The organism is Paenibacillus sonchi, from assembly GCF_016772475.1.
GTDB classification, from domain to species: Bacteria; Bacillota; Bacilli; order Paenibacillales; family Paenibacillaceae; genus Paenibacillus_AQ; species Paenibacillus_AQ sonchi.
The window spans coordinates 6,798,087-6,913,429 of record NZ_CP068595.1 but is presented as its reverse complement, the minus strand read 5'-3'; the positions used below and the strand labels follow the sequence as shown (position 1 = coordinate 6,913,429).

102 protein-coding genes, 6 pseudogenes and 1 riboswitch (2 of these 109 cut by a window edge) are annotated in these 115,343 nt (G+C 50.9%); of the genes and pseudogenes, 92 read left to right on the top strand and 16 right to left on the bottom strand.

Translation table 11 applies throughout. The features are described from left to right. The 8 genes from dxs to JI735_RS31080 all read left to right on the top strand — a co-directional run. Nucleotides 1-809, top strand: partial view of a 1-deoxy-D-xylulose-5-phosphate synthase gene (gene dxs, locus JI735_RS31115; RefSeq protein ID WP_039835058.1) — the 3' portion only. Its footprint begins 1,096 nt before the window's first position; the window shows 809 of its 1,905 coding nt (coding positions 1,097-1,905); its start codon lies beyond the left edge, outside the window; the stop codon is at nt 807-809. 46 nt (nt 810-855) lie between these two features. Beyond that, entirely contained in the window at nt 856-1,746 is an 891-nt protein-coding gene (locus tag JI735_RS31110; RefSeq protein ID WP_039835057.1) for a TlyA family RNA methyltransferase, read from the top strand. A gap of 529 nt (nt 1,747-2,275) precedes the next feature. Continuing rightward, on the top strand, nt 2,276-2,746 hold the full coding sequence (locus JI735_RS31105; RefSeq protein WP_141639095.1) for a hypothetical protein: 471 nt from the start codon (nt 2,276-2,278) through the stop codon (nt 2,744-2,746). 30 nt (nt 2,747-2,776) lie between these two features. Continuing rightward, entirely contained in the window at nt 2,777-3,226 is a 450-nt protein-coding gene (gene ahrC, locus JI735_RS31100) for a transcriptional regulator AhrC/ArgR (protein ID WP_020428435.1), read from the top strand. A 44-nt stretch (nt 3,227-3,270) separates the two neighbouring features. Next, nucleotides 3,271-4,998, top strand: a complete 1,728-nt coding sequence (gene recN, locus JI735_RS31095; RefSeq protein WP_202676765.1) for a DNA repair protein RecN — start codon at nt 3,271-3,273, stop codon at nt 4,996-4,998. A gap of 138 nt (nt 4,999-5,136) precedes the next feature. After that, nucleotides 5,137-6,246, top strand: coding sequence for a SpoIVB peptidase (gene spoIVB, locus JI735_RS31090; RefSeq protein WP_233476135.1), 1,110 nt, complete (start codon nt 5,137-5,139; stop codon nt 6,244-6,246). Between the two features lie 198 nt (nt 6,247-6,444). Next, complete coding sequence (spo0A, locus tag JI735_RS31085) at nt 6,445-7,260, top strand: sporulation transcription factor Spo0A (protein ID WP_020428438.1); 816 nt, start codon at nt 6,445-6,447, stop codon at nt 7,258-7,260. Between the two features lie 186 nt (nt 7,261-7,446). After that, on the top strand, nt 7,447-8,052 hold the full coding sequence (locus tag JI735_RS31080; RefSeq protein ID WP_051051728.1) for a tyrosine-type recombinase/integrase: 606 nt from the start codon (nt 7,447-7,449) through the stop codon (nt 8,050-8,052). 214 nt (nt 8,053-8,266) lie between these two features. Here JI735_RS31080 and JI735_RS36535 read toward each other — a convergent pair whose 3' ends face one another. Continuing rightward, nucleotides 8,267-8,482: a hypothetical protein gene (locus JI735_RS36535; protein ID WP_209439940.1), complete on the bottom strand. Its 216-nt coding sequence runs from the start codon at nt 8,480-8,482 to the stop codon at nt 8,267-8,269. A gap of 245 nt (nt 8,483-8,727) precedes the next feature. Here JI735_RS36535 and JI735_RS31075 point away from each other — a divergent pair, with 245 nt between their 5' ends. Then, nucleotides 8,728-9,645 carry a metallophosphoesterase family protein gene (locus JI735_RS31075; RefSeq protein WP_039835053.1) on the top strand — a complete coding sequence of 306 codons (918 nt, stop codon included), beginning with the start codon at nt 8,728-8,730 and terminating at the stop codon, nt 9,643-9,645. Nucleotides 9,646-10,042: 397 nt separating this feature from the next. On the opposite strand, the gene JI735_RS38025 is transcribed toward JI735_RS31075, so the two are convergent. Then, a complete protein-coding gene (locus JI735_RS38025; RefSeq protein ID WP_411830016.1) occupies nt 10,043-10,132 on the bottom strand; it encodes a putative holin-like toxin in 90 nt (29 codons plus the stop codon). A 337-nt stretch (nt 10,133-10,469) separates the two neighbouring features. Here JI735_RS38025 and JI735_RS31070 point away from each other — a divergent pair, with 337 nt between their 5' ends. The 4 genes from JI735_RS31070 (at nt 10,470) to JI735_RS31055 (ending at nt 19,397) form a co-directional block, all read left to right on the top strand. Next, a complete protein-coding gene (locus JI735_RS31070) occupies nt 10,470-16,919 on the top strand; it encodes a phosphodiester glycosidase family protein (RefSeq protein ID WP_202676764.1) in 6,450 nt (2,149 codons plus the stop codon). 667 nt (nt 16,920-17,586) lie between these two features. Then, complete coding sequence (locus JI735_RS31065) at nt 17,587-18,030, top strand: ATP-binding protein (protein WP_039835048.1); 444 nt, start codon at nt 17,587-17,589, stop codon at nt 18,028-18,030. 595 nt (nt 18,031-18,625) lie between these two features. Next, entirely contained in the window at nt 18,626-18,934 is a 309-nt protein-coding gene (locus JI735_RS31060; protein WP_039835047.1) for a hypothetical protein, read from the top strand. Nucleotides 18,935-18,974: 40 nt separating this feature from the next. Continuing rightward, the gene (locus tag JI735_RS31055) at nt 18,975-19,397 is read left to right on the top strand and encodes a hypothetical protein (protein WP_039835046.1); all 423 of its coding nucleotides are present in this window, start codon (nt 18,975-18,977) and stop codon (nt 19,395-19,397) included. 145 nt (nt 19,398-19,542) lie between these two features. Here JI735_RS31055 and sda read toward each other — a convergent pair whose 3' ends face one another. The 4 genes from sda to JI735_RS31030 all read right to left on the bottom strand — a co-directional run bounded on the left by sda (nt 19,543) and on the right by JI735_RS31030 (nt 21,587). After that, nucleotides 19,543-19,722 carry a sporulation histidine kinase inhibitor Sda gene (sda, locus tag JI735_RS31050; protein WP_039835045.1) on the bottom strand — a complete coding sequence of 60 codons (180 nt, stop codon included), beginning with the start codon at nt 19,720-19,722 and terminating at the stop codon, nt 19,543-19,545. A 220-nt stretch (nt 19,723-19,942) separates the two neighbouring features. Next, complete coding sequence (locus JI735_RS31045) at nt 19,943-20,278, bottom strand: LytTR family DNA-binding domain-containing protein (RefSeq protein ID WP_039835044.1); 336 nt, start codon at nt 20,276-20,278, stop codon at nt 19,943-19,945. 134 nt (nt 20,279-20,412) lie between these two features. Continuing rightward, a complete protein-coding gene (locus JI735_RS31035) occupies nt 20,413-20,937 on the bottom strand; it encodes an accessory gene regulator ArgB-like protein (protein ID WP_157771351.1) in 525 nt (174 codons plus the stop codon). A gap of 473 nt (nt 20,938-21,410) precedes the next feature. Further along, the gene (locus JI735_RS31030) at nt 21,411-21,587 is read right to left on the bottom strand and encodes a hypothetical protein (protein WP_157771350.1); all 177 of its coding nucleotides are present in this window, start codon (nt 21,585-21,587) and stop codon (nt 21,411-21,413) included. Between the two features lie 133 nt (nt 21,588-21,720). Between JI735_RS31030 and JI735_RS37580 the strand changes: the two are divergent. From JI735_RS37580 to JI735_RS31020, 3 genes and pseudogenes are all read left to right on the top strand, one after another. Then, a pseudogene (locus JI735_RS37580) lies at nt 21,721-21,945 on the top strand (DinB family protein); the annotation flags it as partial. A 107-nt stretch (nt 21,946-22,052) separates the two neighbouring features. Further along, the gene (locus JI735_RS37575; protein ID WP_325175556.1) at nt 22,053-22,238 is read left to right on the top strand and encodes a DinB family protein; all 186 of its coding nucleotides are present in this window, start codon (nt 22,053-22,055) and stop codon (nt 22,236-22,238) included. A gap of 55 nt (nt 22,239-22,293) precedes the next feature. Further along, nucleotides 22,294-22,548, top strand: a complete 255-nt coding sequence (locus JI735_RS31020; RefSeq protein WP_039835041.1) for a hypothetical protein — start codon at nt 22,294-22,296, stop codon at nt 22,546-22,548. A 125-nt stretch (nt 22,549-22,673) separates the two neighbouring features. Here the strand turns inward: JI735_RS31020 and JI735_RS31015 are convergent, their stop codons facing one another. Beyond that, a complete protein-coding gene (locus tag JI735_RS31015) occupies nt 22,674-23,243 on the bottom strand; it encodes a thymidine kinase (protein ID WP_020426438.1) in 570 nt (189 codons plus the stop codon). Between the two features lie 183 nt (nt 23,244-23,426). On the opposite strand from JI735_RS31015, the gene JI735_RS31010 reads away from it, so the two are divergent. The 3 genes and pseudogenes from JI735_RS31010 (at nt 23,427) to JI735_RS31000 (ending at nt 27,221) form a co-directional block, all read left to right on the top strand. Further along, nucleotides 23,427-23,630 (top strand): hypothetical protein, encoded by a 204-nt coding sequence (locus tag JI735_RS31010; protein WP_020426439.1) that lies wholly within the window; start codon nt 23,427-23,429, stop codon nt 23,628-23,630. Between the two features lie 18 nt (nt 23,631-23,648). Beyond that, nucleotides 23,649-25,393 (top strand): annotated as a pseudogene (locus JI735_RS31005) (ABC transporter ATP-binding protein). Next, nucleotides 25,374-27,221, top strand: coding sequence for an ABC transporter ATP-binding protein (locus JI735_RS31000; RefSeq protein ID WP_202676763.1), 1,848 nt, complete (start codon nt 25,374-25,376; stop codon nt 27,219-27,221). Before JI735_RS31005 ends, JI735_RS31000 begins: the two are co-directional and overlap by 20 nt. A gap of 394 nt (nt 27,222-27,615) precedes the next feature. On the opposite strand, the gene JI735_RS30995 is transcribed toward JI735_RS31000, so the two are convergent. Further along, nucleotides 27,616-27,921, bottom strand: a complete 306-nt coding sequence (locus tag JI735_RS30995; RefSeq protein WP_039835038.1) for a DUF2627 domain-containing protein — start codon at nt 27,919-27,921, stop codon at nt 27,616-27,618. Between the two features lie 165 nt (nt 27,922-28,086). Here JI735_RS30995 and lpdA point away from each other — a divergent pair, with 165 nt between their 5' ends. The 6 genes from lpdA to lipB all read left to right on the top strand — a co-directional run bounded on the left by lpdA (nt 28,087) and on the right by lipB (nt 35,101). Beyond that, nucleotides 28,087-29,508 (top strand): dihydrolipoyl dehydrogenase, encoded by a 1,422-nt coding sequence (gene lpdA, locus JI735_RS30990; RefSeq protein ID WP_202676762.1) that lies wholly within the window; start codon nt 28,087-28,089, stop codon nt 29,506-29,508. Nucleotides 29,509-29,514: 6 nt separating this feature from the next. Next, nucleotides 29,515-29,643 carry a hypothetical protein gene (locus JI735_RS37105; protein ID WP_267919053.1) on the top strand — a complete coding sequence of 43 codons (129 nt, stop codon included), beginning with the start codon at nt 29,515-29,517 and terminating at the stop codon, nt 29,641-29,643. A 179-nt stretch (nt 29,644-29,822) separates the two neighbouring features. After that, nucleotides 29,823-30,854: a thiamine pyrophosphate-dependent dehydrogenase E1 component subunit alpha gene (locus JI735_RS30985; protein WP_039835035.1), complete on the top strand. Its 1,032-nt coding sequence runs from the start codon at nt 29,823-29,825 to the stop codon at nt 30,852-30,854. 3 nt (nt 30,855-30,857) lie between these two features. After that, nucleotides 30,858-31,844, top strand: a complete 987-nt coding sequence (locus JI735_RS30980; RefSeq protein ID WP_025706662.1) for an alpha-ketoacid dehydrogenase subunit beta — start codon at nt 30,858-30,860, stop codon at nt 31,842-31,844. Between the two features lie 915 nt (nt 31,845-32,759). After that, nucleotides 32,760-34,325, top strand: a complete 1,566-nt coding sequence (locus JI735_RS30975) for a dihydrolipoamide acetyltransferase family protein (RefSeq protein ID WP_202676761.1) — start codon at nt 32,760-32,762, stop codon at nt 34,323-34,325. A 53-nt stretch (nt 34,326-34,378) separates the two neighbouring features. Beyond that, a complete protein-coding gene (gene lipB, locus JI735_RS30970; RefSeq protein WP_039836051.1) occupies nt 34,379-35,101 on the top strand; it encodes a lipoyl(octanoyl) transferase LipB in 723 nt (240 codons plus the stop codon). A 79-nt stretch (nt 35,102-35,180) separates the two neighbouring features. Here the strand turns inward: lipB and prli42 are convergent, their stop codons facing one another. Further along, entirely contained in the window at nt 35,181-35,282 is a 102-nt protein-coding gene (gene prli42 / locus JI735_RS30965) for a stressosome-associated protein Prli42 (RefSeq protein ID WP_020429640.1), read from the bottom strand. 96 nt (nt 35,283-35,378) lie between these two features. On the opposite strand from prli42, the gene JI735_RS30960 reads away from it, so the two are divergent. After that, nucleotides 35,379-36,506 carry a M20/M25/M40 family metallo-hydrolase gene (locus tag JI735_RS30960; RefSeq protein ID WP_039836052.1) on the top strand — a complete coding sequence of 376 codons (1,128 nt, stop codon included), beginning with the start codon at nt 35,379-35,381 and terminating at the stop codon, nt 36,504-36,506. Nucleotides 36,507-36,634: 128 nt separating this feature from the next. Here the strand turns inward: JI735_RS30960 and JI735_RS30955 are convergent, their stop codons facing one another. Next, nucleotides 36,635-36,808, bottom strand: coding sequence for a hypothetical protein (locus tag JI735_RS30955; protein ID WP_157771406.1), 174 nt, complete (start codon nt 36,806-36,808; stop codon nt 36,635-36,637). A gap of 77 nt (nt 36,809-36,885) precedes the next feature. Here JI735_RS30955 and JI735_RS30950 point away from each other — a divergent pair, with 77 nt between their 5' ends. The 10 genes and pseudogenes from JI735_RS30950 (at nt 36,886) to JI735_RS30905 (ending at nt 46,006) form a co-directional block, all read left to right on the top strand. Then, the gene (locus JI735_RS30950; protein WP_051051890.1) at nt 36,886-37,458 is read left to right on the top strand and encodes an NUDIX hydrolase; all 573 of its coding nucleotides are present in this window, start codon (nt 36,886-36,888) and stop codon (nt 37,456-37,458) included. Continuing rightward, entirely contained in the window at nt 37,449-38,651 is a 1,203-nt protein-coding gene (locus tag JI735_RS30945) for an endonuclease Q family protein (protein WP_039836053.1), read from the top strand. The genes JI735_RS30950 and JI735_RS30945 overlap by 10 nt, the downstream gene beginning before the upstream one ends. 54 nt (nt 38,652-38,705) lie before the next feature. After that, nucleotides 38,706-39,338: a stage II sporulation protein M gene (gene spoIIM, locus JI735_RS30940; RefSeq protein ID WP_039836054.1), complete on the top strand. Its 633-nt coding sequence runs from the start codon at nt 38,706-38,708 to the stop codon at nt 39,336-39,338. Between the two features lie 219 nt (nt 39,339-39,557). Beyond that, nucleotides 39,558-40,025 (top strand): ferric iron uptake transcriptional regulator, encoded by a 468-nt coding sequence (gene fur, locus JI735_RS30935; RefSeq protein WP_020429647.1) that lies wholly within the window; start codon nt 39,558-39,560, stop codon nt 40,023-40,025. 166 nt (nt 40,026-40,191) lie between these two features. Continuing rightward, the gene (locus JI735_RS30930) at nt 40,192-40,425 is read left to right on the top strand and encodes a DUF4227 family protein (RefSeq protein ID WP_039836055.1); all 234 of its coding nucleotides are present in this window, start codon (nt 40,192-40,194) and stop codon (nt 40,423-40,425) included. A 152-nt stretch (nt 40,426-40,577) separates the two neighbouring features. Further along, nucleotides 40,578-41,471: a site-specific tyrosine recombinase XerD gene (xerD, locus tag JI735_RS30925; protein ID WP_039836056.1), complete on the top strand. Its 894-nt coding sequence runs from the start codon at nt 40,578-40,580 to the stop codon at nt 41,469-41,471. 188 nt (nt 41,472-41,659) lie between these two features. Continuing rightward, a complete protein-coding gene (gene deoB, locus JI735_RS30920; protein ID WP_202676760.1) occupies nt 41,660-42,838 on the top strand; it encodes a phosphopentomutase in 1,179 nt (392 codons plus the stop codon). An 82-nt stretch (nt 42,839-42,920) separates the two neighbouring features. Continuing rightward, nucleotides 42,921-43,745 carry a purine-nucleoside phosphorylase gene (locus JI735_RS30915; protein WP_039836060.1) on the top strand — a complete coding sequence of 275 codons (825 nt, stop codon included), beginning with the start codon at nt 42,921-42,923 and terminating at the stop codon, nt 43,743-43,745. Between the two features lie 64 nt (nt 43,746-43,809). After that, nucleotides 43,810-44,676 carry a purine-nucleoside phosphorylase gene (locus tag JI735_RS30910; protein WP_083886766.1) on the top strand — a complete coding sequence of 289 codons (867 nt, stop codon included), beginning with the start codon at nt 43,810-43,812 and terminating at the stop codon, nt 44,674-44,676. Further along, a pseudogene (locus JI735_RS30905) lies at nt 44,676-46,006 on the top strand (pyrimidine-nucleoside phosphorylase). Before JI735_RS30910 ends, JI735_RS30905 begins: the two are co-directional and overlap by 1 nt. Nucleotides 46,007-46,069: 63 nt before the next feature. Here the strand turns inward: JI735_RS30905 and JI735_RS30900 are convergent. Together JI735_RS30900 and JI735_RS30895 are read right to left on the bottom strand one after the other, a co-directional pair. Continuing rightward, nucleotides 46,070-46,525, bottom strand: coding sequence for an AraC family transcriptional regulator (locus JI735_RS30900; protein ID WP_039836062.1), 456 nt, complete (start codon nt 46,523-46,525; stop codon nt 46,070-46,072). A 120-nt stretch (nt 46,526-46,645) separates the two neighbouring features. Beyond that, a complete protein-coding gene (locus tag JI735_RS30895; RefSeq protein ID WP_039836063.1) occupies nt 46,646-47,683 on the bottom strand; it encodes a serine hydrolase domain-containing protein in 1,038 nt (345 codons plus the stop codon). 641 nt (nt 47,684-48,324) lie between these two features. Here JI735_RS30895 and JI735_RS30890 point away from each other — a divergent pair. The 28 genes and pseudogenes from JI735_RS30890 (at nt 48,325) to JI735_RS30755 (ending at nt 83,530) form a co-directional block, all read left to right on the top strand. After that, nucleotides 48,325-49,275, top strand: a complete 951-nt coding sequence (locus tag JI735_RS30890; RefSeq protein WP_039836064.1) for a DUF1177 domain-containing protein — start codon at nt 48,325-48,327, stop codon at nt 49,273-49,275. A gap of 65 nt (nt 49,276-49,340) precedes the next feature. Then, the gene (locus tag JI735_RS30885; RefSeq protein WP_020429658.1) at nt 49,341-50,009 is read left to right on the top strand and encodes an AroM family protein; all 669 of its coding nucleotides are present in this window, start codon (nt 49,341-49,343) and stop codon (nt 50,007-50,009) included. A gap of 16 nt (nt 50,010-50,025) precedes the next feature. Further along, a pseudogene (locus tag JI735_RS30880) lies at nt 50,026-50,971 on the top strand (aminopeptidase). 50 nt (nt 50,972-51,021) lie between these two features. Then, nucleotides 51,022-51,678, top strand: a complete 657-nt coding sequence (locus JI735_RS30875; protein WP_202676759.1) for an aspartate/glutamate racemase family protein — start codon at nt 51,022-51,024, stop codon at nt 51,676-51,678. A 681-nt stretch (nt 51,679-52,359) separates the two neighbouring features. Beyond that, on the top strand, nt 52,360-53,886 hold the full coding sequence (locus JI735_RS30870) for a PucR family transcriptional regulator (protein ID WP_202676758.1): 1,527 nt from the start codon (nt 52,360-52,362) through the stop codon (nt 53,884-53,886). A 254-nt stretch (nt 53,887-54,140) separates the two neighbouring features. Beyond that, the gene (locus JI735_RS30865) at nt 54,141-55,151 is read left to right on the top strand and encodes an ABC transporter permease (protein ID WP_020429669.1); all 1,011 of its coding nucleotides are present in this window, start codon (nt 54,141-54,143) and stop codon (nt 55,149-55,151) included. Between the two features lie 31 nt (nt 55,152-55,182). Then, nucleotides 55,183-56,082 (top strand): ABC transporter permease, encoded by a 900-nt coding sequence (locus JI735_RS30860; protein ID WP_020429670.1) that lies wholly within the window; start codon nt 55,183-55,185, stop codon nt 56,080-56,082. Nucleotides 56,083-56,191: 109 nt separating this feature from the next. Further along, nucleotides 56,192-57,793 (top strand): ABC transporter substrate-binding protein, encoded by a 1,602-nt coding sequence (locus JI735_RS30855; RefSeq protein WP_039836075.1) that lies wholly within the window; start codon nt 56,192-56,194, stop codon nt 57,791-57,793. A 107-nt stretch (nt 57,794-57,900) separates the two neighbouring features. Further along, on the top strand, nt 57,901-59,184 hold the full coding sequence (locus JI735_RS30850) for a M20 family metallopeptidase (protein ID WP_060818868.1): 1,284 nt from the start codon (nt 57,901-57,903) through the stop codon (nt 59,182-59,184). Between the two features lie 283 nt (nt 59,185-59,467). Then, complete coding sequence (locus tag JI735_RS30845; protein WP_020429673.1) at nt 59,468-60,445, top strand: ABC transporter ATP-binding protein; 978 nt, start codon at nt 59,468-59,470, stop codon at nt 60,443-60,445. Next, complete coding sequence (locus tag JI735_RS30840) at nt 60,442-61,404, top strand: ABC transporter ATP-binding protein (RefSeq protein ID WP_039836080.1); 963 nt, start codon at nt 60,442-60,444, stop codon at nt 61,402-61,404. Before JI735_RS30845 ends, JI735_RS30840 begins: the two co-directional genes overlap by 4 nt. A 377-nt stretch (nt 61,405-61,781) precedes the next feature. Further along, nucleotides 61,782-62,972 (top strand): IS256 family transposase, encoded by a 1,191-nt coding sequence (locus JI735_RS30835; RefSeq protein ID WP_202676580.1) that lies wholly within the window; start codon nt 61,782-61,784, stop codon nt 62,970-62,972. Nucleotides 62,973-63,594: 622 nt separating this feature from the next. Continuing rightward, nucleotides 63,595-64,635: an acyltransferase family protein gene (locus JI735_RS30830; RefSeq protein WP_039834802.1), complete on the top strand. Its 1,041-nt coding sequence runs from the start codon at nt 63,595-63,597 to the stop codon at nt 64,633-64,635. A gap of 216 nt (nt 64,636-64,851) precedes the next feature. Next, a complete protein-coding gene (locus JI735_RS30825) occupies nt 64,852-66,045 on the top strand; it encodes a D-alanyl-D-alanine carboxypeptidase family protein (protein ID WP_039834805.1) in 1,194 nt (397 codons plus the stop codon). Between the two features lie 174 nt (nt 66,046-66,219). Continuing rightward, complete coding sequence (spoIIAA, locus tag JI735_RS30820) at nt 66,220-66,573, top strand: anti-sigma F factor antagonist (protein WP_020430354.1); 354 nt, start codon at nt 66,220-66,222, stop codon at nt 66,571-66,573. Further along, nucleotides 66,570-67,025: an anti-sigma F factor gene (spoIIAB, locus tag JI735_RS30815; RefSeq protein WP_039834803.1), complete on the top strand. Its 456-nt coding sequence runs from the start codon at nt 66,570-66,572 to the stop codon at nt 67,023-67,025. Before spoIIAA ends, spoIIAB begins: the two co-directional genes overlap by 4 nt. Before the next feature lie 11 nt (nt 67,026-67,036). Beyond that, entirely contained in the window at nt 67,037-67,792 is a 756-nt protein-coding gene (gene sigF, locus JI735_RS30810; RefSeq protein ID WP_020430356.1) for an RNA polymerase sporulation sigma factor SigF, read from the top strand. Nucleotides 67,793-68,636: 844 nt separating this feature from the next. Then, nucleotides 68,637-68,729, top strand: a riboswitch (cyclic di-GMP riboswitch). A gap of 47 nt (nt 68,730-68,776) precedes the next feature. After that, nucleotides 68,777-70,870 carry an S-layer homology domain-containing protein gene (locus tag JI735_RS30805; RefSeq protein WP_202676757.1) on the top strand — a complete coding sequence of 698 codons (2,094 nt, stop codon included), beginning with the start codon at nt 68,777-68,779 and terminating at the stop codon, nt 70,868-70,870. A 25-nt stretch (nt 70,871-70,895) separates the two neighbouring features. After that, nucleotides 70,896-77,825 (top strand): glycoside hydrolase family protein, encoded by a 6,930-nt coding sequence (locus JI735_RS30800; protein ID WP_202676756.1) that lies wholly within the window; start codon nt 70,896-70,898, stop codon nt 77,823-77,825. Between the two features lie 21 nt (nt 77,826-77,846). Next, the gene (locus JI735_RS30795) at nt 77,847-78,407 is read left to right on the top strand and encodes a hypothetical protein (RefSeq protein WP_157771339.1); all 561 of its coding nucleotides are present in this window, start codon (nt 77,847-77,849) and stop codon (nt 78,405-78,407) included. Nucleotides 78,408-78,666: 259 nt separating this feature from the next. Next, nucleotides 78,667-78,873 (top strand): hypothetical protein, encoded by a 207-nt coding sequence (locus tag JI735_RS30790; RefSeq protein ID WP_202676755.1) that lies wholly within the window; start codon nt 78,667-78,669, stop codon nt 78,871-78,873. 95 nt (nt 78,874-78,968) lie between these two features. Further along, complete coding sequence (locus JI735_RS30785) at nt 78,969-79,307, top strand: DUF7587 domain-containing protein (protein ID WP_039834810.1); 339 nt, start codon at nt 78,969-78,971, stop codon at nt 79,305-79,307. A gap of 26 nt (nt 79,308-79,333) precedes the next feature. After that, nucleotides 79,334-79,750, top strand: a complete 417-nt coding sequence (locus tag JI735_RS30780; protein WP_039834811.1) for a hypothetical protein — start codon at nt 79,334-79,336, stop codon at nt 79,748-79,750. Between the two features lie 749 nt (nt 79,751-80,499). Further along, on the top strand, nt 80,500-81,426 hold the full coding sequence (locus JI735_RS30775; RefSeq protein WP_202676754.1) for an outer membrane protein assembly factor BamB family protein: 927 nt from the start codon (nt 80,500-80,502) through the stop codon (nt 81,424-81,426). Further along, nucleotides 81,423-81,668 (top strand): hypothetical protein, encoded by a 246-nt coding sequence (locus JI735_RS30770; protein WP_411830014.1) that lies wholly within the window; start codon nt 81,423-81,425, stop codon nt 81,666-81,668. Before JI735_RS30775 ends, JI735_RS30770 begins: the two co-directional genes overlap by 4 nt. A gap of 65 nt (nt 81,669-81,733) precedes the next feature. After that, nucleotides 81,734-81,988 (top strand): hypothetical protein, encoded by a 255-nt coding sequence (locus JI735_RS30765; RefSeq protein WP_039836195.1) that lies wholly within the window; start codon nt 81,734-81,736, stop codon nt 81,986-81,988. A 254-nt stretch (nt 81,989-82,242) separates the two neighbouring features. Continuing rightward, the gene (locus tag JI735_RS30760) at nt 82,243-82,632 is read left to right on the top strand and encodes a hypothetical protein (RefSeq protein ID WP_202676753.1); all 390 of its coding nucleotides are present in this window, start codon (nt 82,243-82,245) and stop codon (nt 82,630-82,632) included. A 385-nt stretch (nt 82,633-83,017) separates the two neighbouring features. Beyond that, nucleotides 83,018-83,530 (top strand): hypothetical protein, encoded by a 513-nt coding sequence (locus tag JI735_RS30755; protein ID WP_039836192.1) that lies wholly within the window; start codon nt 83,018-83,020, stop codon nt 83,528-83,530. A gap of 506 nt (nt 83,531-84,036) precedes the next feature. Here JI735_RS30755 and JI735_RS36530 read toward each other — a convergent pair. Then, complete coding sequence (locus JI735_RS36530) at nt 84,037-84,429, bottom strand: transposase (RefSeq protein WP_233476133.1); 393 nt, start codon at nt 84,427-84,429, stop codon at nt 84,037-84,039. Nucleotides 84,430-84,471: 42 nt separating this feature from the next. After that, the gene (locus tag JI735_RS36525; protein WP_233476132.1) at nt 84,472-84,666 is read right to left on the bottom strand and encodes a helix-turn-helix domain-containing protein; all 195 of its coding nucleotides are present in this window, start codon (nt 84,664-84,666) and stop codon (nt 84,472-84,474) included. A gap of 649 nt (nt 84,667-85,315) precedes the next feature. On the opposite strand from JI735_RS36525, the gene JI735_RS30745 reads away from it, so the two are divergent. From JI735_RS30745 to JI735_RS30725, 4 genes are all read left to right on the top strand, one after another. Next, nucleotides 85,316-85,618, top strand: coding sequence for a hypothetical protein (locus tag JI735_RS30745; protein WP_039836190.1), 303 nt, complete (start codon nt 85,316-85,318; stop codon nt 85,616-85,618). A gap of 225 nt (nt 85,619-85,843) precedes the next feature. After that, nucleotides 85,844-86,374 (top strand): hypothetical protein, encoded by a 531-nt coding sequence (locus JI735_RS30740; protein ID WP_202676752.1) that lies wholly within the window; start codon nt 85,844-85,846, stop codon nt 86,372-86,374. 592 nt (nt 86,375-86,966) lie between these two features. Further along, a complete protein-coding gene (locus JI735_RS30730) occupies nt 86,967-87,275 on the top strand; it encodes a DUF6809 family protein (RefSeq protein ID WP_039836187.1) in 309 nt (102 codons plus the stop codon). Nucleotides 87,276-87,673: 398 nt separating this feature from the next. Then, nucleotides 87,674-88,606: a hypothetical protein gene (locus JI735_RS30725; protein ID WP_039836186.1), complete on the top strand. Its 933-nt coding sequence runs from the start codon at nt 87,674-87,676 to the stop codon at nt 88,604-88,606. Nucleotides 88,607-88,728: 122 nt separating this feature from the next. On the opposite strand, the gene JI735_RS30720 is transcribed toward JI735_RS30725, so the two are convergent. Together JI735_RS30720 and JI735_RS30715 are read right to left on the bottom strand one after the other, a co-directional pair. Further along, a complete protein-coding gene (locus JI735_RS30720; protein WP_202676751.1) occupies nt 88,729-89,613 on the bottom strand; it encodes an RCC1 domain-containing protein in 885 nt (294 codons plus the stop codon). Between the two features lie 18 nt (nt 89,614-89,631). Further along, nucleotides 89,632-90,003: a hypothetical protein gene (locus tag JI735_RS30715; protein WP_039836178.1), complete on the bottom strand. Its 372-nt coding sequence runs from the start codon at nt 90,001-90,003 to the stop codon at nt 89,632-89,634. 143 nt (nt 90,004-90,146) lie between these two features. Between JI735_RS30715 and JI735_RS30710 the strand changes: the two genes are divergently transcribed. The 24 genes and pseudogenes from JI735_RS30710 to JI735_RS30595 form a co-directional block, all read left to right on the top strand. After that, nucleotides 90,147-90,884, top strand: a complete 738-nt coding sequence (locus JI735_RS30710) for a MerR family DNA-binding transcriptional regulator (RefSeq protein ID WP_051051912.1) — start codon at nt 90,147-90,149, stop codon at nt 90,882-90,884. 217 nt (nt 90,885-91,101) lie between these two features. Then, a pseudogene (locus JI735_RS30705) lies at nt 91,102-91,932 on the top strand (aminoglycoside phosphotransferase family protein); the annotation flags it as partial. 139 nt (nt 91,933-92,071) lie between these two features. Next, a complete protein-coding gene (locus JI735_RS30700) occupies nt 92,072-92,620 on the top strand; it encodes a CPCC family cysteine-rich protein (RefSeq protein WP_051051911.1) in 549 nt (182 codons plus the stop codon). Between the two features lie 80 nt (nt 92,621-92,700). Further along, the gene (locus tag JI735_RS30695; RefSeq protein WP_039836177.1) at nt 92,701-94,287 is read left to right on the top strand and encodes a sigma-70 family RNA polymerase sigma factor; all 1,587 of its coding nucleotides are present in this window, start codon (nt 92,701-92,703) and stop codon (nt 94,285-94,287) included. Between the two features lie 431 nt (nt 94,288-94,718). Then, the gene (locus JI735_RS30690) at nt 94,719-94,928 is read left to right on the top strand and encodes a zinc ribbon domain-containing protein (RefSeq protein ID WP_039836176.1); all 210 of its coding nucleotides are present in this window, start codon (nt 94,719-94,721) and stop codon (nt 94,926-94,928) included. Between the two features lie 317 nt (nt 94,929-95,245). Next, nucleotides 95,246-95,824 (top strand): TetR/AcrR family transcriptional regulator C-terminal domain-containing protein, encoded by a 579-nt coding sequence (locus JI735_RS30685; protein ID WP_039836175.1) that lies wholly within the window; start codon nt 95,246-95,248, stop codon nt 95,822-95,824. Between the two features lie 346 nt (nt 95,825-96,170). Beyond that, complete coding sequence (locus JI735_RS30680) at nt 96,171-97,082, top strand: PfkB family carbohydrate kinase (protein ID WP_202676750.1); 912 nt, start codon at nt 96,171-96,173, stop codon at nt 97,080-97,082. A gap of 19 nt (nt 97,083-97,101) precedes the next feature. Further along, the gene (locus tag JI735_RS30675) at nt 97,102-99,171 is read left to right on the top strand and encodes a hydantoinase/oxoprolinase family protein (protein ID WP_039836168.1); all 2,070 of its coding nucleotides are present in this window, start codon (nt 97,102-97,104) and stop codon (nt 99,169-99,171) included. Then, nucleotides 99,164-100,885: a hydantoinase B/oxoprolinase family protein gene (locus tag JI735_RS30670; protein WP_039836166.1), complete on the top strand. Its 1,722-nt coding sequence runs from the start codon at nt 99,164-99,166 to the stop codon at nt 100,883-100,885. Before JI735_RS30675 ends, JI735_RS30670 begins: the two co-directional genes overlap by 8 nt. A 36-nt stretch (nt 100,886-100,921) precedes the next feature. Beyond that, on the top strand, nt 100,922-101,893 hold the full coding sequence (locus JI735_RS30665; RefSeq protein ID WP_039836165.1) for an SIS domain-containing protein: 972 nt from the start codon (nt 100,922-100,924) through the stop codon (nt 101,891-101,893). 23 nt (nt 101,894-101,916) lie between these two features. After that, nucleotides 101,917-102,870 carry an ABC transporter permease gene (locus JI735_RS30660; RefSeq protein ID WP_039836164.1) on the top strand — a complete coding sequence of 318 codons (954 nt, stop codon included), beginning with the start codon at nt 101,917-101,919 and terminating at the stop codon, nt 102,868-102,870. A 12-nt stretch (nt 102,871-102,882) separates the two neighbouring features. Beyond that, nucleotides 102,883-103,116 (top strand): hypothetical protein, encoded by a 234-nt coding sequence (locus JI735_RS30655; RefSeq protein ID WP_202676749.1) that lies wholly within the window; start codon nt 102,883-102,885, stop codon nt 103,114-103,116. 62 nt (nt 103,117-103,178) lie between these two features. Next, nucleotides 103,179-103,751 (top strand): ABC transporter permease, encoded by a 573-nt coding sequence (locus JI735_RS30650; RefSeq protein WP_233476533.1) that lies wholly within the window; start codon nt 103,179-103,181, stop codon nt 103,749-103,751. Nucleotides 103,752-103,768: 17 nt separating this feature from the next. Then, nucleotides 103,769-105,433: an ABC transporter substrate-binding protein gene (locus JI735_RS30645; RefSeq protein WP_051051906.1), complete on the top strand. Its 1,665-nt coding sequence runs from the start codon at nt 103,769-103,771 to the stop codon at nt 105,431-105,433. 44 nt (nt 105,434-105,477) lie between these two features. After that, nucleotides 105,478-106,899: a M20/M25/M40 family metallo-hydrolase gene (locus JI735_RS30640; RefSeq protein ID WP_039836162.1), complete on the top strand. Its 1,422-nt coding sequence runs from the start codon at nt 105,478-105,480 to the stop codon at nt 106,897-106,899. Between the two features lie 25 nt (nt 106,900-106,924). Beyond that, nucleotides 106,925-107,905: an ABC transporter ATP-binding protein gene (locus tag JI735_RS30635; RefSeq protein ID WP_039836161.1), complete on the top strand. Its 981-nt coding sequence runs from the start codon at nt 106,925-106,927 to the stop codon at nt 107,903-107,905. 5 nt (nt 107,906-107,910) lie between these two features. Continuing rightward, nucleotides 107,911-108,897 (top strand): ABC transporter ATP-binding protein, encoded by a 987-nt coding sequence (locus JI735_RS30630; protein ID WP_039836160.1) that lies wholly within the window; start codon nt 107,911-107,913, stop codon nt 108,895-108,897. A gap of 64 nt (nt 108,898-108,961) precedes the next feature. Next, entirely contained in the window at nt 108,962-109,441 is a 480-nt protein-coding gene (locus tag JI735_RS30625) for a GntR family transcriptional regulator (RefSeq protein ID WP_202676747.1), read from the top strand. Beyond that, the gene (locus tag JI735_RS30620) at nt 109,366-109,671 is read left to right on the top strand and encodes a UTRA domain-containing protein (protein ID WP_233476131.1); all 306 of its coding nucleotides are present in this window, start codon (nt 109,366-109,368) and stop codon (nt 109,669-109,671) included. The genes JI735_RS30625 and JI735_RS30620 overlap by 76 nt, the downstream gene beginning before the upstream one ends. A gap of 192 nt (nt 109,672-109,863) precedes the next feature. Then, nucleotides 109,864-110,790 carry a 23S rRNA (adenine(2058)-N(6))-methyltransferase Erm(C) gene (locus JI735_RS30615; protein ID WP_233476130.1) on the top strand — a complete coding sequence of 309 codons (927 nt, stop codon included), beginning with the start codon at nt 109,864-109,866 and terminating at the stop codon, nt 110,788-110,790. A gap of 184 nt (nt 110,791-110,974) precedes the next feature. Beyond that, nucleotides 110,975-112,033, top strand: a complete 1,059-nt coding sequence (locus JI735_RS30610) for a FecCD family ABC transporter permease (RefSeq protein ID WP_039836169.1) — start codon at nt 110,975-110,977, stop codon at nt 112,031-112,033. 2 nt (nt 112,034-112,035) lie between these two features. Further along, the gene (locus JI735_RS30605) at nt 112,036-113,070 is read left to right on the top strand and encodes a FecCD family ABC transporter permease (protein ID WP_202676746.1); all 1,035 of its coding nucleotides are present in this window, start codon (nt 112,036-112,038) and stop codon (nt 113,068-113,070) included. Between the two features lie 106 nt (nt 113,071-113,176). Further along, a pseudogene (locus JI735_RS30600) lies at nt 113,177-114,216 on the top strand (NAD(P)/FAD-dependent oxidoreductase). A gap of 132 nt (nt 114,217-114,348) precedes the next feature. Further along, nucleotides 114,349-115,343, top strand: the 5' portion of a protein-coding gene (locus JI735_RS30595) for a spore germination protein (RefSeq protein WP_039836146.1). It continues 565 nt past the right edge of the window; the window shows 995 of its 1,560 coding nt (coding positions 1-995); the start codon lies at nt 114,349-114,351; its stop codon lies off the right edge, out of view.

Below are 115,343 nucleotides of genomic sequence, written 5' to 3'. Positions count from 1 at the left end.
AGCATGCGGCAACGCTCTGCGCAGCGCTGGCCATGGAGGGGATGAAGCCGGTTTATGCCGTCTACTCCACCTTTATGCAGAGGGCATACGATCAGATTGTGCATGACATTTGCCGCCACAACGCCAATGTCATGTTCGCCATCGACCGTGCAGGCTTTGTGGGGGCTGACGGTGAAACACATCAAGGGGTATACGATATCGCCTTTATGCGCCACATCCCGAATATGGTGATGATGATGCCCAAGGATGAGAATGAGCTGCGCCACATGATGAAGACGGCGCTTGAATATAATGACGGTCCGATTGCCTACCGGTATCCGCGTATTGACGGTACTGGCGTGGCGCTGGACGCCGAGCTGAAGCCGCTGCCGATAGGCACCTGGGAGCGGCTGCGTCCAGGCGATGACTACGCGGTGCTGGCCTGCGGGCCGATGGTACAGGTGGCGGAGGAAGCGGCGGAGCTGCTGAGACGTGAAGGCATTCAGCTGGGGGTTGTCAACGCCCGGTTCCTGAAGCCGCTGGACAGCTCCATGCTGCTGGACCTGGCCCATGCGGGAACAGGGATGATTGTGATGGAGGAAGCCTGCGAGGCGGGAAGTTTGGGCAGCGCCGTGCTTGAATTTTATGCGGAGCATGAAATTTATGATGCCCGGGTCCATTTGATGGGCGTGCCGGATATCTTTGTGGAGCATGGCTCGATCAAAGAGCAGCGCCAGCAAACCGGGCTGACCGTTGAAGCGGTAATCAGCCGTGTCAAAGCGATGAAGGCATCGAGCGCTTTTGCCTACAAGACGACTTCAACCTCCTGAACAGGATAGTCGAAGCAGGAACCCTAAGAATAACCGGGAGATGACCATGGAACACCCTAAGGAACGGATTGATGTGCTGTTAGTGGAACAAGGTTTTTTTGCGAGCCGCGAGAAGGCCAAGGCCGCCATTATGGCCGGACTGGTGCTTGCGGATGAGGAACGGATTGAGAAGGCAGGCATGAAGGTACCGCGCAGCGCGGTTTTGAGAGTAAAAGGAGCTGTGCACCCTTATGTCAGCCGGGGCGGCCTGAAGCTGGAAAAGGCGCTGCGGCAGTTCGGCATTGATCTGAACGGGCGCGTGATGCTCGATATCGGCTCTTCTACAGGAGGCTTCACCGATTGCGCCCTCCAGAACGGGGCGAGCCATGTCTATGCGATTGATGTCGGCTACAACCAGCTGGACTGGAGACTGCGCAATGATGAGCGGGTAAGCGTAATGGAACAGACGAATTTCCGTTATATGACCCCGCCGGACCTGCAAGGTCCGGTTCCCGATTTTGCCAGCATTGATGTGTCTTTTATTTCATTGAAGATTATTTTGCCGCCGCTTATCGCACTGCTTGAACGTCCCGCCGATATCGCTGCCCTTATCAAGCCGCAGTTCGAAGCCGGGCGGGAAAAGGTAGGAAAGTCCGGAGTGGTCCGTGAGCCTGCTGTCCACAAAGAGGTGCTGATGGGTGTGCTCGGCATGGCTTCCGGGCTGGGCTACCGGCTGGAAGGTTTAACCTTTTCCCCGATTACCGGGGGTGAAGGGAACATAGAGTTTTTGGCGCACTGGAAGCTGCTTCCCGACACTGCGGAGACCGGTGCATCCCGGACAGAGCTATCCCCAGATAAGAATAAGCCCGAAGATTTCGCGGCGCTCGCCGATACCGTGATTCAAGAAGCGGCAGCGACCTTTAAAGTCAGTACCCCTGGAAACTCATCGAAACGATGAGTTTCTTTTTGACTGAATAGGAAATTATACAATACAAAAAAATGTGGATAACCTGGAAATTAAGCATAAAAAAGAAGCTTGGGTTCTTCTGAGGTGTTAACCATTGTAAATTGCACGGGATACAACAATGTGTGTCCTAAGCAGGCCGGATGTTTGAACATCTTGTGAGTTATACAACAATCTGTGTCCTAAACAAGCTAAATGGACAAAGATCTTGCACATTGTACAACAATTGTGGGCCTGACTTCACCAAATGGACGAAAATCCTGCATGTTGTACAACAAATGCGGACTTCGTAACCTCCAAGACCAAGACCTTGTTCACCTGCCAGGGTGGTTTTGTGACTGGAAATAAGGATGAGGGCAGTTCATATATGGTTTGCGTTCTTTTTTGCAAAATCACAAGGAATAAGTTAGTCTATCCTTAACTTCCTCCAGTAGCCGTCCGTAACGGTCAGATTTGGCTGGATTCGGCGGCAGAAGCAGGATTTCAAGGGGCCTCGCGCGAATTATTCACCGAGGTGATGGAATTGGCGAGCTCTGATAAGGCCGTTATGGCGTTAATTGGACTGGCAGTCGCAATATTTGTCATTTACCGGATTTACATATGGCTGCAAAGCTCCCCGCGTTCGTTCATTAAGGACAAGCTGCCGCTCAATAAAGACATTTTGCCTCATCCCTCCATCGATTTGCTGGAAGAGGCAGGTTATGAGGTGATCGGCGGCAAGCTGAAGATTCCGTTGTCTTTTACAGTCAATGGGGCTTCCATGTACAGCAGGCTGTTCATCGATTATGTTGCGAGCAAGGAAGAGGACTCGTTCTATCTGGTGATTCTCTCCCGCCCGCGCAAAACGCTGGAATTCACCGGCAGCAGCCTCCGGGATTCACTTCTGCCCTATTTGCTGATCTATCCGGAATGCAGCGGAGTGCTGTATGTCAACACCGTCACGTCTGCCATTCATGAGATCCGGCTGGGCAAGGACGACGGGGAATCTACTTAAGCAATATACTCATAAATTTGGGAGGCAACAATGAAAGGACACAGGCACATTAAGATACGTGAAATCATTACACAGCAGGAAATCGAGACACAGGATGATTTGGTCGAGGCGCTGCGCGAGGCTGGTTTTCAGGTCACCCAGGCCACCGTGTCGCGGGATATTAAAGAGCTTTTACTTATTAAGGTTCCCATGGACGATGGCAGATATAAATATTCCCTTCCGACAGATCAGCGTTACAATCCGACGCAGAAGCTGAAGCGTGTGCTGGTGGACAATTTTGTGCATATCGACTCCTCCGGCAACCTCGTGGTCATGAAATGTCTCCCGGGGACAGCCAACTCTGTAGCCGCGCTGATCGACAATATTGATTGGCCGCAGATTATGGGCACCATTTCCGGTGACGATACGATCCTGATTATCTGCCGGCAGCCGGAAGACAGCCATGACGTCATTTCGCAAATTATGGGATATATATCCTAGAGCATAGATTTCTAAGCAATCATCTTTTCGGGGGTGCTGTATCCGTGTTAGAAACGTTATCGATCCGCAATCTTGCCGTGGTTGAAGCGGTGGAGGTGCATTTTTATCCCGGTTTTCATGTGCTTACAGGGGAAACTGGTGCAGGCAAATCGATTATTATAGATGCTCTTGGGCTGGTTGTCGGAGGCCGGGGCTCAGCAGATTCCATCCGCTACGGTACGGACAAAGCCGAGATGGAAGCGCTGTTCAGCCTGCCGGCCGCACATCCCGTATGGGAAACGCTGGAGCGTCTGGGCATTACGGCGCAGCCGGAGGAGCATCTGATTATCCGCCGTGAGATCACCTCCCAGGGCAAAAGCACGTCGCGCGTCAACGGGCAAATGGTCAATCTCAGCATGCTGCGGGAAATCGGTGAGCAGCTGGTCAATATACATGGTCAGCATGAGCATCAGAATCTGCTGAAGGCTGAGCGTCATCTGGGCTTGCTGGATACGTACGGCGAAGCTGTGATTGGTCCGCTCAAGGCCGATTATCAAGAGAAATACACCGCCTTTGCCAAGGTGGAAAAAGAGCTCCGCGAGCTGCAGGAAACCAGCCAGAAGGCTTATCAGATGCTGGATTTATACCGTTTTCAGCTGGAGGAAATTTCTTCCGCAGGACTAAAACCGGGCGAAGATGAATTACTTGCCGAAGAAAGGGTCAAACTATCCCACAGCGAGAAAATGATGGATTCGGTATCCGGCGCCTACGAGCTGCTGTATGACAGACAGGGGCTGGAATCCATCGGCAATGTGATTTCCCGGCTGGAGGATGCGGTGCGATATGACGAAAAGGGTCTCAAAAGCGTGCTCGACCAGCTTCAGTCCTCGTATTACCAGCTGGAGGATGCCGCCTTTCAGCTTCGCGATTACCGCGAGGAGATTGAATTCAACCCGGCCAGGCTGGAGGATATTGAGAACCGCCTGGACCTGATCTCCGGGCTCCGGCGCAAATACGGCGACAGTGTAGAGCAGATACTTGCCTATTATGAACAAATCAGCCATGAGACGGACTTGCTGGAGAATAAGGATGAATATATTGAGAAGCTGACGGTGAAACGCGATGGTCTGCTTAGCATTCTCATGGAAGCGGCAGAAGCGCTGAGCCAGGCCCGGCGGCGGTGTGCGGCTGATCTGGCCGCTCAGGTAGAGGGTGAGCTGAAGGACCTGCAGATGGAACGGACCTCGCTTCAGGTTAAGATGGACATCCTGGAGGACCCGCGCGGCGTTGAGTACCAGGACCGCCGATACCGGCTGACCCGGCAGGGAATCGACAGTGCGGAGTTCATGATCTCCCCCAATCCCGGTGAGCCGCTGCGTCCTTTAAGCAAAATTGCCTCCGGCGGCGAGCTGGCGCGGATTATGCTGGCGATGAAGAGCATTTTTGCCAGACATGACGCGATCCCTGTTCTGATCTTTGATGAGGTGGATACGGGTGTCAGCGGACGGGCCGCCCAGTCGATTGCAGACAAGCTGTACAAGCTGTCGTCGACCTGTCAGGTGTTCTCCATTACCCATCTGCCGCAGGTAGCCTGTATGGCTGATCACCAGTACCTTATCCGCAAAAAGGTTGAAGACGGGCGAACGATGACTGAAGTGGAGTCACTGACAGCCGAAGGCCGGGTGATGGAGCTGGCCCGGATGCTGGGCGGTGTGGAAATAACCGAAAAAACCTTGCACCACGCACAGGAAATGCTCGGTCTGGCCGAGGCCAGCAAGGCGGCTGCAGGGTAAGCGGAACAATGATTAACAGTAATAAAAGCCTGGGGGCAAGGTTATCTTATAGGTACGCAATTGGCGACCACCTTTTTCGTCAAGCGAAAGAAGCAAAAGGGAGCGTGACAGCCATTGAAGCCGAACCTCAGGAAGTTAATGCCCGGCCTTTTATTCGCCTTTTTTCTCAGCTTATCAGGCATAACGGGACCTTCCCAGAGCTATGCCTCGCCTCAGGATAACCCGCTTGACCAGGCCGTTCAGGGAGAAAACCGGGACCTTAAGGTAATACCGGGGGGACAGACGATTGGTGTGAAAGTGAAGTCCGCAGGCGTGCTTGTTGTTGGCCATCATCTGATTGAAGTATCACAGCAGTCCAAGCTTTCACCCGGAGAGAACAGCGGACTTCTGCCCGGGGATTTGATGATCTCCATCGATGGAGTGAAGCTGGACGAGGTCTCCAAGGTGGCGAAGCTGGTGGAGCGTGCAGGCCGGGCCCGCGAACCGCTGACCATTATGTTCAAACGCGGCGGCAAAGAGCATATAGCCAAGCTGACGCCGGCCTACGACCGCAATGACAAAGTATGGCGGCTAGGGCTGTATATCCGCGATTCTGCGGCGGGTGTAGGCACTTTAACCTTTTATGCGCCGGAGCAGGGAGTATATGGCGCGCTTGGTCATGTGATCACAGACATGAACACCGGTACACCCATAGTTGTCGGCAGTGGACACATCGTGCAATCCAGCGTAACCTCCATTTCCAAAAGCCAGGATGGCGATCCCGGCGAGAAGCGGGCAACCTTTTATAAAGAGAGCCAGGTTCTGGGGAATGTGGAGAGCAACACGGATTTCGGGATCTTCGGCAAAATGACCCGCAACCCGGATCACAGCCTGTACCAGGAGCCGATTCCGGTTGCCATGAGCGATGAAGTGAAGGAAGGGCCGGCGCAAATACTGACGGTCGTCGATGGACAGCGGGTAGAACGTTTCAACGTAGACATTATTCATGTAGCGCATCAGGAGACTCCGGCGACCAAAGGGATGGTGCTGCGTATTACGGACCCCCGTCTGATCGATAAGACCGGCGGCATTGTCCAAGGCATGAGCGGCAGTCCGATTGTTCAGAACGGCCGTTTGATCGGTGCGGTAACCCATGTATTCGTCAATGATCCGAAGTCCGGGTATGGCTGTTTTATCGAATGGATGCTCAAGGATTCCGGTGTAGTGCAGCTGGAGAATACTCTTCCCTATAATCTTAAGGCGGTTTAGCCTTAAGATTTTTTGTCGAAGCATAACGAGAAACATCGAACCTTGAAATAAAATATTTAATTATAATCCAACACCGAAAAAAAATAAAGAAAAATAATTTTCGACAGAAGGATATTGAACAGGCATGTCGAAACTGTAAGGGAGCGAAGATAAATGATTATTTTCGAATAGCAGATATAAATAAGGAGGAAGCAGCCAGTGCAGAATATTGAAGTGTTGTTGGCCGATGACAACAGGGAGTTTACGAATTTGCTTGCCGAGTACATTACGGAACAAGAAGATATGACAGTAACGGGCATCGCCTACAATGGGGAAGAAGTGCTTCAAATGCTGAGCGAAGCCCGCAAAATTCCCGATGTACTTATTCTTGATATCATAATGCCGCACCTGGACGGTTTAGGTGTCCTGGAGCGACTCCGCGATATGGATCTGAAGCCTGAACCCAAGATCATCATGCTGACCGCCTTTGGTCAGGAGAACATCACTCAGCGTGCTGTACAGCTTGGCGCCTCTTATTATATTTTGAAGCCGTTCGATATGGAGGTTCTTGCCAACCGTGTGCGTCAGCTCGTCGGAACACAGGGCAGTATGAGCACTTCATCGAGCATGTCCAATTATACGGGGTCCAGATCGAACAATGTGGTGCCGCTGTCCAAGGGCAAAAACCTCGATGCCAACATCACGTCCATCATTCATGAAATCGGTGTACCTGCACATATCAAGGGCTATCAGTATCTGCGTGAAGCCATTACCATGGTGTACAACAATATCGAGATTCTGGGCGCCATCACCAAGACCCTGTATCCGGCCATCGCTGAGAAATTCAAGACAACGCCATCTCGTGTAGAGCGGGCTATCCGCCACGCTATCGAGGTCGCCTGGACCCGTGGCAATATCGACAGCATCAGCCACCTGTTCGGCTATACGATTAATATCTCCAAATCCAAGCCAACTAACTCCGAATTTATTGCCATGGTCGCCGACAAGCTGCGGATTGAGCATAAGGTGTCTTGAAAGGGTAAGGATCAGGATACGTGAAGGGTTGTAAGGGGATTGGAAATAGTTTGCAGTAAGAACGAGTATGGCGGTAAACATCCGAAATTAGCCGCTTGAAGCCAACTAACTTCTATATGATAAATGTACTAATACCGTTGTTTATTGGGTTTGCCAAAAACCTAATGAAGGGCGGTATTTTTTATTATGACAGACATTCAATTTCAATTAGACAACTTCATGCTTTATTGTTCTTCCAAGAATTTGTCACGGAAAACACTTGCGAGTTACGAACAGACGCTGAAGCTTTTTATGCTATATCTCAAAAGTGAATTTCAAATTGAAGAAGTCAAAAAAGTTCAAACAGGGCATATGAGGCACTACATTAAATACCTGCGAGAGCGGAGAAAATACACAGGTGTTGCTGCATCGAGTTTAAAACATAGCAACAACCCAGAAGGCAGAAAAGACTACAAATCAGAAATCTCAACAACCACAATCTCTAATTACGTCCGAAATATCAAAGTCTTCTTCAATTACCTTTATCAAGTCGAGAAGGAAATAAACAAAAATCCTATGGAGAATATAGAGAACCCTAAAGTTGAACGCAAGCTAAAGCAAACATTGTTGCCCAATCAACTTAAGGGTATTTTCAATTACTTTGAATCCAGTACATTTCATCGTTACAGGAACCCTGTGATTACTAGACTTCTTCTTGATACTGGCATGCGTATTGGTGAATGTCTGAGTATATTACCTGAGAATATTGATTTCCAACACAAGAGTATCGATGTGATAAATGCGAAAAATTAACAAGAACGTTTCGTTTATTTCTCCTTTAAAACTGCAAACGAATTAAAGTCATGGTTACGCTACAAAGACAGATATTCTGAAAGTCCGTTTATGTTTCCCATCACTAAAGGTAACAGCTTGAAGTTCGTAACTATGAACGAGCTTTACGTCAGGCTGGTGAAAAGGTTGGAGTTCATGTCCATCCACATCTATTGAGAAACAATTTTGCGAAATATTACATCTTGAATGGAGGCGACTGGATATGACGAATCTGACGCGATTTATTGCGGCCATCCCGCTTCACGGATTGTTCGGAGTTGCAGAGGGGACAAGGCTGTTTATACGCCACCGGTGAGGCTTCCAAATGCACTTCCGCTTCATTGATGGAGAGAACACGTTGAAGTTGTAACTCTGGTAATCCGAGCAGTTCGTTGATATACTGGAGTGGCATCTGTCATATCCTTTTCATGTTGTTTGGTAGGACTTTCAACATTACAGGATTTACAGATGTTTTTCCATTTCTAACTACGGGTTTTCTCTCTTTCAATTTTCAACCGCTAATTTTGGTTTTGAGCCGTAATAATTGCAATAAAATTATTATTGACTTGAGTAGTATTTAAGATGTCTTAATCGTTTTAAATAGCGAAGTAAAAATTACTTATGTAATCTGAATATTTAAAGGAGGTAGGTAATCTAATGGGCAGTATAAAGTTTGCACTTTTTACAGATTTACATCATGATGTTATTCCAGATGGGTTAGAAAGATTAAATAGTTTTATAACAAGGGCACGTGAAGCAGAGGTAGATTTTATAATTGAGCTTGGGGATTTCTGTCATCCGTGCCATAAGAATGAAGAATTGCTATCAATATTTAATGATTTTGAAAAGCCACATTACCACGTAATAGGCAATCATGATACTGACCTGTATACTAAAAAAGATGTTATAAATTGGCTTGGTATGGAACACTCATACTATTCATTTGAATGTGGAAATATAAAGTTTATAGTGCTTGATGCAGCTTTTATTCGATACGGTAATGAATTTGAAGTATATCATAAGCGTAATTATGAAGTAACAGATGGTATATATCCATCAATACCTGATTTTGAATTAATTTGGCTACAGCGAGAAATTTCAGAAAGCTTGCTACCTATAGTTATATTTTCGCATCACAGCTTAGAAAACAGCTTTAGAAAACGTGGTGTATCAAACCGAGAAGAAGTACAAAGTATCATTAATCAAGCAACAGCTAATGGTAAGAAAATATTACTTTGTGTTAATGGTCACGACCATACAGATTCAATAGAAAAAATTAACAAAAATTATTATTTTACCCTTAACTCAATATCTTATAAATGGTTTGGTCCAGAATTTGAACATTTTTGCTATTCCAGTGAAATTCACGAAAAATATCCATTTATAAAAGATATTGTCTTACATAGTGAACCTTTATCTGCTATTATATCAATTGATGAACAATACAATATTGAGATACAAGGTATGGAAGGTGGCTATCAAAAAATTACACCAAAGGAGTTAGGGATTACTGGTCCTTGGGATGGAAGAATAATTTCTCCTAATGTATCTTCTATGTGGTTATTGTTTGAATAGTATAAAATTTCTTGATTTTACATGAGAATTTTTGGGTCAGAGTCAACTATTAAATTGTGAAAATAAGTATAGATCCGCCACTTGATTGGTCGAGTAATTTGGCAAATCAGGAGGTGGATTTTTTTGTGATTTCCGAAATATATGAATAAGAAAGGATATGCTAAGGATGCAGCCAGGATGTTAAGTAAAAATGATGTGACTGAAGATGATGACTTGGAGCTATAGAAGTAAAAATAGTAATGAAAGAGGTTTTAAAGCACGTTTAAATGCTGTATACTATAAGTCAAAGGAGTCGTGCTGTGAACACGACTCCCGAGCAATAGCCGCTTTTAAGGGCGACAGGCGTAATGATTAAGAAATTGGCAAATAAGACCGCATCCTTTTGGCAGGGGCGGTCTTATTTGCGTTTATTGCTATTTATGACATGGACGACTAATGTTGCGAACGCAATCATGAGTACCAGTGTTTCATAAACGCTCACGCGCATCACCTCCCTTCCGAGAGGCTCAGCCGACCGCCCTTGCAAGCCTATTCTATTGCTTCAGCAATTATATCATATTTTGTAGATGAATGGCATTTTTTTCCGCTCTTATTTGCGTTGTTTTTATGAAAGGAAATTGTAAATGACAGTATTTACGATTGACTTCCAGAAGCTTTATGACTGCTTCATGAATCGGATTTCCGGTAATTCTGCTGTAAAACCCTTGTTTAACAATAAACCGCACAAGAATTTATCATCCCTTTATGCTTGGCAGATATGATGTACCCTATTGTATTGTCTATATTTATACAAAAAACGACAATCTTAGGGAGGATTCTGCAAAGTGAAAAGGCATTTTCGACAGATTACTGCGGCAATCATTTTTCTGTTATTTCTTTCATTACTTCAGCCTGCGCTGCCTGCAGGAGCGGCGTTTGCTGATCAGACGGCGCCGGAATACGGCAAGGTCATTGATGCGCGCAAGACAGAGCTTGCGCCGGGGGCCGTGTACACATGGATGGATTTACAGAATGAACGGGGGCCGCAAAAGATACATACCGTGGAATTCAATCCGGCGAGTGCCAATTTGAAGCTGCGGGCCGGAACGAAGAGCGGCAAGGTGTACGGTATGAAAGCCGTGACCGAGATGGCGGCTTATGCCGATGCGCCCGGAAGCCGCGTTATTGCCGGCATCAACGGCGATTTCTATGAAATCTCCGGCTTTGCCACCGGTGTGCCGAACGGCATGTTTATGGACAACGGTGTTATTTTGAACAGCGGATCGACCTATTCTTTCGGTGTAAAGGCAGACGGCAGCTCCCTCTACGGCACACCGAAGCTGACCAAAACCGTTACGATCGGCGGGAAAACCAGCAATTTGACCAGCATCAACCGCTACCGGAATAGTGATCAGCTTGTGCTGTATACGGAGAATTACAATACCAGCACGAAATCGGCCAACGATGGCGACGAGGTGGTATTGGATGTCATTTCCGGTGAAGTGAAGAGCGGCCAGACACTGAAGCTCAAGGTGTCCGAAATTCGCAGCAGCCAGGGCGATACGCCGCTGGCTCCAGGCACAGTGGTGCTGTCTGCAAGCGGTGCATCGCGGCCGCTTCTGGCAGGACTTGCGCCCGGAGATGAGATCACGGCTTCCTTTGCCCTGGACGGTGAATGGAGCGAGGCTGCCCTTATTATCGGCGGCACGGGACCGCTGGTGAAGGATGGTGAGGTGCAGACCGGTGTCGGACCTGAGGGGGTCCATCCCCGCACAGCCATTGGAACGAAGGCGGACGGGAGCATCGTGCTGTTCGAAATCGACGGCAGAGCGCCGGGGTTCAGTGAAGGTGTCGAGACGGAAGAATTGGCCGCAATCCTCAAGGATCTTGGCGTAGTCAACGCCATGAATCTGGATGGCGGCGGTTCCTCCACTTTCGTAGCCAGAATGCCCGGAACTAGTGGTGTAAAAATGCTGAATCAGGGCTCCGACGGATATGAACGCAAGACCGGCAACGGCCTGCTGCTGGTCAATGCGGCGCCCGAGCTGAACACGGCGTCCAAACTGGCTGTTCAGCCAAGTGCAGAGCGGATTTTGCAAGGCTCCAGCTTCACCTTTACGGCGGCGGGAATGGATGCTAACGGGCACCCGGCTCCAATTCCGGGAGCGCTGAATTGGCAGGTTGATCCGGGCCTCGGGAGCATCGACGAGAAAGGAGTCTTTACGGCCGGTACGGCTGCAGCCTCCGGCAAGATCAGCGCAGCAGCCGGGGCTGTCCAAGGCAGCGGCGATATTGAAGTAGTAGACGAGCTGACCGGGTTGAAATTCCCTGACCTTATCAAGACCTACACCTCCGGAGCGACAGCGAAGCTGACGGTAAAGGCATTGCGGAACGGGCAGGTCATCCAGGCGGATAACCACAGCTTTAAATGGAGTGTGGAAGGCAATATCGGAACGGTGGATGAGAATGGCGTATTCAAGGCAACCAGCGAGAATGGCCAAAACGGCAAAATTATCGTCCAATACGGCACCGTTGAGGCTTCCTTCGAAGTGAATGTAGGCCTGCCTCCGGTTGTGCTGGAGGATTTTGAAGCGGGAATCGGCAAATATGCTGCCTCCAGCGCAAAAGCCAATAGCGTGGCTATCTCGGAAGTAACGGACCAGGATTATATCCGTGGTGGTGATAAGGCGCTCAAGCTGGAATATGATTTTGTTAACACTACAGGTACTTCCGGAGCATATGCCGGGGCAAGCTCGGTTGCGAACCGCATTCAAGTTCCCGGCTATCCGGAGAAAATAGGCATGTGGATCTACGGGGACGGGCAAAAGCACTGGCTCCGCGGACAGATGCGTGATGCCGACAACAAGGCGTTCGCAGTCGATTTTACCGATCAGGTGCAAGGGGTGGACTGGAAGGGTTGGAAATACGTTGAAGCCTCTGTTCCGAAGGGGAAAATAACACCGCTGACCATGGACCTGCCTGTCCGCTATATGGAGACAAGCAACCTGAATAAAACCGCCGGCGCCATTTATGTGGACGACATCCGTGCGGTATATGGCCCATTAAATGAAGACATGGCTCCTCCTGTAATTAAAAATGAGTACCCTGCGGCTGGGGAGATCGTGAAAACGGCAGCGCCGACCCTTTCCATGAACGGTGAGGACGAAGGCTACGATCCGGTCGCCCATCCCGGCACCACGCTGATTGATCCGGGTAAAACCCGGCTGTACGTGGACGATCAGCTAGTCGAGCATGGATTTTACCCGCCCAAAGGGCAAATTACGTACAAACCGAAGACGGCTCTTGCTGAAGGACGGCACAAGGTAAAGCTGGCTATCCGCGATATGAGCGGCAACCAGACGATTAAGGAATGGTATTTCATGGTGAACCTGGGTTCGCCGTATTATGTGTACCAGGCCCCGGACGTTTTGTTTGCAGGCGGAACCTATACGCTGGACATTAAGGCTGAGAATGCGGATAAGCTGAAGGAGGGCCATATCGGGTTTGCTTTTGACCCTGCGGCTGTAACGAATTTGCAGGTCATCCGGGGCAGCAAGCTGTCAGAGGAACAGATTGAGCCGGTCATTGATGCGGGGCGGGGCACCGTGCGCCTGAATCTGAGCCGCATGAACGAGGCCAGGCTGGACGCTTCCGACCTGATCGGGCAGATCCGCTATACCGTAAGGGGTGACTATGTCGGCCCGTACACCCTGGAGCAGACGGCGAATGAAGTTTCAAAGGCGCTGGTCATTGAAAATACGTCCGGCTCCGTCATCTCGACGGAAGGCAGCGGCCAGCCGATCAGCTTTATCGGGGAACCTGTTGCCGCATCCGTCAAAACCAGTTTAAAGCTGAACTGGAACCATTATAATATCGCCAAAGGGTATGAAGCGGCTTTTACTGTAAATGAAGCTGAGTCCGGTGCCGCCGTGCAGGGAGCCAGTCTGCTGATTAACGGAACCGCCGCAGAGGCTGTTTCGGATGGCAGCGGTACGCTGATTACAGGAGCGGCAACCATGACGGAAGGAACCTTTAGGGTGCAGGCGGTAAAAGACGGTCTTTACAGTCCAGTAATGACCTTTAAGGTGGCTCCATATGACGGAACTGCTGCACCGCGCAACGTGAATGTTACGATGGGCGCGGACACCGCGACCTCCCGCCAGTTCACCTGGCAGACAGATCCGAATACCATGGACAGCGTCGTTGAACTGATCAAGCAGGCGGAATTCACAGGTTTTGAAGAGGGCAAGGGACTGCGGATTGAAGGCAGCAGCTACATTTACAACACCAACAATGACGGGACTATGCGCGTCCATAAGGCAGAGGCCACCGGCCTTGCGCCAGGAACGAAGTATGTTTACCGTGTTGGTGACGGAATAGGCAATGTTAGCAGCCAAGGCGCCTTTACAACGGACGGCGGCGGGCGTGAGTCCACCAGGTTCCTGTTCATCGGTGACTCCCAGGCGGATAGCAAAGCAGGCTTTGGGCTGTGGGGTACCACCCTCCAGAAAGCGTTCGAATATATGCCGGATGCTGAGATGCTCGTCCATGCCGGTGATATGGTGGACAAAGGCTTTGAGCAGGAGCAGTGGAACTGGTGGTTTGAAGCCGCGCAGCCGCAACTGCTGAACACGACGCTGGTGCCCATTATCGGGAACCATGAAGTGATGGGCACCAACGGCGACGGCGACTACCTGGCCCAGTTCAACAATCCGCAGAATGGGGCGGACAGCGTCAAGGGCAGCAATTATTCCTTTGATCTCCAAGATACGCATTTTGTCGTGATGAATACCGAGCACGGAGCAGCCGAAATGACCGAACAGGCGGAGTGGCTGGACCGCGATTTGACGGCCAGTGACAAGAAGTGGACCGTTGTCTTTTTCCACCAGGGGCCGTATGGCAGCATCTATTCCAATGAACGCGTGCAGGCAACCTGGGTGCCAGTCTTTGACAAGCACAATGTCGACCTAGTGATGAACGGGCATGACCATATTTATTTGCGGACCTTCCCGATGAAAGACGGCAAGCAGGTGTCCGAAGGCCAGGGAACCCGTTATGTCATCGGCGGCTCTTCCGGGCCGAAGTTCTATGCGTTGACCGAGCGTTTCTGGCAGGAAAAAATCTACGATGAAGACGAGCAGATTTTTACTGCAGTTGAGATTAAGGACCGTGAGCTGACTGTTGTCGCCAGAACGGTGGCCGGTGCCGAAATCGACCGTCTGGTCATTGCCAAAGCGCCTCCGGAATCGGTGACACTGGATCGTACTGCGGTGGATATGGAGCCTGGGCAAAGTATACAGCTTCAGGCTGCGGTGCACCCCGACGACGCCAGTACCAAGAAGGTGAACTGGTCCGTCGTTTCAGCAGCTCCGCAAAATTCCGTAACGGTTGACACGTACGGGCTGGTCACTGCGGTGCAGGCGGGAACAGCCAAAGTGAGGGCGACAGTGGACGGATATCCGGCGATTTATGCGGAAAGTACAATCACGGTAGATCAGCTGCAGTCCCTCGCTTTGCAGGGCAAGGGCGTGCTTCAGGCGGGCCAAAGCGACCGGACAGTGACAGAAGCTGTGTATGCTTCAGGCAAACGGTCATTCATTACGGAAGGTCTGCGCTATTCCAGTCTGAATCCGGCCGTTGCGTCCATCGACGATCAAGGGACGGTGCAGGCGTTAAGCCAAGGCGCAACGGTTATTTCGGTAACCTACCGCGACTTGACCGCACATTATGATCTGACTGTAACGCAGGGCGGTGAAGCCGTCATGACAGGCATTGCTATCAAGGGGCCGGATACACTCCGGCCGGGAAGCAGCGGAACGGCTGTGGTCCATGCCGTTTACAGTGACGGCAGCACGGCGGAATTGACTGAAGGTGTTGTTTACAGCACTTCGGATCAGACGGTGGCTGTAATTGACGAGAGCGGTGAAATTCACGCTATGAGCGAAGGAACGGCAACGATTCGCGCAGAGTACGGCGCTATGGGCGCGGAGTATGTGCTGAAGGTAACAGCAGACGAGCCGGGTCCTACTACGGAGCCGACGCCGCAGCCGACAACGAGTCCAGCTCCTACACCGGAGCCAACCTCCCCGCCATCGGGAGGGCAGCCTGTAGGAACGGCAGCGCCGACGGCGCAAGCTGCGGCAGCGGCAACACCGGCAGCATCGGCGGCGCCGGGCGTTGTAAGCCTGACGGCGGCCCAGTTAACCGGCAGCCAGAACGCAAGCAGCGGGGTTGCCATTACCGTTGACGGTGAACTGGAAGAGCTCCAGCTTCCAGGGAATGCGGCGGAGCTGCTGGGGCAGGCATCGCTAACAGTAAATGCCGCTAATGTGAGCATCACCATTTCGTCTGCTGTATTGGCGGAGCTACGCGGCAAAGCCGGTGACGGGGCTCTTGCAGGCAGCAAAATTTCACTGAAAGCGGCAGCTGTTCCAGCGGCAGCCGCCAGCAGCCTGCTGGCCCGTGCCGGTAGCCTGGCGGGAGCCGAGCTTCAGGCCGTTGGCGTTGTGCGGGAATGGTCGCTCAGCATCGTAACAGAACAAGGCCGGTCATTCGGGCTTGGGCAATTCTCACAGCCGGTCACGATTGCTTACGAAGTAAATGCAAATGTCGACAGAAGCCTGCTGGGTCTGTATTATCTCAGCGATGACGGCAGGCTGGAATATGCCGGCGGGCAATGGGTGGACGGCAAATGGGCTGCAGCCGTCAGCCATTTCAGCAAATATGCCGTATTGCAATATGACAAGACCTTTGCCGACCTCCCGGCGAGCCATTGGGCGGTAAAAGCCGTGAAGCAGTTGGCCGCCAAACAACTGGTGCAGGGAACTTCGGCCGGGCGGTACGAGCCCAGCCGGGCTATTACCCGCGCCGAGTTCACCGCGATGCTGGTCCGGGCGCTGGGGCTGAGCGGCCAGGCATCCTCCGCATTCGCGGATGTCCGCGCCGACAAGTGGTATGCCGGTCCGGTCGGCCTGGCTGTCCAGGCAGGGATTGCCATCGGCCAGTCGGCGGCGAAGTTCGCGCCGGATGAAGCCATCTCGCGCCAGGAGATGGCGGCGATGCTGGTTCGCGCCTACGGCTACGCGGCGCGCAGCGGGGCGGCGGCAGATGCTCAGGCTGCCGCTTTCACCGACATCAGTCAAGCGCCGGAGTGGGCCCGCCAAGCCATTGGCGAAGCGAGCGCGCTAGGACTTATGCAAGGGCGCGGCCAAGAGCAGTTTGCGCCGCAAGAGCAGGGCACCCGCGCTGAAAGCGCGCAGATGCTGCTGAACCTTTTGGACAAATTGCAGAAATGATTCTCCTGCTCCACGTATAAGCTTGTAACGCAAGCAGACCGCCGGGCTTCACTGTCCGGGGGTCTGTTTTTTGTGATAGTGGAAGTGTAGGGGGAGAATTTGGAATTATCCAATAAGGTCCAAAATCCATTATATGTTAATATGAAATGAGGATATTAATTATAAAATGTATGAGGAGATTAATTATGCTCTATGAGGATTTATTGAAATCGTTATTTGGAACTATGTTAAACGAAGAATATTTTAGGCCCATGGTTGAACCCTCTGGATTCAGAAAACATGTTGCAGTCCTAAAGTCAGTTGAAAAAGGTGAGCGATACTATACATTGACCTCAATGCGATAATACACCAATGCAAGTGTACTAACGCTTAATATAGATTGGGACATCGAACCGGAGGCTCAATCCTATGTTCATGAACATAACCATTTCGAGCTATATATTGACGAACAATATGACTGCCGAATGATTAATGGTGGAAGCAGGTCTGATCATGCATCTTATAAATACGTAATATCCCCACCATTACCTGACGATATATCCGAACTTCAATTTAGGTTTAGACGATATAGCCACCCATTTAAGAAGATTGAAACAGGTGATGAAATCGTTTTTTGAGAGAACTGCGAACATTAATCAATAAGTCTATCTGCAAAAGGATGAGTAAGGTGGAATGTGTAATTTTTATTGGAATACAGGGCTCGGGGAAGACGACATTTTATCAGCAGAGCTTCTTTAAAACGCATATGCGCATTAACCTGGATATGCTGAGGACAAGGCATCGGGAGGATCTGTTCCTGGCGGCTTCGCTGGCAGCGGTACAGCCGTTCGTGGTGGATAATACGAATCCTACCCTGGAGGACAGGCGCAGGTATATCGATCTGGCTAAAAAACATAAATTTAAGGTCATCGGTTATTACTTCGAACCTGATTTTGAACTGTCGCTTGCCAGAAATGAGAAGAGAACCGGTAAAGAAAAGGTGCCGGTGACCGGTATTAAAACCACCATGAATAGGCTGCAGATGCCTTCCTATGCTGAGGGATTTAACGAATTGTTTGTAGTAAGAACGGAAGAAGGGAAGTTTGAGGTGGAAATGCTACAGTTGCTCTGAGAACATAAAAACCGCTACAACGCCGGAAGTATTGCTCCAGCCGTAGCGGTATTTTCGTATGTGGCAATTTGGGCCTGAACATGCAGTAGCCACTCCGCTTACACCCGAATATCAATCGCAGCTGAAGCGGAGCCTGTACCGGCAGCCTGATCCGATGTTGCTCCGGTGGATGCGGCCTCTGGAATGAGACATGGCCTTGTGGCTGGTCATCGTAAGGAAAAATAAGTCATTCGGCCAGCGTACACCAAACTATTTCCGGTATTAATTGTTATATTGAAACACAATTTATTTTGTTGTGTTATGATGTAACAGGACTACATCTACGGAACGGGATTCAACAAGCTGAAGGCGTTCCGGGCGAAGCAAGGCAAAGAAACCTCCTATGTTTCCTTTGGTATGAACGGGTAATCGTTTTTTCAGCAGAGGAATACGGGGCAGGAATGGTAATAGGAAAAATTGAGAAATATAACCTTAGCGATGTACGGAACGATACATTTGAAGGCAGAGAATAATGTTGCCCTTTTTTACAGCCATCTATTCATCTTGATCCATACACGAACAACAAAATGGTATGACAGAAAAGGGGAAATCTACAATGAGAGTGAACATCAAATTTACCGCCAAAGGCAAAGCCGCAATTGAGAATTTCAACAACGAAGAACTTCTGGAAATTTTCGCTAGGTATATTAAAACATTGACCAAGAAATACGACATTGAAGTGGATATCCCGCTTGAAGTGAACCAGAATATCGTGAATGACGGAACCCTTGTTGCGATGGCGCAGAATGTGAATTGTGATGTGGATACTTTTTTTAAGGAACTGAGCCGGGACATCAAGGTTCCCCTCAAAAAAAGACTGGGCGGCAAACTGGAGAATGTGTTCAAAACGGAGTTCATCGAGTAGTCCTTCATTTGTCCTGTTTCCGGTGAAGAAGGAGAAAAGGATGCGTATACTCAAAGTTTTGACGGTGTTATCATTGTTAACTCTGATCCTGTCTTCAGCAGTTTCCGCAGCAGCGACTGATGTAAATCTTCCTTACACAGTTTTGGACACGGATGGCATCAGTATTGTGCCTGCGGGTGAAGGCAGGGTAATACTGAACAACAAGTTTGAGGAAAAATACGACACAGCTTCCGGCTGGAAAAGTGAGCTTTTTGGTTCACAGCTCTATGTTAAGGATGAGTCTGCCCATTTCTGGTCGCTCTATGATTTGACTGGAAAAAGCATTCTGTCTAACCAGCCGGCACCGCCAGCCTCCGGACATGAGGCCCATTTCATCGGGTTGGATACAACGACGCGGGAGGCTTCGTTTGCAATCTTTTCTTCCAGCGGCCACATTTCCGTAATTACTCTTCCCGTGAAATAAGCGGCGGGCAACACGCTAATCAACAATGAACAAAAATAAGAAGCCCAACCTCCCTGTAGGGTGGAGGTGGCTTCTTTATTTTGGTTGCAGAAGAGACATTGCAAAAGAACAGTTTATATGTTGAAATGTGGGAATAATAACGAGATCAATCCTCAGAATGGGTAGGACTGCTTATGTTTCTCTCGGTCAGAACGCTTTGAATAATCTCAATGAAATCGGCTGAAGCTTTAGCCTCCACCGCCAGATCGTAGATGTTCAACAATTGTTCGTCAGACAATAGTTCTAAGGATGAGGGGCGCGGAGAAGGATGAAAGTAATAATCCATTAGATTCCTCCATCGGTTATTTAGTAGGTGTTATTATACTACAAATCTATTTAAATGGTACCATTTGGAAGGTAACCCGTCTCCTGTCATTCGCCGGGTGAAATATTCTTTACAAGAAAGGCAACATATGGGATAATACTTATTTACTATATAATGGATTAAAATAAAAACAACCACCCGTTAGCCGTAAGGCATGGGATGGTTGTTTTTTGGCTAAAAGTTAGGATTCGGAGGTGTCTTCCCTTGAGGCTAAATATCTTCTGAGCCTGGTTTCATTAGGTTCTGATACTGTAGCGAATTGTTCTCCCTCCTGAAACGTAACAATTTTACGTTCGGAATCGTAACTTTCAACTTGGTTGAGACTGACTACATTGCTGCGGTCCAGGCGTTCGAAGTTTTTGCACTTATAAGCAGCAAAGAGATCGGAAAGCGTGGTAGGGAGAACAAACTCGCCTTCTTTGGTATGGACGAATATTGTATTCTTATAACTGGAGAAATACAATATATCTTCTTCCCCAATATCCCGGGAGGAACCGTCGTTTAGCAAGACTCGCATGTTCTCCCCATCCTTTAATTACTTCCGCAATTCTTTTGGTGCTTCTGGGCTATGAAAGGCTGGTTTCATGATTGAAACGAAGAATCTTGCTGATGCTGCAAGTGCAGAGGAAGTATATTTAGCAAGTGACTTTTTCATGTTATTACCTCCTTTTTTTGTTTTATTACTGTTAAGGATTGGACAAAAAAAGCCAACCCAACTACAGAAGAATGAATTAAAAAATTCGAACCTGCTAGAATGATGGATATTAATTTTAATGCAGGGTATATTTTAAGTGGGATTCTGGCATTTTTGTCAGGGTTCGGTGCAAACACGACTATAATCAAAAAGCTGATCCCGCTCAAAAACCAAAAGTATTGTTCAGAAAAAATGCTTAGGAATGGAGAAGCTGTGCTTAAAAAAATCGTAACGATATTGCAGGCTGTAGCTGTTTTTAAATGAAAGCCGCCAGAGGATAAACGAAGTAACGAGAAACTGAAAAGAAAAATGAGAGATTCTGAAAAATGTCCGGTTACTATGCCTATAAGTGCGGTTGCTAGTATGATAAAACAAGTATTTAAGATAATGTTTAATGAATATTGCATGATCTCGATAGAGTAGGTATCCTCCGAATTAGCATTTTTGATCGCAACAGCAATTCTATTTGCTAAAAAGTTCATTATCACTTCGATCCTTTTTAAAAGATAAAAATAAGTAAATATATAATGGAATACCATATGCCAGAGGCATTAGAAAGAAAAACCGTGAATAATGCTTGGTTAGTATTATCATAAATAAAACTATGAAAATAGACGGTATGCTTAATGCGAAGATTTTTATTTCACGCAATCTAATTTGTACTTTTTCATTTTGTTTGTCCGGAACGAAATCAAAACCTAATCTTCTTTTGCCGACAAATGAACCAATTAAAATTGCAGAGGTTGCAGAGATGATCTGTAATATGTAGACACCAACTGAAGTAAAGGGGTATGTCAAAGAATACATTCCTGTTAAGCTCAGTATAAAATAGCAAGTGGATTGAATTAACATGTAGGAAAGGTAGGTTAGTCCGTTCATGATAGCAGAATAGAAAATCTGAATTCTAAACATCAGCCACAAAAAGAAAAAGGTTAACAAATACTGAATTACAACATCAGTTAATATTAATCCAATAATCGTAGCGAAGTACATACGATATAAATCCCATTAGCAGGCTGGCAAATAGAATTTCTTTGAAATAGATGTCAATTTTGAATACCTTGAAAGCCAAATAAAACATGGCATAGGTCTCCAGTACCGAAAACACCATAAACAGTACAAATTCCAGCATGCTTACACTCCCGATGTTCAGGATCACTCAACTTGTATTCTTGCAAATATTATACATAATGTACTAAAATACAACAACAGCATTTTACACTATTCGGCAATTTTTTGAAAAATAGTTTGAGAGGGGCAGTCTTATGAACCAGCGTCCACAACCAGGAGAATACAGTGAATTTCCGGCCCGTTACATTTCTTTGGTCCCCCCTGAAGGGGAGCTTGCGGCTGTGCTTAGGGAACAATCCCGTCTGATGTATGATCTGTTGGACGGGCTGAGCGAGGAACAGGGCTGCTACCGCTATGCAGAAGGCAAATGGAGCATCAAGCAGCTGCTCGGACACCTGACTGACAATGACCGCATTATGTCCTACCGGTTGCTCGCAATTGCCAGAGGGGAGAAAGCTCCGCTGCCCGGGTATGAGGAAAATGACTCGCGGCGGCAGGAGAGTTCGAGCGGTTTACGCTCAGTGAAATGGTGCGGCATTATAAGCTGGTACGCCAATCTACAATTGCGCTGCTGGAGAGTCTGCCCGAGGAGGCATGGACCCGGATGGGGACGGCCAGCGGTAATCCGATTTCTGCCAGAGCCATAGCCTGTGTAATTATTGGACATGAGCTGCATCATCTGGGTGTCCTGAAGGAGCGGTATTTGAAGTAGCTTTTTGCCGTGCTTCGCGATTATGGGGACTTTTGGTAATGAGGGAGGTCTGCGGATGGGCTTATTGAAGGGTATACTGCATTTCTTCATTCCTAGAGAACGCACACTGGTGTACACGACTTTTGATCAGACTCAGTATTTCAAAATAAAGGGCCGCCTAAGTGCCGCAGGGATTCCTCACCGTTCCAAAATCAACGGGGGCATGAAAGCCCTGGGCCAGCGTGCCCAATATGGCGGAAAAGCTACTGTTCAGCATGATCTCTACGTGCGCAAGGAAGATGAGCACCGTGCAGCGCAGGTGATTCATTAGAAAAGCAAAAAGCACACATTAGCGCGCAATTTACAATTCCGCAATGTGTGCTTTTTTGTGGCCGAATCCGTGGTTGACCGTGCAGGAGCAGTGGGATTGCTTCAGCCGGTACTGCGGCCTCTCTTTTAGAGCGGCGGATTCTTATGGCATTTGCGGCATACCGGGTAGTAGGCTTCATTGCCGCCGATCTGGATTTGTTTGCCGCTGTAGACGGGCTTGCCGTTCTCTACGCGGAGCGCCATGGTGGCTTTCCGTTCGCAGAACCAGCAGATCGTTTTCATTTCTTCAATTTTGTCTGCGTAGATCAGCATATATTTGCTGCCTTCGAACAGATTGTTCTGGAAATCGTTTTTGAGCCCGAAGGCCATAACCGGAATGTTCAGCTCGTCGACGATCCGCACCAGCTGGAGGATGCAGTCCTTGCTTAAGAATTGGCATTCATCAATCAGCACACAGTGGGGCTTCGGCAGGTTGCTGCTGACAATGCTGTATATATCCGTATTCTCGTCAATAGGGATGGCCTGCTTGCGCAGCCCGATACGGGAGGAGATGTAGCCCACTTCGTCCCGGTTGTCAATGGATGGAGTAAAAATAAGCACGGACTTGCCCTGCTCCTCGTAATTATGCGCAACCTTGAGTATCTCAATGGATTTGCCGCTGTTCATTGCCCCGTATTTGAAAAACAACTGTGCCACGTCCATCTATCCTTTCGTTAATCAGCCTGATGAGTTCTTATCCGAAAAATGCGACTTTATTAGAGTAGCATAATCTCAGTAAAACTAGCCAGTAAACATTTCGGGTAAGAGATAAAGAATGTTATAATTAACGCGGTAATGTGTATTTATACAGGAGAACGTTTACAGAAAGAAGGCTTACAGTTGACGGACAAGATGGAAGACTACACAGAAAAAATAGCGGCTCTGCAGGAAAAAGGGGAGCTGACTGCGGAAACACTCAGCCTGCTGATGGAAATGCTGGACGAAATGGCGGAGCTGAACCGCAGCAACAAGGCGCTGCGCCGGGTAATTTTGAAGGGACAATCCACGATGTCAACCCGCTTGCGGGATGCGCTCTACGAATAGACAAATGGGGTAACGCCGATGAACATCATTTTTTCCTATCTCAAAACCTATAGGGTTGCAGCAATCGCTGCACTTCTGATGATGGTGATCGAACTGGCGGTGGAGCTGTCCCAGCCCCTGCTGATTTCCAGGATTATTGATGACGGAATCAGGGCACAAGACAATCGGATCGTCTGGCTGTGGGGCGGTGTGCTGGTGGTAAGCGCGGTTCTGGCGTTTATTGCGGGCGTGCTGAGCTCTTTTTTTGCGTCCCATGCGAGCCAGGGGTTTGCTTATGATCTGCGGGATCAGTTGTATGAAAAGGTCCAGTCCTTCACCTATGCCGTGTTCAGCCGCTTTCCGACCTCTTCCTTAATCACCCGCCTTACTGCGGATGTGTCCCAGCTGCAGGATACGATCTTCATGGGGCTCCGTTTTATGACCCGTGTGCCGCTCGTTGTAGCGGGCAGCGTGGTTATGGCGCTGGTTGTACAGGTGAAGCTGGGGCTGCTGCTGGCGCTGACCCTTCCGGTACTTATTGCCTTTCTGCTCTGGGTGATGAAAAAGGCATCGGTGTTATTCCGCAGTGTGCAGAACCGGCTGGATGGAGTCAACAGTGTGATTCAGGAGAATCTCACCGGCATCCGGCTGATCCGGGTGTTTGTACGCATGAACCATGAGATTGCCCGGTTCGCCGCATTCAGCGGGGAGCTGATGAAGTCCACGGTCGCAGCCTTGCGGCTCACAGAAACCTCGGCCCCGCTTATTATGCTGATTGTAAATGCCGGGATTATGCTGGTGCTGTGGTTTGGGCGGATCGAAATATCGACCGGGGAGGCCACTCTAGGGCAGACGGTCGCCGTCATTAACTATTCCCTGCGTACGATTGGCGCTTTGTCGGCGTTGTCCTGGATTATGGCGACCTTTTCCCGGGCCAGGGCTTCCTCGCAGCGGATTCAGGAAGTGATGTCGGCAGATGAACTGGAAGCCAAGGAAATGGCAGCGGTTACTGCAAGGGAGATTGCTCCAATCCGGGGTAAGGTTGAATTTCGGCAGGTCAGCTTCCGTTATCCGCAGAGTGATATTGCCGTGCTGGAGGATATTACCTTTACGGTGCAGCCCGGAGAACGGGTAGCGATTATGGGGGCAACCGGGTCAGGCAAATCCTCGCTGGTGGGACTGATTCCCCGTCTGTATGAGCAGAGCGGCGGAGTTATCCTGATCGACGGAGCATCAAGCGCGGAAGTGGAAATATCCAGGCTGCGCGGAGCTATTGGATATGTGCCTCAAGAGGTTCTGCTGTTTACCGGCTCTGTAAGGGAGAATATTGCCTGGGGCAATCCGCAGGCGACTCAGGACGAGATTGAACAGGCGGCCATGGCCGCGCAAATTCATGAGACGGTCAAAAAGCTGCCGAATGGCTACGATACCATGCTGGGACAGCGGGGAGTCAATCTGTCCGGTGGACAGAAGCAGCGGCTGACGATAGCCAGAGCGCTGGTAAGAAAGCCTGCTGTTCTGATACTGGATGACAGCACCAGCGCACTGGATGCGGTTACCGAAAGCCGGCTGCTGGCGGAGCTGAAGGGGATGTCCTGCACTACTTTCTAATCACGCAAAAAATCAGTTCGACCGTATCCGCCGACCTTATCCTGCTGCTGGACGAGGGCAGACTGATTGCACAGGGCACACATGAAGAGCTGATGGACCGTTCGGAGCTGTACCGGAAAATCAATGAATCTCAGCACAGGGAGGGGGTGCAGCATGTTCAAAGCATTACTTGAGCCTTTTCGCCATCCGAAGCTGAATGTAGGGCTTGGAGACGCGGCAAGCTTCGGGTCGCCGCGAGGGCGCAAGCCGAAGGCTACGGCCAAGGACTGGTCCGCCACGCTCCGCAGAATCTGGAGTTATCTGGCGAAACGCAAGGCGAAGCTGGTTCTGGTGCTGGTCATGGTGCTTCTCAGCTCCGGGCTTGCACTGCTCGGACCTTATCTGATCAGCAGGGCAGTGGACCATTATCTGGAGAGGGACGGGGGCAGAACCTGGGGAATCTTCCTGATTACGCTTGCTGTTGTCTATTTGCTGAATTCGCTGACTTCCTGGCTGCAGAACATCTGGATGATTGAAATTGCCCAGGAGACGGTATACCGGATGCGTACGGACCTGTTTGCGCACCTTCACCGGCTGCCGATTCCGTTCTTCAACCGCAGGCAGCAAGGTGAAATTATGAGCCGTCTGACCAATGATATTGAGAATATCAGTTCTACGCTGAACAGCTCGGCGATCCAGATTTTCTCCAGTGTGCTGACTCTGCTGGGCACCGTGGGGGTGATGCTGTGGCTCAGCCCGCTGCTCACGCTGCTGACCTTCATTGTGGTCCCGCTGATGATCCTCGGCATGCGCTGGATTACGCGGCGGACGGGCCCGCTGTTCAAGGAGCGCCAGCGCAACATGGGGGAACTGAACGGCTTCATTGAGGAAACGTTGTCCGGCCAGCGGATCATCAAGGCTTTTTCACAGAAGGAACGGGTAATCAGCGGCTTCCGGGAGCGCAATGCGCGGATCATGCTGTCGGGCTACTGGGCCCAGGCCATCTCCGGCTTCATCCCGAAGCTGATGAACGGCCTGAACAATCTCAGCTTTGCGATAGTTGCCGGTGTCGGCGGTCTGCTGGCCATCCGGGGATTGGTCACGGTAGGTGTCATTATCGCATTCGTAGAATATACACGCCAGTTCACACGGCCGCTGAATGATCTCGCGAACCAGTGGAACACGCTGCTGTCGGCGATTGCCGGTGCGGAGCGGGTGTTCGAGGTGCTGGATGAGGGAGCAGAGGCGAAGGATGAAGGGGCTGCCGTATCGTTGGATCATGTGGAAGGCACGGTGAAGTTCTCCGGGGTGTCCTTCTCCTATGACGGCGGGGCGGACACGCTGCAGGATATCAGCTTTGAGGCTAAGCCCGGCGAGATGATCGCGCTGGTCGGGCCTACCGGGGCAGGCAAAACCACCCTGATCGGGCTGCTGTCCCGCTTCTATGACCCTGACAAAGGCAGCATTACGCTGGATGGCAGGGAGCTGTCTTCGATCCGCCGGGAAAGCCTGCGCAGCCATATGGCCTTTGTGCTGCAGGATTCGTTCCTGTTCAAGGGAACGATCCGCGACAATATCCGCTACGGCCGGCTGGATGCCAGCGACGGGGAAGTGGAGGCGGCGGCGAAGCTGGCCAACGCCCATTCTTTTATTATGCGGATGAAAGGCGGCTACGAGCGGATGCTGTCGGTTGACGGCAGCGGCATCAGCCAGGGGCAGAAGCAGCTGCTGGCCATCGCGCGGGCGATTCTCGCCAATCCGTCCATGCTGGTGCTGGATGAAGCGACCAGCAGCATCGATACCGTGACAGAGATCAAGATTCAGGAGGGGCTGCAGGCGCTGATGAAAGGCCGGACCAGCTTCGTAATCGCCCACCGGCTGGGCACCATCCGCGCGGCAGACCGCATTCTGGTGCTCCAGGGCGGACGGCTGCTGCAGCAGGGGTCACATGAAGAGCTGCTGCAGGAGGGCGGATTGTACAGTGAACTGGTGCGGGGTTCATCGGATTCAGCGGCAGGATAGAATTAGTAAAGGCAGCCCCGAATGTCCTCGAGGTTGCCTTTTTAGACATAAGCCGGTGAGGGTAGCTAGTGGGAAAAGGGAGCTTATTTCTCCCGAAATCAGCAAATTGTGAGATTGGAGTGGAAAAAGGAAACTTAATCGGGCCGTATTCCTCCGTCGGGAGTGAAATGGGCTGAATTAGTTTCCCTTTTTCCACCTCGCATGAGGTGAATAGTGGGAATGAGGCAAATTAGTTATCCTTTTTCCACTTGAACTGGCCGAAGGATTCGGAAATAGTTCTCGAGGTGACACGACACTGAAATCCAAAACGGCTACGTTGCCCGGTGAAGGACTGCGCAGCCGTTTCTGGTTGAAAGGTGGAGCGATTAAAACCTACCCGCCGGAGTTTATCGGATTAGCTGGTGGCATCCGGCGAGGGGGGGTGCTGCGTCTTTTGCTTCTCCCTGAATCTGGGGCCCACATAATTGCGCTTCCGGTCACGGGTCAGAATCCAGCCGCCAAGAAAACTCATACCGGCCAGGAACAGGAGCAGCCCTCCGCCAAAGTGCAGCCAAGCAAAAACAGGGGTGGCCGTATCGTCTCCATGCATGGAAATATAGTTGAAGATATCATCTTTCATCATCAGGAAGCCTTTCATCGCCAGGAGGCCGGGCACAACCAGAATCAGGATGGCAATAAAGCGTGTGGTCAACAGTTTCATGAGTGTCCCCCTTATCCATCATCCCTTTGAATTCACCCCTATGATAACGCTTCAATGGGGAAAAGTCCATGGATATATGACGTTTGTAAGTTTTGTTATGCACATAAAAGAGAGTACAATGTAATAGGTTAATTCAGACTAGAGTCACGACTGGAGGATACATATATGACGATTTCATGCGACGTAGCCATCCTTGGCGGAGGGACCGGAGGTTATGTGGCGGCGATCCGCGCTGCCCAGCTCGGAAAGTCTGTCGTGGTCATTGAAATGGACAAACTGGGCGGAACCTGTCTGCACCGCGGCTGCATTCCCAGCAAATCGCTGCTGCGCAGTGCCGAGGTATACGCTGAAATACAAGAGAGCGAGAGTTACGGCATTGAAACTGCAGGTGTACAGCTGGTGTTCCCGAAGGTGCAGGCCCGCAAGGAGGCTGTAGTCGAGCAGCTGCATCAGGGCGTGCAATTTCTGATGCGCAAGAATAAAATTCAGGTGCTGAAGGGAAAAGGACGGATTATTGGTCCTTCGATTTTCTCTCCGCGCAGCGGCGCGGTGGCTGTGGAGCTGGAGAACGGCGAGATGGAGACTGTCGTTTCCGGCAATCTCATCGTAGCAACCGGCTCGCGTCCGCGTGTGCTGCCCGGCCTCAAGCCGGATGGCAAGGTGATTCTGAGCAGCGAGGAAGCCCTGACGCTGGAAGAGCTTCCCGCTTCCATTATTATTGTCGGCGGCGGAGTCATTGGTGTGGAATGGGCCTCGATGCTGGCGGATTTCGGCGTAGAGGTCACTGTGGTAGAAGCCGCCGGCCAGCTGCTGCCGCTTGAGGATGAGGAGATTGCCCGCGAGCTGCTGCGGCTGCTGAAGAAACGCGGCGTCAAAGTCCTGACAGGGACCGCTGTTGATGCCGAAACCTGTGTGATTACGGAATCGGAAGTCACCATTGAAGCCCGCAAGGGCGAACAGACGCAGAGCCTGTCTGCCGAAAAACTGCTGGTATCCGTAGGCAGAGTAGCCAACATAGAGAACATCGGGCTGGAGAATACCGATATTCATTTTGGCAAAGGTGTTATTGAAGTCAATGACAATATGCAGACCAACGAGCCGCATATCTACGCAATTGGCGATTGCATCGGCGGGCTGCAGCTGGCCCATGCCGCAAGCCACGAAGGCATCCGGGCGGTGGACCATCTGGCAGGTGAGACGCTTCATCCGTACCACCCGCATCTGGTGCCGCGCTGTGTGTATACCCGGCCGGAGGTGGCGAGTGTGGGATACACCGAAAAAGAGGCCAGAGCGCTTGGAGCGGATGTGGTTACAGGCAAATTTCCTTTTTCAGCCATTGGCAAAGCGATTGTCTACGGGATGAAAGACGGATTCGTCAAGGTCGTTGCCGACCGCAGCAGCGGCGATATTCTCGGTGTGCAGATGATCGGCCCCCATGTTACGGATCTGATCGGGGAAGCGGCGCTGGCACAATTGCTGGATGCCACCCCTTGGGAGATCGGGGAAGCGGTTCATGCCCATCCGACGCTCTCCGAGATCATCGGCGAAGCGATGCTCGCCGTGGATGGAAGAGCAATCGGATTCTAGTTCACGATGAAAGCCTCCACGGGAATGCCGGACGGAGCTGAAGGCGCCGTAGGCGTCAAAACAGCTGCATACCGGATTTTCGTGGCTTTTCTTTTTCATGGGAAAGGGATTATAATAGACTGGAACCAAATTTAGTACCTGGTTATAGGATCAGGGCATAGATTAGGCTTAATGTATGTTTTTCAGTGCAAGTGCGGAGTTTATCCAGGAAGCATCGCTTTTTAAGCCAACACAAGAATATGCTTCCGAAGCAAGTTTTGTATGAAGTGGATCAAGGAAGCGTATGCTGACAAAACTTTTAGGAGGTACCTCATATGGAATCGCAAGGTACTGTAGAAACCATTAACAGACACAAGCCGCTTGGACTTAGTGACGGCCAGGTCATCGATATGTACAGAACCATGCAGCTCGGGCGGAAATACGATGAGCGCAGCCTGCTGCTGCAGCGGGCCGGGAAGATCAATTTCCATGTCTCGGGCATCGGGCAGGAGGCAGCTCAGGTCGCCGCTGCATTTGCGCTTGACCGGGAGAACGATTATTTTTTGCCATACTACCGCGACTATGCGTTTGTGCTGTCCGTGGGCATGACTACGCGTGAGCTGATGCTCTCGGTATTCGCCAAGGCGGAGGACCCCAACAGCGGCGGGCGGCAGATGCCGGGCCATTTCGGCAGCAAACGCCTGCGGATTGTGACCGGGTCCAGTCCGGTGACGACACAGGTGCCGCATGCGGTGGGTTTTGCCCTGGCAGCCAAAATGCAGAAGAAGAAATTTGTTTCCTTTGTCACCTTCGGGGAAGGCTCCAGCAACCAGGGGGATTTCCATGAAGCGTGCAATTTCGCCGGTGTGAATAAGCTGCCGGTCATCATTTTTTGCCAGAACAACCAATACGCGATTTCTGTACCTGCCCACAAACAGCTTGGCGGTAAAGTCAGTGACCGTGCGTTGGGCTATGGCTTCCCGGGGGTCCGGGTGGACGGCAATGATCCGCTGGAGGTATACCGCGTGGTGAAGGAAGCGCGTGAGCGTGCGCTTGCCGGAGAAGGGCCGACCCTGATTGAAGCGATGATGTACCGCCTGTCCCCGCACTCTACGTCGGACAATGATCTGGCGTACCGGACGAAGGAAGAAGTGGATGCCAATTGGGCAAACGACGGCATTGCCGCCTTCCGCAGCTATCTGACTGAACTCGGATTGTGGAGCGATGAGCAGGAGAGCGATCTGGCTGCAGAATACAATCTGGAGCTCAAGGCTGCGATTGAATACGCTGAGAATGCGCCGTTTCCGAAACCGGAAGATACGCTGCTGCATGTGTACAGCGAATCTGACCTTAAGGGAGGAGCCTAACCCATGGCGATTATGGAATATATCGATGCCATCCGGCTGGCAATGAAGGAAGAGATGGAGCGCGATGAATCGGTGTTCGTGCTGGGTGAGGACGTTGGTGTCAAGGGCGGTGTCTTCACCACCACCAAAGGGCTGCAGGAGCAGTTCGGAGAGGAGCGCGTAATGGATACGCCGCTGGCGGAGTCCGCGATTGCCGGAGTGGCTATCGGTGCAGCCATGTACGGCATGAAGCCGATTGCTGAAATGCAGTATTCCGATTTTATGCTTCCGGCGACCAACCAGATCATCAGCGAAGCCGCCAAAATCCGCTACCGCTCCAATAACGACTGGAGCTGTCCGGTAGTGATCCGCGCGCCGATCGGCGGAGGGATTTTCGGCGGGCTGTACCACTCCCAGTGCCCGGAATCCATTTTCTTTGGCACACCGGGACTGAAGATTGTAGCCCCGTATTCGGCCTATGATGCCAAGGGGCTGCTGAAGGCGGCCGTGCGTGACCCTGATCCGGTCCTGTTCTTCGAGAACAAGAAGTGCTATAAGCTGATCAAGGAGGATGTGCCGGAAGGAGATTACACGGTTCCTATCGGTGAAGCGAACCTGCTGCGGGAAGGCAGCGATATTACCGTGATCGGGTATAGTCTGCCGCTGCATTTTGCGATGCAGGCGGCGGAGGAGCTGGAGCGCGAGGAAGGCATTACCGCGCATATCCTTGATCTGCGCACCCTGCAGCCGCTGGACCGCGAGGCCATTATTGCCGCCGCCCGCCAGACCGGCAAGGTGCTGATTGTCCACGAGGACAACAAGACCGGGGGCATCGGCGGCGAAGTGGCGGCGATCATCGCCGAACACTGCCTGTTCGAGCTGGATGCGCCGATCTTCCGCCTCTGTGGCCCCGATGTGCCGGCGATGCCGATCAGCCCGCCGATGGAGAAGTTTTTTATGCTGAGCAAAGATAAAGTGAAAGCCGAAATGCTGCGCCTGGCGCAGTATTGATCGTTCGTTCCAGATAGATTGAATTTGAGAAATTGAAGGGCAGCTCATCGTTATAAGGCCGCTCATTGTTGTATAGTTTGAACTTGAAGCTCTGTAATCTTTATTGTGGTAAGTAGATTTTTGGCATGATTGCACTTCGTGCAATAGACATTCATGCCGCCCATTGGCGGCAGTTCAGACGATGAAATCTCGGAGAAGGCCCTCAATTTAGCTTCGCCAAATTCGAGGCTTCCATAACAATGTCGTATGAATCGGACATTGTTATTTCAGGATAGAATGCTGATTGTTCTGCGTCAAACCGCATTCTGCTGTATTTCGTGCAACAGATTTCTGGATTTGGAGTCAAAAACCGCTTCTTCTGGAATTCTAGTGTACAAAGTGTAATAGATTGAGCTTTTTGGCCGATTTAAGGGTCAGCTGCTGCATAAAGTGCAATAGAACCTTCATGCCGCCGCACTGCACCCTAGAGGGATGCAAATATGAGCGTGAAAATGAATGTGCAGGATAGAATGCGGGTTGACCTGCTTGGAAAGAGGTTTTGGAAAGAGATTCGCGCCGGATGGGTGGGCGTACTTGCTCCCCTTCGTATTTGTTAAGTTCAAGTTTGTTAAGTTCAAGTTATATAGTGGAAAAAGTATCACTAATCGAACGCGTTCGGCTTATGGAGAAGCCTATGTGGGAAAAAGTACCACTAATCCGGCTGAAAGAGGCCATGTGAGATGAAAATGCCTGAATTAGGTGTACAAAATCCAACTAAAACCTTCTGTCGCCAGGATTTCGGCGAAATTAGTTTTACTTTTTCCACTTAGCTTCATGTTCCTGATGAGCTTCATTGCATTTTGCAAGGGGGCAAGTTCTCCAGTTCAACTTATATAGATAGTAAGCATCGCTTACAAAACTTTAAGGAGTGACATTATGTCTGACAACACAAAGCTGACCGATGTGATCATGCCGCAGCTGGCAGAGTCGCTGGTGTCGGCAACGATCGGGAAATGGCTGAAGCAGCCCGGAGATTCCATCGAGCAGTACGAACCGCTCTGTGATCTGATTACGGATAAAGTCAATGCGGAGCTGCCGGCCACGGTGGACGGCACGCTGGTAGAGCTGCTGGCCGAAGAAGGCCAGACCGTCAGCGTGGGCGAAGTGATCGCCCGCATTGCGGTAGCAGCTCCGGCCGCGCCAAGCGCACCGGCAGTACCCGCCGCAGGCGCGCCTGCGGCGGGTACTGCGCCTGCGGCGCAGGACTCGTCCCGCCCGGCTGCGTCCCGCCCGGCTGCGTCCCGCCCGGCTGCGTCCCGCCCGGCTGCGTCCCGCCCGGCTGCGTCCCGCCCGGCTGCGTCCCGCCCGGCTGCGTCCCGCCCGGCTGCGTCCCGCCCGGCTGCGCCAAGCCCGGCTCCGGCAGCGGGCAGACCGGCGGCGCCTGCCGCTGCTTTTGACGCATCGGCACCGATGCGCTCGCGGTATTCCCCGGCGGTGCAGACGCTTGCCGCGGAGCATGGCATCGAGCTTACGGCTGTGCCGGGGACCGGTCTGGGCGGCCGCATCACACGCAAGGACGTGCTGACGTTCCTGGATAACGGCGGCGCAGCAGCAGCGGTGGCTACCGCTGCACCTGTTCCGGCATCTGCCGGACAGCAGGCACCGGAAGCTTTGCAGCAGCCTGCTTTCCAGGTGATTCAGGAAGAAGTGCAGGAAGCGCTGGAGCCGGTTCGCCAATCCGGCCTGCACCTCAGCGAAACTCCGCGTATCCCTACAATAGAAGTAGAGGGCGGACGGGGCAGCAGCTCGGAATATCTGATTGATGTTACGCCGATCCGCAACACCATTGCGACAAGAATGCGCCAGAGTGTCTCGGAGATTCCGCATGCCTGGACGATGATCGAAGTTGATGTGACCAATCTGGTTATCCTGCGCAATAAGCTGAAGGATGAGTTCAAGCGCAAGGAAGGCATTAACCTGACTTATCTGGCTTTTCTGATGAAGGCTGTCGTCAGTGCCATTAAGGATTATCCGATTATGAACTCCGTCTGGGCCGTGGACAAAATCATCGTCAAACGCGACATTAACATCTCGCTGGCCGTCGGCACCGAGGATTCCGTTATGACGCCGGTCATCAAAAAGGCTGACCAGAAGAATGTCGCGGGGCTTGCCCGTGAAATCGATGAACTGGCGATGAAGACCCGCGAAGGCAAGCTGCGCCTGGAGGATATGCAGGGCGGAACCTTTACAGTCAATAACACCGGTTCTTTTGGCTCAATTCTGTCTTACCCGATTATCAACTATCCGCAGGCCGCCATTCTGACCTTTGAATCCATCGTCAAAAAGCCTGTAGTCATCAACGATATGATCGCCGTGCGTTCCATGGCCAATATCTGCCTGTCGCTGGACCACCGGATTCTGGACGGCGTGATTTGCGGACGCTTTTTGCAGCGCATCAAGGATAATGTGGAAGGCTATACGCCGGACACGAAGTTGTATTAAGGAATGGTATAACCCTGTAACAGGAGACTGTAATCCAAAGGGGACCTGAGAGCATGAGCAGCACAGAACTAAGCTTATTGGAAGTTTCATATCTGCCTCTCATTGAATATGGAGCAGCCTGGGAGCTGCAAAAGGCTGCGGTTCAGGCGATTGATGCCGGAACAGGGCCGGAGCGGCTGATTCTTTTGCAGCATCCTCCGACCTATACCATCGGCTCGCAGCATCATCCCGAACATCTGCTTCTCAGCGCCGGGCAGCTTAAGGAAAAAGGCATCGCGCTGTTTGAAATTGACCGGGGAGGAGATATTACATATCATGGGCCCGGTCAATTGGTTGGCTACCCGCTGCTGAAGCTGGGGATGGACGGCAAGGTGGATTTGCATGGCTATCTGCGGCGGCTGGAAGCTGTCATCATTGATTTTTTGGCAAGCTATGGCATTGAGGGGAGCCGGAAGCCGGAGTATACCGGAGTATGGGTCGGGGATCAGAAAATCTGCGCGATCGGGGTCAAATTCAACAAGAGCAAACACCGCAGAGGTTTCATCACCAGCCACGGGTTCGCGTTCAATGTCACCGCAGGGATCGGAGAACAGGGATTCCAGGGGATTATTCCCTGCGGGATTGCCGAGTACGGCGTTACCTCGCTGGAGGAATGTGCCGGGCGTTCCTTTGAGCTGGGGGAAGTAGCCAGGGAGCTGGTGCCTTGTTTTCTTAAGCATTTTCCTTATAAAGCAGCGGCTGCTGTGGAACCGACGGATATGCTGCAGACCGATTAAGACGCGTACAGACAAGTGCGGTCAAGTCAAATAGCGCCCGGAGTATCCGGACGCTATTAATAACGGGCCGAGGCGGCAATTAACCGGCCAGAAAAGGCTCCAGGACGAAGAGCACGGTAGAGGCGATCATGGCGAGCAGCATAACATAGATAACGATGCGGAACCATTTTTGACGTTGCATGAGTGACTCCTTTGGAATTAGTGTAAGTTAAAAGCATATGAAATGTTTAGCGCAATACTATCATTGTAACGTATCCGTGAAAGAGAGGGAAGTCCGATGATCTCACAAGAACGCTTGATTCAGGAATTCATGGAGCTTGTCCGTGTAGACAGTGAAACAGGGAACGAACGGCAGATTGCCGACGTGCTAATTGAAAAATTCAGCGCCCTGGGCCTTACCGCTATTGAAGATGATTCCAAGGAGCGCACAGGACACGGGGCGGGCAATCTGTTCGTGACCTGGCCTGCCGAGGAAGGAACGGCTGCACCCAAGCTGCTGTTCACCTGCCATATGGACACCGTTGTTCCCGGCAAAAATATTCAGCCTTCCCTTGGTGAAGACGGCTGGATTACCAGCGACGGCAGCACGATTCTCGGCTCGGATGACAAGGCCGGCCTTGCAGCCCTGTTCGAAGCCATCCGTGTCATTCAGGAGCAGAAGCTGGCGCACGGACAAATTCAGTTTGTCATTACCGCAGGAGAAGAGTCGGGGCTGCTGGGTGCCCGGAACATGGACCCGTCCCACCTGGATGCTGAGTTTGGCTTTGCGCTGGATTCCAACGGCGAAGTTGGAGCCATTGCTGTAGCAGCGCCCGCCCAGGCGAAGGTGACGATGCAGATTTTTGGCAAATCCGCTCATGCCGGTGTCAATCCCGAAGATGGAATCAGCGCCATTCAAGTCGCCAGCAAGGCGATTTCGGCGATGAAGCTTGGACGCATCGACAATGAAACAACAGCCAATATCGGCAAATTTGCCGGCGGCGGCCCGACGAATGTGGTCTGTGACCATGTGCAGCTGGATGCGGAAGCGCGGAGCATTGTGCAGGAGAAGGTAGAGCTGCAGATCGCTTCCATGCGTGAAGCGCTGGAGACTACGGCCCGTGAATACGGCGCAGAGAGCGAATTCCGCAGTGAGATCATCTATCCGGCATTCAGCTTCAATGAGCACGATCCTGTGGTGCAGCTGGCGGAACGTGCGATTACCTCTATGGGGCTGACCCCACGGCAATTCCCGTCCGGCGGCGGCAGCGATGCCAACGTGTTCAACGGATTGAAGGTGCCAACGGTAAATCTGGCAGTCGGCTATGAAAATATTCATACTACCAAAGAGCGGATCAAAGCCGGGGATATCGCCAAGGTAGCCGAACTCGTTGTAGCTATTGTAAAAGAAAGTGTAAAAGGCTAACCCCCGCTGGCGGCAGCATTGGCTGCTGCTGTGAAATGCATGAAGGAGCTGTCTCCGGTAGATCCCCGGGAACAGCTCCTTGTGTTTACGCGGCCTGATGCATATCAGGGCGGCTGCCAAGCGGGAGACTATCCGGCTTTGGAGGCGCTGTTCCGCGGTTCAGAGTGCAGCATAAGGATGTAGGCCAGAGGCATATCACGCCCATATTGCTTGATCCACCCGGCCATGACGGCCCTTATTTGTTCCGGTTTACCTACCATTGTGACGGCGGATGAGCTTGTACGGACAAGGATATCATTCATGCCTGCATTCCTTCTTTCCTCTTAAGTTTGCTATAATACACCCTATGCATACCGAAGCTAAAGGAGACCATAAACCTATGAAAAAAGATGAAATTAACCGCAACCCCGCACTGGACGAAGAAACCTTGTCCACTAAGCCGATTTTCGAAGGCAAAATCATTTCGCTGCAGGTGGATACGGTCAAGCTGCCTGACGGCAATACGGCAACGCGCGAGGTCGTGAAGCATCCGGGGGCTGTAGCCGTATTGGCGCTGAACCAGGGCAAGATGCTGGTCGTTGAGCAGTACCGCCAGCCGATGCACCGCACGGAAGTGGAGATCCCCGCAGGCAAGCTGGATCCAGGCGAAGACCCGCTGGCTGCGGCCGGGCGCGAGCTTCAGGAAGAGACCGGTTTTCACAGCGGGGAGCTGAAGCTGCTGAAGTCCTTTTATACCTCACCCGGCTTTGCGGATGAAATCATTCACTTATATGTGACGGATAATGCCCAGCCTGGGGATATGGCGCTGGACGAGGATGAGTTTCTGGAGGTTTCCGAGCTTACACTGGAGGAAGCGTATCAATACATTGCGGATGGACGCATAGCCGATGCCAAAACAATGATGGCGGTCTACGCCTGGCACCTATATACGCTTACAGGCCAATGGCACTAGGGGCTAAGCTGCGGAGTTATTATTGCGACCTGCATGTGCATATCGGGCGGACATCGGCAGGACAAGCTGTCAAAATCAGCGGCAGCAGCAGCCTTACCTTCGCCGGAATCGCCAAGGAAGCTGCGCAGCGCAAGGGGATGGAGCTGATCGGCATCATCGACAGCCATGCGCCGGGAGTGCTGGCGGATATCCGCGCACTGCTCGCCTCCGGCGAGATGAGCGAAGCGGAAGGCGGCGGTATTGCCTACCAGGGAACGACCATTGTGCTGGGGACGGAAATTGAAATCCGCGAGCCTGGGCGAAAAGAGTGCCATGTCCTGGCCTTCCTGCCGGACCTTGCAGCCATGGAGGATTTCAGCAGCTGGATGGGCAAGCATATGCGGAACCTTAATCTGAGTTCCCAGCGGCTGTATGTTCCGGCCCGGGACCTGCAGGATGAGATCTGCGGCCGGGGCGGCATTCTAATTCCGGCACATATTTTTACGCCGCATAAAGGACTGTACGGCTGTACAGCCGAGCGGATGGCCGAGCTGTTTGACCTGGAGCGGATCGCTGCAGTGGAGCTTGGGCTGAGCGCCGATTCTGAAATGGCCGGGTATATCTCAGAGCTTGATCCTTTACCCTTCCTGACGAACTCGGATGCCCATTCCCTTGGCAAGATCGGCCGTGAGTATAATGTAATCGAAATGGAAAAACCTTCGTTCAATGAGCTGAAGCTCGCCCTCGCGAGGCAGGAAGGACGCAGGGTCAGCGGCAACTTTGGGCTGAATCCCCGGCTGGGCAAATATCACCGCACCTATTGTGCGGGCTGCGGCAGCATAGTCGATGAAGCGTATGCTACGTCGGAGCGCTGCCCGTATTGCGGCAGCCAGAAGCTGGTCCAGGGTGTATTCGACCGGATTCTGGCCATCGCCGACCGCGGGCAGCCTCTGATCCCGGCGCATCGGCCACCGTATCACTACCAGGTGCCGCTGGAATTTATTCCGGGGCTTGGCAAGCGTAAGCTGGAGGCGCTGCTGGCGGCTTTTGGCACGGAGATGAGAATCCTGCACGCTGCCGGTGAGGAAGAGCTGGCTGCTGTCGCCGGAGCAGAGCTGGCCGCGCATATTGTAAAAGCCCGTTCCGGCACGCTGGAGCTGTCCTCCGGCGGCGGCGGGACTTATGGCAAGGTAGTGCGCAAGGACAAGTCATAGAGCGGGGCGTTTTCTCATATGGTGTAACATATGACCGGAAAGGAGAACGTCCCGATGCGCAGTTTGCGGCTGATGATGAAGGAACAAACGCCTCTTTATATTTTTGTCGCGGTATTGTTTTTGGTTGGGGTCGTTTTCGGGGCCTTGATCGTAAGTGCGCTGACGCTGGATCAGCAGCAGGAACTTGGAGATTACCTGGGGAATTTCTTTGTCACGGTGGATCAGCAGGGACTGCCAGCAGCGCCGGACTCCTATTGGGATATTGCTGCGCTGAATCTGAAATGGATCGGCCTGATTTGGATTCTGGGACTGTCCGTGATTGGCCTGCCGGGCATTCTGATCCTCGATTTCCTCAAAGGCGTGCTGATCGGCTTCACCGTCGGCTGCATGGTCAGCGAATATTCCTGGCACGGCATGCTGTTCGCGCTGGTCTCGGTTGCGCCGCATAATCTCGTGCTGATCCCGGTGCTCCTGGTAGGCAGCGCGGCAGCGATTGCCTTTTCCCTGCTGATGATCCGCAGCCAGGTGCTGGGCCAGCTGCGATCTCCGGTTGCCCGTCCTTTTGTCATGTACACGGTGTTATCTTTTGGACTGGCAGTGCTTGTGCTGGGGATTTCCGGCTTCGAGGCCTGGGTGACCCCGACCATGATGCGCTGGGTTACACCCATGCTGGTTTCCAAAGGCTAAGAAAAAAGGAACGCTGCAATCCGTCATATTGGAAATTGGAAATCAGCTTACATAAGGGGAAATGTGCCAAAGAAAGGACCTGCTGCTGCATTCGCTTGCTCCTCCGGTTCTGCTGACCGCCCTGCTCCAAAAGCGTTTGACTTCTCAAAGGCACTCACCCTATAATGGAAGAAGTGATTTGAAGCCCGGTGCGGTAATTTTCCAAGGGGGAGGCAGACAATGGAAGCCCGGATAGATAAGATTAAGCAACAGCTACAATCCCAAGGATATAAGCTCACACCCCAACGGGAAGCAACGTTAAGAGTACTGCTGGAGAATGAGGAAGATCATTTAAGCGCAGAAGATGTTTTCATGCTGGTGAAGGAGAAGGCTCCGGAGATCGGTCTTGCCACTGTCTATCGTACCTTGGAGCTGCTCAGCGAGCTTCATGTCGTGGAGAAGATCAATTTCGGAGACGGCGTGGCCCGTTACGATCTGCGGACAGATACAGCGAAACATCATCATCACCATTTGATCTGCGTGCAATGCGGCACGATGGATGAGATCCGCGAGGATTGGCTGGGGCCGCTGGAAGAACGGCTTGAGAAGGAATTTAATTTTACCGTACTTGATCATAGACTTGATTTTCACGGAATTTGCTACCGCTGCAAGGACAAGAACAACACAGACAGCAATCCTTCCGAATAAGCTTATATAGAAGTTCATCTTGTATAGATGAGGATTTACCGCATAAGCTCTCCCCGGTACGGTTACCGGAGGGGGCTTTTTAAATGATTCAGTTAGTCTTCATACATAATAGAAGCCGCCGGCGCATACAGTGTAGGACGAGTCACTATTTTTAGGAGGAATCCCCATGATCGTCTCAGTGCCCAAAACCATGCGCCGGCTGTATTTTATGACAATGCTGGTGGCCTTGAGCTGTCTTGCTTATTATGCGATGAGCTGGATCAGCAGTTGGATTAATCCTTATGAACAGAGCGAAATCCCCGAAGGCACAGCCATCCGGGCATTCCGGGAGGTTCCGCATTCCCCCGAAGGGCTGAGTGCCGGAGAGAGGCTGCGGTTTTATTACTGGTACGGAGAGTAAGGAATGTGCCGCAAGCAGGAAATGGTTGTGGGTCCGTCGAAAATGCTAAGACGGGGCCCGGCATGGCCTGCTTTTACATAGCCGCCCTGGGCCCCCTATCAAATAGCAGCAGAATGCTGAGAGCAGCCTGAGTCTGACAGGAGCGTGGATTGATGAGGTCACATTTGCAGCCGTTTATGCAGTATTTGTCCGAGGACAAAGGCTTATCGCCAAGCACACTTGAGTCCTACGGACGGGATATCTCGCAGTTTATGGATTTTGCCGATGAGCGGGGGTTGTCCTCTCCGGAAGACATCAAAAGATCACATATTATGCTCTATCTCGCGGCACAGCGCGGAGCCGGGCGCGCAGCCGCAACCGTGAACCGTAATACGGTGTCGCTCCGGGCTTTTTTTCATTATTTGCTGAGGGAACGCTTGATCGGGCAGGACCCGACGCTGGATATGGACAAAATCAAACCAAGCAGCAAGCCGCCTATGGTGCTGAGTGTGGAAGAGATGGACCGGCTGCTGAACGCACCGGGCGACGACACTCCCCAGGGCAGGCGCGATAAGGCGATGCTGGAGCTGCTCTATGCTACGGGCATCCGTGTCTCCGAGCTGATCTCGCTGAACGTGGAGGATGTGCATACGGAAATGAAGTATGTCCGCTGCACCGGGGCTTCCGGCAAGGAGCGGATCGTTCCCATTGGCGCGATGGCCGCTGAAAGTGTAGCCCAGTATACCACGGGCATGCGGGACAAGCTGCTGCGAGGCAATCTGAGTGAACCGGCCTTGTTCCTGAACAGTCTGGGCGGAAGGCTGACCCGCCAGGGGTTCTGGAAGATTATTAAGAAATACGCCCGGGAAGCCCAGATTGAGCAGGATATTACACCGCATACCTTAAGACATTCGTTTGCGGCACACCTGCTGGAGGGTGGAGCGGATCTGCGTTCCGTGCAGCAGATGCTTGGGCATTCCGACATTTCGACTACCCAGATTTATAGCGGAATTGCCCGCAAGAATATGAAGGAAGTCTATGAGAGCCATCATCCTCGGGCGAGATAGCCGGTATTAATGGCCGGATAGGAGCTTACCGCAGCCCTATTTATGCTTAGCGGCAGGCAAAAGATGCTTTTTGTGAGTAAGATCGCTATGATGGAATCATACTGAAACCTAAGGCTCCACTTGGTGGAGCTCTCTTGTTTGAGCTGTGCCCCAAAGACTTGCATACTATCAAAGGAGTGAAGACGGCAATGTCCTCATTTAAACGAATCGGATTTATTGTACTGGACAGTGTAGGTATCGGTGAAGCGCCGGATGCTGAAGGTTTTGGAGATAAAGGGGCCCATACCCTGGGCCATATTTTGGAGCGCGTGCCGGGTCTAAAGCTTCCTAATCTGCAGCAGCTCGGCCTTGCGAATATCGCACCGCTGCCGCCGCTTGCCCCCGTGCCTGCCCCAACCGGATATTACGGTAAAATGCAGGAGGTTTCCGTTGGCAAGGATACGATGACCGGCCACTGGGAGCTGATGGGACTCAAAATTGAGATTCCCTTCAATACCTACCCGGACGGCTTCCCGGCCGAACTGATCGAGAAATTTGAAGCGGCTACCGGCCGCAAGGTCATCGGCAACAAGCCGGCCTCCGGCACCGAGATTCTGGTGGAGTACGGCGAGGAACAGATGAAGACGGGCGCCTGGATTGTATATACCTCCGCAGACAGTGTGTTCCAGCTTGCCGCGCATGAAGATATTATCCCGCTGGAAGAGCTGTACCGCGCCTGCACAATCGCCCGCGAGCTGACAATGGCTCCCGAATTTTCAGTAGGCCGCGTGATCGCCCGCCCTTATATCGGTGAACCGGGGAAATTCGTACGGACGCCGAACCGTCATGACTACGCCGTGAAGCCGCCGGAGCCAACGGTAATGAACGCGCTGAAGGATATCGGCAAGGACGTGATTGCCGTCGGCAAGATTAACGATATTTTTACGGGTGAAGGGGTTACGGCAGCCTACCCGACCAAAAGCAATGAGCATGGTATCGAAACTACGATTGCGGAGCTGCGCAAGCCGTTTGACGGCTTTTTATTCACCAATCTGGTTGACTTCGATTCCCTGTACGGCCACCGCCGCGATCCCGAGGGTTACGGACACGCACTGGAGGTGTTTGACCAGGCGCTGCCGGAGCTGCTCTCCACACTGACGGAGGACGATCTCCTGATCATCTCGGCAGACCATGGGAACGATCCGATCCACAGCGGAACGGATCATACGCGTGAATATGTGCCGCTGCTGGTCTATAGCCCAAGATTCAAGCATCCGGACAGCCTGGGCATCCGCCGGACCTTCTCCGATGTCGCTGCAACGATTGCCGACAACTTCGGGGCGAAGGCGCCGCAGTACGGGACAAGCTTTTTGGCGGAATTGAAGTAATCAAGCCGATGCTTGCGAGGTAAATTCGTACGATAGAGTTCAGATAAGAAGTTCTGACAACTCATTAGGAGGCAATATAACCATGAACGTAGTAACCCAGAGCAACATTCAGGAAGCAGCCGTCTATATCAAAGATAAATGTCCCGTCGCCCCGGAGATTGGCCTGATTCTCGGCTCCGGCCTTGGCGTCCTGGCGGATCTGATCACCGATGAGGTGGTTATTCCCTATAATGAAATCCCGCATTTTCCTGTGTCCACGGTAGAAGGGCATGAGGGAGAACTGCTGATCGGCATGATCGAGGGACGCCGTGTAGTGATGATGAAAGGCCGCTTCCACATGTATGAAGGCTATGGGCCGGAGACGACGGCTTTTCCGGTTCGCGTGATGAAGGAGCTGGGCGTAGCCAGCCTGCTGGTCACCAATGCCGCTGGCGGCGTGAATACGGACTTCACACCCGGCGATCTGATGCTGATTACCGATCATCTGAACCTCACCGGACGGAATCCGCTGACTGGACCGAATGACAATGCGCTGGGTGTGCGGTTCCCTGACATGTCTACCGCCTACAGCCCCCGCCTGATTGCGGTGGCCAAGGAAGCTGCGGCAGCACAGGGTTTTGAATTCAAGGAAGGTGTCTATGCCGGTCTGCTGGGTCCTTGCTATGAAACCCCGGCCGAGATCGTGATGCTGCGCCGCCAGGGGGCGGACGCGGTAGGAATGTCCACGGTTTCGGAGACGATTGTAGCCCGTCATGCGGGTATTGAAGTGCTGGGGATTTCCTGCATCACCAACATGGCCGCCGGAATTCTGGATCAGCCGCTGAACCATGCGGAGGTTATGGAGACGGCGGATCGAGTGCGTGGGCACTTTTTGAAGCTGGTGCTGGCGTTAATTCCGAAGATGTAGGCCGGAACATTCGGCTGAACTGACTTTTTACCATACACAATTGAGATCCGGGAGGATGTTACTGATGACACAACAACACGCAAATACCCCTTACGGCATGCAGGTGAAAGAAGCCGCTGAATATATTCAAGCCAAATTGGGGGCCTACGCGCCAACAATCGGTCTGATTCTGGGCTCGGGCCTTGGCGATCTGGGCGATCAGATTGAAGATGCGGTGTACTTGCCCTACGAGGAAATTCCCCACTTTCCGCGTTCGACGGTGGAAGGCCATGCCGGACGGTTCGTGATCGGGAAGCTGGAAGGCAAGGACGTTATGATTATGCAAGGCCGTTTTCACTACTATGAAGGCTACGCCATGCGCAAGGTTGTATTGCCTGTATATGTAATGGCCAAGCTGGGCATAGGCACGCTGGTGATTACCAATGCGGGCGGCGGCATGAATCGTTCGTTCAAGGCCGGCGATCTGATGCTGATTACCGACCATCTCAACATGACTGGCGACAACCCGCTGATCGGACCGAATGATCCGGAACTGGGTGTGCGGTTCCCGGACATGTCCCGGGCGTATGACCCTGAATATATTGCGCTGGCCCAAAAGCTGGCGGGTGAAGTAAAAGGCGTGAACGGCGAAACGCTGGTGCTGCAGGAAGGCGTCTATGCCGGGATCAGCGGCCCAACCTACGAAACACCGGCTGAGCTGAAAATGCTCGCAGCCCTCGGGGGAGATGCCGTGGGCATGTCCACTGTGCCGGAAGTGATTGTTGCCAGCCACAGCAGATTGCGTGTGCTCGGCATTACCTGTATTACAGATATGGCGATTGGAGATGAGCTGGAGCCGCTGACGCATGAGCAGGTGGTGAAGGTAGCGAACCTGACGAAGCCGAAATTTATCGGCCTGGTTCGTGCCTTTGTGCGTGAGGTACAGGCATAATGCGGGCAGTTGACCTGATTCAGAAAAAAGAGACGGCGGGGAATTAAGCCGCGAAGAAATCGCCTACCTGATCCAGGGCTACAGCAAAGGCGAAATTCCCGATTATCAGATCTCCGCCTGGGCGATGGCGGTCTATTTCCAGGGGATGAATGCGCGCGAAACCGGCGATCTGACCCTGGAAATGGCCATGTCGGGCGATCAGGTTGACCTTAGCCCGATTGCGGGCATCAAGGTGGATAAACACTCCACCGGCGGTGTGGGTGACAAAACTACAGTTGTGCTTGCTCCGCTTGTTGCCTCCGCCGGCGTACCGGTCGCCAAAATGTCCGGCCGCGGACTGGGACATACCGGAGGCACACTCGACAAGCTGGAATCCATCAGCGGCTTCTCGGTAGAGATGGACCGGGAACGCTTCTTCACCCAGGTTGGCGAAATCGGAGCGGCCGTGATCGGCCAATCGGGCAACATCACCCCAGCGGACAAAAAGCTGTACGCGCTGCGTGATGTAACGGCGACAGTGGAATCGATTCCGCTGATTGCCAGCTCCGTCATGAGCAAGAAAATCGCTGCCGGGGCAGACGCCATTGTCCTCGATGTCAAAACCGGCAGCGGCGCATTCATGAAGACGCTGGACGATTCCATTGCGCTGGCGCAGGCCATGGTCGGTATCGGCACACATCTTGGCCGCAACACGGTGGCCGTCATCAGCGACATGGACCAGCCGCTTGGATACGGCATCGGCAATGCCCTGGAAATCAAGGAAGGCATCGAAACCTTGAAGGGCCAAGGGCCAGCGGACCTGGAGGAAGTCTGCCTGATTCTGGGCAGCCAGATGCTCGTTCTCGGCGGCAAGGCAAAGGACGAGGCGGAGGCACGCGCGATTCTGAAGTCCCATATTGCGGACGGCAGCGCATTGGCCAAGTTCAAGCAGATCGTTGCGGCACAGGGCGGAGACATCACCCAGGTGGAGTCTCCCGGCACGCTGCCGTCTGCGCGGACCTGCATTGAAGTGAAGGCGGTAACTGCCGGGTACGTGGAAAGCATCCAGGCCGAAAAAATCGGCATCGCGGCCATGCTGCTAGGGGCGGGACGCGAAACGAAGGAATCGGCCATTGATCTGGCTGTAGGCATTCAGCTGTCCAAAAAAGTCGGCGACGCTGTAGCCGCAGGTGAAACGATAGCGGTGCTGCATGTGAACGACGCCGGAGCGGACAAGGTGCAGGAGGCCGAAGCCAAGGTGCTGGAAGCCTACCTGATTTCCGCCGAGCCGGTGCCGCCGCAGCCGCTGGTGTTCGCGCTGGTAACCAAGGATGGGGTAACGCGGTATTAATTGGCCGAAGATAAGCAACAGCGGCAGCCCTGGACGGGAAAACGTCCGGGACTGCCGCTGTTTTTATTGAACAGGAACGCAAATTTCGCAATAATGATGATTGACAAGTTCAACGGTATATCGCTCCAGGATGGGTCTTGTTTCATCCAGAGTTAACCCTTGATTCGCCAACTCCGTGAATATATCAACCCAGGCCTTTTGAACAGCTTCTGCGGTATGAGGAATCTTAAATACAGCGTAGCTTCCTCCGCGAATACTGCCCGCGCTGACTTCATCAGAATTTACACTATAATCCTCAGGTACCACCAGACATGCATCATAGCGGCAATTCTCCGGTTCCACCAACGCAGGATTGTCTTGGGCAATCCCGAGGATAACAGACATACTGTCAGTAAAGGAATTAGATTGTACCCACCCTTTAAATTTCTCCATTAACTGTGAGTTGGCCATTCCATAAGGACCCTTCTGTCTCATGTATACAATTTTAGAGGATGGTATGTCTTCAACGGTTACGTTCATATGATCTTCTCTTTCCTATAGAGTACATCGATGCCTGAACCCATCTTATGATGCTTTAAAATGAAAAACAACACATTTTTTATAAAAAAATGTCAGCTCAGCCTCCGGGTTTCACCTGTGTCATACATTCGTATGGGAGTCCAGGCACTCTTCTATCGCCCGCATTATCCGGTATGCGCCCCGGCTGTGGTTGCAGAGAACGGCGGTTGCAGTCCCGTTGGCCGGATAGTAAGCGGAGTGGAAGGATACGCCGGGATCGTAGCCCATCACATGATATTTATAAATCCCGCCGCCGCGCTTCGTAATCCACACCCCGTAGCCGTAATATTCTTCTTTGTCCTCATGAATATGAGGGGCAAGCAGCAAGGCAGTCAGCTCCGGTCCCAGCAGCTTATGCTGAAGCAGCCCTTCCCACAGCAGGAGCATATCAGGAGCAGTGACGAACGCGCCGCCGTCCGCGCCCCCTTTTACCGGAATAGAGTAGATGTTGGTGGTCCAGGTTCCGTCTTCTTTCTCAATATATCCATGGGCCGTATTAGCGGGGAGTGCATCCAACGAAAAATACCCCGAGTCTGCCATCCCGCTGGCCTTGAAAATAAACTGCTCCACATAATCCGTGAATGCCATCCCGCCAAGCTTCTCCACCAGCAAGCCGAGCAGGATGTACCCCGCGTTATTGTAATGGAACCTGGTACCTGGCGTGAATTTCATCGGCAGCTCCCGGAACATCGGCAGGAAGTCCTTAAGCTCCCGCAACTGATACATTGGCCGTGTGGTCCACAATGAGGCGAAATCATCCATCGTCTCTTCATCAAAATAATCGGGAATGCCCGAGCTGTGGGTCAGCAGGTGATGAACGGTAATGTCACTGCTGAACCGGGGAAACTCTGCCTGCTCCAGAATATCCATGATTTTGCTGTCGAGTTCAAGCTTCCCTTGCTCCACCAGCTGGCAGACGGCAATCGCTGTGAACAGCTTGGAGCCGGAAGCATGGCCATACCGCGTGTCCGGATGGTTGGGTCTTGTGTCTGCTTTGCTGGCGTAGCCGTATGCGCCGGAGACTGCAGCATGGGTGCCGTTTTTTACTAATACAGTTCCCGAAAAGCCCGTTGCTTCAGCCTCAGTTTGAATGATGGTGTGAAGTTGTTCCTGCGTCATGATGTTGTCCTCCTGATAAATCTTCTGCTTCCTTGCCTGAAAAAGCTGGCGTGATTGTATTCTCTGCAGTAAAATGCTCATTTTGCGGCGGGAAATCGCCTTCTGTTGTATTCTGTGCAATTGATTTTCGCGAATGGGGGCTAAAAGCGCCATTTCCCGGAGATCTGCTGCAGAGAGTGCAATAGATTCTGTTATCAAGTGATTTGAAGGGGAATCTGCTGTAAGAAGTGCAATAGCGTGTATCAGTAGTTGTCTCTGTATGTGTCTGTCTCTGGGGAAAACATCGAAAGTCCTGCATCTGCAATTCCGGGCTCCTGCTAACTTTCCGTGACCAGTATCCGGTGTCCGTCTGTCCGCTTGCTTCTTGTTCACGATATCATGCTGCCTGCTGAGAAGATATACCGACTTCTTTTAAGAATAATTTATTCCTTGTTTCTACTCAGTGCTTAACGAGTGCGTATCCAGTTTGCTCCCAAGAAAACGCCGTCCGGGGCAGAGCGTACGCCTTGCGTAAGGTTTATCTGCAAAGGACAAGAAAAGCAGTGCAGTTTTGGCAGGACGGTACATTGTGGAGCGTTTGGAATTTAAGATAGTATAACTCTAACAGATTGAGAGAAAGCACATCCGGGGAGGAATTATAAATGGCACTTCATCAGACGATTACGGTTTTGAACACGATGGACAGCGCTTTTGTAAATGGAGAGCAGATCAGGCAGCTGTTCGCTGCGTATCCTGCGGTTCAGGTAGAAGTGAGGAAAGTTGAAGGCGATAAAGGCAGCACAGAATTCGTGAAAATTACAATCCCGGGCAGTGAAGGCAAGGGAGCAGGCGGCAATGCGCCAACGTTCGGCATTGTGGGCAGACTGGGCGGGATCGGGGCGCGTCCCGGACGGATCGGGATTGTCTCGGATGCGGACGGCGCGGTAGCGGCGGTAGCTTCGGCGCTGAAGCTGGCCGACATGCAGTCCAAAGGGGATGTTCTGAAAGGCGATGTGCTGGTCACGACACATATTTGCCCTGATGCGCCGACCCTGCCGCATGAGCCGGTGGATTTCATGGACTCTCCGGTCGATATTCTGCAGATGAATGAGCATGAGGTGCTTCCGGAGATGGAAGCCGTTCTGTCCATTGACACCACCAAAGGCAACCGCGTGATCAATCATAAAGGAATTGCCATTTCGCCTACCGTCAAGGAAGGCTACATCCTGCGGGTGAGCGAAGACCTGCTGCGGCTTCTGGAAATGACGACCGGCCGGCTTCCGGTGACGTTTCCGGTGACGACCCAGGACATCACCCCATACGGCAATGACCTCTACCATATTAATTCGATTCTTCAGCCCGCCGTGGCTACGGATGCTCCGGTGGTCGGTCTGGCAATTACCGCTGAGTCCATGGTTCCGGGCTGCGGAACCGGTGCCAGCCATGAGGTCGATATCGCGTCGGCGGTCCGTTTTGCCATTGAGACGGCGAAGGAATTCACCCAAGGCCTGTGCTCGTTCTATAACCCTGCCGAATTCAAGCGCATTACAGAGCTGTACGGCTCTATGAAAGTACTGCAGACCTCCGGCAATCCGGCGGTCCCGACCGCCTGATGTGGTGCGCATCCATTCTTAGCGATGAGACGGGGCCGGAGCTGAGGCGTAAGGAGGGAGCAAGGTTGAAGCAAATAGGGCTGATTACCATTGGGCAAGCCCCGAGGACCGATGTGGCCCCCATCCTGGAAAAATACCTGGAGGGACGCGCGGAACTGGTCCAGTCCGGGGTGCTGGACGGCTTCACTCCGGCACAGGTCCGGGAATATTACACTCCCGGTGAAGGAGAGTATGTCCTGACCTCCCGGATGCGGGACGGCTCGGCCGCTGTGGTCTCCAGAGAACGGATAAAGTCCGTTCTCCAAGGGAAAATTGATGCCATGGAAGCATCAGGTATTAAGACGATTCTGCTGCTCTGTACAGGCGAGTTCCCGGGTCTGCGCACAGTCCGGGCGCATTTGATCGAGCCGGACCGGATTATTCCTCCGGTGGTGCAGGCTTTGACCGGCAAGCGCCGCCTGGGCCTGATCGGCCCCTTGCCCGAGCAGGAGCAGAATCTGAACGAGAAGTTTGCCGCGTCAGGCAGTGCCCTGCCCTTTGCCGCCGTCTCCCCGTATACCGGGAGCGAAGCCGATTTCCGTGCGGCGGCGGAGAAGCTGAAGGACCGGGCAGATGTGATTGTACTTGACTGTATGGGCTATCTGGAGCAGCATAGACAGTGGGCGGCATCAGCCGGAGTCCCTGTCGTGCTGTCCAATGCACTGATGGGAAAGCTGATCGCCGAAATGGTGTAATCAGGAGGAAGTTAACATGAGTGAACAACGGATCACAATCAGTATGAATGTCCTGAAGGACTGTCTGGGGCTTGGCAGCCATGAACAGCTTGTTGTAGTTGCGGATGACGACAAGCGGGAGCTTGCAGAATCGGTCTACGAAGCAGGCAAACGGCTTGGTGCCGAGACGGTGCTGATGATTATGAAGGAACGGACCCGGTCCGGCGAAGAGCCGCCGGCCGCCATTGCTGAAGCGATGGCCAAATCGGATGTGGCAGTATGCATTACGACTCATTCGATGACCCATACGGCAGCACGCAAGCAGGCGGCTGCCGCTGGCACCCGGGTAGCTACCATGCCGGGGATGACCGATGATATGTTCAGTCAAGGGGCGATAACAGCGGACTATGGGCAGGTAAAAGTTTTGACCGAGCGGGTTGCCGCGCTTTTGTCCGGCAGCCGCAGTGTCCGCATTGAGAAGGATGGATTAAGCTTATCCTTCTCCACTGAGAGACGGGAAGGCATCCTCAGCACAGGCCTGTATCTGAATCCCGGGGAATCCGGCAATCTGCCTTCGGGTGAAGCCTACATCGCACCGCTGGAAGGCACTGCTTCGGGGCGCATCAAGGTAGACGGCTCTGTTGCCGGAATCGGCGCCCTGAAGCAGTCCGATGGTGCTTACCGTGGAGCAGGGCCGTCTGACCGCAGCCGAAGGTGAAGGCGGGGACAAGCTGCTGGAGCTGCTGGGCGCAGGCGACGGCCGGCTGCTCGGCGAATTCGGGATCGGGACGAACAACAAGGCGAGAATCACCGGCGTTGTGCTGGAGGATGAGAAGGTGTACGGGACGATTCATGTGGCTTTTGGCAGCAACAATACCTTTGGCGGAGTGGTGGCCGCAGGGGTGCACATCGATGCTGTGGTGATGAAGCCGGATGTCTATCTGGATGACAAGCTGATTATGCGCGGCGGAGAACTGCTGTAGGATGGAAATAGCGGCAAACGGCTAAAGGCTGCCGGACAGGAGGGATAAGGATGCTGGGAATTATACGCGTCATTACACTGGAGGAGGAAGCGGCGGTTCATCTGCACGGCGCGCTGATTGAGCGCCGCTTCGGGCTGCCCGTCATGAGCCGCTGCATTCAGGATCAGCCCCTGGGGGTATTTGATGAGGAGACGGAAGCACAATCGGTCCCCAAAATTATTGCCCTGGCCCGCGAGCTGGAGCGCAGCGGCTGCACGGCCATTGGGATCAGCTGCGCGGCAGATCCCGCGCTGGAGGAAGCCAGAGCCGCAGTCCGGGTGCCCGTACTGGGTGCGGGCTCCTGTGCCGCGCATGTTGCGATGGCTTATTCCGCACGGGTGGGAGTGCTGACCATCCTGAAGGAGGTTCCGCCCTTGATCCGAAGCATACTCGGAGAAGCTTACGTGGGCATGGACCGTCCGGACGGAGTACGGGCGACCCTGGATCTGAACACGCCCGGCGGACGGGCCGGTGCGCTTACTGCGGCTGCGCGGCTCAAGGAGCGCGGAGCAGAGGCCATTGTTCTCGCCTGCACAGGCTTCGCTACCATCGGGCTGGCGGCAGAACTGGAAGAGAAGCTCGGGATCCGCGCGCTGGACCCGATCCTGTCACTCGGCGCAATGGCCGCATCTGCGGCTTCACTGCCGGAGCTTCTCCGGCGGCAATAGCCGGAACTGGAACTTCTTTATATGACTGGAAAAGCGGGTACCTTCTTATTCTAAGGAAGGTATCTGCTTTTTTGCATATCAGAAAGTATAGATTGGGGTCCCCGCATAGGACCTGAATCAGCTTCCGTGTAAAGGTCTCACTATGTGGGTTATGTTGTGCCCGCCAAGGTGGCAATGAGAATGTTGCCGCCTGGAGAAGCGAATGTTGCGGACTAGAAAAGCGAATGTTGCCGACTAGAAAAGCGAATGTTGCGGACTGGAGAAGCGTTATTGTCGGAAATCTGCCTATGTTCAAGGGCTTGCGGACTCAGAAGCCGTTAATTGAGGATTTGCGCCGCGTTCCGGGCCTAAAATAACGAAATAACGTCGCCTGAGTCCGTATAAACCGAAATCAGAGGCTTTTTCGCAAAATAAGATCATCTGAGTCCGCTTCACCCGGCTGGCGCCCACTTAATCAATCGTTTTCCTATGCATCCACTTGATGCCTCGTTTTCCGACCGCGACCACGATTATAGATTGAAGTCCCTCTTCTTAATGTACACCTCCCCTTGCAGAGGAATGCAAAGCCGATTCTGCTTGTGGTAATTCGACAAATTCTGATAAACTATTCGGAAGTTGAAGTTTGGCATATTCCATGAAAATTCATGAAATACTGAAGACAGCAGAAGGGGGAAGGGATCAATGAATACCCGGGGCATAACCTTAAGAGAGCTGATGCAGCTTCCGATTCTGTCCAAAGCGACCGTGATCAGCGGGGTGCAGGGGCTGGACCGGGTGGTGAGATTTGTGGATGTTATGGAGGTTCCTGATTTGAAGGGCTGGATCAGCGAAGGCGTGATGCTGCTGACCACAGCGTATTCTATCCGCCATGATCCATCGCTGCTGACCGAGCTGATCTACACCTTGGACCAATTAGGCGCAGCGGCGCTGGCGATTAAGCCGGCGCGTTTCCTCAAGGAAATTCCGCAGGGGGCGATTGAGGCGAGCAATGACTGCGGACTGCCGATTGTGGAGATTCCGCCGGAAATCCCCTATACGGATATTACACAGCCTGTCATGGAGCTGCTGCTGGGCCGCCAGGCGATGCTGCTCCGCCGTGCGGAGGAAGTCTACCGGACGCTGACCACGATGGTGCTGGAGAATAGCGGGATACAGGCGGTGAGTGACAATGTGGCTGATTTCTTAAAAGCGCCCGTAGCTCTGGTGGATACGGAGCGGAACATCATCGTTTCTTCGCCGTCCCGGTTCGACTGGTCGCTGGCGGAGCGGCCGCTGAGCTGGAACATTCATGTCGACCGGCGGACGGTAGCCAGGCTGCTGGTGGATAAAGAACAGCTGGATGATATGGAGGAGGTCGGGATTGAGCAGGCCCGGCTCGTGTTCGCTCTGGAGCTGATGCGGAAAAAAGTAGCCGAGGATACGGAGTTCCGGCTGCGCGGCAACTTCATTGATGAGCTGCTTACGCCTCCTTTGCCCTCCAGGCATGAGGTGGAGCGCCGGGCGCGCCAGCTGGGCATGAATCCCGAGCATAAATGGGAGGTAGCCGTGATTGAAGGGGAGACAGCACCGAATGAAGAGACAGTGAACCGGCTGCTGGAGCAGGAAGCGCGCAAACGCGGCGTCACCCCCCATGCGGAATTCCGTTCGAACCGGGCGGTGCTGTTTCTGCCGACGCCGGAAGGCCGCAAATTCAGCGTTGCCGGCGGCAAGGGGACATCGTGGGCGGTGACGCTGGAAGGCTGGCTGTCGGACAAAGCGGAAGGTCTGGGCGGCTACCGGACGGGAGTGGGGACACCGGAATACCTCTGGGATATTCAGACCAGCTACAATGAAGCCCGCAAAGCGCTGTCCGTCGCCAAACGCCTGGGCCAGGGGGCGGGCGGGGTGACCCGCTACGAAGAGATCGAGGTATATCATCTGCTGGAGGGGCTGAGCGGAGAGGGCTTTGCCGCCTTGTTCGAGCGCAAGCTGGGCAAGCTGCGGCAGTATGACCAGGAGCATGACAGCAACATGCTGCTGACCTTTTATCATTATCTGGAATGCCGGGGGAGCCTGATTGAGACGGCAAACAGCCTCTATATCCACCGCAATTCGGTCAAATACAGACTGGAGCGTATCCGCGACATAACGGGCTTTGATCTGAATGATCCGCGCGAGCAGTTTGTCTGTCATTTGTGCCTGATCTACTACTACCTGCAGGAAAAATAGAATGGATTGACATTTTTATGGGCTTTCGCGTCAGAAAAGGTAACATATAAGCATGGTTGTAGTGCACAATCGACAAACGGTTGTGCTTTTTTTTAGCTAAACGGGACGTAGTGAGGGGTTCAAAATCTATGTAGAATTAGCACAACTACTACAGAGATTCAAAAAACCGCATGGTACCTGACATGGAGCCTGCGGCAGCAGCACAGGTGTGGCTGAGAATATGAAGATAACAGAGCCTTAAGGGGGTTGATTCATTGTTTGCTTACACATTAAAAAGACTGGCGCAGATGATTCCGGCCTTGCTCGGGATTATCGTGATCACGTTCATTCTCTCCAGAGTATTGCCGGGCGATCCTGCAATCATGCTGGCCGGGGAACAGGCCCCGGAGGAGACAGTCAACAAAATCCGCCAGGACATGGGACTGGACAAGCCGCTGTACATTCAATTCTTCAGTTATTTTGGACAGCTGTTCCAGGGGAATATCGGCTACGCCTATCACACGGGGCATTCGGTCGCAAGTGATCTGGCCACGCGGTTCCCGGCGACGCTGGAGCTGACGATTGCGAGCATTCTGATCGCCATTCTGGTGGCGATTCCTGTAGGCATTATCGCTGCTACCCGCAAGGAGTCGGTTCTGGACCATATCTCACGTGTCTTTTCACTGATAGGCGCTTGTGTACCAATCTTCTGGCTCGGTCTGATGTTCATTTATATCTTTTATTCCATTCTTGGCTGGGCGCCTGCTCCGATGGGGCGAATCAGCGGGGACTTGAATCCGCCGTCGCATATTACCGGATTGTATGTTTTGGACAGTATTTTATCGGGAGATATGGTTGCGCTAAAAAGCAGTATCGTCCACCTGGTGCTTCCGGCGATTTGCCTTAGCACAGGCACGATGGCCATTGTGGCCCGGATGACCCGCTCCAGCATGCTGGAGGTTGTCGATCAGGACTTCGTCCGTACCGCCCGGGCTAAAGGACTCAAGGAATCCGCCGTTATTTACAAGCACGCGCTGGTCAACGCTCTGATTCCAACGCTGACGGTACTCGGATTGCAGTTTGGTTATCTGATGGGAGGCGCGGTGATCACGGAGACCATCTTTTCCTGGCCGGGTATCGGCGGCTATGTTACGGACTCCATTCTGGCTGCGGATTATGCGCCGATTCAAGCCTTTACGCTGGTCAGCGCTATCCTCTACTGCGGCATCAACCTGGCGGTTGATCTGATCTACGGCCTGATTGATCCGCGGATCCGCTATGAATAAACGAACGTTTCCGTTCAAGGAGGAGATTACATTGAGCACGGCAGCACACTCAGCCCAGGGCAGTCCTTCAGCGCCCGCAGCTGCTCACAAACCCAAAACACTGATCCGCCTGCTTCTGCATAACCGGCTTGCCGCAATCGGCCTTGTCCTCATTGTGATCTGGACCGTGACCGCGCTGATCGCGCCATGGATTGCTCCGCATGATCCCTATCTGACAGACATGGCGAACAAATTGCAGGCACCTTCCGGCAGCCATTGGTTCGGAACGGACAACTTCGGACGGGATATCTTCAGCCGGGTGCTCTACGGAGCACGAATCAGCATCTGGACCGGCCTCATCGCCGTAGCCATCTCGTTTCTGATCGGTGTCCCGCTTGGCGGGGTAGCTGCCTACTACGGTGGGAGGACCGGAACGATTATCATGCGTCTGATGGATGTTCTGCTCTCCTTCCCGTCGCTGGTGCTGTCCATGGCGATCGCTGCTTCCATCGGGGCGGGCCTGACCAGTGCGATGATCGCCGTGGGCATCGTCGGCATTCCGGAGTTTGCGCGGCTGATGTTCGGCCAGACCGTCTCGCTCCGGGAGAAGGAATATGTGGAAGCGAGCCGCGCCATCGGGGTGAAGAACTCGGTCATTCTGTACCGGCATATTCTCCCGAACGCCCTCGCCCCGCTGATGGTACAGGCCACGCTGGGGATGGGCTTCGCCATCCTGACGGCATCGAGCCTCAGCTTTCTCGGCCTAGGCGTCAAACCTCCGATCGCCGAGTGGGGCGCGATGATCTCGGAGGGCCGGGAGTATATTATCTCCGGCCAGTGGTGGCTGGTCACCTTCCCGGGCCTCGGAATTGCCACCTCGATTCTTGGCTTTAATCTGCTCGGCGACGGGTTCCGGGATGTGCTTGATCCACGGTTGCGTTCGGGCAAATAAAAGGAGCGCCGGCGGCCGGTGCCGCCGGTGCTCCAGATATACAGCCCGGTATAGATAAATCAGCAGCATCTTGTTTGTAGCCAGTGTATAGAAAAGGGAGGAATTATTGATGAAAAGAGTAAAACTGCTGTCCACACTCACCGCTTTTTCAATCCTGCTGGCAGGCTGCGCAAGCAGCGCCAATCCACAGACGCCTGCTGCCACTAAGGCTGCTGAGGGCACCGCAGCACCGGCGGCTGCAGCCAAGCCTTTTCTGACGGTCGCTTATTCTGAAGGCGGTACAACGCTTGATCCGGCGGAAGCCAACGATTTGACCTCGGATACCCTGGTGCTGGCGGCATACGACCAGCTCGTCACCTACGGCATCAAGTCTGACAATGGCGCAAATATCGCCAACACCGAAGACATTAAGCCCATGCTTGCCGAGAGCTGGGAAGTGTCCGGCGATAATACCGTCTATACCTTTAAGCTGAAGTCTGGCGTGAAATTCCAGAGCGGCAATCCTGTAGATGCAGATTCGGTGGTGTATTCTCTTGACCGTGTGGCGAAGTCCAGCTCCGGCAGTTTTCTCTACGGAATGGCAGCCATTAAAACCGTAACCGCCAAAGATGATTCCACCGTTGAAATCGCCCTGACGAATGCCAATCATAATTTCCTGCAGATTCTGGCGATGTATACCTTCTCCATTGTGGACAAGAAGACGGTTGAAGCCCAAGGCGCCGACTACCTCAAGACCCATGCGGCTGGCTCCGGTCCATTCACCCTTGAGAAATGGGACCCGGCCACCGAGGCCGTTTTTACACCGAACGAAGATTACTGGCAGGGTGCGCCGAAGCTCGGCAAGGTGACGATGAAGTTCACCAAGGAAGCCTCCAACCGTGTGCTGCTGCTGAACAAAGGCGATGTTGACATGGCGATTGAAATTCCGCCGAAGGATGTTGATACCCTGAAGAGCAACAGCAATCTGACTGTAGCCTCCAATGCGAGCAACCGGATTCTCTATTTTGCGATGAACAACAAAGTGAAGCCTTTTGACAATGAAAAAGTCCGCCAGGCGATCAACTACGCGATTCCCTATGACGAACTGCTGACTGGTGTAATGTACGGACAGGCCAAGCAGATGAAGAGTTCGGTGGCCAGCAATACGCCGGGCTTCTCGGATGCAGGTTATGTCTATGAGCATAATCTGGATAAAGCGAAGGCACTGCTCAAGGAAGCGGGCTACGAAAAAGGGTTTACCTTTGACTTCACGCTCGGCTCCGGCTTCGATGACTGGGAAGATGATGCGGTCCTGATTCAGGCAGAGCTGGCCAAAATCGGCGTCACCATGAACATCAACAAGCTGGCCCGCGCCCAGTTCCTGGAGCAGCAGAAAACAAAGAACCTGACCGCATATATCTCCAAATGGACTTCTTTTGTCAACGATCCTGGTTATCATCTCGGCTTCCTGATGTACGGCAAAGGCTCCTCCAACTACAACAATTACCAGAATGCCGAAGTAGACAAGCTGTGGGAGCAGGCCAATACCGAGACAGACGCAGCCAAACGCGCAGAGCTATACAAGCAGGCTCAGGAGATCATTACAACGGAAGCACCATGGGCTTACTTGTATGAATACAACCGCATTGTCGGCATGAGCAACAAGATCAGCGGCTACGCGTTCTATCCGGATGAAGTCATCCGCTTCTACCCGCTGTCGATTCAGGAGTAATACGCACAGCAGACTAAGACTTATATTTTGACAAAAGAGCGGACGGGCCTTGGCGGCTGCGGTCCCTCTTTTTCCAAATTACAGCGGACATAAAGGAGATTGGACTCATGACAGACTGGAAAAGCAAGGTGCTGAGCGCGATTGATGCGGAGCAGGAGCAATTGCTGGAGCTGTGTTCACAGCTGATCCGTTTTCCCTCCGAGAATCCTCCGGGCGACTCGCGGGACATCAGCAGCTTTATCATGGAGTATCTGAAGCAGGCAGGGATAGATACAGAGGTGCATCCGGCCACCGAAACGATGCTGAACCTCGTCTCTACGCTGAAAACCGGGGCTGCGGAGCCTTCGGATAAAAAACTGATCTTTTGCGGACATACCGATGTGGTTCCCGCCGGTGACCGGTCGCGCTGGGATTTCGATCCGTTCTGCGGCGACATCGTCGATGGCTACTTGCTGGGAAGAGGAGCCTCTGACATGAAGGCCGGACTGGCCGGGCTGATCTTCGCCATGGGGCTGCTGTCCAGACTGGGCGTTCCCCTGCGCGGCGATCTGGCGCTGCTGGTAGTGCCGGATGAAGAAACCGGCGGCCACCTGGGGGTGCCGTGGGTGCTTGAGCGCGAACTGGTCACAGGAACGGCTGCCGTCATCGCCGAGCCTTCCGGCCCGCTGAATCCGACCATTGGCCAGAAAGGCAGCTGCTGGTTCGAATTCACAGTGGAAGGCACTCCCGGACACGGAAGCCTGGCCCCGGTGGTGGGCGAGAGCGCGATTGTCAAAGCGGCCAAAGGGATTGAAGCCCTGCAGCGTTTATGGGACATCAAGCCGGATATTCCGGAGGAGGTCCAGGAGATCATCCGCATCTCCCAGGATTATGTGAAGGAACGTGAACAGGACGGCTCCATCGCTTACCAGGTGTTCGACCATGTGACGGTCAACATCGGAACGATTCAGGGCGGGACGAAAGTGAATGTGGTGGCTGACCGGTGTACAGTGCAGGTAGATTCACGGGTTCCTTTTGGCGTCGATTACCGCGATGTGCTGGACCGTGCCCGTTCACTGCTGCTTGAAGCGGGCATTGAGTCCGAGGTCAAGGGCTTCGGCTTCCAGGGCAATGCCAACTGGACTTCTACGGAAGAGCCGATTGTCAGCAATCTGGTGGAGAGCATCTGCGAGGTAAGCGGCGAAGAAGCCTACGGAGTGCTGCAATGGGCCTCCAGCGATGCCCGCCATTTCCGGACCCATCAGATTCCGGTGCTGCAATACGGCCCGGCTGAGCTGTCCACCATTCATAATTTCAATGAAAAAGCGCCGGTCTGGCAGATCATCCAATGCGCCAAAGTATATGCGTTGACCGCCCTGAAGTATCTTGGAGTCGAAGAGAGCGGAAAATAATTCGGAACGTGAAGTTCTACTGACAAATTTTACGCCGAAATTCTGAGTGGAATAGATGTTACGATATATATGGTAAGGGATTTGTGTAGCTGATTGCTTTTTATGCAATAGAAAGTTCATTGTTTGGGGTGAAATCGCCATCTGCTGTATTTCGTGCAACAGACATTCATGCCGCTGCGGCGCCCTTGAGAAAGCGAATATAAGCGTGAAAATGAATTGCAGGATAGAAGGTGTCTCGCCTGCTCAACAGACTAATCTAAATCTAATGCCGGGAGGGATAAAGATGACAGAACTGCTTGAAGTCTCCGGGCTGTGCACCGAATTTTCAACGGCTGCGGGTACGATCCGTGCGGTTGACGGCATCAGCCTGTCCGTGCGCAAAGGGGAGACGCTGGGCATCGTCGGCGAATCCGGCTGCGGCAAAAGCATCACCTCGCTGTCGATCATGCAGCTGCTGCCGAAGCGGATCAGCCGGATTGCCGCCGGGCAGATCCGTTTTGAAGGCAAGGATATGCTGAAGATGCCGGTGAAGGAAGTACGGGGTATCCGCGGCAACCGGATTGCGATGATTTTTCAGGAGCCGATGACCTCGCTGAATCCGGTGTTCAAGATTGGCCGGCAGATTTCCGAATCCGCCCGGTTTCATCTGAAGCTGAGCAAGAAGGAAGCGGACGAGCGTGCGGTTGAAATGCTGCGCAAGGTCGGAATTCCCCGTCCGGAAAAAATTGCCCAGCAGTACGCCCACCAGCTATCCGGCGGGATGCGCCAGCGCGTGATGATCGCCATGGCGATGGTCTGTAGTCCGCAGCTGCTGATTGCCGATGAGCCGACGACGGCCCTGGACGTGACGATCCAGGCGCAAATTCTCGATCTGATGCGCGAGCTGCAGCAGACGGAAGGGATGTCCATTCTGATGATTACCCATGATCTGGGCGTCGTGGCCGAAATGTGCGACCGGGTCGTGATCATGTACGCAGGCCAGATTGTCGAGGAGGCGGATGTGGCGACACTGTTCGGTAAGCCGCTGCATCCTTACACACAAGGGCTGCTGGCTTCGCTGCCCCAGCTTGCCGGGGAGAATGACCGCTTGACTTCGATCCCGGGGCAGGTCCCAAATCCGGCCAATCTGCCATCCGGCTGCCGGTTCGCACCGCGCTGCCCGGCGGCAGTTGACCGCTGCTGGGCAGAACGCCCGGAGCTGCTTGAAATCCGGCCAGGACACAGCTGCCGATGTCTGCTGCAGCAGGAGGAGGTATCATGAGCGCCATTCTGGAAGTCCGCAATTTGAAGAAGCATTATCCGATCCGCAAAGGCTTTTTCGCCAAACAGGTGGGGTCCGTAAAAGCGGTGGATGGCATCACCCTCTCCGTAGAGAAGGGAGAAACCCTTGCTGTTGTTGGTGAATCCGGCTGCGGCAAGTCCACCACGGGCCGGGCCATCCTGCGGCTGATTGAGCCGACGGACGGCGAGATTCTGTTTGACGGCACAGATGTCCGCAGCCTGGATACCGAGCAGCTTCGGCGGTTCCGCACCGATATGCAGATGGTGTTCCAGGACCCGTATGCTTCGCTGGACCCGCGTTGGACCGTGCAGCGCATCCTGGAGGAGCCGCTGCGGACGCATGGAGCGGCTAAGAGCAATGAGCTCAAAAGCCGTGTCGAGGAGCTGATGCAAGTCGTGGGTCTATCGCCTTATCAGGCCCACCGCTTCCCGCATGAATTCTCAGGCGGCCAGCGGCAGCGGATCGGCATTGCCCGCGCGCTGGCGCTGAATCCAAAGTTCATCGTCTGCGATGAGCCGGTCTCCGCGCTGGATGTATCGATTCAGGCACAGGTACTCAATCTGATGCAGGATCTGCAGGAGCAGTACGGTTTGACCTACATGTTCATCTCCCATGACCTCTCGGTCGTGAAATTTATCAGCGACCGGGTGGCGGTGATGTATCTGGGCCGCATCGTAGAGCTTGCTCCGACCAAGGAGCTGTTCGCGAAGCCGCTGCATCCGTACACGCAGGCCCTGATGTCCGCCGTGCCGGTGCCGAATCCGGGACTCAAAAAGTCGCGGATTGTGCTGACCGGCGACGTGCCGAACCCGGAGACACCACCCTCCGGCTGTGCTTTTCATCCCCGCTGTCCCTTCGCCATGGACAAATGCCGCAAGGACGAGCCGGTGCTGCGCCATCTGGACTCGGGACATCAGGTATCCTGCCATTTGTATTAGCAGTAAAATTGGAGCCACCCGGAGACGGGTGGCTCTTTGGATTGAGCGGCGTAGGGGCGCCAGGGACGGAATCAAAGGTAAAAATACCTTTGATTTCCCTGCACGGGGGCTTCCCGGTGGCAAGCCAAGTGGAAAAAGGGCACTTAAATTTCTCGAAAATCAAGAAATCCGAGGGTTAGGTGGAAAAAGGGCACTTAATTTCGCGCTATTCCTTTATCTGGGGCGAATGTGGGTGAATTAGTGATACTTTTTCCACTTAGCTACCGAGTTACTGATGGCGTAAAATAAGTTGTGTACCAAGATTTGGGGCCTAGTAGGCAACAAAAAAGTAGGGTATTCTCGGGATTACGACACCACCAAGAAAGGAACCCTACTCAATGACTATTGTACCCGAAAATATGCTGAATAATCTATTTGAAAATCTTGTTACTCAATTTGTGAAAGAGAACTTAGAGTCCATCATGCGAGCAGAAATCCAAGAATTCATGGCTACGGAAGAGTCCGGTCCAAGCAACAGTCGCAATGGATATTACCCGCGCAATCTGCACACGAAATACGGAAATGTGGAGAATCTTAAGGTTCCTCGTGACCGTCAGGCTCTGTTCCAGACGCAACTGTTTGAGCCCTACCAACGGCGGGACGGTTCGTTAGAAGAGGCCGTCATTCAGATGTACAAAAGCGGAATGGGGACACGGGATGTGGCCCGGTTCATTGAAAGTATGTTCGGCAGTCACTATTCTCCCACGACGGTCAGCAACATTACGGCAACCGTCCTCGAAGACATTCACCAGTGGCAGAAGCGCCCTCTGCAAAAGCGTTATTCCGTCATCTATCTGGACGGATTATACGTCAAACTCAAACGTGGCACCGTCGGCGGAGAAGTGGTTTATTTCGCGATGGGCATTGACGAAGAAGGCCACCGACAAATCCTCGGGTTTTATGTGGGGGGCCAAGAAAGCGCCAATGGCTGGCGGGAGGTCCTGAAGGATCTTTACGACCGCGGAGCGCAGGAAGTCTTGCTCGGCGTGTTTGACGGACTCCCCGGCCTGGATGGAGCGTTCCGCGAAACGTATCCGAAGGCAGACGTACAGCACTGTGTGGTTCACAAGATTCGGTCGACCTTTCCCAAAATACGGGTGCAGCACAAAACCGAAGTCATTGAAGATCTAAAGACGATCTACACCTCAGCCGATGAGGATGTGGCCCGGGCTGCATTCGATACCGTGAAGGCCAAATGGGGCAAGCTCTACCCGAAAGAGATGCAGTCATGGGAAGAGCAATTAGCGACCTTACTGACGTTCTACAAGTATCCAGCGCTCATTAAGGAAGCCATCTACACGTCCAATCCCATTGAACGAATGAATAAGGAAATTCGGAAGCGCCTCAAACCCATGAACAGCCTCACCAATATGGATGCGGCAGAGAAGATTGTTTATCTGGATGTTGTGGAGTATAACGAGCGCTTTGCCGAACGAGTGATTCGCGGTTTTGGGGATCTAGAGGTAAAGAAGAAACTGAATGAGATGTTTGAGGCACGATATCCTGCCCAGGAATTGCAGGAAAAGTAGCCCATTTCTCTTGTTCTTGGGGTGGGGAACCCCCACCCCAAGAACACCCCTACCACCTAAAACGAATACTCGAGAAGATACTCTACGCTTCTTACACAAACTTCTTGACGCTACCGAGTTACTTGATGCTCGATCAAATTAGTGATACTTTTTCCACTTAACCAGCTAACTTAACCAGCTAATGAAGCGCCAAGAAGGTACGTAATTCACTTACACAATTTTTGGACACTACCCGGGACCCAAACCAAAGGTCAAACGACCTTGGATTATCCCGCACTGGCGCCAGGTTCCCCCCTGCTTCCCACACACCCCGCCGTCTGCCCCACACACCCCGCCGTCTGCCACACACCCCGCCGTCTGTACCACACAGCTTCCCCGCGAGGCTTCCCGCAACTTGAAAAACTTAGTTCAACGCTCCTATATAGACCACTTCCAGGCCTATTTCTAACCCCTCAACCGAAACACACAGAAGCGGCTGTTTTGCAAAGGGGCCTACCCCTGTTCCATCTGCGACTTCTGATTCAATTATGACAAAAAAGTAACTTTTGGTTTGAAATGAAAAGTAAACTCCCCTATAATTACAATAAATATAAAACTGAACTGGGAGGAGATGGAATAAAAGGTGAATAAACAACGAGAGCTGTGGATTGACGCAGCTAAGGGTTTCAGCATTATTTTTGTGGTCATGGGGCACTCCGGCGATGCGGCAGCCAACCATTATCTGTCGTGGTTCCGGATGCCGTTGTTCTTTATACTCAGCGGACTGGTCTTCAAACCGGTAGATTCCTGCCGGTACCTGGGCTGGGCGGCCAAACGGACCAAAGGTCTGATGACACCTTATGCAGCCTATGGAATGCTGATTGCGACTGTGCTGCTGCTCTTCAGCTTCAATTTTAAAGACTTTGCCGAAAATATCGCCAGGCTGCTCTACGGGGGACTGTCGCTGACCGGTCCATACGGTGTATTCTGGTTTATCACCTGTCTGCTTTTTACCCAACTGCTGTTTGGATATATCGTCCGCTACCCGATGAGAACACAGCTCCTCCTGATCACCGCCGCTTATTCATTATCCCATCTGATCTCCCTCACTTCGCTCCACACCTTCAACCTTCCCTGGAACATCGACGTTTCCCTATTGGCTGTGACTTATTACGCTGTCGGCTATTATGGCAAAAAAGCGATCCCCGCGCTGATCCGCCGCCGGATTACATTGCCGCTGCTGCTCCCGCTGTGTGCAGGTGTTGTTGCTCTGGAGCGTGCCGGAATGATCCGCTATAGCCTGAATATGAAATACAAGGAATATGATGCTGTGGTGCTGGATCTCTTCATTCCGCTGCTGGTCTCCCTGACCATTTGCGCCGGGGTGTACTGGTTGTCCAGGCTTTTTCCGCTGCAATGGCTGGGCAATTTGGGCCGCAATACGATTGCCATCATGTATCTGCATCTGCCGGTCAATTACGCGTTAAAATATCTGCTTGGCGCAGACTACGGCCTCGTGCCTTTTACATTGGTTGGCGTAGGTGTCCCGCTGCTCGCAGCCCTGTGGATCAGCCGGTTCCCGGTGCTATCCAGATTGTACCTGGGACATCACGGAGGCAGCCGTCCTGCCGTCAGCTACAGTGAACGAACCGCGGTTCGGAGCAGTGTTTCTCCCGGAGATTAGCAGCCATTTTCAACTTACTCACACCAGCACAATGGCCTTCAAAATTAGGCGATCTCATCCATCTGTAATAATTGGGGTTCCACACCAGCAGATTGAACGCTGTTGCCGCGCATTTTTACAGTTAAATGGAATAATTTTCACCCTTTCTGACCAGACTGGAACACAGTACCTGTGAAATGAAGGTTAATGTTCAGGAGGGGAACCATCGTGAGAAAAATGCGTTATGTACTGCTCGTGCTGTGTGTTGCTGCTTCGGTTCTGGGATCAGCTTCAGGCGCGTATGCAGAGGAAAAAGCCAAAGTCAAGGACACCGGCAAAAACGCCGCTGCCGTGAATCTCGCACCCGGAGCGCGCTCCGCGATTCTGATGGATGCGAACACGGGCACCGTGGTTTATGAGAAGAACAGCCATGACAAGCTGCCGCCGGCAAGCATTACCAAAATCATGACCATGCTGCTGACCGTGGAAGCACTGGATGAAGGCAGGCTGCAATTGACCGACAAGGTGCGGACGAGCGAATATGCCGCGTCGATGGGCGGGTCGCAGATTTTTCTGGAGCCCGGCGAAGAAATGACTGTGGATGAAATGCTCAAGGGCATTGCGATGGCCTCGGGTAATGACGCTTCTGTGGCAATGGCAGAGAAGCTGGCCGGGTCGGAGAGCGCTTTTGTGGATCTTATGAATCAAAGGGCCGGGGAGCTTGGCCTGAAGGACACGCATTTTGCCAACTGCAACGGTCTGCCGGCCGAGAATCATTATTCCTCCGCCCATGACATTGCCGTCATCAGCAAGGAGCTGCTGAAGCATGAACAGATTATCAAGTACACCGGCTCCTATCAGGATTATCTGCGCAAGGATTCGACCAAGCCGTTCTGGCTGGTGAATACGAACAAGCTGGTGCGCTTTTATACGGGCGCTGACGGTCTCAAAACCGGTTATACGGCGGAAGCGAAGTTTTGCCTTTCCGCAACTGCGGCCAGAGACGGACTGCGTGCCATTGCGGTTGTCTTAGGCGAACCTAACACCAAAACGCGCAACAGCGAAGTGTCGGGGATGTTCGATTATCTCTTTTCCCAGTACAAGGTTCATACGATCCACAAAGCGGGAGAAGCCATTGGCAGTGTGAAGATTGAAAAAGGTGTTAAGACAAAGCTGCCGCTGACTGCAAAGGAAACGTATAGTGTGCTTTTGAAAAAAGGAATCACCCAGGAAGGCATCCGCCATGAGCTGGTTGTGCCCGAAAGCCTAAAAGCTCCTGTAAAGGCAGGACAGGCCGTCGGCAAGCTGGTCGTATATCAGGGCACAGACAAGATCAAGGAATATGAGCTGAAAGCAGACACGGATGTGCCGAAGGCAGGCTGGTGGAAGCTGTTCAAAAGGACCGCAGGCTCTATGTTCAGGGTGGATTAAATTCGGTTTTTTTGTAGATTGGCCTCAGGCCTTCTGTTGATTCGTAGGGGTTTTCTTCTAGTTTTGTCGTGAGGCAGGATTATAGATTTCCCGCGTAGAAAACCTTGTCCTTGTAGGGGAAAGAACTGAAGTGCAGGACGGTTTTTCAAAGCAACGAAGAGGAGAGTGGCAAGCATGAATTCTCATGTGGAGATGGAGCATCACCGGGGTGTGCTGATTGTCCGGCTGTCTGGAGAGCTGGATCATCATGCAGCCGAATATGTACGAATGGATATGGATGAAGCCATTATGCGGGGACAGGTGGAGCATCTGATTCTCAGCCTGAAGGAACTGCAGTTTATGGACAGCTCAGGGCTGGGCGTCATTCTCGGGCGGTACAAGCTGATCCGCAGCAAAGGCGGGAAAATGGTCGTCTGTGATGCCGCACCGCCAGTACAAAGGCTGCTGGAAATGTCGGGCTTGTTCAAAATCATGCCCCTATATGACGACGAGAGCGCTGCACTCTCGGATTTGGAGGTTGCGTTATGACTAAAAGCGAAGCGGGTAACTTCATGAGCGTCCAGTTTGCCGCATTGTCGGAGAACGAATCGTTCGCGCGCGTGGTGGTGGCGGCTTTTGTCTCCCGGCTCGATCCGACGATGGAGGAGCTGAATGACCTGAAGACGGTTGTGTCGGAGGCGGTCACCAACTGTATTATCCACGGGTATGACAGTGATCCTGAAGGCATTGTCAGCATCTCTGCCTCCATCGAGCATGAAACTGTGCATCTCACGATTGAAGATAAGGGCCGGGGCATTGAGGATCTGGAGCTGGCCCAGCAGCCGCTGTATACGTCCAAGCCTGAGCTGGAGCGCTCGGGCATGGGTTTTACGATTATGGAGAATTTCATGGATGAATTCGAAGTTACAAGTGAACCGGGGCGCGGTACCTCCATTTCAATGAAGAAAACCATCGTCTCGAAAAAAGCTTTATACAATTAGGGGTTGGAGCCATGGATGCAGAGTCAAAAAAAGCTCCGCCGACCTATTTGGACGATGCGGAGGTCAAACGTCTGATCGCACTCAGTCAAGCCGGAGATAATCTGGCCCGCGACACGCTGGTCAACTGCAATATCCGCCTCGTCTGGTCGGTGGTGCAGCGGTTTATGAACCGCGGGTATGAGCCTGACGATTTGTTCCAGATCGGCTGTATCGGACTGTTGAAGTCCGTAGATAAATTCGACCTCAGCTATGAGGTCAAATTCTCCACCTATGCCGTGCCGATGATTATCGGCGAGATTCAGCGTTTCCTCCGGGACGACGGCACCCTCAAGGTCAGCCGTTCCCTCAAGGAGATGGCCAACAGGGTCCGCAAAATGAAGGACGAAATGTCCAAAACGCTGGACCGGCTGCCGACCATCGGCGAAGTCGCGGAGGCGCTGGGGGTGACACCCGAAGAGATCGTGTTCGCCCAGGAGGCCAACAAGCCGCCGACTTCAATCCACGAGACCGTCTTCGAGAACGACGGCGATCCGATCACGCTGATCGACCAGATTGCCGACGAGACGCAGGAGCGCTGGTTCGACAAGCTCGCACTCAATGAGGCCATCGGGGCCTTGACCGAGCGCGAGCGCCTGATCGTCTACCTGCGCTACTACCGCGACCAGACCCAATCCGAAGTCGCCAGCCGCCTCGGCATCTCGCAGGTCCAGGTGTCGAGGCTGGAGAAGAAAATCCTCGCGAGCATCCGCGAGCAGATTGCGCAGTAGATTGGCTGGCAGGGTACAAGCAGGGAAGCAAGGCAAGCAGGGAAGTAAGGCGAGAGGGAAGCAAGGCGAGCAAGGAAGTAAGGCAAGAGGGGAGCAAGACGAGCGGGAAGTAAGGTAATAGGGAAGTAGGGCGAGCAAGGAAGTAAGGCAGAAGGCAGCGGAGGCAAGTAAGGAAAACAGTGTGTGGCCGGATTTTGCAAGTAAGTATGAGCAGTGAATGTGACGGGTGAAATAAACGTTTGGAGCAGGAAGCCGCCTTGGGAGAGGCGGCTTTTTGCGTGTGGTTTGGTGGGGCGCAGCAATGAATCGGACAGAGAGGAGAAAACAAAGCCAAACGGCTCGTACAGCAGAGGATCGAACTCTTCCAGCCTCCCCTGAAAAAAGGGGGGACTTCCCCTAATGGACCCAGATGCCGTTATCTGCTTGAAATCAGTTTTTGCTGGGCACTTACGGACCCAGATGACCCTATTTCATGCAAATCCACTATTGTGCTCCGGGAAATGCCAGCTTAGCGTCTCCTCTGTCCGTTAGCTTGAATAAAAAGACCGGATTGTTGAAATAACGGCGCTGGAGTCCGTAACGTCGTGGTTCCCTTTAGGTTCGAGTGTACAGCACCCATCTGATTATCTACAAGATGGATGGCGAGGAGTCCGTCAATCTAGCCTTCCGGGATGCTCTACTAGTTTCCATGCCTGATCCGCTCCATTAAAGGATTTCCTGTCCGTATCCCTGAAAAAGGAAAAAATAGAACATCTTAATTCGATAGGAATAAATTCCGATAATAAGAGTGTCCTCTACATCTAAAGTCTCATTTACATAAGCATACAAGGACAGAAAACCGAGTTTGGAACAAAGGCAAATCCGTACGAAAGTCGGAGACGCAAAGCCACGGGCCTACTTCATCCGGAAGGGATGTCAGGGCAGCCGGGCCGCTCAAGGCACTTGGTTTTTTGGCGTGCCTACAAATAGCGCTGGGGGAGAGAAGTGGATGAGGTTCGGAAGGAAAAGGAAGTTTACGCAGACGGTTACAGCTGTTTGCGCGGCGGTGATTTTGCTTGGGGGCTTGCCGGCAGTGGTCTGGGCATAAGGCAGGCTTCGGTTTCGGCTGCGGCGGCCAATCCGGGCAGAACGGACTATAGCGTATCGGGTGATCGGCTGATATGGCTGGAACCGGATGCAGACGGAGTTAAGCAGGTGCACGCGCTGAATCAGCGCAGTGGAGCAAATACGGTGCTTACGGCCGGTCCATCCGCCAAGGATGCGCCTTATGTGCATGGAGCGGTTGCGGTGTGGGCGGACAAGGGAAGTGAGCCGGGAGCTACGCTCCACTGGGATATCTACACTGCCGATCTGGAGACAGGCAAGAAGATGAAGCTCAACAAGCAGGCCGGCCAATACGGCAATCCGACAACTGACGGCGTAGGTGTGGTCTGGTATGAACGCAAAAATTACGGCAGCATGATCTATCATGATCTGGCCACAGGGGTTGAAGCGGATCTGGGCGAAGGCCGTTTCCCGGTGCTGGCCGGCGGAAATGTCGTCTACAAGAATGCCCGTGACGGGGGCCTCAGCCTGCTGGATGTGAGCAGTGGCGTAACCCGCGCACTGGTTAGCCTGGGTGGTGCGAATGCGGTGGACTGGTTTGTATTTAACGGCAGCCACGTGCTGTACAAGCAGAAAAACAGTGCCACAGGGAGCAAATATGTACTGCTGAACATCAAAGACCTGACGGCACAGCCAATGGATCTCACCGGGATGAAAGCCGGGGGAACTGAATATGCCTTTATGTCCATAGGTGAAGGACAAGCTGTGTTCCAGGAGGAGGTTGACGGTGCTGCCACTCTGAAGCAGGTAGACCTCACTACATATGCAGTAAAACCGCTGCCGATAGATGCCGGGGTGAAGCTGATCGGAATTAGCGGGAGCAAGCTGCTGTACAGCAAGAAAGATGATTACATAGAATCAGTTGATTTAAAAGAAACCCCTAACCCGACTCCTGGACCGGAAACGACTCCATCGCCAGGTGCAACCCCAAATCCAGGCCCAGACGCTGACCCGGGTCCGGCCCCGGGGACCAAGGTCCCTGTGACTATTGGAGCCAAAGACAGCCGGATTATTGGAAGTTCAGGCGGCATTTTGTCTGCAGTGAACGGTTGGGCACGGCTGGAGATTTCCGCAGGAACCTTCCCGGACAATACCAGCGTAAGCCTGGCCCAGGCTGAACTGGAAACGAAGGAAATGCTGGATGCAAGCGGCAAAAAGCTGCTCAAGGCTGGTTCCGCCTGGCAAGTACAAGCGGGCGCTCCATTCCTGATCCCGGCCAAGCTGGCAGTCCGGTATCCGCAGGAGGAGCCTTGGACGTCAAAGCGGGAGAAGCTTGGAATCTACAGCTACAATCCGGACAAAGGCATCTGGAGCTATATCGGCGGGGTGACTGCGGCGGAGGACGGTTTTGTTCAGGCTAAAATATCAGCCTCTGGACTGTACGCGGTCATGCTGCGCGAGGCACAATTCACGGATATGTCAGGCCACTGGGCACAGCAAGCTGTGGAGGTGCTGGCGGCAAGAGGCATCGTGAACGGGATGAACGGAACTGTATACGCGCCAAAAGCCATCCTGACCCGGGCTGAATTCACCAAGCTGCTGACAGCAGCTCTTGGACTGCAGCCGGTGCAGACGGATAAGCCAACCTTCCGTGATGTTTCCGCTGCGCACTGGTCCTACCCGTATGTGGAAGCGGCAGCGGCGGCAGGAATTGTAACCGGAGACGCAGGGCTTTTCCATGGCAATGCTCCGCTGACCCGTGAACAGATGATGGTGATGCTGATGCGGGCGATTGGCAGCACTACTGCCCACAGCCCGGCATCTGCTGCGGACCCAGTCAAGCTTCAGACGGTACTCTCCGGATTCAAGGACAACGGCACCATTAGCCAATGGGCACGGAAATCCGTAGCTGCGGCGGTTGACAAGAAGCTGGTGCAGGGCAGCGGACAGCTTTTGAAGCCTAAAGATTCATCCACAAGAGCCGAAGCGGCAGTCATTATGTACAAGCTGCTGGCTGAGCTGAAATTACTCTAACTTATCACGGATAGGAGATCGGTCTATGAAATTCCGAGTATTAAAAAGGAAATGGCGCAGCGGCAGCCTGAAGGCGCGTGTGAACCTCATGCTTGCGCTGCTGCTGGTCATAGCTTACATCCCGGTTCTTCCGGGACTTACCAAGCTCACATCGTCTGCCTATGCGGCTACCAATATGCGGATTGAACCGAGTGAGCTGAGCCCGGGACCCGGTAAAAGTGTGGAAATTTCGTTCAGCTTCAACGCAGCGGATGACGGTCAGGACCAGCATGAGACCAACATCAGCCTGTGTACTCCGCAAAAAGACGGTTCTGCTCCGCTCCTTGGAGATCTGATTACGAGCGGCGTCTATCCGACGAAGCAGAACGGGCAATATATCGTTCATAAATATGTCTGGGATGGCAAGATCGGAGGCGTGCCGCTGGACGAAGGGCGCTATAACATCTGCATCTCGCCTGCTGAATATAACGGCTCCGGTGTGTATTACGGCCAAATCGCCAGCTTCGAAATCCTTGGCGGTGACGAGGTGCAGCCACCGGCAGCCTTGCAGATCAGACCTGCGGCCTCAGGACAATCTGTGGTATCAGGGACTGCTGAACCCGGAACGCTGCTGGAAGTGGAGCTCTACTATCCGTCCAGCGGAGAAGACAAGCTGTACTCCAATGTTGCAGTCAACAGCGCAGGGCAATGGAGCCAGCAGCTCGGGATCACGCCGGGTGTAACGGCGCATATCACGGCGAGAGCGAAGAAGGACGGTAAGATCTCGGGGTATTCGGAGCCGCTTGCGGTGCTGCGTGCGGCCATGCCCGCTTTTTCGCTGAGCTGGGAAGCCTTGGCTGCCTATTATTATAAGCTGGATTCTGTTCAGGCGATGAAAGAAAAAGCCCAGGAAATCGCTGTACTGAACCAGTCTGCGGCCTCGTCCGGAACCATCAGCGGGTTGACCTCTATTTTGCTGACTGATCCTCAAACTGCCCGTGCTATTTCCAGCGGGGATCTGACGCAATTTACGGAAGCGGCCATCCAGGACCGGCTGCGGATCGTGAACCCGTCGGGGCAGGCGCCGGTTGATCCGGCCCGGGGTGATTTTGTCTACTCCAGCGATTCGATAAGTCTGCAGGCGCTGATGCCGCTGCAATTCGGACTAAGCTATTTAAGCCGTGACCCTTATAAGGGGGTTAATGGTCTAGGGTGGCATCACAGCTATGAATGGAAGCTGAACCCGCTGAACAGCGGTAAGGTGGAGGTCATGAGCCCGGACGGTTCGCTTTTTGAATATGTGCCTTTGGCGGGAGGCCAGTATCTGACACCGCGTGGTACCGACTGGACGCTAAGTGCCCCTTCTTCAGGGGAATATACCCTTGCATCGCCTCAAGGCGATCTTTACCGGTTCAATGCTGAAGGGCTGCTGCAGTCGGTCACGGATTTGAACGGGAATCAGATCGCTTTTGCTTATCAGGGTACGAAGCTGGAAGAGGTCAGTACTGCCGGGGCTTCTCTAAGCTTAAGCTATGACGGGGCAGGAAAGCTGATTGCTGTAAGTGATCCGGCCAGCCGCCAAATGTCATTTCATTATGATCCGGCAAGCGGAGACATGACCTCGATTACTGATGTGGATGGGGCCACAACCAAGCTTACCTATGATGACACCCATCACGTACTGAGCGTAACGGACGCCAAAGGAACTGCGGTGATGAGTGTTGCCTATGATGACCATCAGCGCGTGACCAGTTTCACCGATTTCTATGGTAATACGAGTTCTTCCGCCTATGAGGGGCGCGTGGCGCCGGTAGTCCGGGGAGAGGAGCCTGAAGGCGGCGAGACGGGGATTGATCCTGCGAACGGACGGGATATACCGGAATCTAATGAGGTGATTTTGTCCGGGACGATGAACAATCTGGCCCATGCACCTGCATACCGGAAGGTTGAAGGGCTGAAGCCGCTCATAGCTGACTATTTGGCGGGCAGCATCGGAATGATCGAGAGCAAACGGAATGCTTTTAGCGCCTCTGCGGTGGCCGCTCCAGGCGGGATTGCTGACATTCAAAGCGCGATTGCGGCCAGCAGCGCATCACCGGCTGTTGTGAGTTCGGGTCATCTGAATATTGAAGAGAGCGTAACGTTCGGGTCACCGGGCAAGCCTGTCGTCCTGATCGTGGACGGGATGAATACGAACAAGGATATCACTGTACGCGTATACGGCACGCTGATTCTGAAGCAGGGACTTAACGCCAACACCAAGCTTGCGCTCGATGTGCAGAAGGTTCAGGGCTTATACGGCAATCTGTGGTCCGGCGGACCCATTCATCTCAATAATGATTCTTCCGTAACGGTAGGGGATACGCTGCAAACAGGCAGTCTGACCTACAACAGCGGCGGGCTGACCGTTGATGCCCAGCGGATTCTTATTGCCGGGGACTTGTCGATCAATACACGCGTAGAGATGAACATTGCCCAGGAAATGACCGTTGGCGGAATTGTGTCCAACAACCAGACGGCGAATCTGACCGTGACCGGCGGTGACCTGTTCGTCCGCGACAACGTCAGTGTTAATAATAATTTGAAGGTGCAAACGGGCGGGCTGTTCGTGCTTGGGGGAGATATGACCCCGAACCAGACTCCAGTTGTCCGTACCGGGGTTGGCTCAGGCAAAACGATTTTGACTTATCCGCAGAGCAGTGCCGGCAGTGCTGGTTCCGGGAAAATCAGCAGTGCAAGTCAGGGGGGCACCAACAGTGCCAGTTCCGGGAATCCTGCAGCGGTGAGCCCTGCCGGATTAGCCTCTTCGATCGCCACTACCGCGAACAAGACTACATGGACCAATGCGCTTCATCAGGATACTTCATATATATGGAATAATCATTTCCAGGTTGCTCAGCGGCAAGCGGCCAATGGCGCCGTCGTCAAATACAGTTATGACAGCAGCGACCGCGTAACGGCAATTACAGACGCTAACGGCAACAAAGGCAAATTTGCCTATGACGAGCGCGGGAATCTGACGCAGACGACAGACGAGAGCGGATACTCTTCACTCACCCGCTATAATGCAATGAACCGTCCGGTTAAAGAGATCGATGCTCTGGGCAACCGGGCCACCTATGAATATGACACAGCAGGCAATCTTGTCAAAAGCACGGATGCCCTCGGCGGCGTAGTCACCATTGCCAGAGACAGTGCCGGGGTCCCGGTCTCCGTTACGGACGCCGAAGGACACACTACGGCCTACATTAACGATGCTGACGGATTCGCCAAAGAAATCAAAGACCCGAGCGGATACACGACAATTATTGAACGCGATACTCTGCACCGGACAACTAAGATCACGGATGCGGAAGGCAAGCTGCAGGCCGTCGACTATGACCAGAAAGACCGTGCGGTTGCGGTTACGAATGCGCTGGACCAGACAAGCAGCGTTACCTACGATGCGAACGGTAATCCTGTGGAACACACTGACGAAGCTGGTAGTAAGACGGTCAGCAATTATCAGGTGTACCGCCTGAGCAGCACAGCGGACGCGCTTCAAAACAGCACCAGCAAGACCTATGATGCGCTCGGCCGCGTCATAGAAGCGAAGGACGAAGCGGGAGCAGTCACAGCCTACAGCTATGACAGCGTCGGACAGCTGGAGGAAGTTACAGATGCCGAAGGCCATTCCAGCACGTATACTTACGACGATAACGGTAATATGCTCACCCAAAAGGATGCGAAGGGCAACATCACCTCCTACACGTACAGCAAGCGCAATGAACTGCTGAGCGTAACCGATCCGCTTGGAGCCAAGACGCGTTACCGTTATGATGCAGCAGGCAATACCATCAAGGAGACTGATGCGCTCGGCAATAGCACCTACTATGATTACAATGCACTGGGACAACTGGTGAAGGTAACGGACGCACTTGGTGCGGTAACTGAATACCAGTATGACAAGAACGGCAATCAGGTCGCAGTGATTGATCCCAACCATTCGGTCTGGACGACCAAATACGACAGCCGGGGTCTGGATGCGGGAACGATTAATCCGCTGAATGAGGAGACTGCAGTCACACGCAATGCGCGCGGGCTAATGACCGAATTCCTGGATGCGGCAGGACAGAAGACTACTTACGAATACGATGCTTTGGGTCGGAATACACGGGTGCGCAATGCACTGGGGTACGAAACCACTTACGCTTACGACGCGCAGGGCAATGTAGAGAAGATCGTGGATGCGAATCATCACGAGACGGCTTTTACGTATGATCCGCTGGGCAGATTAACGGAAGTAAAGAATGCGGAAGGCAGTACCACTAAGTACTCCTACGACGCCTCCGGCAACCTGCTGGACAAAACCAATGCCCTCGGAGCTGTAACATCCTACCGCTACGATGCCCTGAACCGGGTTATTGAATCGGTGAATCCGCTGCAGGAGAAAACCACCCTTGCCTATGATGAGAACGGCAATCTGCAGAAGGTCACAGAACCGGACAGCAATACAACCGTCTATACCTATAATAAGGGCAATCAAGTGGAACAGATTCAGTATGGCAACGATCTCTCGGTAAAATATAAATATGATCCCGCGGGACGCCGCTCCCTGATGACAGACAGCACCGGGGACACGCGGTACACCTATGACGCACTCAACCGGCCAACCTCAGTGATAGATCCGCGGGGCAACAACGTGCGTTATGAGTGGACTGCAACCGGACAGCGCAGCCGGATCATTTACCCGGATAATACCGTGGTCAGCTATGACTATGACAAGCTTGACCGCATCAAGCAAGTAACGGATGCACAGAACGGGATCACCAGCTATCTGTATGATGCAGCCGGCCGTCTGAAAGAGAAGCTGCTGCCGAACAAAGGTCAGAGCACCTACAGCTATGACGGGGCGGGACAACTGCTGGAGATGAAGCATACGGCCCCAGGCGGCGCACTGTTGGAGCAGCTGACCTATGTGTACGATCCGGCAGGCAATAAAATCCGCAGTGAACGCCAAGAAGGCGGAAGCGACGAGGACAATCCTGCTGGAACGCCGCGTCCGGCGGACATCTCGGATTATGCTTACGATGCACTAAACCAGCTGGTTCAAGTGCAGAAGCAGAACGGCTCCAAGGTCGTCTACTCCTATGACACCGTGGGCAACCGGCTGGGGAAAGAAACCACTGAAGCCGGAACCACCATCAAGGAACAGTATACCTACGATGCGGCGAACAAGCTGACCCATTTCGAAAAAGGCAGCGACTACAAGGACTACACCTACGACAAGCGCGGCAATCTGCTGGAAGTGAGCGGTATCGACAGCGAAGCGGCTCTGGGCCTGCTCACGGCGAAGACAAGTGCGCAGAAGACTACAGTGCCGGACAGTGTCTATTCTGATATGGAGACAAGCGGACTGGATGCGAGCGGGGATGCTGATCCGTTGGTTGAGCTTTTAGATCCGTTGTCATCGATTCCAGATCCAGCCTCAAGCCCTGCCGGAACGATTCCAACCGATGTTGAAGGAGCTTCATTATCCGGTCTGCCGGATGCGGATGTTAAAGCAGGAGTAACAGGGGATGTCTACGGGGCAGATAAGGCTCTAACTCCCGAAGGGCTCTTGAAAGCCGCACTGGCCGCAGGCCCGAAGGTGCTGGAGAGCAACCGATGGGATGCATCAAACCGCCTGATCAAAAACACCAATACGTACGGCGACATCACCACGTACCAATATGACGGGGACGGCAACCGGGTCAGCATGCGGACCACGATCGGTGACGGTGCGGTTCAGGATGCTTACCTGCCCGGCAACCCTGCGGGTAACCGTGACGGTTGGGAGCCGCAGTATAAGAAACGGCAGCTGGATATTTATTTTACCAATGACACCACCATGAGCATTCCGCAGCCTTTGACCGCAACTGGAGCTACCGGACAGAACTGGAAGCAGTCTTATGTGTACGGAGCCGGTGAAGAGCGGATCAGCATGAGCTATCTGGTCAGCGGAGACAAGAGCAACGATTGGGAACCGGCGGCCGGAGCCAGCGGTGCCAGCGCGGCGGCGGGTGCGCCGAAGACCCTCTTTTATCTGAGTGATGCGCAGGGCAGCGTCATCGGGCTGGAAGGCCAGGACGGCAGCATGTCCACGCGATACCGCTACGACGAATTCGGCGTGGCCGAAGCTCCGGAGAAATTCGACCTGAACTGGTCCGGCCCGGACAACTTGTTCGGCTATACCAGCCTGAGCTATGATTACTACAGCGGCTACTCCCATGCACAGGCGCGGGATTTTGACTCCAGCATTGGGCGGTTTATCAGTGAGGATACGTATGAAGGCCAGCTGATCGATCCGCTGAGTTTGAATTTGTATGCGTATGTGCAGAATAATCCTTTGATTTTTACTGACCCTACGGGGCATTATACGTTTAAGGACGACCCAAGTAAGCCAGCGGTAGTTCAGGGTTATGTAGTGAACACAGACATGCATGCGAGCAACAAACTAGTGGAGTTTCTTAAAACTTATGAAACATTCTCCGGGAAATGGTACTATGCAACCAAGGAAGAAAAAGAGAGAAATATTAAGACAATCGGTTACGGACACGTAATCCAACCTGGTGAAGAAAGCTTATTTAAAGGAATTACAGAAGAGCAAGCACTAGTTTTATTAAAGTCTGATATTAAAAACAAAGCCGAGAATTATATAAATGACTGGGCAAAGAGTAATGATATAGTTTTTTCACAGCAACAGTTTGATGCTCTTGTTAGTTGGAAATTTAATGGAGGGAACTTTTTAAATCGTGATCCAGGGAAAATGCTGAAAGATGGGGACTTCTCATCTTCTAAATTTCAAAATGAATTTAAAAATGAAATGCTTTTATGGGTAAAAGGCAGCGGAAAGAAGCTGCCAGGATTATATATGCGTAGATATGATGAATGGGAAATGTTTGTAAATGGTGATTATACTAGAAATTACAACAGAGTGCTCCCCAAGGGTTTTTAAACTAAATTAAGTGGTGATAAAATGAGAAATATATCAATGGTTCTAATTTTGATTTTGCAGTTACTATTGATTACAGCATGCAGAACAGAAACAGAAAAGGGGGATGTTGCTCGGACGGTAACTTCAGCTACAAAAATTACTAATACTTCTGTAGTTCCTGATGATTCAAACACTCAACTAATAGATAGTTTGATAGGGAAGTGGAAAATAGACAGTCTTTATGCATATGGAGTTGGTGGTTCGAAGAATGACGAACAAGATATCAAAAAGTTAATCGGAACGGAAATTATATTTTCTTCAGATTCTATTAAATTTGGTAATGAAGCTGAAGAAAAACCTATTTTCTATAAAGTGAGCAGATTTTCTGATGAAAGCTTTTTATCCGATATTGATTGGATAAAAGAAAGCACTATGGATACAGATCTAAACCCTCAAACTTTAAAAGAGATAAGCCTATATGAAGATGAACAATATAAGAATTTTTATTATGGTGATGGAAATATTACTTATTACACTGATAAGGGAGAACTTATTTTAGATCAAGATGGGGACTTGTTTTTATTAGTTAAAATGGAAAATTAAATGTGTGTCAAATTAATTCAGGTAGAACCACATGCGAGTGTAACAACTCCATGTGGTTTCTTCGTTCATTTAACTATCCCCCACCCGGTGCCGATTGAAACGGGCGTCACATTTTGAAAGAACTCTTTCTTTCGCATTAAAAATAATTTAACAGGTCTATTATGGACGGCTGGTTGCCTCCATAACAGGCCTGTTTTATGTTTCTCACTTTTATGACGCTCTCGGCAGCGTCATCGGGCTAGAAGGCCAGGACGGCAGCATGTCCGCACGTTACCGCTACGACGAATTCGGCGTGGCCGAAGCTCCGGAAAAATTCGACCTGAACTGGTCCGGCCCGGACAACTTGTTCAGCTACACCAGCCTGAGCTATGATTACTACAGCGGCTACTCCCATGCGCAGGCGCGGGATTTTGACTCCAGCATTGGGCGGTTTATCAGCGAGGATACGTATGAAGGAGATATATAGATTTACCTATAATTAGTGCAGAAAGTCTTAAAGAAAAGGAAAAATCAAAAAACGGTACTTATGTTTTTTGGGCTTTAAATGATACAGATATTGAAATGCTTGCAGCTAGACAGGGAATAATTGCAAAAGATCCATTGGGAACTTGGTCTGCAGCTGAGCACATAAAATGGGGAAGTGATGTTGATGCTTGGACTAATGATCCGTGGATATCGACGACAATTGATCCAATGGTAGCTTTTGAAAAGTTTGATGGTAATCGAAATGGTGTTGTAATAATTGATCTTAGTAAAATCTCTGGAAGTAAAATCTATTTTCCTACAGCGTTTTTACCGCCAGGATCGGAAGAATATATGTTATCTTTTTACGATAAGGAAGTACTTATTAAATATAGTATTCCACAGGAAGCAATCGTAGGTGTAATGTTTTCGAATTAAATAAATAAAACAAATAAGGAGGACCTATGGATAAAAGAATGGATCAAATCATTGCTTCACTTAATACAATTTCACTTGAAATAGTGGTACCACTTAGAAAAAAAGTTATTAACAAAGCAGCATTTAGTGAGCTTTTCGAATTAATGAATGAATTGCAAAAAATACTATATAATGAAAAATTTATACAAAAAGAATTGGTGGAAATTTTATTTCACGTATACACGCAACTGGATATGCAGGCTAACTATATTAGGACAGAAGAAGTTAAAAAAGAATTCACCGCTTACCTTACTAAAATGAGAAGCAAGATGAGAGAAATCTTTGGGAAGAATGTACAACAAAATGCTAACATGAAGGAAACTTCAGTTAAAGATATTATGGAAAGTTCGGGCATTACAAACCCACAAGAAGTAATCGATGGACTAAAGAAATTATACGATTAGTGCAGTGGACTCTTGGGATATGAAATAGCTGAATTAATTCTGAAGTATTATACCACAAGCAGGATGATATATTCTGGAGGGGCGGCGATTGGAAATCAGTCGTCGTCCTCTTTAATTATAATAGTCGTTTTATAAACTAGGATACAGTTGAAGGGCAGATTGATAATCCGCTAATTCAAAACCTGTATACCTATGTGCAAAATAACCCTTTAAAGTATACTGATCCATCAGGGCACATGCCGGTAGAACTTTTACAACACATCTCTAAGATGTATAATTCAAAAAAGCTAAGTGTTCAGCAAGTTACACTAGAAGCAGTAAGGTGAATTTGAGAAATGTTTTTCTAGCCTTTCACAAGATCGCTCAACTAAATATTTCTAAAAAGCTACATGGGATGAAACATAAATAGCGTGTTAGATTTTCCAATAGCTTCCTCCCCGAAAAAAGATATATGGGGAAACTATAAAAATATGAGGCAGATATCGTTATTCCAAAAACAAAAGAAGTATATGAAGTTAAGCTGATCTTCGGTGAAGATCCAAAAAAACAATTGGAGAAGTATAAGAAAGATGGCTAATTATTAAGAAAGATCGCAGTGGGGACGTAGAATTTGTAACTACCACAGAAGCGAAACAAATAGTTCAAGAATACTATGAACCATTATACGATCGAACCCCAATTCTTATACCAGGATTAGGTGCGGAATGATTCCTGTTCCTGTAATTCCTTAAAGAAAGAGGAGAGTATTTATGAAGGAGTTGACCAATGAAGAAAGAGGAGGTTTCAATGTTGGTTATTACTCGACAGATAGTGTACAAGCCACAAATGTTAGTTGGACAAGACAATCTAGATTTAATGGGCCATCTAAACCTTCTGTGAAAACTGTATTTGAAGCCCCAATAGCAGTGAAACAAAATCATTTTGTGATAACGAATAAAAGAGACTTGTTATTTGGAGGAGATGGGGAATTCTATAATATAAATATAAGAGGTGAAATCAATTGGCATTATAAAGATTCACGAAATTTTATGGATAGATTCTTTTTTACCAGTCCAATCATATTGAAAAATGGTTATGTTTTAGTTGGGACGTCGGGAGGATGGGATTCAAAGGGACATAAAGTAATGGCATTTGATCGGGATGGACATCTGGTGTGGGATTTTAAATGTGATGATGCTGTTTCGTCAACTTGTGTTACAGATAGTGAAGGAAATATTTATTTTACTACCTATGGTTCAAAGTTATATTCTGTCGATTTAGATGGAAACCTTAGATGGATATTTCGTTATGAAGCAGAATTTTCAATAACACCCGTTATATCCGACGAGTGGAAAATATATATTTCATCTAATGATGAGTTCATGATGATTTTGGATCGATTTGGTGATTTATTGAAAAAATTCAAAATAGGAACATGTGGGCCATATTCCTTTCCAGTATTTGATCAACGTGGTAACTTATATTTTAAAACAAATATGATTGATGATATTCAATTAATATCATTAAACAATGAAGGGACAATAAACTGGCTTTTTAGTCCTGAAAGGGGAGATATAATTACATCTCCTGCTTTGAATGACGCGGGATTTTTATTTGTAGGGGCGACTTTTTTCAACTTATTTGTGTTGACAGCGCAGGCAAAGAGGTTTGGACGACAGCGGTTGAAGGATTTATGAGTCAACCTCCAATAGTAGATATAAATAGCAATGTGTATACAGTTAGTTATAAAGAAGCTAGAGGTAGAGGGTATTCATATCTTCAATCATTTAGTAAAGAAGGAAAAGAAAATTGGAGAATAAAATTGGAAGGCGTTCTAACACTTCCTGTTCTTAGCTCAGATGGTGAGATTGTTTTATTGTTAAACAATACAAGTGGTTGGATAGAAAAAACACAAGTTATTACAGTAACACAAAAATAATAATGTTAACATGTTGAAGTTGTATTGGGAACTATTAAATCCCCATAATTAAGCGGAACAAAGCAATGAAACACGTTGCTATGTTCCGTTTTTCTATAAGCATGAGCTTTCAAAAGGATTTTTCAATAATTCAACTTAATATTAGCTTTAAGTATTATGCCGATGGCCTGCGTTTCATAAAGACCAATGGCCATACCCAGACCAAGGTGAACTATAACCTGAATGGTGAAGTAATCTCGCAAAGAGAAGATCGTCAGCGGTGTGTTCGTGGAACAAGCAAATTTCGTCCGATGGAACCGGGTACTGGTGAAGAAGGATAAGAATGCATCCAAAGACTACTATTATCTGTACATGGCACGGTGATGTTGTACAGATCGTGGATACCAGCGAAGCGATAATCAACAGGTGGAGGGGGCTTCGAACTCCTTCAAGTACACAGGAGAAGTGTACGATACCGAAACCGGGCTGTACTATCCGAGTATAGGGCGGTTTTTGAGGATACGTATGAAGGTCAGATTGATATCCGCTGAGCTTGAATTTGTATACGTATGTGCAGAATAATCCGCTTAGGTATATGGATCCTAGTGGGCATTTCTCAGTAGAGCCCTATGATGTCCATGAACTAAGAAGCGTACTGGATGACGCTATCGCGAAAAACCTCAATAAAGGAAGCAAACTTTATCAGGCATATCATGATAAAATCTGGGAACGCTACGGCTTTGCATCCTTTATGAAAACCAACCAGTACAATTACTTGTTCGGTTTATTGACAGGAACAAGTGCTTACAAGAACAGTGCCGGTAACGCAAGCTGGGCAAGAGAAGAGTTAATCACTGCGTTTTATGAAGAAAATGAGGCAGAGTATTTGGCGTTTTTAGCTCTAGGAGCGGTAGGTAGATTTGGGGGTGGGAATTCAGGTTCCAATAGAGTTTCTAAGGGGAGATTGAATCAACTCCCAATTTAGGAGTTGTGCAATCAAGAATTAACATTGCTAACGGTCGAACTAGATTTACCCCTTTAAGACCTAGCACTGGTGAACCGATCTCAGCAGGGTGGTACCATGTAGTAGATGGTCACTTTAATGTTCCTTTAGCTAATAGCCGGTCTGTTTTCTCAATCTCCCCGAATAAGTTAAGAGGTATACTACAAAGACCTAATGTAGTCAAATCTCCGGTTACAGCTATACAGGGTGGTCAGTATGTTAGAATTGTAAATACAGGCGAAGTCGTTGGGAATTCAGCTCTTAAGTTTGGTGGAAAGAAAACTACTTGGATTAAAATTTTTACTGATAAGGCTGGTAATTTGATAACAACTTATCCTGTACCAGCACCAAAATAGGAGGAGGTTCTATGAATTTTATTTTGTGGGAAAGTTTCATAGATTGTTTGGAGAATCCAGAGGGCACAAAAAATTATATTAATTATTATTCAGTATTAACTTTATGGTTACGGAATAATAAACATTATTTTTCCGAAGATTTGTTTAAAAAAAATCGATTGGATATACTTACGAATCTAAACCCTAATATATATGTCATCGAAGATCCAGGATTCCCGATTACTAGCGAACTGCAGAGATTCGAGAGAAATAAACCAAAAAATTTGGAAGTTTTTGCTATGATATTAGGAAATAGGTTGTGGGATATGGTGACCATTAGAGGAAAAGCATGTCCTAATTGTGAAGGCGATGAAATGAGATATCTTCTGGCAGAGGAATTAGCGAAGAAAAATAAAAAGATTATTTTAGAGTGCAACAGCTGTGGATGGATTGAGAATATTGATGGAACATCTTGGGAGGGGTCAGATAAAGTAGTAATATTACCTGCAAGTAAGAATGAAATCGAGAAATTATTAATATCCTAAATGATGCTTAACAATTATTGCGCAGGTTGATTATTACTCGCAATTATTGTTAGACGACTTTTCGGGTGTATTACAACAGGCAACAAGAAATGGCATCCAATATGATAAACTTATTACTGTTGGAAATTGAGAATTCAAATTTAGTCCTCCTAGTACGGTAACTGGATTACAGATAAGCACAAGAGTCAAACAGGTACTGTAATAAAACTGAATTAGTGCATATTGTGGAGGGAGGGGGAATATTCCCCCTCCCATTAAATACATTTTATAGGCGGTGCATGAATGGGCTATATAAACAGTTATATAAACAGTTATATAAACAGTTATATAAACAGTTATATAAACAGTTATATAAACCGTAATTAAGTTTCTAACCTGATAAGTAGGCGATCAATCGTTTCCAACGGTTGATTATTGATTCACTTCATAAATTGACTCACATGAAGCTGAATCTTATAAAATTTTTCGAAAAAGATGTTGTTCACCACATCCGCTTTGAGCCACAGCTATAACCCTTCAACCGGATTCAGGTTTGGGCTGTAAGGCGCAGAAAGACTAACTGCAGACGTGGATGTTCCTTCAAAAAAAGGTTGCAACTCCGTCGCGTGATGAATCCAGCTGTTGTCCAAAATCATGGCGATTTTTCCACGTGGATAGGCCGAAAGAAGATCCTGTAGAAATCGAATAAAGGCTGCGGTATCGGCCTCCTCCTCTTCTCGGTGATGGACCTGACCGGTTTCATAGTTAATCACACCAAACAACTTGGCCCCTTCGTGTTTGCCGTACGTTGACACTTTACGTTGTTTCCCGCGAGGGAACCCATTGTATTGAAGGACTTGATAAGCGCGAATCATGGACTCGTCTTCAAACAGCAGATGATCGATCTTTTCAGCCTCCACCTGCTTCTTTAGCTGGGCAAAGGTGTGCTTTTTAAAGAAGGCTTAAGCCTCCTCGTCTGCATTGGCAAGCGTATAGGTTGCTTTGGTAAAGCTGAAGTTCATCCGTTTGAGCATCACTCTAATGCCACGCACGCTCATTTGGATGCAAAATTCCCGTTCTATCCATTCCGCCACCAGCGGTAGAGTCCAGGTATACCTAGCTTCGAACCCGACATCGGCTGGCTGCTGCTCGAGCATCGGCTAACCGGCGGCGTTGTTCCTCCGTAAGTTTTGTCGGTTGTCCAGGAGAATGCCCCATCTTCAGGCCAGACAGACCTTTCGTTTGGTAGGCTTTCCAATAGAGGCCGACGGTTTGACGAGCCGGCTGAGTAGTTCTCCGATCTCATCACATATATGTCCTTCCAGACGAAGACGGACGGCCAGGTACCTTCCGTAGAGTCGTTTATCCGATGTTTGTTTCTTCGCTGCATTCAATCGCTCGATTTCTTCATTTCTCATTTTCATCGCCACCTTCGGGTGCGTTATTACTATTCTTTATCCGATTTGGCGATTGAAGTGACTTCGACAGTGTCTTAATTACGTTCTATATATTTATATCGTAATACCGTTATATGAAATTCTGTGGAGAATGCACCTTAGTTGAGCTGTTTTTGTTGTGTTCATTAGTTCATCTAGTACAGCATCAGTCTTCTTTTATCTGAGTGATGTCAGGGCAGCGTCATCGGGCTGGAAGGCCAGGACGGCAGCATGTCCGCGCGATTTCAAAGGTCCCGTTCAATGTGTATGAACCAATGGAGGCAGAGTATGCGGCTGAAATGGCTGAGAATGACGGTGAAGTATCAGTACATAAGTATATTCCACAAAACGCTATAGTGGGGTGGATTCCATGAGTGATGAAGTTCAATTAGAAAAGGAAATATCAACTCTCATATTAAAAATTCTTCTGTATATAAGAACGAATAGGGAATTACCGGACGAAAGTATAAGAGAATTACTACATTTTTTAGAGGAAATAAGAAAATTCACTAAAGGAAGAGATAAAATATCTAAACCTTTGGCCTATCAATTGTTCTACCTTTATACGACGGGTGTAAGCCAAGCTGTATATAATAAAGACCCTGATAATACTATTCTTACTGAGTTATATATGGGTATTGTTGCCGTATTAAATGACGTTCTTTATCAATAATCAAATGTGCTAGGCTCGAAGGTTAAGAAACTAGCTTAGGGCCTAATATGCTTAAAGCACAGCTTGAATTGGCATTAAAAATAATTAAGCAGGTCTATTTTGGATGGTTGTTGCCTCCATAATGCCCTGTTTTAAACGAGCCTGGGTTATTATATATGATAAATGAGGTGATCCATTTTGTATCCGAAGCTAGTAGCACCATTTGAAATTATACCCTTTGAAATAATGACAAAAAAAGAAGCCAAGCAATATTTTGATTGGTTCATTTTACAGATACCAACGAGAATAGATACATTAATCGCACATTATGTAGAAACATTGGGGGGAGGAAAAGAAGAATTAAATTTATCTCAGGAATCATTAGTTAACCTATGGAAGTGGTTTATTCAACGAATAGAAATGGTGCCTAAGACTAAAGAAGAGTTAGAAGAAGATGTAGATGCTGCTCCTGATTGGTTAAAAGAAGAAGTCGCTAACAACACCTTGAAGTTTAGTGAACTTACGAGCTCATTAATCATTGATGTGGGTATCTATTTTGGATCAGTATTTTTAAATGAAATACGTACATTGGAATGGGGAATCATACACAGGCCTAAAAAATATGTGTATGTTAATCGGCCAGTAATAACAGGGTTTAAGAAAATGGAGTTAAATCCTATTTCAGTAGTCAATAATAGTTCCCTAGCTATAGTTGAAAAAAATTCAAATGAAAATCAACTATTTGAACTTTGTAATATCTGGAAAGAATATTTATAATAGTCTGGATCTAACCACATGTTTATAACTATATGTGGTTTCTTTTTGTCATTAAAACAAGTCTTTCGTCAAAGAAATGGATAGACGGGTCTTGGGGCATACCCCTAACAAGCGGATTTGGATATCCAAATCCAGTGCTTGAACAACGCGAGACAGCAGTCTCGTGTGGAAAAACCAACCTGCCGGAAAAAGAATGAATGGTTTGAAATATGGATTGACTTTCTGTGCTCACAATAATATGATTATTGTGGGCACAGAAAGTGGGGTGAAGCGATGTCGTCCAAAAAGATGGGGCGTCCTCCATCTGACAATCCGAAAAGCGAAACGATTAAGATACGTGTCGATCAAGCAATTTTGAGTAAGCTTGATGCTTGCACCGAGAAGCTGAACACAACACGTTCGGATATCGTGCGCACAGGGATTGAAAAGGTGTATGACGATCTCCAAAAATAAAGAAGGAAGCAGCGTGAGTCCCATGAAGAACATCGCTACTTCCTATCCCGCAATCGCTTAAAAAGCAGACTGCATAAATATCCTACCATGTGCAGAAACCTGATTCAAGCGATGCGATTACATTTATGGGAGGATGAACATGAAAACGATTCTGGAAGCTCTGTACCGCGGGCAGATTCAACCCGAAGAAACCATTGTACCGTCTCACCCTGAATATCGACCATTAAGCCGACAAATTTCGGCGCAGACGGAGCAATGGCGAAATCGACTGGGTGAAGAAGCGTTTCGTGAGCTTGAAGAATATTTTGACCTATGCGACAGTGTGGAAAGCATGCATGTCGAAGCTGCCTTTCTCCAAGGGTTTAGGCTTGGTGCCAACTTGATGATCGAGGTCATGAGCAAGCGCGAGGGGTTGGCTCCGAATCCAGCTTCCGGCTTGTCATTATGATGAAAATAGCAACACAATGTCTGTTATATATGCAGATGGGACAACATGCCGCTTCAATTGATCCATGATAGAAAGATACTCTTGATATGCATGCAGCAGCGCGTTTGCTTATGCTGTTTTAGACTTGTATAAAATTAGGTTACGGAGGATAATTTATTTTTTGTAACTTAAACATATTCCGTTACGTTGAACAAGTCAATTATGGTCAGATAGCACCGGATTGACTTGTTTTTTGATATCTTCCCTTTCCTATACTTGACCAGATCAAGCAGGTGACAGAATATAAAAATGCATGAAGTAATCTTGAAGGGATAGTACAATTAAGTATGTATGTTAATCGTGTGAAATTGACTTTCATTCGGGCTACCCAATAAGTCGAATCGGAAAGGATGAACATATTGTCTGAAGAGCTAATCGTAGATGAGTCAAAATTCACAGAACTTACAACCATAGAACCGCAATATGACAGTTTGAGCATAAGTAACCCTTCAAATATAGAAGTGGATGCCGAGGCCTTAATGGAGCACCTGCAACAAATGAAGGGCATTGATCGAATTAAGACATTGACGATAGACTATAATTCCTCTCTGAATAATTTGAGCATATTACGAGTGTTTACTAATTTGAGAGGGCTGTTTGTTTATGGGCAATATATCCAATCATTTGAAGGTATTGAGTGGTTTAATAAAGGTGAATATATCAAAATTCAAACCCACCGCAACCGGCACAGAGATCTCTCTCAGCTCTCTAATACAAAAGTAGAATATATTGATCTTTTTGCAGAACGAAAAGAAGATTTAACTGCCATTGCTGGGTTTAGGGATATTAAAATCTTGGATATTTATCATTCGCCAATAGAGCCTGATTTTGAGGAATGGAAAGATGTCCGAATTGAAAATTTGTCTTTTAAAAGCTGTAAATTCAAAGAATTCGGAAATACAACTGCGGCTTCAGCCTTAGATGATCTCAGTATACTAGGTTGCCGCAGCTTGGTACGTTTCACAGGAGATAACAGTAACATTAAACGGCTGGTTTTGGATGGCAGCAAAAAGCTGGATTTACGTACGTTAAAGACTTTCGCGGGAATTGAGACGTTAATTGTAAACAGTTGTACACAAGAAATGAATCTAACAGAGCTTGCAGGACTAGAGAAAGTTAAACACATTGATTTTATTTTATGCCAAGTGCAGGTTGATCTAATTCATCTCAAGGAGCACTTTCCAAAAATAGAATCACTGCATATTTCAAGAATGAAAAAAGACTATGGAATGCAATTGAAGGAGCTTAATCCAGATGTGAAAATTACAAGCAACTCTTTTAGACTTGAATAAAAAAAGGTTACGGGAACAGGTCAATTATGGCCGGATAGTGCCAGGTTGACTTGTTTTTTGTTATTATCCGGACTTTTAGATGGTGGCTGATGCAAATAAATGAAATGTAGGGAACAAGACTTCTAATTGTTGAGGTTGAAGCTAAATACATCGCATTGGCCATATTCATTATCACCCACAGCAACCACCGTGCCGTCCGCTTTAAGCCCCACGGTATGGGCACAGCCCGCCGCAATCGCTACAATATCGCTCCAATCACTTACATTACATTGTCCAAAATCATTCCAGCCCGCAGCCGCCACCGTGCCGTCCGATTTAAGCCCGATGGTATGACTGCTACCTGCCGCAATCGCCACAATACCGCGCCAGCCGCTTACATCGCATTGGTCATGCTTATTCCAACCCGCAGCCGCCACCGAGCCGTCCGATTGAAGCAGGGCGGTATGAAGGTAACCCGCAGCTACCGCTACTATGTCGCCCCAACCGTTTACATCGCATTGGCGATACCGATTGTTTCCCACAGCCGTCACCGTGCCGTCCGATTTAAGCCCGATGGTATGCCAGTCACCCGCTGCGACCGTCACAATATCATGCCAGCTGCTTACATTGCATTCACCTTCATTATTTCGTCCCGCTGCTACCACCGTGCCGTCCGATTTAATCCCAATGGTACGGCACCAGCCTGCCGCAACCGCTACAATACTGCGCCAGTCGTTTACATCGCATTGGTTATGCTTATTCCAGCCCACAGCCGTCACCGTACCGTCCGATTTGAGCCCGATGGTATGGGCATTACCCGTGTTCTTCGCCATATGAACATTACCCGCCGCAACCGCTACAATATTGCGCCAGCCGCTCACATCACATTGGCCATATTTATTATCACCCACAGCTGTCACCGTGCCGTCAGATTTAAGCAGGGCGGTATGGCGGCGGCCCGCCGTTATGGTATTTTTAGGATACTGTTTCGCCTTTAGCACCGTTTCGTCCGGTGTAATATCATCCATGTCTTACCTCCGATTACGCTATTCGGACTTTTCAATCAAATCGTCCATATAGAAAACAGCAACTTTTATAGCCTCTATCCTTCTTGTAATGTAGGTCCGCTGCCCGCTGCCCTCTTTTGATTTCTTAAGAAATGAAGGAAGTGTCAACAGCAAACTCGCCAGCTCCTTTTTTGCTTCGATTAAATCTGTTTTGCAGACATCCAATTCCCGGCCTTCCCAACGGGCAAGAAGCGTTTCTGCGCCAATCCGGGCAGCCTTCATTCGCTTCTCAAGCAACCTCGTCTGTGGTGCATCTGTTTTCATATGCGAGAGCGCTTTTTCCGATTTACGAATAATCGACTTAAACGCTTCAACCGACTGCTGCTTTTCTTCTGCTGTCAAATTTTCCATGAACAATTCACCCTCCTGCTTCGATCATACAACATTCATGCAATATTTCGTTTGTTGTACCAGGAATCCTTGTGTGGACGGCCATTGTCTCTTACAATATTGTTGCTGTACTTTAGAGTTTGACTTTAAGGAAGGTGTCGCAGGTGGACAAAACCTTTACGCCAAAACAGATGGCTAAGAGACTTCAGGTCAGCACCACAACCTTGCGAAGATATGAAGATCTCAATTTGGTACCTGACGTACCTCGAACAGCCAGTAATAGAAGATTTTATTCACCGGTCCATGTTCAAGCATTTATTGCTTTACGTACCTTGATACAAGGATTCGGTATTCCTGTCAGCTACGATGTCATGAGTCTGTTAAAAAAAGGTCACGTCGAACAGGCACTTTGGAAAATCAATTCACATCAATACAACATCCAAATGGAGAAGCAACGGGTTGAAGAGGTCATGAGCTTAATTCAAAAAACCGACTTCTCCAAGTACAAAAATGTGCAGGTAACGGAAGAAATGAAAATCGGGGAGATTGCCGCTATCACTGGTGTAAACCCGTCCGCTATCCGGCATTGGGAAAAGGAGGGGCTTATCCGCGCCAAGCGGAATCCGGAAAACGGATATAGAGTCTTTACATCCCGGGAATTAAAAAAGATTATTGTGCTAAGCAGCTTAAGGAAAACCGTCTTTTTTATTGAAAGCATGAAGCAGTTGCTTGAAGCTTTAGAGATACATGATCTTACTACAATTGAACGCTCCTTCAAAGTGGCTCTGCAAAAGCTGAACGAGCAATTGGAAAAGCAAATGAACGGCATAACGGAAATGATGAGATATATACAATTTTGCAAATCATTGGAGTGTAAACTTACCGAGAAAACTTGCTTATAATCAAATTTTCTTTTGAATCCTCACAATGGATTATGCCACACTGTAGTTGTGAAATTGTATTTCTACTTTTTTCCTATGATTGAAGCCGGCTTTTTGGCTTTTCGCCGCGAAACAGCAGCTTCTTAGGAGGCTGCTTGTTCGCGGTATTTAGATTGGAGGACTCCATATTGAGCGAAATAAAAGCCGAAACTCTGACACAGGTTTTAAGCAAAATACTCGGTACAAAAATAATCTGCGCCGACGCAGGGAATATGATTTTTATAAATCCAGTTTCGGCGCTCTGTTGTCTGAATCATTCCGATGGCCTGAATGTTATCACGCCGAAATGAACGAAGAAGAAAACGAAACGCAAATATGGATGGAATATATCGACGGCATATCGGGTTTAGACTTGACCGGCGATATGTATGAACGCGCAGCCGAAGAATTAGGACGGTTCCAGGGCAAGGTATATGCCGAACAGCCGGCTTTTTTACAGAATTTGACCAACCTGAGCAAAGTGGAGTATATGAAAAACTTCTATCTTCATTACCGGTCATGGAAAAGAGTGTACGATTATATACACTCAGACGATTGCAAAATCCCGAAACACTTATGTAAAATGCTCATCGACATTGATGAAAGCGCAGACGAAATATTCAACCGTATTGAAAAGCTGCCCATCGTGCTGTGCCACAGGAATTTTTGGGTAGCAAACCTATTCTATTCAGACGGTAAAACCATACTCATCGACTGGGATACCGCCGGGTGGGGCTATTTAGGTGAAGATATGGCAAGTCTTATCGCGGATGAAGCCGATATTGAACACATGGTTGAATACTACCGCAGATGTATCCCGGCGTATTACAAGGGTTTTTCGGAATCTGCGGATATTTCACACATAACGGATAACTGCGTTTATGAGATGATTTTACTTATGTTCGGGTACAGGCTTGTAGAGTGGTATATGAACGCAGGGTCTGGAGACAAACTCCAAGAAACGGATGATGAAAAAACGCTGCACATTCATACCCTGCAAAAAATCTATGAGATGAGGAATGAACAATGATGGATAAATTGATTCACTGTACTCGCGGGTATAGGCTTTGAGTGCGGGAGAACCGGCTTTTTTGCGATGACCATCCTTTCCAAGCTGCAATTGATCTTACAATGTCACCCGGTGGCGGATAATAATTGAGGTGGAAAATATGAATAGAGATGAAGCAATAGCTCTTATTTTACGATCAACGATTGAAGATTTATCTAAGGAAGAACGTGAAGAAATCTTAATGGATTGGTGGGGGATAGATCAAGACGATCCCGAATTTGATAAGCTGCCGGAAACATTGCAATCGGAGATACTTCAATTTGATGAACCTCAGAATGATGTAATGGATGAAGTTTACAGTGCATTGCTACATGTGGCTCTAAGTAAAAAGTATCTTGGGGTCAGAAACGAGTATTTATCGAAAAGAGTGTCAGCAATCCTGGATTCTAATCAGGAGGTTGAAGGTTTGCCGGAAGAACTTTATAGCTGTCCGTGTTGTGAATTTAAGACACTTGCAACTAAGGGGGAATACGATATTTGCCCAGTATGCTTTTGGGAAGATGATGGAAGTAGAGACCCAAGCCACTATAGTTCACCCAACCACATGACTCTTGCTCAGGCTCGTGATAACTTTATTACGTTCGGTGCTGTGGATGAGTCTTCGTTACAATTTCTTCCGTTAGATAGACTTGAGTTGTTTAGTAAATAAGTGAAATGTAACAGTAACCTTTCCCCCTCATTATGGCACTTATAGGTTAAGAACATGAGAGAAAAGAGGCAGGCGAGCGTATGCGGCAGTGGGTGGAGAAGGCGAGGCAGGGGGATGCAGAGGCGTTCGCGCAGCTGATGGCGCATTGCCGGGGGATGGCGTATGCGGTGTCGTACGACATGCTGAAGGATGTCCATCTGGCGGAGGATGCGGTTCAGGAGGCGTTTCTTGAAGCCTATCTGAATCTGCAAAAGCTGAGCGAGCCGGCCGCGTTTCCGGGCTGGTTCAGGACGATTGTGGTGAGGCAATGCCAGCGGACCCTGCGGCGCAAGCGCCATACCCTGCTCCCTCTGGACGAAGCTCTGCAAGGCTTGCAGAATGAGCCGGGTGCAGCGGATATCCTGGAACGGAAGGAAGCAGAGGAGGTGCTGCAAAGCTCAGTGGCGGCGTTATCCGCCAAGCTTAGAGTTCCGGTGCAGCTGTTTTATTTCTACGGCTATTCGCTTCAGGAGATTTCCGGATATCTGGGAACTCCGGTGCAGACACTCAAGAAGCGGCTTCACGATGCCCGCCAAAAGCTGAAGGGCACACTCCCGGTAGCCGACCTGGCATCCGTGTTCAATCTTTTGTATGAAGGAGGCGGAAAAATGCTGCATATTGTGAACGGAGATGTTGTGGGCAACATGCTGAAGCATGGCATTGTTCAAGGAGAGGTACTGGTGTGGAGGGAGATATACTCTTCCGGACCGGTATTTGCAGACCTTGCGGGGTCCCGGGAACGGGCCGAACGCGCCCGGGTGCTGGAAGCAACTCTCGGGATTCCGGCTGGTGAGTATATGACAGGCTGTGAGGAGCAAGAGCGGAAACTTCGTGAATATGCCCAATACGATGAAGTCGTACTATGGTTTGAGCATGACCTGTTCGACCAGAGTATGCTTGCCTATCTGCTCCATTGGTTCAAGGGACAGAAGCTGGGCCGGACCAAGCTCAGTCTGCTGTGCATCGGGGAGTTTCCGGGAATTGAACGGTTCCATGGTCTGGGGCAGCTTACTCCGGCCCAGCTTGGAACGTTATCCGGGACCTGGCGGACGATTGGGCGGCCGGAAATAGAGCTGGGAAGTGAGCTGTGGCAGGCATATGCTTCTCCTGATCCCACCCGGATGGCTGATTTGCTGGATCAAAAGAATGCAGAACTCGCAGCATCCGGCCTGCCTTTTGCCTGTGAAGCCTTCCGGACGCATCTCATGCGTCTGCCTTCGGTGCATAATGGCCTTGGGATTGTGGAGCAGACCACATTTGATGCTATTGCATCCGGGGCACAAACGCCGCTGGAATTATTCCGTCAGGTGTCTGACACGCTGCATGTGCTCGGTATGGGGGATCTCGAATATTGGAAGTTTCTGCGTGCGCTTACGGCAGGGGAGCATCCTCTGCTGCACATCGAAGGTGCTGAGGGTTACACGGATTTCCGGCAGATTCCGGAGTTCCTGAACCGCAGGGTGGCGGCGACAGCGCTGGGGCAGCAGATCCAGGAAGGGGCGGCGGACCGCGTCCTGGTCCAAGGAATAGACGAGTGGTATGGAGGCCTGCACATGCAAGGGCGTGAGGTGCCGTGGCGGTGGGATACGGAGGCTGAACAACTGGTCCGCCAGCTAAATACACAGTAAATACCGGCTGCCGAGATAATATTGGAAATTGTTTTTTGCTGCTTACCATAACAAAATACGATTTTTGACGTATAATTATTATTCTGATCTGCCAGAGTCATTTAATATGTCCGGATACAAATAAATGAACTCCCGTTACATTTCGGAATAAAATAAATATATGCCCTGCCCTTCTTGCATCTGCAAGTGGGTCTTTTTTACTTAATAGTCCGGTTCGCTGGTTAAGGAAAATTATGGGTGGTATGATGGGGATACCTTATCAGCGGGTCAATGAAAATCGGCCTAGACCCGAGGGCGAATCCAAGTACAGCTCTGCGCCTTAAGCATCAATGTACGCGATAAGTTTATTTTCCGCCCCGGTTTAACCGATGTAATACGTAACAGACGTAACTCAAGATGAACCAGAGAAACCTTTTGGAGGAGAGAGTACCATGGCTAAGAAACATTTTATTTGCAGTAAATGCGGATGTAAAGAGTATGCCGTGGATCAGTTTCAGGCAACCGGCGGCAACTTTGCCAAGCTTTTTGATGTCCAGAACAAAAAATTCATCACCATCAGCTGCCGGGAATGCGGATATACTGAATTATACAAGTCCAATACGGCAAGCGGCATGAATATATTGGACTTCTTGATGAATTAGAATTAGATACCCTGAAATACATATCTGCAGGCCATCCGAATATCATTGGAATTCATTGAAGGTCATACTTGAATGTCTGTCCGCTACTCTTGTGCTTCTATTCACAGCTTGAACACTGCCACCCAGCCCCGGCTCTTGTCATCCCATAATGCCTGAAGTCTCTGTACCTGCTCCTGCGAGCAGTGCAGCGCGTGTGCGGATGACCTCCGGTGCTTTGAGTGGAAATATTTAACCCCTTGCGCATATATTGGAATAAGAAGTAAACTTTTTACATAGTATAATCATCCATTTATCCATCAAGGGGGCAGAAGCAAGCGATGTCCTATTCACAAGTCACGAAAAACGCCTTAGCACACTCACTCAAAAAGCTGATGCTCACAAAACCGCTCCACAAGATCACCATTCAGCAGCTTACGGATGATTGCGGGGTGACCCGGCATACCTTCTACAATCATTTCCAGGATATTTATGAACTGCTTGGCTGGGTCTACCAGACAGAAATCGTTGAGGGACTTGAGCAGTACCGCAATTGCGCCGGCTGGAAGCAGGGGTTCCTGAGCGTACTTTATTATACGCAAAACAACAGAACCATTTGCCTGAATACCTTCCATTCGCTGGGCCGGGAGCACTTGGAGAGCTTTTTGTACGGGGTGATCTACGGGGTAGTGATTCAGGTCGTGGAAGAACTGGATGCGCGGGAACCGGAACGGGCGGACGTGCAGGCCAAGCAGGAGATTGCTGATTTCTATACATTGGCTATTCTCGGGCAGGTGATCCATTGGCTAAAAGCAGGAGCGGACTCTGACCCGGCCCGGATCGTGGCAAAGGTAGCCCGGATTATGGACGGGAGCATCTCCCGGGGGCTGGCCAACTATCATACCCCCTCATACAAATGAACTTGGTAACTGTATAGTAAATGAATGGAAAGAAGGATATCCACAGCCGCAGCTTGCGGCGGGGGTATCCTTTTTTGTGCGGAAACATGGCAAATCGTATGAAAAGTGCAGCTTGAAAACATAACATTATAGTTACATGAAAACTACATGAAAAGGGCCTTTGGCTGATTTTAACCGAAAAATCTGCTGTAAAATAAATTTTATCTCAATGAGAGCGCTTTATCAATGCCATATAATCTAACATTTGAATTGACAATGCTTAAAATTTGTAATAGATTATTTAAAAACATATAAGTTTATATAAGCAATTATTAGTTTGTATACTTTTATATGAGGGGTTATGCGCATGGTAAAAGTGATTGGCATAGGAGACAATGTCGGCGATATCTATTTGGATTCCTATGAGATGTTCCCCGGGGGACAAGCCCTTAACTTCTCCGTCTACGCCAAGCGGCTGGGGGCAGAATCGGCTTATATTGGAGTCTTTGGCGATGATGCAGTGGCCCGCCATATTGCCGGTACGCTGGATGAAGTCGGAGTTGACCGCAGCCATTGCCGCCATGTTCAAGGGGAAAATGGATATGCTCTGGTGGAACTGGTAGACGGGGACCGGGTTTTTCTGGGAAGCAACCGGGGCGGGGTGCTGAAGGACAAGCCCATCATTCTTGACAGCAAGGAAGAGGCGTATATTAGGCAGTTTGATCTTGTCCATACCAGCAATAACAGCTATTTCAATGAGCAGCTGTCCAAGGTTCATAAGCTGGGTGTAGCCATCTCCTATGATTTCTCAAAAAGCTGGAGCAATTGGAGGGATGTGGAGCAAATCGCCCCTCACCTGGACTACGGTTTCCTCTCATGCAGCAGTGACATGACGGATGAAGAGGCGGCGGAGACCTGCCGTAAAGTTCATGCGCTGGGCTGCCGCAGCGTAGTCGCAACATTGGGGAGCCGGGGGGCTTGGTTCTATGATGGAGAACTAACATTGTTCCAAGCTTCACAGTATGTTGATCCGGTTGACACTTTGGGGGCAGGCGATTCATTTGCGGCGGCGTTTCTGGTTGATTATTTGCGTCAGAACAAGCTAGATCAGGGTCTGATGAATACCAGTACACATGACCGGGAAGAAGCCTGCCGGCAGGCACTCGCAAGCGCAGCTTCATTTGCGGCCCAAAGCTGTCTGGAACGAGGGGCCTTCGGCTACGGCAAAAAATATCAGCACCCGCTGCCGAAACGGCCGCGGACGAACAAATCATCCTAAGAAGGCCAGGTGAACATTGATGAGCTATATGATTGGCGTGGATGTCGGCGGAACATTTACCGATTTTTCTTTGTTCGATAAAAAGCTGGGCAAGCTGAGCCATTTCAAGCACAGCTCCACCCCGGAAGATCCATCGAAAGCCATTGTCGACGGTGTCATTCATATTTTAAGCGAGCATGCGATTCTTCCGGGTGACGTAAGTTATCTTGCCCATGGGACTACAGTGGCGACCAATGCGCTTATTGAGAAAAAGGGCGCCCGGATCGGACTCATTACGACAAAGGGGTTCAAAGACTTAATGGAAATCGGCTGGCAAAAGAGGCCGTCCTTATACGACCTTCTCAAAAAGAAGCCGCCGAGCCTGATCGAATCCGGACTGATCTATGAAGTGAAAGAAAGAATCCTCTACGATGGCACGGTCGAGACGGACATTGATGAAGAAGAGATTTCGGCGGTTGTCCGCGCTTTGGCCGCCCAAGGTGTGGAAGGGTTCGCCGTATGCACTTTATTTTCGTTCATTAACCCGGCCCATGAGCTGAAGATCAGGGAACTGATTTTACGGGAATGCCCGGATGCCTATATCACACTGTCCTCCCAGCTTGTTCCTGAATTCCGGGAATATTCGCGGATGAGCACAACGGTGCTGAACACCTATCTTGGTCCTGTAATGAAGAGGTACGTTGACAGATTCGGCACATCGGTGGCTGATGCGGGAGTGGAGGCAGATCCTTATATTACGCAATCCAACGGCTCCGTGATTTCGATTGCGGAAACCATTGAAAGTCCGGTCAAAACGGCGGTATCCGGCCCAAGCGCAGGAGTCATCGGTGCGAACTACATCGCAGGACAGTGTGGAATCGATAAGATTATTACGTTTGATATGGGTGGAACAAGCATTGACGTGAGTCTGATCGAAAACGGCGTTGCCCAAATTTCCAATGAACGGCTGATTGAAGGTTATCCAGCCCGGATTCCGATGATCGACATTGCAACCGTAGGCGCCGGGGGTGGCTCAATTGGGCAGATTGACGAAGGCGGCGCATTGAAGGTAGGCCCGCAAAGTGCAGGGGCGCTGCCGGGACCGGCCTGTTATGGACGGGGAGGTGAACTTCCCACGGTTACCGATGCGAACGTGGTGCTGGGGAAATTGAACCCTTACCGCATTCTGGGCGGCCGAATGGAGATCAAGGCTCCGCTTGCCGAACAAGCCATCACCCGCCATATCTCGCAGAAATCGGGATTAAGCCCCGATGAGGCAGCCGCAGGAATTGTATCCGTTGTCAATTCCAACATGATCCGGGCAATCCGGGTCGTGTCCGTAGAGAAGGGGTATGATCCCCGTGAATTCACACTGATGGCTTTTGGCGGCGCAGGACCGCTGCATGCATGTGAGGTTGCGCAAAAAATGGGCATCCACCGGGTCCTGATCCCGCCTTCTCCCGGAACGCTGTGCTCGCTTGGCCTGCTTATGGCGGATACCAAATTTGATCTCAGCCATTCCCGGATGTTGATTGCCGATCCAAGCAATGTACCCGCCCTGCAGGAAATATTCTCCCGCATGATCCGCGACGGCAGTGCATTCCTGGACAAAGAGCAGGTCGGGGACACGGAACGCGAATTCAAGTGTACGGTCGAATGCAGGTACGAGAAGCAAAACTATGAAATTCCGATTTCAATCGACCCCGGATTAACGGGGGATGTTCTGGAACAGATGATTCAAACGTTTCATGCCGAACACGAAAAACTGTACGGCTATTCCAATCACAATAAAAAAATACAGATGGTCAACTACCGGGTCAGCGCCATCGGCGTAATTGACAAGCCGGATCTGCCCGTCAAGGAAGCGGTCCCCGGTGCCAAGCCGCCTGAGCCGGCGGAAGTGCGCAATGTTCTGTTTGAGGGTGAGCCGGTGAGACATTTGACTAACGTCTACCACAGGGACGAGATAGAAACCGGCTGTCAGATTCAAGGTCCGGCCATCATCGAGGAAATGGACTCCACCACCATTCTCCCTCCGCATTGGGAGGCTTATGTCGATGAACTGGGCAATATCAGGGCCGCTTATCGGGAGGTGAAAGGAAATGAATAAGCACAAGGTCGATGCAGTGACGGTTGAAATTGTCGGAAATCTGCTGCTCACGATTGCAGAAGAAATAGGCATCAGCATCATCAAGAGCGCCTACTCCTCGAATATCAAGGAACGGCGGGATATATCTGCCGCAGTCTTTGACCCGGAAGGCAATCTGGTGGCCCAGGCTGAACATGTGCCGATGCATTTGGGTTCATTGCTCAGCATCGTTAAGGAGGTGTATAACAAGTATCCGCCGGAAGCCATACAGCGGGGAGACATGTTTATCGGAAATGATCCATATAACGGAGGCGGGACCCATCTTCCGGATATTACGATCGTAGCACCAGTGTTCGCGGGCGAAAGGCTCATCGGCTGGGTGGCCAATTTGGCCCATCACAGCGACGTAGGCGGAAAGGTGCCGGGCTCCACCTCCGGCGACGCCGTCAGTATTTATCAGGAAGGGATAAAAATCCCCATCTCCAAAATTTGCCGCCAGGATGAGGTCAATGAAGAGATTGTAGATTTTATTATGACCAACAGCCGCATTCCGGAAGAACGTTACGGCGATCTCCATGCGCAAATGGCCTCCAACCGGGTTGGGGTGAGAAGGTTGCTGGAAGCCTATGAACAATATGGGGAGACGCTGGTCTTAAGCATGGCCCAGCTGCAAAATTATGCAGAGCGCAGATTAAGGGCGGGCATCGAAAAGCTTCAGGATGGTGAATACAGCTTTACCGATTACATGGATGATGCCGGAGCGGCCAGCCCCGATCCCATCAAGCTGACCGTAAAAATTACCATTCAGGGAGATGCGATGGAACTGGACTTTGCGGGCTCACAGCCGCAGGTAAACGGCCCGATCAATGTCACGTATAACGGGCTGCTGGCCACTGTCTTTTATTCGATCAAAGCGCTCATAGATCCGGATATATACTCCAACGCAGGCATTTACCGTGCATTTACGATCAAGGCCGAACCCGGACTGATTATCAACGCACGCAATCCGGCCCCGGTCGGTGCGCGGATCGACACCTGCATGCGGGTCAGTGACGTTATCTTCGGCGCGATGGCACCGCTGGTCCCGGAAAGGGCCATCGCAGGGTGCAACAGTTCATGCACGACGGCGGTATTCAGCGGATATGATCCCCGTGATCCCGATCAATTCTATGTCTATCTGGAGACGATCGCCGGAGGCTCCGGGGCCAGCCGGCGGGCTGACGGGCTGAACGGCGTGCAGGTTCATTTGACGAATACCTCCAACTTACCGATTGAAGCGCTGGAAATGGAGTTTCCGCTCGTTATCGTGCGGGAATATTCCCTGATTGAAGACAGCGGCGGACCGGGTGAGTTCCGCGGAGGCCTGGGAATCCGCCGGGAGTTCGAGTCCCGGTTTGACCAGGTTACGTTCACAGGACTTGGAGACAGGCAGAAGTTTCTCCCCTGGGGCTTGAATGGCGGCGGAGAGGGAGCAGGGGGCGTCTATCAGCTGAAACGCGCCGACAATTCTGTAGAAAGACTCCCTTCCAAATGTACAGAGATCGTCCTGAACCGGGGGGACCGGATCGTCATCCACACGCCGGGGGCTGGCGGCTACGGCAATCCGGCCGACAGAGACCCTTCACTTGTCCTGAAAGACGTCATTGAGAAGAAGATCAGTATCCGGCAGGCGAAAGAGAAGTATGGCCTGCAAATCATCCAGACCCCGCAGGGATATCAAATTGCCCAACAATAAGCGGATAGGCACCTATCCGGCAAACGGAGGAGAATCATGGAAATTAAGGACATTATCAGTGACATCAGAAGCAAGCTCAAGGAAAACGGGGGACTGAAGCATATTTATTTTGTTGCCTGCGGAGGCTCCCAGGCGGCCATCTTCAGCGGCCATTATCTCATTCAAAAAGAGGCCCGGACCTTCGGAACCTCGATCTACAACAGCAGTGAATTTGTCCATGCGACACCGGCGATGCTGGATGAACAGTGCATTGTGGTGCTGTGCTCGCTAAAGGCGACGGCTGAAACGGTGCAAGCCGTTCAACTGGCGAATGAGCGGGGAGCCTATACGATCGCCATGACCGGGTTTCCCACCACAGAGATGGCCACAAACGGCATGTATCCCGTAGTCTATTCGAACGGAGAGCAGCAAGTTTACAGCCAAGGCAACCAATCCTCCGTCCTGCGCATCAGCTTTGAAATTCTGCATCAGTTCGAAGGTTATGCGCACTACCAGGCGGCGCTCGAAGCATTCACCAAGGTGGACTCGATAGTGGCCAGTGCCCGCACTTATATCAAACGTATCGCCAGCAGGTTTGCGGATGAATACAAGGACGATGAAATCTTCTACGTCATGGCCAGCGGCCCGGCCTATAGCACAGCCTATACGATGGCCTATTGCCACTTTATGGAGATGCAATGGAAGCATGCGGTGCCGATGCATTCAGGTGAATATTTTCATGGACCGTTTGAAACGACCGATAAAAACATCCCGATCATCCTCTTTGTGTCTGAAGGCGCCACCCGTCCGCTCGACGAACGGGCTTTGACCTTCCTGACCCGCTATGCCCAGCGGGTGACTGTCATCGATGCAAAAGAACTGGGAATTAACATCATTGACGATTCCGTTGCCGAGTATTTCCTCTCCGTCATCATGATCCCGGTGGAACGGGATATCGTGTCCCGTATGGCTGAGATCAGAAATCATTCTATGAATATGCGCAGATACATGTGGAAGGTGGAATATTAAGCAGAATGTAGGTGGGATGAACTATGAAAACATATGTATTGCGGCGGCTGCTCATCGCATTGCCGACGTTTTTGGGAATTACCATACTGGTGTTTTTTGTTTCCTACCTGGCGTCGGGAAGCCCGCTGGAGCTGCTGCTCAGCAATCAAAACATTTCGGAATCCGAAATTGAGCGGCAGCGGATCAAGCTTGGTTTGGACCAGCCGGTCTATATGCAGTATTTTTCCTGGCTGGGCAATATGCTTACAGGCAATTTCGGCGAATCCTACCGGACGATGGAAGCCGTGACCGGCATGATTCTTAAAGGCTTGGGGGCCACCTCCATTCTAGTTGTCGCTTCGGTCCTCCTGGCCTGCCTGATTGCCATTCCGTTAGGCATCCAGTCGGCAAGGCACCAAAGTAAATTATGGGACAACCTGGCCGCTGTGTTTTCCTTCCTGGCCACCTCAACGCCCAGCTTTTTTATTGCCTTGGTGCTGCTTTATTTATTTTCGGTAAAATTGCAGCTTCTGCCCATCGGCGGAATGTACACCGTTGGGACAGCTAACAGTTTCTTGTCATTATTGGCGCATCTGATTATGCCTTGCCTGGTGCTGTCCTTTCACATGATGGGGACGCTGATTCAATTTACGCGCAGCAGCATGCTGGAGGTGATGCGGGAGGACTACGTCCGGACTGCCAAAGCGAAGGGATTACAGGAGCGTGTGCTGATTGTAAAACATGTGCTCCGGAATTCCCTGATCCCGGTGGTTACCTATCTGGGGATGGAGATTCCGCTTCTGCTCGGCGGTGCGGTCGTTACCGAACAGGTTTTTTCCTGGCCGGGGATCGGTAAGCTGATGATTCAGTCCATCTCCGCCCGTGACTACCCTGTCATTATGGGAGTTACGGTGCTGGTTGCGCTGGCAGTCTTGATTTTCAATCTTATTACGGATCTTGTCTATGGATTGTTGGATCCGAGGATTCGTTATGACTAGGTGGCGATCTGTATGGTGAAAGCAAACAGCAGAAAACGGACAGTCTTCATTAACTTTATGAAACGGTATTGTCACAACAAACTGGCTATTGCAGGACTGGTCTCCATCGTGCTGATCGGGCTGCTCGTTGCCTTTCTCCCCCGTTCCTGCAATATGCCGAAGACCAAATCGACCCGCTCGCCTTCAGCGCAGCTCCCGGCGGCAGCCATCTCCTGGGGACGGATGATGTTGGACGGGATGTTCTGAGCCGGCTGTTAAACGGCGGACGCGTATCGCTTTTTGTCGGGATTCTCTCCGCATTGATCAGTGTGGCGCTGGGGATTCCGCTCGGGCTGCTGGCTGCCTTTTTCCGGGGGAAGTTCGAAACGGTGACCATGCGGTTAGCTGATATCTTCCTGTCCTTCCCGAATATAATTCTGATCCTGTTTCTGGTCTCTATTTTTGGCCCTTCCATTATTACGGTAACTGTGGTAATCGGCATACTGGGCTGGCCGTTTTTCGCCAGGCTCATGTTTGGCACCGTGCTGAGCATCAAAGAAAAGGATTATATCGAAGGTGCAGCCGCTATCGGCGAGAAGCAGAGAACCATCATTTTCAAATACATTTTGCCCAACGCCATCGCGCCGATCCTCATTCAAGTCACTTTTCGGATTGCCGGGGCGATCATTCTTGAATCGTCACTGAGCTTTCTCGGCATGGGTGTTCAGCCTCCGGCTGCTTCCTGGGGGAATATGCTGTACAATGCGCAGTCCATCACGATTTTATCGGAACGGCCATGGATGTGGCTGCCTCCCGGACTTCTGCTTATCCTCACTATCTTATCCATCAATTTTGTCGGCAACGGCCTGCGGGACGCATTGGACCCCAAAACCAGACTTTAAACAAAGGAGAAAATGATATGAAGAAGAACAACCGCTTACTGTTCATGCTGGTGATGATGCTTACGGCTTCACTTCTTTTGTTTGGATGTTCATCGAACGCAGGCAACACTGCCGGAAACGCCAGCAGTCCGCCGGGGACAGAGGCAAGTCCGCAGCCGCAGAGCGAAGGCGGGGCAGCCAGCGGAATAGTAACCATGGCCATTATATCTACCTGGGACACACTCAATATTTATAACACTTCGGGGAATTACGGCAACGCGGTTGCCGACCAGTTGTTCGAACGCCTCGTTTTCAGAGAGCACAACGGCAATGTCGTCCCCCGGCTCGCCAAATCCTGGGCCATGGCGGACGATAATCTGTCGATGACGTTCGAGCTTGCCGATAATGTCACCTGGCATGACGGGGAGAAGCTGACCGCAAAGGATATTGTCTTCACTGTGCAGGCAATGACCACCCCGGCTGTTAACAACTACTACCGTTCCGCCTTCAATGTACTCGCTGGCACAGACGCGGATGGCATTGCGCAGGATCCGGCAAAAGTGGGCGTGGAAGCGGTCAGCGATACCTCTGTCAAATTCACGTTCAAGGAGCCGAAGGCCGAAGAAACGATCCTGAATGCGTTCCTGAGCTTCCTTTATGTTCTTCCTGAGCATATTTTGGGGCAAGGCGATCCGGCTTCGATCAACACCTCCGGGTTCTGGAATGCCCCGGTTGGCGCCGGGCCCTTCAAATTCGTCAAACAGACCGCAGGCGAATCGCTTCAATTGGAGGCTTTTCCTGATTATTATCAGGGCAGCCCCGGCTTCAAAACGCTGGTCGTACGTGTCGTACCGGCGGCCAACCTTACTGCAGGTTTGATCAACGGGGATATCGATGTGGTGGCGATGGGGAGCATTCCGCTGTCCGACTGGGACACGGTCAAAAACAATCAGAATATTGTAGCTTCCTCCATCCCGGATTATTCCTACCAGTACATGTTGTTCAACTTGTCCAAGGACACCTTCCAGGATTCTAACGTAAGAACAGCCTTTGACAAAGCGATCAATAAGACACTGATTGTCGACAATCTCATGAAGGGCGAAGGGGGAGTTGCGGTCGGACCGATGCCAAAGTACCACCCCTATTACAATCAGAGCCTGGTGCCGAACGCATACAATCCGGATGAAGCCAAGCAAATGCTGGAAACAGCCGGCTTCGACTTTAAGCGTGAATATCTGCTGATCGTCCCGCAGGGCAACCAGGTCAGAGAGCAGTCGGCGCTATTGATCCAGCAGGATTTGGCGGCCATCGGGGTAAAGGTGAAGATTGAGACCTATGATTTTGCCACACTCCTGTCGATGCTTAAGAACGGGGAATCGGACCTTGGCCTGCTGGGCGGAGGCAGCAATATTGACCCGGGCGAAAGCAGCGTCATTATGAAGCCGGGCGACTCGAGAAACTATTCCCTGTTAAAAGATTCCAAATGGTACGATATTGCAGCGAAGGGCTTTTCTCTTTATGATTTTGACCAACGAAAAGCGGTATACGATGAGTACCAGCAGGCCCTCGTGAAGGATCAGCCGTATATCTGGCTCTACCATCAAAACAATTTGTGGGCCCATTCCTCCCGCCTGACTGATGTGCCGATGGAGGACTTCGTCTGGATGAATTTTGCGTCATGGAAATGGAAGATCGCCAAATAATTCTCGTACACAGGGACTATTAATCAATTTGGAGGTTTTGGAATATGGAGCTCACTGAAATGAAGGATGTTTTTGATTATCTGGAGCAGCATTTTGAAGAGGATCTCAAATCGACACAGGAGTTCATGAGGTTAAAATCGATCTCAGCCACAGGTGAGGGCATCCGTGAAACGGCGCAGGTCGTCAAGGCGATGATTGAAGAGGTCGGCGGCGTTTCAGAGATTATCGAAACACCGGGCCATCCGATTGTATACGGCAAACTGGATGAAGGGGCACAGTATACCCTGTTGATTTACAGCATGTACGATGTGCTGCCGGCGGAAGAGCCGGACTGGATCTCTGACCCGTGGGCGGCGGAAATTCATGACTTTCAGGATTACGGCAAATGTATCATCGGCAGGGGCGCAGTCAATACCAAAGGACCTACAGCAGCGTTCTTCAATACGGTCAAGGCGTACAAAAAGATCAAAGGAAAGCTGCCGGTTAATCTGGTATTCCTGATCGAAGGCGAAGAAGAGCTGTCTTCCAAATCCCTGCAGCAGTTTCTGGTGGACAACAAAGACAAATTTGCCGAATGCGACGCCATGTTTTTTCCGTCATTCGGTGAAGAAAACCGGGTAGCCTCGATTTTTATGGGTGTGAAGGGGATCGTAAGCTTCGAGTTGAAGGCGAAGGGCGGAAGCTGGGGCGGCCCCAAAGAAAGAGGGATTCACGGGGCTTTTGCCGCCTGGGTCGGCAATCCGGCCTGGCGGCTGGTGAAGGCTCTGTCGACCATGGTCGGGGAAGATGAGAAGGAGATTCTGGTGGAGGGCTTCTACGACGGCATTCTGCCTTTGGCGAAGGAAGGCGAAGATGCCTTGGACGCATCGGCTGATCTGCTGGACGAAGAGCAATGGAAAAAGGCATATGCAATCGACCGGTTCAAATGGGATTTGGAGGGCTTGGACTTGTGGAAAAAGATGCTCACTGTGCCAACCCTGAATATAGACGGCATCAAAGGCGGGTATATCGGCGAAGGCTCCAAAACACTGCTGCCCCATGAAACCACCGTGAAGATGGATATACGGCTTGTTCCGGGCATGGACCCGGAGAAGATGCTTGGCAAAATCAGAAATCATCTGGACAAGCACGGGTATTCCGATATTGAGATTACGGAGTATGGGAAGGCATATTATCCTTCCAGCGTTCCCTACTACTCCACGTCAGTGCAGACCCTGAAAAGAATGTATGAGCTGATGGGTGCGCGGCCGCAGATCTGGCCGTGGAATCCGGGGTCCGCCCCCTATTTTTTATTCGGAAAAATACTGGGACTCCCCTACGTAACCGGAGGAATGGGTCATGGTTCAAGACAGCACTCCAGCAATGAGTACTGTACGGTCAAAGGCGTGCTGGATTTCGAGAAGTCGATGGTCTATTACTTGAACCTGTTCCCGCAAGTGGCCGAAGAGATGAGCAACCGTGAATAACAGCTTCATGTGAGGGGGGAACAGGATGAGTGATTATCTGCTGGAGGTAAAAGGGTTAAAAACCTATTTCAATCATTTCAACAAACAGGTTCCCGCCGTCAATGGTGTAGATTTTGTAGTGCGTAAAGGTGAAACGCTGGGAATTGTCGGGGAGTCCGGCTGCGGCAAAAGCGTGACCGCGATGTCCATTTTAAAGCTGCTGGCGCCCGAAGCCAAAATTGTGGATGGTCAAGTGCTGTTCAAGGGGAAGGATCTGGTCGGTCTGAACGACCGCCAGATGACCCGGATCCGGGGCAACGAAATTTCAATCATTTTTCAGGAGCCGATGACCTCGCTCAATCCGGCATATACGGTGGGCTATCAAATCGGGGAAGCTATCCGGACCCACCAGAAGCTGGACAAGAAAACGACCCGGAGCAGGGCGGTCGAAATGCTCAAGCTGGTCGGGATACCCGATCCGGATAAAAGAGTGGATGAATATCCGCATGAACTGAGCGGAGGGATGAGGCAAAGGGTCATGATTGCTATGGCTCTTTCCTGCAACCCAGAGCTGCTGATCGCTGACGAGCCCACCACCGCGCTGGATGTCACCGTGCAGGCGCAAATTCTGGAATTGATGAAAAGCCTGAAAGAGAAGTTCCACACTTCGATTATGATGATTACGCATGATTTGGGTGTCGTCGCTGAAATGGCCGATTATGTTATCGTCATGTATGCGGGAACAGTCGTTGAATACAGCGACGTTAAGTCCTTGTATAACAAACCTCTGCATCCCTATACGGAAGGCCTGATGAATTCCTTGCCCAAAATTGATGATCCCAAGGACAAGCTGGAGGCGATTCCCGGCTCCGTTCCCAGTCTGTATGACCTCCCCAACGGCTGCAGCTTTTGGCCTAGGTGCCCTTATGCCCAGGAGATATGCAAGCAGGAGAAGCCGGAGCTGTATGAGGTCGATCAGCGCAAAGTCAGATGCTTTCTATATTCCGGAAAAATCGAAAGAAGGTGAACGCGATGGGAAACCCCAGTCCCTATCTGCTGGAAGTCCGGGAGCTGAAAAAACATTATACCTCCAAATCGGGTCTGCTGACCCGGAAAAAACCGGTCGTCAAAGCGGTGGACGGAATCAGCCTGAATATCCGCAAAGGGGAAATATTGGGGCTGGTCGGAGAGAGCGGCTGCGGAAAATCCACATTGGGCCGCTCGATCCTGAGATTAATCGAGCCGACTTCCGGGAATATTGTCTTCGAAGGACAAGACATCCTTGCGTACGGCAAGGAAGAAAAGCGGATGATGAGGAAAGAGCTGCAGATTATTTTTCAGGATTCGGGTGCGGCGTTAAATCCGCGGATGACTGTCGGTGAAATCATTGGAGCACCTTTGGATATATATGGACTTGCCCAAGGCGAAGCTAAAGAAAGACGCATTAACGAGCTGCTTGAGCTGGTCGGATTGAACAAAGATTATGTTAACCGGTTTCCGCATGAATTTTCGGGCGGCCAAAAACAGCGGATCGGCATAGCCAGGGCATTGGCGGTGGAGCCGAAGCTGATTGTTTGTGATGAGCCCGTTTCCGCCCTGGACGTCTCGGTACGGGCACAAGTATTAAATTTGATGAAAGAGCTGAAGGAGAAGTTGGGATTAACCTATCTGTTCATCTCCCATGACCTGAGTGTGGTTCATCATTTATGCGACCGGGTGGCCGTGATGTACTTGGGCAAAATTGTTGAGATCACGGACCGGAATGAGCTGTATGGAAATCCGCTTCATCCCTATACCAAAGCATTGCTGTCGGCGATTCCGAATCCCAATCCCGAAATAAGCAGAGAACGGATCGTTCTTGAAGGGGATGTGCCAAGTCCGTCCAATCCGCCTGCCGGATGTTCCTTCCACACACGCTGCCCGTACCGGATGGACAAATGTTCGGTAGAGGTCCCGATTTTGCTGCAAACCCAGGGTAACCACAGTGTTTCATGCCACTTATACAACGATGAGCACTAGACGCTGGGCATACAATTGGTTATCATAAAATGGAAAGAAACCGGTTTATGAGGGGACGCCTATTATGTTAGACGAGACAATCGCTACACCATTGTATGAGCAGCTAAAAGAAAAGCTGAAGAACGAAATTGCCGAAGGAAGGCTAAAGCCTGGAGAGAAGCTGCTGCCCGAAGTGGAGTTGGCTCAAAAATATGAAGTCAGTGTAATCACCGTCCGGAGGGCGACCAATGAGCTGAGGAACGAAGGACTGCTGGAGAAAAGGCAAGGCAAAGGGACATTTGTCGCCATGGCCAAATATCCAAAGGATCTAAACCAGATTCTTAGCTTTACCGAAGCCAGCAAGCTGATCGGGGCGGTTCCGAGTGCGAAGGTGCTGGCCTCCGAGCTAATGATCCCCGGCAATGACATTCTCGAACAGCTGGAGCTCCCCCGGGCAGTCAAACCGTTTATATCTCTCGTCTCCGGCTGTTGGATAACAATCCGATGGTTATCGAAAACAACTATTTTTCCATTCAATATTCGTTTTTGCTGGAAGAGAACCTGAATGATCATTCATTATTTCAAATTTTGAAAGAAAAAAGAGGGATTCAGATATCCAAATCCAAACGTACGATTGAGATTTGCCGGGCCACTATGCAGGAGGCTTCCTATCTGCAGGTCAGCAAGAACAGTCCTCTGCTGCTGGTCCATGGCGTCGTATACGGGAACAACGATAAGATCGTATATGTAGGGAACCAAATCATCAACGGCGAGAAATATAAACTGCATGTATAAGGTGCGCCATTACTGCCAAAGATCCTCCCATCCGCTTTCCCTTGTGGAAAGCGGATTTTTTTGCAGAAATATGATAAGCTTGATAAGGTCTTTACCTATCTTTTGACTTAAGGGGAGAAGTTGCCCATGTATTGCATCGCATACATTCGTATTCGTTAATGAAAGGTACAGAACACGTATATCCTTCGTCCATTGATTAATTTCATGGGTGCTTTGGGTTTATTTGTGCTGTGCCTTTTTCATTTACTAATACAAATGAATGAGGTGCTTTTTGTTATGCCTAAAAATGATTCAAGGTTTCGTTATGGGACAGCCAACTTCCCTGGAAGACATCTGCTGATCAACAAATCTCTGATTAAAGAAATGGTTGAGCTGGCAAAAGTGAGCAGAGGCGATACTGTGATTGATATCGGAGCAGGAACGGGGGCGCTGACCTTCCCTTTAGCCGGACAAGCCGGAACCGTAATTGCCATCGAAAATGACCCTGCCAGCGTTCAAAAACTTACAAGTAAAATGAAAGAGAAAAATAATATAAATATCAAGCTGGTGGATGTGCTTCAGTATAAACTGCCTAAAAGCCCATTTTGTGTAGTAGCTAATATGCCGTTTTCCATTACCACTCCTATATTCGAGAAGTTTCTGGGAGACCCCTCCCTGAGAATGCAGCGTGCCGTATTTATAACGGAAAAAGGGGCCGCCAAACGCTTTACAGCCGTGCCTGTGATCAACCCGATGATTCTGGCATGGAGAATGTGGTACGACATCCGGCTTGTCCGCACAGTTCTGCCTAACAATTTTTCACCACCGCCGGGAGTGGCCTCAGCTGTCGTAACTGTCTTCAAAAAGAACAATCCAATGCTTCCTCCCCATCACCGGAGACAGTTTACGGATCTGGCTTCACATGCGCTTCATTATCCATATGTTCCGTTTGTTGAAGCCATTGGTGAGGTGTTTACACCCCCGCAAATTGCAAAATTGGCAAAAGAGCTGAAAATAGAACGCAACCAAGCCATTTGTACTTTACACGAACAACAGTGGGGCCAGTTATTTCTCGCAATGCTTCGGCACGTTCCATCTTACCGGTGGCCGAAGGCGCGCAAGAGGAAAGGACGCCGCTAATGGCTGAATAAACCTGTAATCCCTCCCGTTACGGGCAATGCTTGCGTAGTCCGATTAATCGGGAGGGGTTTTTCTTTGCTGCCTGCAATCTTTCTTGTATTTGTCCATTGCCAAAATACAGCTCTTTCCTTTACAATGTTATAATGATAATGATTATCAATTTCATGAGAAAAAGGTGGGAGATATGAGTCAACAGACAGCAGCCGGTACAGGTCCCCTTGGGCGGCAGAATGAGGTGAAGCTTCGTTCGCGGCCTTGGGCGGCTACACTGATCCTGGTTGGCGGTCTGATTGCCCTGGCGCTGGGTATTGCGGTATCTGTCTCGTTCGGGGCTGCGGATATCAAGCTGCCGGTGGTATGGAGCGCTGTTTTTCATTTCAATCCGGATATTACGGATCACCAGATTATCCGGGAGCTCCGGCTGCCCCGCGTGCTTGGCGGCGTGATGATCGGCGCAAGCTTTGCTGTGGCAGGAGCGATTATGCAAGGCATGACCCGCAACCCGCTTGCGGATTCCGGGCTGATGGGCATTAATTCAGGGGCAGGGTTTGCGCTGGCGCTTTGTTTTGCATTTATGCCGAATCTGCCATTCATGAGTTTGATTCTGTATTCCTTTGCGGGGGCAGGTGCTGGAGCAGCGATTGTGTATGGTGTCGGGTCCTTGGCTAAAGGCGGATTGACCCCAGCCCGTCTGGTGCTGGCCGGTGCGGCTTTAAGTGCGCTGCTCTCGGCGTTAAGCGAAGGCGTGGCTTTGTATTATAAAATTGGACAAGATCTGGCCTTTTGGTATGCAGGAGGCATAGCCGGAACGAAGTGGTTCCAGCTGAAAATTATGTTTCCCTGGGTTTTTGCGGCGATTCTTGGGGCCATCGTGTTGTCCCGCTCCATTACCATGCTCAGCCTGGGCGATGAGGTTGCCAGAGGCCTTGGGCAGCGTACAGGCCTGGTGAAGCTGGCAGGCGCTCTGATCGTTCTGATTCTTGCCGGTTCATCGGTATCGGTAGTTGGAGCCGTCGGGTTTATTGGTCTGATCATCCCCCATTTGACGCGGTATCTTGTCGGTGTGGATTACAGGTGGATTATTCCGTGCTCTGCCGTGCTGGGCAGTCTGCTGGTGGTGCTCGCTGATCTGGCGGCCAGAACCGTCATCCCGCAGCATGAAACGCCGCTGGGCGCGGTTCTTGCACTGATTGGTGTGCCTTTCTTTCTGTATCTGGCCCGCAAAGAAAGAAGGGAGCTGTGAGTATGCGCAGGACTACGGCTATAAGTTTTGATGAAGTTAGACGCAGGCGCGGCTTTCAAGTGCTGGCAATCCTGTCGCTCTTGATTGCTGCTGCTCTGATTATCAGTGTGAATACAGGATACATACGTTTGACACCGCTGGAGCTGCTGCACACCCTGCTTGGCCGGGGGACGGACAAGCAGGAACTCATTCTTTTCGATTTCCGTCTGCCGCGTATTGTAATTTCAATTCTGGTTGGAGCCGGTCTGGCGGTTTCGGGAGCGGTGATGCAAGGTGTATTCCGCAATGATCTGGCCGATCCCGGTATTCTCGGGATCAATGCCGGAGCGGGATTGATGGTCATGCTGCTGATATCCTTTTATCCGGCAACGACTTCTGCACCGGTCTTTATGCTTCCGCTGGTGGCCTTTGTGGGGGCAGCATGTACTGCGGCAATGATCTATGCGCTTGCGTATAAATGGCACCAGGGAATATCGCCGATCCGGCTGCTGCTGACCGGTGTAGCGGTTGCTGCAGGGATGAGTGCAGCGATGATTGTGCTGACCTTGCGCCTCGATCCGGATAAATACCAATTTGTTGCCACCTGGCTGGCGGGCAGTATCTGGGGGACCAGATGGAAGTTCGTGCTGTCCCTGCTGCCCTGGATTCTCATTCTGCTGCCTTATGTGATCTATAAGGCCAGAGTCATGAATGTGTTGAATCTTGGCGACCAGACTGCAACCGGGTTGGGTGCGGCAGTAATCAAGGAACAATTCCGTCTGCTCGGGGCTGCCGTAGGACTGGCAGCGGCCAGTGTAGCGGTAAGCGGGGGAATCGGGTTTGTGGGCTTGATCGGCCCTCATCTGGCCCGGCGCCTGGTGGGGCCGAAGCATCAGCTGATGCTGCCCGCTTCAGCACTGCTGGGTTCCTTGCTTGTCCTGACGGCGGATACCATTGGCCGCCGGATTCTGCAGCCGTCTGAAATACCGACCGGTATTGTTGTCGCGGTAATCGGTGCGCCTTATTTTCTTTATTTACTGGCCCGCACCAGATCTTAGCACGCTGAAGCATATTTATAAGCTGAGCTAAGACCTGCGCTGTTTTAGTAGATCAGAAGTTTAGCTTAACTAGCCATAAATACCAATACACCTTGGAGGGGAAGATATGAGCAAAGAGCTGGAATTATACGATGTGACGATTATTGGCGGCGGCCCTGCCGGTATGTATACAGCCTTCTATAGCGGCATGCGGGATCTCAAAACCAAATTGATAGAGGCTAAGGAGGAGCTGGGCGGCAGAATGCTCATCTATCCCGAGAAAATGATCTGGGATGTGGGGGAGTCACTCCGATTCTCTGCCGCAACTTGATCGATCAGCTGGCCGAGCAGGCCCGGACCTTTGATCCGACCATCGTGCTGGGCCAGCAGATTATTGGACAGGAGCGGCAGGAGGACGGCACCTATATTCTGACATCGGCGAGCGGCGAGCGGCACTGGACACGTACAATCATTCTGACTATAGGGTATGGCATCCTGCAAATGGCGAAGCTGGAAATAGAGGGCGCGGACCGCTATGAGGTAACGAACCTTCATTATACTGTACAGGAGCTGGAGCCATTCCGCGGCAAGCGGGTGCTTATCTCCGGCGGCGGTGATTCGGCCGTGGATTGGGCCAACGAGCTGGAGCCGATTGCCGCAAGTGTGACAATTGTGCACCGGCGCGAGCAGTTCGGCGGACATGAGAAGAACATTGCCCGAATGAAAGCGTCGTCGGTCCAGGTGCGGGTCCCGCATACAGTCAGCCAGCTGCATAGCAGCGACGGGGAGAAGATAGACCAGGTTACGATAAGCCATATGGAATCCGGCGCATCCGAGCAGCTTGAGGTCGATGCAGTGATCGTGAATCACGGGCTGAAGAGTGATTTTGGACCGCTTAAGGACTGGGGGCTGGACATGGGCGAGTGGTGGGCCAATGTCAGCAGCAGGCTGGAGACTAACCTTCCCGGCGTTTTTGCCGCCGGAGATTTTGTGGATTACAGCAGCAAGGTCCGGCTGATCGCCGGAACGTTCACCGATGCGGTACTGGCTCTGAACAGCGCGAAGCTGTATATGGACCCTGATGCCCCGAAGGTGGCATACGTCTCCTCGCATAATGAACGCTTTAAGGAGAAGAATAAGGCGCTTGGCGTAGTGGATGGACACTAGCAGGCAATTAATGAAGGGATCAACGAATAGAGGCTGGCCGTATGCAGAAATTCTGCACGGCCAGCCTCTTTTTCCATAACCTGCATAAAAAAAGGATAGCGGGCAAATAGTATGTGCAGGAGGTGCTTGCTGATGGCAGCTCAAGCCAAAGAAAAAAAACAGTCTCAAACGGCTGATAGCAATACAAGCTCCCCGCTCTCCGGGAACCTGGAGGATGATTTACAGCACATCAGGCAAGGTCTGGGGAACAGTATGGATCTGATTATCCGCCATTTCAAATTGATAAATGCAGCTCCTCAGGTTGCAGTTATTTACATGGAAGGCCTCACGGATAAGGAGTTAGTGGATGACTTCATCTCCCATGCTATGTCTTTTCAAACCGTAAGTGAGGAAGGGCAGAAGCTCTCAACCAGCCTGGAGGTTTTTAACTATATCAAGGAAAAAGCGCTGACTCCGGGTAAAAGCCAGTCGCTCACAAACAGGAGCGGACTGTATGAAGCCCTTTTGTCCGGCAACACGCTTGTACTGGTTGAAGGCATGCCGGAAGCACTCAGCGGCGATACAAGCGGTGGCGAGGTCCGTCCGGTCTCTGAGGCAGGAACGCAGGTATCCATCCGGGGGTCCAAGGAAAGCTTTACTGAAACGATTAGCGTCAACATTTCACTGGTCCGGCGAAGAATTAAAAATCAGAATCTTTGGGTAGAGCCGATGAAGCTGGGTGCTGTGACGCAGACGAACATCGCGATTATGTATATACATGGAATAGCCGACGAAGATGTCCTCAAGAAGCTGAGGGAAAAGCTGAAGGAGATCAGAGTGGATTCCATCCTGGAATCGGGATACATTGAGCAGTTAATAGAGGGAAGCGGGTACACCCCTTTCCCGACACTGTATAACACAGAACGGCCGGACACTGTGGCCGGGAATTTGCTGGATGGAAGAATCGCCGTTTTTGTGGACGGTACCCCTTTTGTACTTATAGCCCCTGCAACTTTTTTTATGTTTTTTCATACCGTGGAGGACTACTATCAGCGGTTTGATATTTCTACACTGATCCGTTTATTGCGTTTTCTCTGTTTTTTTATTTCGATGTTTGGTCCTGCCATCTTTGTTGCCGCGCTTAATTT

Bases quoted from the DNA above. Each gene is read 5' to 3' on its own strand.
- JI735_RS30790 (WP_202676755.1), top strand. From the start codon at position 78,667: ATGTCCGCACGTTACCGCTACGACGAATTCGGCGTGGCCGAAGCTCCG.
- JI735_RS37105 (WP_267919053.1), top strand. From the start codon at position 29,515: ATGAAAGCCTCCACGGGAATGCCGGACGGAGCTGAAGGCGCCGTAGGC.
- JI735_RS30910 (WP_083886766.1), top strand. From the start codon at position 43,810: ATGACACAACAACACGCAAATACCCCTTACGGCATGCAGGTGAAAGAA.
- spoIVB (WP_233476135.1), top strand. From the start codon at position 5,137: ATGCCCGGCCTTTTATTCGCCTTTTTTCTCAGCTTATCAGGCATAACG.
- JI735_RS30785 (WP_039834810.1), top strand. From the start codon at position 78,969: ATGCTTGCAGCTAGACAGGGAATAATTGCAAAAGATCCATTGGGAACT.
- fur (WP_020429647.1), top strand. From the start codon at position 39,558: ATGGAAGCCCGGATAGATAAGATTAAGCAACAGCTACAATCCCAAGGA.
- JI735_RS30855 (WP_039836075.1), top strand. From the start codon at position 56,192: ATGAAAAGAGTAAAACTGCTGTCCACACTCACCGCTTTTTCAATCCTG.
- JI735_RS30635 (WP_039836161.1), top strand. From the start codon at position 106,925: ATGAGTGATTATCTGCTGGAGGTAAAAGGGTTAAAAACCTATTTCAAT.
- JI735_RS30915 (WP_039836060.1), top strand. From the start codon at position 42,921: ATGAACGTAGTAACCCAGAGCAACATTCAGGAAGCAGCCGTCTATATC.
- JI735_RS30610 (WP_039836169.1), top strand. From the start codon at position 110,975: ATGAGTCAACAGACAGCAGCCGGTACAGGTCCCCTTGGGCGGCAGAAT.
- spoIIM (WP_039836054.1), top strand. From the start codon at position 38,706: ATGCGCAGTTTGCGGCTGATGATGAAGGAACAAACGCCTCTTTATATT.
- xerD (WP_039836056.1), top strand. From the start codon at position 40,578: ATGAGGTCACATTTGCAGCCGTTTATGCAGTATTTGTCCGAGGACAAA.
- deoB (WP_202676760.1), top strand. From the start codon at position 41,660: ATGTCCTCATTTAAACGAATCGGATTTATTGTACTGGACAGTGTAGGT.
- JI735_RS30745 (WP_039836190.1), top strand. From the start codon at position 85,316: ATGAGTGATGAAGTTCAATTAGAAAAGGAAATATCAACTCTCATATTA.
- JI735_RS31075 (WP_039835053.1), top strand. From the start codon at position 8,728: ATGGGCAGTATAAAGTTTGCACTTTTTACAGATTTACATCATGATGTT.
- JI735_RS30985 (WP_039835035.1), top strand. From the start codon at position 29,823: ATGGAATCGCAAGGTACTGTAGAAACCATTAACAGACACAAGCCGCTT.
- JI735_RS30640 (WP_039836162.1), top strand. From the start codon at position 105,478: ATGGAGCTCACTGAAATGAAGGATGTTTTTGATTATCTGGAGCAGCAT.
- JI735_RS31030 (WP_157771350.1), bottom strand. From the start codon at position 21,587: ATGCTGGAATTTGTACTGTTTATGGTGTTTTCGGTACTGGAGACCTAT.
- JI735_RS36535 (WP_209439940.1), bottom strand. From the start codon at position 8,482: ATGCCACTCCAGTATATCAACGAACTGCTCGGATTACCAGAGTTACAA.
- JI735_RS30665 (WP_039836165.1), top strand. From the start codon at position 100,922: ATGGAAATTAAGGACATTATCAGTGACATCAGAAGCAAGCTCAAGGAA.
- JI735_RS30870 (WP_202676758.1), top strand. From the start codon at position 52,360: ATGAATACCCGGGGCATAACCTTAAGAGAGCTGATGCAGCTTCCGATT.
- JI735_RS30890 (WP_039836064.1), top strand. From the start codon at position 48,325: ATGGCACTTCATCAGACGATTACGGTTTTGAACACGATGGACAGCGCT.
- JI735_RS30605 (WP_202676746.1), top strand. From the start codon at position 112,036: ATGCGCAGGACTACGGCTATAAGTTTTGATGAAGTTAGACGCAGGCGC.
- sigF (WP_020430356.1), top strand. From the start codon at position 67,037: ATGGATGCAGAGTCAAAAAAAGCTCCGCCGACCTATTTGGACGATGCG.
- JI735_RS30775 (WP_202676754.1), top strand. From the start codon at position 80,500: ATGAAGGAGTTGACCAATGAAGAAAGAGGAGGTTTCAATGTTGGTTAT.
- JI735_RS30625 (WP_202676747.1), top strand. From the start codon at position 108,962: ATGTTAGACGAGACAATCGCTACACCATTGTATGAGCAGCTAAAAGAA.
- JI735_RS30980 (WP_025706662.1), top strand. From the start codon at position 30,858: ATGGCGATTATGGAATATATCGATGCCATCCGGCTGGCAATGAAGGAA.
- JI735_RS30730 (WP_039836187.1), top strand. From the start codon at position 86,967: ATGAAAACGATTCTGGAAGCTCTGTACCGCGGGCAGATTCAACCCGAA.
- JI735_RS31055 (WP_039835046.1), top strand. From the start codon at position 18,975: ATGCGTATACTCAAAGTTTTGACGGTGTTATCATTGTTAACTCTGATC.
- JI735_RS30660 (WP_039836164.1), top strand. From the start codon at position 101,917: ATGAAAACATATGTATTGCGGCGGCTGCTCATCGCATTGCCGACGTTT.
- JI735_RS30695 (WP_039836177.1), top strand. From the start codon at position 92,701: ATGCGGCAGTGGGTGGAGAAGGCGAGGCAGGGGGATGCAGAGGCGTTC.
- JI735_RS36525 (WP_233476132.1), bottom strand. From the start codon at position 84,666: ATGCTCGAGCAGCAGCCAGCCGATGTCGGGTTCGAAGCTAGGTATACC.
- JI735_RS30630 (WP_039836160.1), top strand. From the start codon at position 107,911: ATGGGAAACCCCAGTCCCTATCTGCTGGAAGTCCGGGAGCTGAAAAAA.
- lipB (WP_039836051.1), top strand. From the start codon at position 34,379: ATGAGCAGCACAGAACTAAGCTTATTGGAAGTTTCATATCTGCCTCTC.
- JI735_RS30955 (WP_157771406.1), bottom strand. From the start codon at position 36,808: ATGAATGATATCCTTGTCCGTACAAGCTCATCCGCCGTCACAATGGTA.
- JI735_RS30960 (WP_039836052.1), top strand. From the start codon at position 35,379: ATGATCTCACAAGAACGCTTGATTCAGGAATTCATGGAGCTTGTCCGT.
- JI735_RS31080 (WP_051051728.1), top strand. From the start codon at position 7,447: ATGACAGACATTCAATTTCAATTAGACAACTTCATGCTTTATTGTTCT.
- JI735_RS30900 (WP_039836062.1), bottom strand. From the start codon at position 46,525: ATGAACGTAACCGTTGAAGACATACCATCCTCTAAAATTGTATACATG.
- JI735_RS30645 (WP_051051906.1), top strand. From the start codon at position 103,769: ATGAAGAAGAACAACCGCTTACTGTTCATGCTGGTGATGATGCTTACG.
- JI735_RS30690 (WP_039836176.1), top strand. From the start codon at position 94,719: ATGGCTAAGAAACATTTTATTTGCAGTAAATGCGGATGTAAAGAGTAT.
- JI735_RS30945 (WP_039836053.1), top strand. From the start codon at position 37,449: ATGGCACTAGGGGCTAAGCTGCGGAGTTATTATTGCGACCTGCATGTG.
- JI735_RS30950 (WP_051051890.1), top strand. From the start codon at position 36,886: ATGAAAAAAGATGAAATTAACCGCAACCCCGCACTGGACGAAGAAACC.
- JI735_RS30765 (WP_039836195.1), top strand. From the start codon at position 81,734: ATGAAACACGTTGCTATGTTCCGTTTTTCTATAAGCATGAGCTTTCAA.
- JI735_RS30720 (WP_202676751.1), bottom strand. From the start codon at position 89,613: ATGGATGATATTACACCGGACGAAACGGTGCTAAAGGCGAAACAGTAT.
- JI735_RS30700 (WP_051051911.1), top strand. From the start codon at position 92,072: ATGAATAGAGATGAAGCAATAGCTCTTATTTTACGATCAACGATTGAA.
- JI735_RS30825 (WP_039834805.1), top strand. From the start codon at position 64,852: ATGCGTTATGTACTGCTCGTGCTGTGTGTTGCTGCTTCGGTTCTGGGA.
- prli42 (WP_020429640.1), bottom strand. From the start codon at position 35,282: ATGCAACGTCAAAAATGGTTCCGCATCGTTATCTATGTTATGCTGCTC.
- JI735_RS31060 (WP_039835047.1), top strand. From the start codon at position 18,626: ATGAGAGTGAACATCAAATTTACCGCCAAAGGCAAAGCCGCAATTGAG.
- JI735_RS30685 (WP_039836175.1), top strand. From the start codon at position 95,246: ATGTCCTATTCACAAGTCACGAAAAACGCCTTAGCACACTCACTCAAA.
- JI735_RS30975 (WP_202676761.1), top strand. From the start codon at position 32,760: ATGTCTGACAACACAAAGCTGACCGATGTGATCATGCCGCAGCTGGCA.
- JI735_RS30930 (WP_039836055.1), top strand. From the start codon at position 40,192: ATGATCGTCTCAGTGCCCAAAACCATGCGCCGGCTGTATTTTATGACA.
- JI735_RS38025 (WP_411830016.1), bottom strand. From the start codon at position 10,132: ATGCGCGTGAGCGTTTATGAAACACTGGTACTCATGATTGCGTTCGCA.
- JI735_RS31020 (WP_039835041.1), top strand. From the start codon at position 22,294: ATGGGCTTATTGAAGGGTATACTGCATTTCTTCATTCCTAGAGAACGC.
- JI735_RS30845 (WP_020429673.1), top strand. From the start codon at position 59,468: ATGACAGAACTGCTTGAAGTCTCCGGGCTGTGCACCGAATTTTCAACG.
- JI735_RS30895 (WP_039836063.1), bottom strand. From the start codon at position 47,683: ATGACGCAGGAACAACTTCACACCATCATTCAAACTGAGGCTGAAGCA.
- JI735_RS30755 (WP_039836192.1), top strand. From the start codon at position 83,018: ATGAATTTTATTTTGTGGGAAAGTTTCATAGATTGTTTGGAGAATCCA.
- JI735_RS30760 (WP_202676753.1), top strand. From the start codon at position 82,243: ATGGATCCTAGTGGGCATTTCTCAGTAGAGCCCTATGATGTCCATGAA.
- JI735_RS30740 (WP_202676752.1), top strand. From the start codon at position 85,844: ATGACAAAAAAAGAAGCCAAGCAATATTTTGATTGGTTCATTTTACAG.
- JI735_RS30770 (WP_411830014.1), top strand. From the start codon at position 81,423: ATGAGTCAACCTCCAATAGTAGATATAAATAGCAATGTGTATACAGTT.
- sda (WP_039835045.1), bottom strand. From the start codon at position 19,722: ATGGATTATTACTTTCATCCTTCTCCGCGCCCCTCATCCTTAGAACTA.
- JI735_RS30800 (WP_202676756.1), top strand. From the start codon at position 70,896: ATGAAATTCCGAGTATTAAAAAGGAAATGGCGCAGCGGCAGCCTGAAG.
- JI735_RS31045 (WP_039835044.1), bottom strand. From the start codon at position 20,278: ATGCGAGTCTTGCTAAACGACGGTTCCTCCCGGGATATTGGGGAAGAA.
- JI735_RS30875 (WP_202676759.1), top strand. From the start codon at position 51,022: ATGCTGGGAATTATACGCGTCATTACACTGGAGGAGGAAGCGGCGGTT.
- spoIIAB (WP_039834803.1), top strand. From the start codon at position 66,570: ATGACTAAAAGCGAAGCGGGTAACTTCATGAGCGTCCAGTTTGCCGCA.
- JI735_RS31000 (WP_202676763.1), top strand. From the start codon at position 25,374: ATGTTCAAAGCATTACTTGAGCCTTTTCGCCATCCGAAGCTGAATGTA.
- JI735_RS30835 (WP_202676580.1), top strand. From the start codon at position 61,782: ATGACTATTGTACCCGAAAATATGCTGAATAATCTATTTGAAAATCTT.
- JI735_RS31035 (WP_157771351.1), bottom strand. From the start codon at position 20,937: ATGAACTTTTTAGCAAATAGAATTGCTGTTGCGATCAAAAATGCTAAT.
- JI735_RS30655 (WP_202676749.1), top strand. From the start codon at position 102,883: ATGGTGAAAGCAAACAGCAGAAAACGGACAGTCTTCATTAACTTTATG.
- JI735_RS30715 (WP_039836178.1), bottom strand. From the start codon at position 90,003: ATGGAAAATTTGACAGCAGAAGAAAAGCAGCAGTCGGTTGAAGCGTTT.
- JI735_RS30850 (WP_060818868.1), top strand. From the start codon at position 57,901: ATGACAGACTGGAAAAGCAAGGTGCTGAGCGCGATTGATGCGGAGCAG.
- JI735_RS30680 (WP_202676750.1), top strand. From the start codon at position 96,171: ATGGTAAAAGTGATTGGCATAGGAGACAATGTCGGCGATATCTATTTG.
- lpdA (WP_202676762.1), top strand. From the start codon at position 28,087: ATGACGATTTCATGCGACGTAGCCATCCTTGGCGGAGGGACCGGAGGT.
- JI735_RS30670 (WP_039836166.1), top strand. From the start codon at position 99,164: ATGAATAAGCACAAGGTCGATGCAGTGACGGTTGAAATTGTCGGAAAT.
- JI735_RS30795 (WP_157771339.1), top strand. From the start codon at position 77,847: ATGAGAAATATATCAATGGTTCTAATTTTGATTTTGCAGTTACTATTG.
- JI735_RS30780 (WP_039834811.1), top strand. From the start codon at position 79,334: ATGGATAAAAGAATGGATCAAATCATTGCTTCACTTAATACAATTTCA.
- JI735_RS37575 (WP_325175556.1), top strand. From the start codon at position 22,053: ATGGTGCGGCATTATAAGCTGGTACGCCAATCTACAATTGCGCTGCTG.
- JI735_RS30995 (WP_039835038.1), bottom strand. From the start codon at position 27,921: ATGAAACTGTTGACCACACGCTTTATTGCCATCCTGATTCTGGTTGTG.
- spoIIAA (WP_020430354.1), top strand. From the start codon at position 66,220: ATGAATTCTCATGTGGAGATGGAGCATCACCGGGGTGTGCTGATTGTC.
- JI735_RS30840 (WP_039836080.1), top strand. From the start codon at position 60,442: ATGAGCGCCATTCTGGAAGTCCGCAATTTGAAGAAGCATTATCCGATC.
- JI735_RS30675 (WP_039836168.1), top strand. From the start codon at position 97,102: ATGAGCTATATGATTGGCGTGGATGTCGGCGGAACATTTACCGATTTT.
- ahrC (WP_020428435.1), top strand. From the start codon at position 2,777: ATGAAAGGACACAGGCACATTAAGATACGTGAAATCATTACACAGCAG.
- JI735_RS31110 (WP_039835057.1), top strand. From the start codon at position 856: ATGGAACACCCTAAGGAACGGATTGATGTGCTGTTAGTGGAACAAGGT.